We start from the raw sequence: 115343 nt of genomic DNA on the forward strand, positions 1-115343 counted from the left end.
AGGGACAGGGCGCTGGGGCAGGGGCGGCCTGCGGAGCGGCGGGAGCGGGAGCTTTCGGTGCCTGCGCAAAGGCCGCGGTCGTCCCGATAGACACCACACCTGCAACGATCAAAGCTGCTGCTGTCCGCATGCCGAAGTCCTTCTGCCGTTTGGCCGTCCGAGCGAGCGCGGCCCGAGTCGGGCCGGCACGCATCGCCACGCCAAGGTAGAGGCTCGCACCCAGCCGTGCCAACGGCTTTTTGCCACGGCCGCGGAGTTGCCCGCAGATTCGAAGGTGCGCAGCTCAGCGCAACCGGACGATGAAGTCGGTGCCCTTGCCGGTCTCGCCGGCGGCGATGCCCTGGTCGGATACGATCAGCGAGCCGCCATTGGTCAGCGCTTCGGCGATCCGCTTCATCGCTTCCGGCGGGATGGTTAGCCGATCGAGCGCTTCGGCGGGGCTATTGGTGTGAAGCGAAGCTTTCGACTCTTCCGTCAAGGCATTGCCGTGACGGCGAGATTTGCGCTGCACTTCAGGTTCCGCTTTAGACAGTGCGACCGGCAGCGATACGACGGACCAGCGCACGCTCTGATCCTTGTCGAGCTGAGCGGTGAAGATGTGAGTGCCCAGCGGACGGTCGCTGGCGGCAATCGTCACCGGCACGTCGAACAGCGGCGTCTGGTTCTGCCGGACATACAGCTTGCCATCCTTGCCGCTGACGAAGGCGGCAATCTGCTCCCTCGGATTCGGCGCAGGCAGCATCGGGGCGGCGGCGGTGTGCGCAGCATCGCTGGTCGGCGCGTGCGACTGGTCCTTGGCGCCCGACGAGGTCGCGGCTTTGTCGTCGCTCGTTGCAGCGGACGCCTTGGACTGCTCGGTAGCCGGTGCGGCCTCGGCGGCCGCAGGCGCCTTGGCATCAGCAGGGTTGGCGTCGGCAAGTTTGGTGTCGACTGACTTGTCCTGAGCCTTGGCAGCCTTGGCGGTATCGACGGTCCCGGTCGTCGCGGGAGCGGCGTCGGTGGTCTCAGGCGCTTTGCTCGACGAAGCATCGGTCAGCGTCACCGTGGCCGCCGCCGCATCCGCGGTCCGGACCGGCGAGGCCGATGGCTTGTCGCTGCCGAGCGCGAGGCCGCGCCGCAGCTCGTCGGCGGAAAGCGTGGGCTCCGCCGGTTGGTCATTGACGGCCGCCTTGTCGGATTTGGTCGTGGTCGCCGGCTTCGGCGAATCCGACATCATCGGTTCGGGATCCGGCGCGACCTTCTTGGTGGCGAGCAGCGGATGAGCAAAGCTCACCGGCGTCACGTCGCCGGGGGCGACGATCACGCGGGCACCCATCCGTGTCCAGCCCCACATCTTCACCGCGAACGTCATCGGCATCCGGATGCAGCCATGCGAAGCCGGGTAACCGGGGAGGGCGCCGGCATGCAGTGCGATCCCCGACCAAGTGATGCGCTGCATGTAGGGCATCGGGGCGCCGCTGTAGATATTCGAGCGGTGATATTTGCTCTTCTGGATGACGCTGAACACGCCCATCGGGGTCGAGTGCCCACGCATCCCGGTCGACACCGGCGTCTCGGCAAACAGGCCGTTGGCGTCGTACACCCGCAGCTTCTGCTGCTCGATCGAAACCGCGATCACCACCGGCCCTTGCGGCTTGGTCGCCTGCTTTTCGATCTGCTTTTCGGCCTTGTGGTCGAGCTGAAGCCGCTTGCGCGGATGCTGATAATGCCGCTTCGGCGTAGCCGGCGGCGGCTCGTCGTAAATCGGCACTTCGTCCGACCAGAACCAGGCGGGCGAGGCTTGCACGGGCGTGGCCGCCATCGCAGTGGCCATGATGCCTGCGGCGATCGTGGCCTGCGAAATGGTCAATCTCCCAGCACCGGTGCGCTTGCTGGTGCGGGAGTAACGCTCGTCGGTGAAATCGGCTTCGCATTGAAAGACGCGCACGCAGTTCTTCCCCGAATCTTGCCAGCAGGATTTTAGATTAGTGTCTCTGGCGCGAGACGCGTTCGCCTTCGTGGCGAACTGTCGCGCAATCTGTTCGACCGTAACAAAAAAGCTTCACCGGAGGTTAAACGCGGCGGCGGGCAGGAGTTGCACCTTTCAAACCGGCAACGTGCTCACCAAATGCACAGAACCGTTTCTATGGAGATTTCGATGAACCGGCGTGCCTCTCAGTTTCGCCTCTCCCGCTTCAAATCCGCGACCCTGGCGCTGCTCGCGCTGGCCGTGACGGGCGCCTCCACCGCTGCCGTGGCCGCCGACGATCCGGATCTGATCTTCCGACGCTCGACGGTGTTCAAGCTGCTGAGCCCCAACGACAAGCTCGCCGTGTACGGCATCGACGATCCGGAGATCAAAGGCGTCGCCTGCCACTTCACCGTGCCGGAGCGCGGTGGTTTCAAGGGCTGGCTCGGTTTGGCCGAGGAAGTCTCCGACATTTCGCTGGCATGCCGGCAGGTCGGACCGATCCACTTCACCAAGAAGCTCGATCAAGGCGACGACATGTTCAGCCAGCGCCGCTCGATGTTCTTCAAGCGGATGCAGATCGTCCGCGGCTGCGACGCCAAGCGGAACGTGCTGGTTTACATGGTGTACTCGGACAAGCTGATCGAGGGCTCGCCGAAGAACTCGACGTCGTCGGTGCCGGTGATGCCGTGGGGCGCGGACGCCACAATCGAGAAGTGCGGGGACTTCTTCAAGTAACGATCAAGGCGGCGGCGCTTCGGCTGCGGAGAGCAGCGAAGCGCCCACGTGTCATTTTGGCACGTCGAAATTCACGGCACTTGGAATTCAGGCTGACTCCCGCTCAGTCGAGAGCGGCTGCGCCGCGGCCGAACGGGCCGGTGCGCAGTAGCCAATGAGACGCACGAGGCGCTGCGGCATGCCTTGTGTAGCGGAATGGCCGAACGGTCCCTGCAGCGCCATCTCGCCCGATGTCGCGACGCCTCTGCGGCCGTTGCGGAGCAGCTCAGTGTGTAGAGCCTCCGGGCGGGTGGTATGGCGCCGTTCTGTGGGACGGTCGCTGCCAGTGCCGTCGCCGAGCGCATTACTGGCCATTTTTGTTTCCTCCATCATGTATGAACGCGGCCGATCCGGAATCGTTGCCGCACGTCGCCAAGCGACGCGTGGTCCGAACCGAAGCGGGCTTTCGTGACGCAAACCGGATCAGCCGGCGCGGCGAGGGGCGAGATCCGCTAATCTTTGGATCTCTAACGTCCAGGTCTCTGCCACGGCAGCGGTGTAATGCACCGCAATGATCTGCACCCGACGTCACAGCGCGGCTCAAAGCTGGATCACGCCAAGCTCCGCAACTAATCATTTGTAGAGCCGATCCAAAGAAATTACCAGCCTCAACTATCCAACGGCCAAAGTTGGTAACAGAGGGTGGGTGGCTCCCTCGTTCGGACCGCTGCGTGTAACGGGATGCACACCCTACTAAGCGTCGATTGATGACGTGGTGATGTCACCGCCGCCCACCGGATGGATCAGCGCCAGCAACTTTAGTCGTGCATGGCCGCGTCCTGGGCCAAACCAGAGCGCACTGAAATCCCGATGGTTTTTTCCGCATTGTTTCGTCGAGGACGGTCCGACGAAACATTTCGCGGGTGGGACGAAACCATTCGGCTGCGCGCTTGCAGCGGTCTGGAAACACAGCGTGGTTATCAACTGATCAACGGCAGCGGCGGCGGGCCGGCTGACGACCGGCAGGAGATCTCGGATGCGGACTTGGAGCCTGTTCCTTGCCCTCGCTTTGGTGGCCAGCGGTGCTTCATCCGCCGGCTCATCAGAAGGGCGGCTGCCGGGCCCCGGGACCTTCGCCTATATCGGCCCCCCTGTGGCGGAAGTTGCTGCGGTCCGGGATGGCGCAGTCTGGCGAGGCGGCGACCTCGCCGAATGGAGTCGGAATTGGTGACGATGTTTCGGATGGCTGCGCTGGCGGTCGGTTTCGGCCTGATGATCGGCCATGCGGCGCAGGCGCAGACCCATACACAGACCCGGTCCCTATTTGGCGCTCAGGATGCTCGGATGGAATTCATCCGCCAGTGTACCGCGCATATGACCGGTCGGTGGGCGCATCCCGACTCTGTTTGCGGCTGCCTGCACGATCATGCCGCGGCCAAAGTGTCCGATAGCGACCTGCGTCAGGCGCTGCTGCGCGGCATCCGCGAGAGTGGTGTGCCGACCATCGACAACGATTGGGTGCCGCAGACCAAGCAGTCGCAGATCAGCGCCACCTTCACGCTGATCGCCAAGCCGGCTCTGCAGTGCATGTTCGATCCGGCCGACTAACTCATCTGCCTTCCGGACGTGAGCCAGTCAGCGCCGCACGCGCGGGATGCACTTGACCGTCGCCACGACGCCCGAGGCCGACAGCGTCGATCCCGTGACTTCCTTGATCTGACCATTGGGGCAGGAGCCATCGTCGACCAGGATCTTCTGGCCGAGCCGCAGTTCGGTGATGTCCTGTTCGCGGAAGACCTGCAGTTGTTGTGCGGCGGCCGGCGTTGCAACGGCGAGAAGCGCGGCGGCTCCGAGCACGATCACGGTCAGAGGCGAACGCAAAGGTTGTGAACGGAACATCGGATCTCCTGAACGGTGGCGCGGCATGAGGGCATGATTCGATCGCAGGGCCAAACTGCATGGAAAATCGGGCGATCTGTGGTTTGATCCGCGCGCCGGTGTCAGACCAAACAAAAAAGGAGCGCCCACCCGCATGAGCGATAACGATCTCCAGCGCCGCATTCTCGATGCCGTCGATGCAGGTTTCGACGCCCAACTCGCCACCACGCGTGACTTCGTTGCGATCCCCAGCACCCGCGGGGCCGAGGGCCCGTGTCAGGACATGATCGGAGATCTGCTCCGGCAGCGCGGCTATGAAGTCGACGACTGGCATATCGACCTCGACGATCTCAAGGATCTCCGCGGCTATGGTCCGATCGAGCACGATTTTTCGAAAGCGCGGACCGTGGTCGGCACCTATCGGCCGTCGACCAATGCCGGCCGGTCGCTGATCCTGCAGGGGCATTGCGACGTGGTGCCGACCGGGCCGCTGGAGATGTGGGACTCTCCGCCGTTTTCGCCCGCGATCAAGGACGGCCGGATGTACGGCCGCGGCGCATGCGACATGAAGTCCGGCACCATCGGCGCGTTGTACGCATTAGATGCGATCAAGGCCGCCGGCCTGCGTCCGACGGGGCGGATTCACTTTCAATCGGTCATCGAGGAGGAGAGCACCGGCGTCGGCGCGCTCTCGACCCTGCAGCGCGGTTATCGCGCCGATGCCTGCTTCATTCCCGAGCCGACCGGCGGCAAGATGGTGCGTTCCCAGGTCGGGGTGATCTGGTTTCGGCTGAAGGTGCGCGGTTTTCCGGTCCATGTGTTCGAGGCCGGGTCGGGATCGAACGCCATCACCGCGGCGTATCACTTGATCCACGCGCTGGAGAAGCTCGAGGAGGAGTGGAACAAGCGCGCGGCGAGCGATCGCCACTTCAAGAGCGTGGCGCATCCGATCAATTTCAACCCTGGAATTATCAAGGGCGGAGACTGGGCATCCAGTGTGCCGGCGTGGTGCGACGTCGATTGCCGCATCGCCATCCTGCCGGGCTGGTCGGTCGCCGACCACCAGGCCGAGATCATGGCCTGCGTCACCGCGGCGGCGCGCAACCACCGCTTCCTGTCGAACAATCCGCCGCAGGTGGAGTGGTCGGGCTTCCTGTCGGAAGGCTATGAGCTGACCAACTCGGCCGAACCCGAGGCCGCCTTCGGCAAGGCGTTCTCCGCGGTGTATGGCGGTGCGCCCGAAGATTTGGTGTTCACCGCGTTGACCGACACTCGGTTCTATGGCCTCAACTACAACATCCCCAGTCTTTGCTTCGGCGCTTCCGGTGCGGCGATGCACGGCTTCAATGAGTACGTCGATCTCGACTCGCTGCGGCAATCGACCAAGGCGACCGCGCTGTTCATTGCCGAATGGTGTGGCGTCGAGCCGGTCTGAGGCACAGCTCGCGTGCTGCGTCGATGACCTGACAGGTCATTGCACCGAGGCGGACCGGTAGGCATCGGTCCGCCTGACAAATCCAAATGAGCGACGGTCGGCAGCCCGCGCCGCCGTCGCCACATCGGCGGGCAGGGGAGGCGCGACCATGACGCCGCTGGAGAAGATCAATTCATTTCCGCTGCCGTTCGCGGCGCTGATGGGGCTCCGCTTCACCGAAGCCGAACCCGACCGTGTCGTCGCCACGCTGCTGGTGCGTGACGATCTCTGCACCGTGGGTGCAAGCATTCATGGCGGTGCGGTGATGGCGCTGGCCGACAGCGTCGGCGCGGCCGCGACGGTGATCAACCTGCCGGCCGATGCCAAGGGCACCACGACGCTGGAGAGCAAGACCAACTTCATCGGCCCGGCGAGGGCCGGCTCAACCGTGGTGGCGACCGCCACGCCGGTGCATCGCGGACGGCGGACCCAGGTGTGGCAGACCCGAATCGAGACCGAGGACGGCAAATTGGTGGCCGTGGTCACGCAGACGCAGATGGTGCTATGATAAGGTCTTAGCCCTCCGTAAGATTACGAGGGTGCGACGCAAAACCGCTCCCCGAGCACCGTTTGCGCTGCCTCAAGCTTCCTTAACCGCCTTAGTTTAGATAGGTTTTGCGAAAGTTCGAGGGCTCTCCGCCGTTCTTTCCTAGGCGTCGCCTGCGAATGGGTCTTGAATATTATTGTGCAATGCACAATATGACTTCTGTCTAGGGAAGAGAACGCCTCCTTGAGGGTCATCCCGAGAGGAGAGAAGACTTATGCACGACGCTCTCATCGCCGATCTCACCGGCTCAAAAGGGACGATCCGATCCCTGATCAATCAAGAGCTGCCGCTGCTGCGGGATCACCTGTTGCGCCTCGACGCCGAAAGCCGGCGCGATCGCTTCAATGGCTTCGCCGACGAAGGCTTCATCGATCGCTACGCCATGAAGTGCGGCGGCGACGGCACCATCATCATCGCATTCTTTGCGGAAGACGGCTCTGTGCATGCGGCTGCTGAGCTGCATCAGCCCGATCTGCACATCGACTCGCTTCCCGAAATCGCCTTCAGCGTGGAAAGCCATCTGCGCCGCAAGGGCATCGGCAGCATTCTGTTCAAGCAGCTGATGGAGGTCGCACGCTCGCTCGGCTACGAGAAGCTGCGGATCACCACCGGCTCGCAGAACCAGGCGATGCGCGCGCTCGCTAACAAGTTCGGCGCACACCTGACCTTCCGCCAGGGTGAGTCGACCGGCACGATCGATCTCCAGCACGAGGCTGACACGGTCGCGCCCTCGCGCTCGATCGACATTCCGGGCGGCGCGGCCAATGCGCTGATCTCCTTCAATCAGGCTTGCTGGAACCTGTTTCTGAGAATGTCGGGCTTCAATCGCGCGGCCTGACGATCCGGCACCGCAAAACAACAACGCCGCGTGCTAACAGCCCGCGGCGTTCTTTTTTTGGTCAGAAGCTGGTGCGCTAGAACGGCCGAGCGCGCAGGTCGGTCAGATCCGCTTGTCGTTGCCGACGATCCGGCGCGACACCCGGCGCTCAACCACGACCGAGCGCTGGAAGCCTTGTTCGCCGGTGATCACCCGCGACGTCCGTGCCGAGGCACGGGCCGACTTCCGGACTTCCTTCAACACGGCTTCGATCGGCATCCCCATCAGGGACGCGGCAATCTCCGCCTGCGAGTCAACGTCGTCGGTGATGCCGGCCGCCGCAAAGATCGCTTCTTCAAGAGTCGGCGGGTCGCGTCGCACGCGCCGCACGCCATATTTGGTATTCCAGTCTTCGCTCATCGACGGCCCCGGGTTGAGTGCGTTTACCTAGTGGAGCCGATGTTGCATTGCAATATTGAATATCGGCGACGCGAACCGGACCTTGGTCGAAGGTGGCGGGCCACCGCTTGCGGCAGATCAAACAGGGAGCAGATCATGGCTGCCCTGCGCCGAAGCGCAGGGCGCTGCGTACTGATTAGGCTCTGAAGATCGTGAATCCGAGAATCAGCAGCACGACGAAAATCACCACGAAGATGTAGAACAGAATCCGCGCGATGTCGGCAGACGCGGCGGAAATTCCGGTGAATCCGAAGATGCCGGCGATGATCGAAACGACCAGAAAGATCAGCGCCCATTTCAAAATCGTCATTAGGTTCTTCCTTGGCTGAGACTGCCGGCTTGAACGACGCGCAAATGCAATAGTTCCGACACGGGTTTGGCCCGATCGAGCGGCTGACGCAGGGCAAGAGCCGGCGCCCGATGCCCATCCTGATGCTTGCGGCAAGTCGGTTTTCGATAGCCCGCGGGTCTCCTCCACAATCCTTTGTCGCGCCGGGTCAGTTTAAACCTGCGTGGGGATTGGCTAGATTGCGCCCGATCGAGGCTGCCCGTGGCGGCCGGAGGCTGCTTGCCGGGGGCCGGCGCGGCCCGCGTGTTTGGGGATGAATGATGATGACGAGATCGTGGGCCGCCGGCGGATCGGCTGTCCTGCTCGCGCTGTTACTTGGGGGCGCGATCACCTCCGCACACGCGCAGTCGGCCGATCTGGTGTTGTGCGATCGGATCGCCGCTGACCCGGCCGATCCCGACAAGCCTGCCGACGTGAAAGGCGTGACTGAGATCGCGCCCGGCGATGTCGCGACCGCCATCAAGTACTGCCGTGTTGCTTCCGCCGGATCGCGCCGGGCGATGTACGCGCTCGGTCGTGCCTATGCGGCCGGCGGGCAGACCGCCGAGGCGATGGCCGCTTACCGTAAGGCCGCGGATAAGGGCTCGAGCGCAGCCATGGTTGAACTCGGCGTGGCTTACGCGACCGGCGTCGGGCTGCCGAAGGACGATGCCAAGGCGCGGCAGCTCCTGGAGCGTGCTGCGGCCGCGGGCAACCCGCGCGGTATCAGCAATCTGGCGGCGCTCGGCGGTGGGGCGTCGTCCGACCCCGTGAAAACCCGAGCCTTGCTTGCCAAGGGCGCGGAGAGTAACGCCGAGGCGCAATATCAGCTCGGCATGATGATGGCCGACGGTATCGGCGGTCCGAAAGACGACGTCGGCGCGCGAGCTCTGTTCGAGAAGGCGGCGGGGCAGGGCCACCCCGGTGCTCTGCTGCAAATGGGCGCGTTCGCCCAGGCCGGCCGCGGCGGTCCGAAGGACAGTGACGCGGCCAAAGCGTACTACGAGAAGGCTGCCGCGCTCGGCAATGCCGACGCCAAGGCGGCGCTGAAGCGGAGCGATTGCCCCTATGTGCTTAAGGACAAGCGCGGAAACATGGTGACAAACCTATGCTTCTAGGCAATCGACGCAGCCGCGCCTGACTGGCTTCAACCGAATCAACACACACTCGACCACGTCCTGGAGCGTTGGCGCCGCGCGCCCCTGATCCAGGTCAATCAAGGGGCGTAGCCTTCATGCAACAGACGCGGGACCGATTTCGAGTGCTGCCCCGGGGACATCGGCGCAGCGCGCCGGCTCATGGTCCGGCTGCGGCGCCCGCGCGGCAGGTGCTGTGCCCCGCGTCTATTGCATCCGCCCAGGCGGCCCGAGGATAGGCAATGAGCCAGCAGAAGAAGGGCATCGGTCTCCTGGTCAGTGCCATCGGAGTCGTGTTCGGCGACATCGGCACCAGCCCGCTCTACGCCCTGAAGGAAACCTTCGCCGGCCACCACCCGATTCCGGTGACGCCGGACAACATCTTCGGCGTGCTGTCGCTGGTGTTCTGGACGGTGATGCTGCTGGTGACGGTGAAGTACGTCATCGTCATCATGCGCGCCGACAACCACGGCGAGGGCGGCAGCCTGGCGCTTTTGGCGCTGGTGACCGAACTGACGCGCGGACGCCGCGTGCACTATCCGCTGATGATGCTCGGGGTGATCGCCGCCGCGTTGTTCTACGGCGACAGCATGATCACGCCAGCGATCTCGGTGCTCAGCGCCGTGGAAGGCCTCGAAGTCGTCACGCCGGACCTGAAGGCCTATGTGGTGCCGATCACGGCCGTGGTGCTGACTCTGCTGTTTGCCATCCAGTCGCGCGGCACCGGATTGGTCGGGCGGCTGTTCGGCCCGGTCATGTGCCTGTGGTTCCTGACGCTGGCCTTGCTTGGTATCGCCAACATCGTGCATGCGCCCGAAGTGCTCGAAGCGATCAGCCCCACCTTCGCGATCGAATTCGTGTTCCGTCATCCGCTGATGAGCTTCTACGCGCTCGGCTCGGTGGTGTTGGCCGTCACCGGCGGTGAGGCGCTGTACACCGACATGGGGCACTTCGGCCGCTTTCCGATCCGTCTGGCTTGGTTCGGCCTGGTGCTGCCGGCGCTGCTGCTGAACTATTTCGGCCAGGGCGCGCTGCTGATCCACGATCCGTCGGCGATCCAGAACCCGTTTTTCCGGCTCGGGCCGGAATGGATGGTGGTGCCGATGGTCGGGCTGGCGACGCTGGCGACCGTGATCGCGTCGCAGGCGGTGATCTCCGGCGCCTACTCGGTGGCGCGGCAGGCGATCCAGCTCGGCCTGCTGCCGCGGATGACGATCGTTCACACCTCGGGCGAAGAGGCCGGCCAGATCTATGTGCCGTTCACCAATTGGACGCTCTATCTCGCGGTGATGGCGCTGGTGGTGGGCTTCCAGTCATCGAGCAATCTGGCGGCGGCCTACGGCATCGCCGTGACCGGCACGATGATGATAGACACCATCCTGGTGTCGTTCGTCGCCGCACTTCTCTGGCGATGGCACCCGGCCGTGGTCGCGGTGGTGATCGGCACGCTGCTGCTGCTCGACTTTGCGTTCTTCGCCGCCAACATCATCAAAGTCGCGCAGGGCGGCTGGTTCCCGCTGTTCATCGGCTTCATCTCGTTCACGGTTCTGACGACTTGGCGGCGTGGGCGAGCGCTGGTGCGCAAGCAGCTCAAGAAGCAGGCGGTGCCGTTGGACGTGGTACTGCGCGCGCTTGGGCCGAACGTGTCGCGCGCCCGGGGCACGGCGGTGTTTCTGACCGCCGCGACCGATGGCGTGCCGCCGGCGTTGCTGCATAATCTGAAGCACAATCAGACCGTCCATCAGCGCGTCATCCTGACGACGGTGAGTACGGCCGAAACGCCCTACGTGCCGGACAGCGAACGCGTGCATATGACTGATATCGGCGACGGCTTCCATCGCCTGATCATCCGCTACGGCTTCATGCAGACGCCGGACGTTCCGGCCGCGCTTTCGCTGTGCAAACAGTTCGGGCACGAGTTCAACATGATGTCGACCTCGTTCTTCCTCAGCCGGGAAACCTACGTGCCGAGTCTCAATCCCGGCATGGCGCTGTGGCGCGAGCGGCTGTTCACGTTCATGACGCTGAACGCGACGCGCGCGACGACCTTCTTCAAGATTCCGACCGACCGTGTGGTCGAGCTTGGGACGCAGCTCGAGATTTGAGGACGCCGATCAGGCAAGCCCGAGGGCAAAGGCGAGGGTGCCGACGGCGGCGTGCGAGGCGATCAGGGGCCAAATGTTGAGCGTGCGCCAGTACACGAATCCCCACACCACGCCGAGCAGGAAGGTGTTGAGTAGCAGGGCCGGATCGCCGTAGCAGAGGTGGATCAGTGAGAACAGCGCCGCCGAATACAGCACATAGGCCCAGCCGCCGTGCTCCATCCGGTCGGTGATCAGCTTCGGAATCGATCTGCACACCACCTCCTGGCACGGACTTGATACCAGCACGTAGAACGGTGCGAAGCTGAGCCAGGCCGGTGGCTGCGCGTCGAAACTGAACAGCCGGGTTTGGAGCAGCATCACCGCCGAGATCAGGCTGGTGACCGCAACAGCTCCAAGCCAATGCCGCCATTGGTGCGGACGGCCGAAGCCGAGTTCGGTGAAAGAGAAGCCCGCCCACAGGCACAGCCCAACGCACAGGGCCGACACCACGATCAGGGCGCCCATCCGGTACTCGAACGGCAGCAGCCCGAATTGGATAGCGAGGCCCGGTGCTGCCAGCAGCAGCGTCAACCCGGCGAGCGGAGCGAAGCGGACAGCCGGATGCGGGGCGGCTGCGGTTTGGGTGGGAACCTGTCGCAAAAACGTCATGAGACCCATAATCCGGTATTAGCCGGTGGGTTCCAGTACGGATGGCTCCGAGGTTAGCGGCGGACGCCGGCCCCGACGCTGATGCTGCCGCCGAGCTTGACGCACGTGGTTCCGCCTTCGACCTGGACGAAACCCGGGCCGAACGCCGAGCATGGATTTCGCCCGGACGCGACTGGGCGCGTCGGCGCGCTACTCGGTTCCGCGCGCGCCGCAGGCGCCGCCGATTTGTGCGGTTCCGCACCGGCTGAGGCCGGTATCAGGACGGCAAGGACCATCAGCATCCGTTTCATTGGTGCTGCTGTAGCGCCTCGGCGCTCATCTGGCCAGTCGCGGCAGATGTGGAGCCGAGTAGGCTTGCCCAAAACCTGCCGCAATCGCAACGCCGTGCTGAGTGGTGGAAGGACCAGGGCTGCGGTAGCCGGCGTGCTTGACGGCACCCGACGGCTCCGGTTTGAGGATCATCGCCGCGGGCGGCGGCCAGCCGCGTGTGGTACGGGGCAAGGGACGGGGATTTCGATGAGAACGATCATGGTACTTGCCGCGCTGCTCGTGTCGAGCGCGGCACTGGCGCAGAGCAATGCACCGGCTGCCGGCACAGCGCCGGCCGCTACCAATGGGACGCCGATGGTGGGCGATCAGCCGTTGGTGCAAATCAAGCCGAAGGGCCACAAGGCGGCCAAGCACACGGCGGCCGCCAAGCCGTCGATTGCTGATCAGGTGAAGGCCTGCGTCGAGATCGAGGACGCCACCAAGGAGCGGCTGGATTGCTTCGATGCGGTGTATCCGCCGAAGCCGAAGGCGACCAAGGCGGGTGCCAAGGCGAAGCCGGCCAAGACTGCGGCGGATTGTCGCCTGCTGAAGGAAGAGGATGAGCGGCTCGCCTGCTACAACGGCTTCTTCGACAAGGCGCCGGCCGCCGCTCCGAAGACCTAGTCTCAATTCCGCTGGTCGGCCTCAGCCGTTGAGGCCGGCCAGCGCACTGTCCGGGTAGCGCGCGCCGACGGCGGCGCCAGCCGGCAGCGCGTCGCGGATGGTCGCAAGATCATCCGCGCTCAGCGACACCTCGGACGCGCCGAGGTTTTCATCCAGCGTCGCGATCCGCCGCGTACCGGGGATCGGAATGATCCGATCGCTCTGGTGCAGCAGCCAGGCGATCGCAAGCTGCGCCGGCGTGCAGCGTTTAGCGGCCGCGAGCTGCCGGACCTTTTCCACGAGCTTCAGATTGGCATCGAGATTGTCGCCGACGAACCGCGGCGAACGGCGGCGGTAATCGTTCGCTTCGAAGCTGTTTGGGTCGTTGATCGTGCCAGTCAGCATGCCGCGGCCGAGCGGCGAGTAAGCGACGAAGGCAATACCGAGCTCGTTGCACGCCGGCAGCACTTCGGCTTCCGGATCGCGGGTCCACAGGCTGTACTCGCTCTGCACCGCGGCGATCGGATGCACCGCGTGCGCCCGGCGCAGCGTCGCCGCCGAACACTCCGAAATGCCGAGCGCGCGGACTTTGCCGGCCTCGACCAGCCGCGCCATCGTGCCGATGGTTTCCTCGATCGGCCGGTTGGTGTCGATGCGGTGCACGTAGTACAGATCGATGACCTCGACGCCGAGCCGCTTCAACGAAGCGTCGCAAGCCTGGACGATGTAGGCCGGCGAGTTATCGATCGTGCGCTCAAGTACGTTGTCATGGCGGACGATGCCGAATTTGCTGGCGATGCGCACGTCCGGGTGCATGCGCAGAAACGATGAGAGCAGTTGCTCATTGTGACCGCGGCCGTACATGTCGGCCGTGTCGTACAGCGTGACGCCGCGTTCGTAGGCATGCTCTAGCGTGCGCAGCGATGAGGCATCATCAGAGGAGCCGTAAAATTCCGGCGACATTCCCATGCAGCCGAGCCCGATCTCACCGACGCTGATCCCGCTGTTGCCGAGAATTCGCTGCCTCATCGCACTCACTCCGACCTCATTGCACGGCACGATCTGACGCCGGAGTTGTGTCACGGCGACGACAGGGCGCGCATTGAATTGGCGCAAATGAAGCTTCTCAGAGGGGGTGGTGAGTAGTTACCGTGAACGTCGACGCTCGGACTTATCGACGATCAGGCCGCCGCAGGGTCCATCGAAAACGGCGCGCTGCGCGGGCAGCAGGATTGCTCGACTTCACCATCCGCCCAGGCGCAACCGCCGCCGGCGCGCTTCGCCACATACAGCGCGCGGTCGACACGTTCGAGCAATTGCGCCGTGGTGATTCCAGCCAGCGTCGCATGACTGACGGCGATGCCGGCACTGGCACCGATGCACACCGGCAGCTCCCCCAGCAGATACGGCATCGACAGGTCGAACACCGCCTTGCGGGCCAAGGCCAGAGCTTCGTCGCGGCCCTGTTCGGCGCTCGCGACCGGCTTCAGCAGCATGAACTCGTCGCCGCCGAACCGTGCGGCGACGCCCTCGGCGCCGACGCAGGCGGTCAGCCGCTCGGCGACCTGGCGGAGGAGATCGTCACCGGTGTGATGACCATGGCGATCGTTGATCGGCTTGAAGCCGTCGAGATCAATCGCCACCACGGCGAAGTGTCCTGCCATCCCCGACAGCGCCTGCAGGAAGCCGGCGCGGTTCGGCAGGTCGGTGAGGAAATCGTGCGTGGCCTGGCGCGCCAGGCGGTGCTTGGCTTCGAGGCGCTCGGTGAATGCGGCGCTGAGATGCTTCGAGGCTTCGCGCAGGGTCAGCCAGAACAGCACCAGCATGCCGGCGCCGATCTTGTAGGCGAGCTCAGGCCGCATCATTCCGGCGATCATGATCGGCGTCAGCAGAGCGGCCGCGGCGGTGAGAATGATCCACGGCCGGATCGCGGCGCGCGACACCATGCCGACGCAGTACGACATCGCCAGTCCGAACGACACCCAGGCGCCCGGTCCGTCGCCGAGTTGCAGCGCACGGAACGACAGCGCGCCGAGCGCGAGGCTGAAGAGCGTGGCGCCCGCGCCGTACAGTCGCTCCCAGCGCACCACATCGGCATCGGTGAACTGCGCGGCGCGCGCCTTGTAGCGCAGGAGTGAAACCACGCGGGCGGTGGCCATGACGAAGATGCACAGCGTGATCACCGCGTAGCCGGGATCGCCGCTGATCACCGTCAGTGCCAAGGCTCCGGTGACGGAAGTGACGCCGATCGCGGCCACTTGTGGCAGCGAGGTGTAGAGCAATTCGACCAGCTCGCGGCGAATCCGCGGGTCGGGATGCAGGAAACGGGACAACACCGGAAAGCGCATAGTCGCAACATCGTAGACAGTTCCTAATAAGCGATAGCAACTGCGCCCAACGTTGGTAGCCGGGTGGGCGTATCCTTAATGAAATGTTTGCGGTGGAGCGGCCAGGGGTCTTCGCAACCGCTGCGCCGGCCTGGCGTTACACGGGCGGCCAGTTGCGGAGTGCCATGTCGGCGAGCTTGCGCAACTGATCGGAGGAGGCGCCGCTCGCCGCCTGCACCGCCATACCCTGCAGGATCGCCGCAACGTAGCGCGCCAAATCGCCGGCATCGGCGGTGGCTGGCAGATCGCCATCGGCGATCGCGCGGGCGAGGCGGTCCTGCAGGTCCTGCTCGCCCTTGGCGCGCCGGGCGGCCAGTTCCTGCTTGATCGTCTCCGCCGCTTCGCCGCAGCACAGCGCGCCTTGCACCGCCAGACAGCCGGGGTTGCTGGGATCGGTCATAGCGTCGACCGCGCCGTACAGAATGTGTTCGACCACTTCGCGCGCGGTCGGCTTCTGCAGGCCGGCCTGATAGTAGCCGCCAGGGCCGTCGACGTAGCGGTCGAGGGCCTTCCGGAACAGGTCTTCTTTGTTGCCGAAGGCCGCATACAGGCTCGGCTTGGTGATCCCCATCGCCTCGGTGAGGTCGGCCATCGAGGTGCCTTCGTACCCCTTGCGCCAGAACACATGCAAAGCGAGGTCGAGCGCCGCATCGACGTCGAATTCGCGGGGGCGTCCCAGGGCCATGGCTGGATCTCCAGAGATTTCTACCGACCGGTAGATAAGTCTCTTGACAGTGGATGTCGATAGTCCATCTATACCGGACGGTATGGATATGTGCGTCGCAACATGGCCCGAGAGGCGTCTCGGCAACTGCATCGCACCCACGAGTTACTGAAGTTGCTGGGCTTTTTGCAAGCCCGCTATGGTTGAACGGGAGTCATCATGGCGAATAAGATTGGTCGAAATGTCGCGCTGTGTGCCGGGATTGTGGCGGCTTCGGTAGCTCTCGCCGGCGGCGCGGTGCTGATGGAGCGCACCGGAGCCGCGCAGGCGGAAACGGCTGCGGCGGCGCCGGCCGCTGTGCCGGTATCGGTGGCGCTGGTCGAGGCCAAGGCCACGACCCCCTCGGAGGAGTTCTCCGGCCGGCTCGAGGCAATCGAGCGCGTGGAGATCCGCTCGCGGGTCGCCGGGGCCGTCCAGGAGATCCAGTTCCGCGAAGGCGCCCTGGTAAACAAGGGCGACTTGCTGGTCCGGATCGACCCGTCGCTGTACGCCGCCGAGGTCGATCGGGCCCAGGCGCAATTGTCGGCGGCCCGCGCGCGCGTCGTCTTCACCAAGGCCGATGTCGAGCGCAGCCAGCAGCTCTCCAGCTCCAGCATCACCCAGCGCGAGGTCGACAACCGCCTCAACGCCTATCGCGAGGCCGAGGCAAACCTCAAATCCGCCGAGGCGGCACTGAAGACCGCCGAGCTGAACCTCAGCTACACCGAAATCCGCGCCCCGGTCTCCGGCCGGGTCGGCAAGGTGGAGATCACCGTCGGCAATCTGATCGCCGCCGGTCCGAGCTCGCCGCTATTGACGACGCTGGTCTCGGTCAATCCGATCTATGCCAGCTTCAATGCCGATGAGCAGGTCGTGACCCGCGCATTGAAGACGCTCGCTGATGAGAGAACGCCGGGCGCCATCGAACGCATCCCGGTCGAGATGACGACGATCGCGGGCGGGGCACCGGTGAAAGGCAAGATGCAGTTCATCGACAATCAGGTCGATCCGCGCTCCGGTACGGTGCGGGTGCGCGCCATGTTCGACAATGCCGATGGCCGGCTGATGCCGGGCCAGTTCGCGCGACTGTCGATGGGGCAGCCGAAGCCCGAGCCAGCGCTGTTGGTCAGCGAGCGCGCAGTCGGCACTGACCAGAACAAGAAGTTCGTCATGGTGGTCGATGGCCAAAACCACGCCGAATATCGCGAAGTGACGCTTGGGGCGTCGGTCGATGGCCTGCGCGTGGTGGCGTCCGGGCTGAAGGCCGGCGAGCGCATCGTCGTCAACGGCCTGCAGCGGGTCCGTCCCGGCGTCACCATCAAGCCCGAGACGGTGGCGATGGATGCCGCCGCGAACAAGACGGTGGCTCAGAACTAACCGTTGCGGCTCCGCCGCCAAGGCGGAGCCGAACCTCCTTCTTCTCGTCAGACATCACGCGGCAGACGTCCCGTCCGTCGTGCAGGGATCATTGCGCTCGTGCGCGGGCGAACCGGCGGATCACAGTCATGAATTTCTCCAAGTTCTTCATCGATCGCCCGATCTTCGCCGGCGTGCTGTCGGCGGTGATCTTCCTCGCCGGCCTGTTGTCGATGCCGGTGCTGCCGATCTCCGAATATCCCGAAGTCGCGCCGCCGACGATCGTGGTGTCCGCCCAATATCCCGGTGCCAATCCGAAGGTGATCGCCGAGACCGTATCGACGCCGATCGAGGAGCAGATCAACGGCGTCGAGAACATGCTCTATATGAGCAGCCAGGCGACGACCGACGGCAAGATGACGCTCAACGTCACTTTTCGACTCGGCACCGATCCCGACAAGGCGCAACAGCTGGTGCAGAACCGCGTCTCGCAAGCCGAACCGCGGCTGCCGGCGGAAGTCCGTGCACTCGGCATCACCACCATCAAGAGCGCGCCCGACCTCACTATGGTCGTGCACCTGATGTCGCCGAACGACCGCTACGACATGACGTATTTGCGCAACTACGCGGTGCTCAACGTCAAGGATCGTCTGGCGCGGATTCCCGGCGTCGGCCAAGTGCAGTTGTTCGGCTCCGGCGACTATTCGATGCGGGTCTGGCTCGATCCGCAGAAGGTCGCCGAGCGCGGCCTGTCGCCGGCCGACGTGGTGCGCGAGATCCGCGCGCAGAACGTCCAGGCCGCGGCCGGGCAGGTGGGGAGCTCGCCGGGCGAGCCTGGGCTCGACCTGCAGCTCTCCGTCAATGCGCAGGGGCGGCTGCAGACCGAAGAGGAATTCGGCGAGATCATCGTCAAGAATGGCGACAACGGCGAGGTGGTGCGGCTGCGCGATGTCGCGCGGATCGAGCTTGGCGCCGCCGACTACGCGCTGCGTTCGCTGCTCAACAACAAGTCCGCGGTGGCGGTGCCGATCTTCCAGTCGCCGGGCTCGAACGCGATCCAGATCTCCGACAACGTCCGCGCGACGATGAAGGAGCTGAAGCAGAACATGCCGGACGGCGTCTCCTACGACATCGTCTATGACCCGACCCAGTTCGTCCGGGCCTCGATTGAAGCCGTGATCCACACGCTGCTCGAAGCGATCGCGCTGGTCGTGCTGGTGGTGATCCTGTTCCTGCAGACCTGGCGCGCGTCGATCATCCCGCTGATCGCGGTGCCGGTGTCCGTGGTCGGCACCTTCGCGGTGATGCACGTGTTCGGCTTCTCGATTAACGCGCTGACGCTGTTCGGCCTGGTGCTGGCAATCGGCATCGTGGTCGACGACGCCATCGTCGTGGTTGAGAACGTCGAGCGTAACATCGAACGCGGCCTGGGCCCGAAGGAGGCCGCCTACCAGGCGATGCGTGAGGTCACCGGGCCGATCATTGCGATCGCGCTGGTGCTGGTCGCGGTGTTCGTGCCGCTCGCCTTCATCACCGGCCTCACCGGGCAGTTTTACAAGCAGTTCGCCTTGACGGTGGCGATTTCGACGGTGATCTCCGCCTTCAATTCGCTGACGCTGTCGCCGGCGCTCGCCGCACTGCTGCTGAAGGGCCATGACGCACCGAAGGACGCGCTGACGAAGGCGATGGACAAGACCCTCGGCTGGTTCTTCGTTCGCTTCAATCGCTTCTTCACCCGCAGCTCGGAGGCTTATGGCGGCGGCGTTCGGCGCGTGGTGTCGCGCCGGGCAGCGGGCATGGGGCTGTATCTGCTGCTGGTCGGCGCGACGTTCTATCTGTTCCACGCGGTGCCGGGCGGGTTCGTGCCAGGGCAGGACAAGCAGTATCTGGTCGGCTTCGCGCAGCTTCCGGACGGGGCCACGCTGGACCGCACTGAGGAAGTGATCCGCCGGATGGGCGAGATCGCCCAGCAGGAGCCCGGGGTCGAGAACTCGATCCAATTTCCCGGCCTGTCGATCAACGGCTTCACCAACTCGTCGAACTCCGGCATCGTCTTCATCGGCCTTAAGGACTTCGCCGAGCGCAAGGACAAGTCGCTGAGCGGCAACGCGATCGCGCTATCGCTGAACAAGAAGTTCGCCGGTATCCAGGATGCGTTCATCGCCATGTTCCCGCCGCCACCGGTGGCGGGGCTCGGCACGATCGGCGGCTTCAAGCTGCAGATCGAGGATCGCGCGGGGCTCGGCTACGAGGCGCTCAACGAGGCGACCAAGGCGTTCGTCGCCAAGGCAAGCGCGCAGAAGGAGCTGGCGGGGCTGTTCACCAGCTATCAGATCAACGTGCCGCAACTGTACGCCGATGTCGATCGCACCAAGGCCCGGCAGCTCAACGTGCCGGTGACGTCGATCTTCGAGACCATGCAGATCTATCTCGGATCGCTCTACGTCAACGACTTCAACAAGTTTGGCCGCACGTATTCGGTGCGGGTGCAGGCCGACGCCAAGTTCAGAGCGCGGGCGGACGACATCGGCCAGCTCAAGGTGCGTTCGGAATCCGGCGAGATGATCCCGCTGTCGACGCTGTTGCGGGTCAAGGAAAGCGCCGGGCCGGAGCGGGCGATGCGCTACAACGGCTTTCTCACCGCCGACCTCAGCGGCGGTGCTGCGCCGGGTTTCTCGACCGGGCAGGCGCAGGCCGCGATCGAGCGGGTCGCCAAGGAGACGCTGCCGAAGGGTACCTCGTATGAATGGACCGAGCTGACCTACCAGGAGATCATCGCCGGCAATTCATCGCTGATCGTGTTCCCGGTGGCGCTGCTGCTGGTGTTCCTGGTGCTGGCCGCGCAATACGAAAGCCTGACGCTGCCGCTGTCGATCATCATGATCGTGCCGATGGGACTGCTCGCCGCGATGTTCGGCGTCTGGATCAGCAAGGGCGACAACAACGTCTTCACTCAGATCGGCCTCATCGTGCTGGTCGGGTTGTCGGCGAAGAACGCGATCCTGATCGTCGAGTTCGCGCGCGAGCTCGAATTCGCCGGGCGCAAGCCGATCCAGGCCGCGATCGAAGCCAGCCGCTTGCGGCTGCGGCCAATCCTGATGACCTCGATGGCGTTCATCATGGGTGTGGTGCCGCTGGTGACTTCGACCGGGGCTGGCTCTGAGATGCGCCACGCCATGGGTGTCGCGGTGTTCGCCGGCATGATCGGCGTCACGGCATTCGGCATCTTCTTCACGCCGATGTTCTACGTGCTGCTGCGCGCCCTGACCGGCAACCGGCCGCTGACGCAGCATGGCGAGGGGACGGTCGATCAAGCCGCGCCATTGTCGCCAGCCGCGCATGACGCCGAACCGCGTCGGCAAACGGCGATCGGGTCGCATCCCTGATGCGCACCGATCAGCGCAGACGGCGTGGCGGACTTACTGGACCTGTTCGGCCCGTCCGCGTGCGGACGGGGCGGCGTCCTCTCCGAGGGTCTGGCGCGCGATCCATCGCGTGACGGCGCGGAGATCGCCACCGCTGTCACGATAGGCCCGGAGCTGGGCATCGGCCGAGCTGCCGCGCTCCAGGATCTCGCGGCAGCCTTCGACCTCTTTGGCGCAGCCGAGGTCTTCGGCATGCGGCAGCACGCGAGCGATCACCTGGTCGAGAAACTCGCGGATCTCGATCGGACCATCCTTCGAGGCAAAGATGCAGTCGGTGCCGTAGCGCTGAGCACGCCACTTATTCTCCACCGCAATCGCGCGTTCGACGTTCCCGACCTTGTTGGCTGAGGCGGGATGTTCGCAGAGATACTTGATCAAAGCCCGGTACAGCGACGCGATCAGCACCGCGTCCTCAAGCCGGGTGCACACGTCGGGCGCGCGAAGCTCGAGGGTGGGGTGACGCAGCGACGGCCGCAGTGCCCACCAGACGTAGCTTTCGTCTGGCATCACGCCCGATCGCACCAACGCCTCGACATAGGCGTCGTACTCGGCCTGAGTGGTGAACAATTCCGGCAGGCCGGTGCGGGGCAATTCGTCGTAAGCGGCGAGGCGATAACCGCGCAGCCCGGTCTCCTTGGCGTTCCAGAACGGCGACGAGGTCGCCAGCGCGATGAACAGCGGCAGATAAGGGATCATTGCCCGCATCACCGCGACGCGCTCGACCGGCGGTGGGATCTGGACGTGAACATGCATGCCGCAGAGCATGTTGCGGTGACCGATGGTCCGCAGGTCCTCGATCATTTCCGCATAGCGCGGCTTCGGGCTCGGCTTGGAAAACCGCCACGACGCGGTCGGGTGGGTCGCGCTGGCCATGATCACCAATCCGTGCTGCGCCGCCGCTGCCGCCACTTCATTACGCAGGAAGCGCAGCTCCTCGCGGGCATCGCTCGGGTCGACATGGACGTTGGTGGCTACTTCGATCTGTGCCTGCAACATCTCCCGCATCGCCTGACCGCCGGTCGACCAGCTCGCGGCCTCGAACAGGATGTTCGGCGTCTGCATGGCGACTTCGAACGTCTTTGCGTCGGCGAGAAAATACTCTTCTTCGATGCCGAACGAATAGGCAGCATTGGCATCGATGCCGATCGCAGACCGGATCACCAAGTGCTGCTGATTGGCGCTCAGGTTGAGCCTGAGCTTGTCGAGGATCTTAGGATCAAACATGGGTCTGCAACCAAGCTTCGAGGAGGGCGGCCTGCCACAGCCGCGAATGACCTTTCGGACTCATTTCTGCTTCGGGATGATCGAGCATGTGATTGATGAACTCAGGACGATACAGGCCGCGGCTGCGCGCAGCGGACGAGGACAGGGTGTCGCGAACGTAGTCGAGGAATTCTCCCTGCAGATGCCGCAGGGCTGGCACCGGGAAATAGCCCTTCGGCCGGTCGATGACCTCCGCAGGAAGCAGCGCTCGGGCCGCCTTCTTGAGAATGTACTTGCCGCCGTCGCCGAGCTTGAGCGAGGTGGGCAGCCGGGCGGCGAGTTCGACCACCTCGTGGTCCAGAAATGGGACCCGCGCTTCGAGGCCATGGGCCATGGTCATGTTGTCGACCCGCTTGACCGGATCGTCGACCATCATGATTTCGGCGTCGATCTGCAGTGCCTTGTCGACCGGCGAACTCGCCGAGGTGCGGTCGAAGAAGTTCTCGACGAACTCCGAACTGTAGTCGTCCGCGACCAGATCCGGCGTCAGCAGTTTGGCGATGTCGGAGTGCTTCCAGTCGAAATACACTTCGCGATACTGGTCGGAGGCATTATTTGCGGTGAGCAGGGAAGGGTACCAGCTATAGCCGCCGAACACTTCGTCGGCGCCCTGACCGCTTTGCACCACGGTGACTCGCTTGGCGACCTCGCGGGACAATAGATAGAAGGCGACGGCGTCGTGGCTGACCATTGGCTCGGACATCGCCTGGATCGCGTCCGGCAGATGCTGCAGAGCCTCCCGGCCGTCGATCCTGATCTGCTCGTGGGCGGTGGCGAAGTGCTTCGCCACCAGATCGGAATAATAGAACTCGTCTCCGCGGTGCTCGCCGATACTGTCGAAGCCGATCGCGAAGGTTTTGACGTCGGCATGGCCGAGCCTAGCGAGCAGAGCCACGATCAGCGACGAATCGAGGCCGCCGGACAGCAAGACGCCGACCGGCACGTCAGCGACGCGGCGGCGATCGACGGCATTCAGCATCGCTTCGGTGACCGCGTCGGTCCACTCCTGCTCGGTCATCGCCCGATCGTCGCGCCGCGCGCCGACCGCAAAACTCCAATAGCGCCGCGTGGTCCTCGATCCATCGGGCTCCAAGGTGAGAATGGTGGCGGGTTCGAGCTTTCTGACACCACGCAGGATGGTGCGCGGAGGCGGCACGGCGGCGTGGAAGCTGAAGAAGTGATGCAGTCCGACTGGGTCGAGCGATGTATCCACGTCGCCGCCTGCGAGCAGCGCGGGCAGGTCGGACGCGAAGCGGAAATAGTCAGGGTGGTCGATGTAGTACAGCGGTTTGATGCCGAGGCGATCGCGCGCCAGCACGACGCGGCCGCTGTCGCGCTCCCACAGCGCAAAGGCGAACATGCCCTTGAACTTGGTGACGCAATCGGCCCCCCAGGCATGATAGCTCTTGAGGATGACTTCTGTGTCGCCTTGCGAGAAGAACCGGTAGCCGCGCTGCGACAGCTGTTCGCGTAGCTCGCGGAAATTGTAGATGCAGCCGTTGAAAACGATGCCGAGCCCGAGTTCGCTATCGATCATCGGCTGCTGCGAAGCGGCGGCCAGATCGAGAATGCTGAGGCGCCGATGGCCGAATGCCATACTGCCCTGTGCGAACAATCCTTCCGCATCAGGTCCGCGTCGATGCATCGCGCGGGTGACGGCCTTCGATGACGAAATCGAGGGCTCGCCACGCATGCGGATCTCTCCGCAGATTCCACACATCTTTCTCCGGGGCCTCCGTTGCCGATGTTTTAAGCTCGCTCGACAACATTCTGGGCAACCGTGGGTTCCTGCGGCAGATGCGTCGCCGTTGGCATGAAGGGACGAATTTCGACCGGCCGCGAGGGGCGCGAAATCAGCACGTGATTAGCAGGGACTTCGGACCAATGCTGTTCGGTGTCGAACGGCTCCGACGCAACGACCAGCGGGCCGTCATCTCGATAGTACAGGGTGTTGGCCGTGTCGTTATGCGCGAAGCGGAAGGCGTAGAGGTCGTGTCCGTTCGCCAGCGCCGACGTAAACCGCATCCGTTCGCGCAAGCCGTCTTCGTCGACCAATGCGCTCAGCGCGCGCATCACGCGCTGCGTCGCGCCGATCGGATCGTGCTCCAGGCCTTCGCCCATCATTGCCAGAAACACCGCTTCGGAATCGGTCGTGCCGAGCCGCGACGGATACAGATGATCCGGGATCATCGCCTCGACCTTGCGCCGCAGTCGGCTCCAGCTGCCGATGAAGCCGTTGTGCATGAACATCCACCGTCCGCACGCGAACGGGTGGCAGTTCTGCCGCGTCACCGCCGTTCCGGTTGCCGCACGGACGTGGGCGAAGAACATGTGCGACTGCAGGTGCCGGCAGAGATAACGCAGGTTCTCGTCCGACCACGCCGGCCGGGTCTCGCGATAGAGGCCCGGCTCGGGGTGAATGCCGTACCAGCCGAGCCCGAAGCCGTCTCCGTTGGTGCTGCCTGCGGACTCCCGGGCGCGGAGGCTCTGATTGATCAGGGAGTGGACCGGTTCGGTGACGTAGCTGTCGAATGACGTTTCTTCTCCGCGGTATGCCAGCCAGCGGCACATCGATTCACCTCGAATTTCATTTGGCGCAACGGCGCACATCCCGGGTCAACCCGAGCGCGGGAGACCAGTTCCGCAGGGGCGCTGCAAGGGGATAGGAACTGCTGTGACGGATCCGGGTTAGCGGGCACGATCCCGTCCATTGAAGCATCGCCGCGCGCATGAACATCCTCGACCCGCAAGGTCCGGTCGCGTACGGGAACTCGACCATCCTGATCGACTCGGTTGTGATCATGTTGGCGATCGTGGTGCCGACGATCGTTGCGATCCTGGCATTCGCCTTCTGGTTCCGCGCTTCCAATCCGCGCGCCAGACATCGGCCGGAGTTCACCTATTCGGGCCGGATCGAACTGGTGGTGTGGTCGATTCCGACGCTCACCATCATCCTGCTCGGCGGCGTCACCTGGATCGGATCGCATCAGCTGGATCCTGCCGCGCCGGTCGAAGGCACCGGCAGCCCGGTCCGCATCCAGGTGGTGTCGATGGACTGGAAGTGGCTGTTCATTTACCCGGATCAACGCATCGCGACGGTCAACACGCTGACCGTGCCGGTCGGCGTGTCGCTGCAGTTCGAGCTGACCTCCGCGAGCGTGATGAACGCGTTCTTCATCCCGCAGCTCGGCAGCATGATCTACACCATGAACGGCATGGTGACGCGGCTCAACCTGCGTGCTGATGCCGAGGGCGATCTGCGCGGATTGTCGTCGCATTTCAGCGGCGACGGCTTTCCCGACATGACATTTCCGGTGCACGTCGTCTCGACCATGGCGTTTCCCGACTGGGTTGCCGAGACCGCCAAAGGCGACCGCGAGCTCAACGCTGACAGCTATAAGGACCTGATGAAACAGGCACCGGAGAGCGGCACGCCGACCTATCGGCTGGCTGATCCGTTGCTGTTTCACGCGATCAGCACCCAGCAAATCCCGCCACAGCCGGGGCCGCGGCCGACCGAACAAGGCGCGCCGTCCCACATCGAAGCGAATTGGGGAGCCAACGCGATATGCTCGGCAAGCTCGACTGGTCGGCCATTCCGATTGATCAGCCAATCCCGCTGATTGCGGCGGCGATCGTGATGGCGGCGATCCTTGCCACGCTGCTGTGGGCGGGGATCAAGGGCCACTTTCCGTATCTTTGGCATGAATGGATCACCAGCGTCGATCACAAGCGGATCGGCGTGATGTACGTGCTGCTGGCGATGGTGATGCTGCTGCGCGGCGGCACCGATGCGATCATGATGCGGACCCAGCAGGCGGTCGCTTACCAGTCGCCGGGATATCTGCAACCCGAGCACTACAACCAGATCTTCTCGGCGCACGGCACGATCATGATCTTCTTCGTCGCCATGCCGTTCGTGATCGGGCTGATGAACCTGGTGGTGCCGTTGCAGCTCGGCGTCCGTGACGTGGCGTTTCCGACTTTGAACTCGGTCGGGTTCTGGTTGACCGCGAGCGGAGCGCTGCTGGTGAACCTGTCGCTGGTGATCGGCGAATTCGCCCGCACCGGCTGGCTGCCGTTTCCGCCGCTCTCCGAGCTGAGCTATTCGTTCGGCGTCGGCGTCGACTATTACGCCTGGGCGCTGCAGATCTCCGGCATCGGCACGCTGGTGGCCGGGATCAACCTCGTCACCACGGTGCTCAAGCTGCGGACTCGCGGCATGACCTACTTGCGGATGCCGATGTTCTGCTGGACGACACTGGCCTCGAATCTGCTTATCGTCGCGGCGTTCCCGATCCTGACCGCCACCTTGGCGATGCTGCTGCTCGATCGCTACCTCGGCTTCCACTTCTTCACCAACGAAGGCGGCGGCAACATGATGATGTTTATGAACCTGATCTGGGCCTGGGGGCACCCGGAGGTTTACATCCTGGTGCTGCCGGCGTTCGGCGTGTTCTCCGAAGTGGTGTCGACGTTCTCGGGCAAGCCGCTGTTCGGCTATCGCTCGATGGTGCTGGCGACGATGGCGATCTGCATCATCTCGTTCATGGTGTGGCTGCACCACTTCTTCACCATGGGGGCGGGGGCCACCGTCAACGCGGTGTTCGGCATCGCCAGCATGATCATCGCGGTGCCGACCGGCGTGAAGATCTACAACTGGCTGTTCACGATGTATGGCGGCCGGATCCGGTTCGAGACGCCGATGCTGTGGGCGGTCGGGTTCATGGTGACGTTCATCATCGGAGGCCTCACCGGCGTTCTGGTTGCGGTGCCGCCGGCCGACTTTCAGCTCCACAACAGCATGTTTCTGGTGGCGCATTTCCATAACGTCATCATCGGCGGCGTGCTGTTCGGTGCGTTCGCCGGCTACACCTACTGGTTTCCCAAGGCGTTCGGCTTCCGCCTGCACGAGGGGCTCGGCAAGGCCGCGTTCTGGTTCACGCTGATCGGCTTCTACGTCACCTTCATGCCGCTCTATGTCGCCGGCCTGCTCGGCATGACGCGCCGGTTGCAGCACTACGACGTCGCCGCGTGGCATCCTTGGATGATCGTGGCGGCGATCGGCACCGGGATCATCAGCATCGGCGTGATACTGCAGATCGTGCAGTTCGTCGTCAGTATCCGCCACCGCGACGAGTTGCGCGATCGCACCGGCGATCCGTGGGATGGCCGTTCGCTGGAATGGGCCACCGCGTCGCCGCCGCCGGTGTTCAATTTCGCGGTCACCCCTGATGTTACGGGTGAGGATGCGTATTGGGCCGCGAAGCAGAAGGCGCAGGAGCACGGTCTCGAAACCCGCAAGCAGGACTATCGGGACATCGAGATGCCGCGCAACTCGCCGACCGGCATCGTCTGCGCGTTCTTCGCCACGGTGATGGGCTTTGCGATGGTGTGGCACATCTGGTGGATGGTGGTGCTCGGGGGGATCGGCGCGTTTGCCACCTTCGTGGTGTTCGCCTGGCGCGACCACGACGAATACGTCATTCCCGCCGGCGAGGTGGAACGGATCGACCGCGCCAATATCGCCGAGCGCAAGGCTGCGCTGAGCGCCGTGGCCGCGTCATGACCGAGGTCGCGCTGTCCCACGGTCAGGCAGACCCGCACCATCTGGGCGGGCTGCAGTCGGTCGGCGCCAGCCACGCCGGGCCGGCCTCGAAACGGATCGTGGCCGGCTACGGCTTCTGGATCTTCCTATTGTCCGACATCGTGATGTTCTCGTGCTTCTTTGCGAGCTACGCGGTGCTGTCGGGCGCCACCGCCGGCGGGCCAGCCGGTGCGCAGCTGTTTGATCTCCGCAACGTCGCAATCGAGACGGCTTGCCTGCTGCTCTCGAGCTTCACCTGCGGCATGGCGAGCCTCGCCGCTGCGGTCGGCAGCCAGCGCTGGTTTCAGGTCGCGATGGCGGCGACCGGCATGCTCGGCGCGGCGTTTCTCGGACTGGAGCTGCGCGAGTTTGCCGACCTGGTGGAGCAGGGGGCCGGCCCGACCCGCAGTGCGTTTCTCTCGGCCTTCTTCACGCTGGTCGGCTGCCACGGCCTGCACGTTACCGCGGGTGTGCTGTGGCTGCTGACGATGATGGCTCAGGTGTTCGCCAAGGGCTTCCGGGCCGACATCTGCCGGCGCCTATTGTGTTTCGCGCTGTTCTGGCACGCGCTCGACATCATCTGGGTGGCGATCTTTTCGATGGTCTATCTGTTGGGGAGCGGCACATGAGCGAGCAGCGAAGCGGCCACGGCGGCGAGCTCTATGACGTCGCGCCCGGCGATGAAGAGGAAGTCCGCATCGGCCCGCGACTGCTCGGCTATGGCGTCGGGCTCGGCCTGTCGGTCCTGCTCACCGCGACGTCGTTCTTCATCGCCGGCACGGATCTGGTGTGGCAGCCGAGCATTCCGGTGGCGATCGCGGTGCTGGCGATCGCTCAGATGGGCGTGCAGCTCGTTTTCTTCCTGCACATCACCACCGGTCCCGATAACACCAATAACGTGCTGGCGCTCGCCTTCGGCAGCCTGATCGTGCTGCTGGTGGTCGGCGGCTCGATCTGGATCATGGGCCACCTCAATCACAACATGATGCCGATGGAGCAGATCATGCGGATGGGCGGCTGAGGCAACCCGATCAGCTCGGCGCGCCGAGAGGTACGCGAACAAACAGCGCGGTGCCGTGTCCGGTTTCGGTTTCCAGTTCGACGGTGCCGTCGACCAAGGCAAGTCGCTCCCGCATGCCGACAAGTCCGAGCCGGCGGGACGAATGCTCGTCGGCCTGTTCAGGAGGGATGCCGCAGCCGTCGTCCTCGATGATGCAGATCACGTCGCTGCCGCGGAATTCGAGGATCACGCCGACCCGGGTCGCATGGGCGTGGCGGACCACATTGGTGATGCCTTCCTGCACGATCCTGTACAGCGCGCTTTCGATATCGGCCGGTAGCCGTCGTTCGCCGAGACCGAGATGCAGATCGAACACCAGGCTGCAATGCGGCTCCCAGCTCGCGACCAGTTGAGACACGGCGTCTTCGAGCCCGAGCGTGTCGAGCGCGGTCGGCCGTACTTCCCATGCCACCCTGTGCAGGCTGGTGCTGAGATCGTTGACGATGTGCTTCAGCGACGCGACCTTTTCGGCGAGGCTGGCGGCCGTGGGCGTGCCGCGCGCGAGCGCATCCAGGCCGAATTGAACCAGGGTGACCATCTGACCGAGGTTGTCGTGCAACTCGCGTGCGATGCGTTTGCGCTCGGTTTCCTGGTCGATCATGGTCTGCCGCAGCACCTTGAGCACGTCGGCTTCGGCCGCGGCGCGGCGTTCGCTCTGCACGACCAGCTTCCGCGCCGTGGTGCGGCATTCCACCAGCCGGCGGTCGAGGGTCGCCAGTGTTCTTGCCTGACGGGTCGCGTAGCGCATGGCCCGTTCGAGCACGATGGCATCGAACTCACCCTTGACCAGATAGTCATTGGCGCCGACCTCGGTCGCCGCCTGATCGACCATCGGGTCGCCGTGGCCGGTCAGCACGATGATCGGCTTGATGTTGCCGCGATCGCGCGCGTCGCGGACCAGATCGAGCCCGCTGCGCGGACCGAGGCGAAAGTCGACGAGATAGAGGTCGTGCTCCTTGCGATCGATCGCGGCCGCCGCCTCGTCGAACCGCGATACCCAGTCGAGCGTTGCCCGAAACCCGGGGATCTTCTGCAGCATCCGCTGCATCGTCAGGTATTCGATCTCCGCATCGTCGACGAGCAGGATTCGGGACGCGATCGCGCTCACGGCCGATAAGCCTCAGTGGTCGGAAGAGAGGCCGTGTTCATCCAGAAGTGCCAGAGCGAGCGGATCGCCTCGACGTAGTCGGCGATATTGGCCGGCTTGACCAGATAGGCGTTGAAGCCGATCGAATAGGCTTCCGTGATGTGCTTGGCGCTTTCCGACGTCGACAGTGCAATCACCACCAGATGCCGCACCGTCTCGTCCTGCCGCAACAGCCGCACGACTTTCCGGCCGTCGAGCCGCGGCATGTTGAGGTCGAGCAGTACGAGTGCAGGGGTGGGGGCGTCCGCGCGGCCTGCGAACCGGTTGCGGCCATAGATGTAATCCAGCGTCTGCTCGCCATCGCTGACGAAGCGGAGATCGGCGGCAATCGAGGCCCGCGCGAAGACTTCGGTCAGGATCAGCTTGTCGTAGTCGTGGTCTTCCGCCACCAGCACCGTCGGAAGCGTGCGCTCGCGGGTCATTTCAGCTCTCCGTCGTGTCCTGCTCGCGCAACGGCAGCGTGAAGGTGAACACCGATCCCTGTCCGACGTGGCTCTTTGCCGAAATCGTGCCGCCGTGCCGATGGACGATCTTGCGGCAGATCGCCAGGCCAATTCCGGTGCCTTGATATTCGTCCGGACCGTGGAGGCGCTGAAAAGGCTCGAAGATCTGCTCGCGGTATTGCTCATCGAATCCAATGCCGTTGTCGGCGATCGTGATGCGCGCTCTCCGTATGTTCGCGCCAGCAGGCGCCGGCGGCAGCGGCGGGCTATCGATCGTCGCTGCGATGGTCACGCGAGGCAGCCGCTCGGCATCGCGATACTTCACCGCATTGCTGATCAGGTTCTGCATCAGTTGCCGGATCTGGCTGCCGTCGCATAGCACCGTGGGAAGCGGCTCCGAGACGACTTCGGCACGTGCATCCTGCAGCATCGGCTTCAGATCGGACAACACCTCGGCCAAAATCTGGTTGAGGTCGACCGGTTGCAGCGGCCGGGCCTGCCGGCCGATCCTGGAGTATTCGGCCAGATCGTTGATCAGCGCGCGCAACCGGCGCGACGACGCCTCGATCCCATTCACCATCACGCTGAGGCGGCTCCGCGCTTCAGGGAGCAATAGATCGCTCAACAAGCCGGCGAATGCTTCGATGTGGCGCAGCGGCTCCTTGAGGTCGTGGGCCGCGACATAGGCGAACGATTCCAGCTCGTCATTACTGCGGGATAGTTCGCGGTTGGCATTCTCCAGTTCTTCGGCGCGGCCGAGAATAACATCGACCACGAGGTCGCGGATCTCTTCCGCCGCGACGATCTCATGGCTACGCCAAGGGCGCGATCGGTCGCGGACTTCCTCGCGCCAAGCCTCGAACGACGCGCGGGTCTGTAGGCGCTTGCCCCGCGGGCCGATCTGGACCGGCTTGTGCGGATCGCCACCCCAGGTCACGGTCTGCGCCACTTCCGGCCGGAACCACAGCATCAGCGTCGTCGAGGCCCGCCCCAGGGGCACGGCGAGCAGGCCGCTGGCGATGTCGGAATACACCTCGGCCTCGGGAAAGCTCGCCGAGAGCTGTTGGGTCTGAAAGATGCCGCGCGACTCGCGGTGCGACAGCCATGACGCCAGAGCCTGGATCTCGTCGGCGGATGGGGTTCGTCCGAAGGCGGTGACACCGTCGAAGCTGCTCAGCGCAAATCCAGACGCGCCCATCAAGGTGAGCATTTCCTCGCTGACGCGGCTGAGGCCGGCGGTGAGGCCTTGCTCGTCGCCCAGCTCGTGCAGCAGCCTGTTCTGGATGGCGCGCATCCTGACGCTGTGGCGGACGATTTCGGCTTCCTCGAGCACGCCGATCTGCCAGGTCAGCACCTGGGCGATCAGTTCGCAGGCCTGCCGGACTTCGTAGGAGACGAAGCGCGGCGTCAGATTATGGCAGGAGATCATGCCCCAGAGTCGGCCGTCGCGCACGATCGAGATCGACATCGCGGCGTGCATCCCCATGTTGACCATGTACTCGAGATGCGTCGGGGATACGCTGCGCAGCACCGAGAAGCTGAGATCGATCGGGCCGCCCACCCGCGGGTTGACGTCAGGCACCAGCGGCGAGGGGCGATACGCGATGTTCGGAATGATGCGGACGGGATTGATCGTGTACAGCGCGCGCGATTGCGCGGGGATGTCGGACGACGGAAAGTGAAAGTCCATCAGCGACGGAATTCCGGTGTCACGGTCTTCGGCGATCACCTGACCGCTCCAGTCGGCCGCGAACCGGTACACCTTGATCCGGTCGAATCCGGTGATGCGGCGGACTTCGCTGGCTGCAATCCGGCAGGCGGCCGGCAAATCGGCGGCGGTCTGCAGACGACGGATCGCCACGCGCACGCTGCGGAAGAACTCGTTAGTGTAGCGCGACTCGTCGCGTGGCTCGAGTTCGAGAATGATCAGAGAGTCGTGCCGGTGCAGAATGCCGTTGAACGCGCGTTCTCCTTCGGACGTCGCGACGTCCACACGGATCGGGTTCATGGCCGCCGTATCGCCGCCGTAGAGAACGTGCGTCAGCCGCGCGAAGCTGGCAGCGGTGATGTGGTTGGCGATCGATGCGTCAAGCAGCGCAGCAGGCGGCTGCCCGAGCAGATCCCCCACGTTGGCGCTGACGGATACGATCCGCAGATCGGCATCGACCAACGCGAACAGGTAGCCGTGGGGTTGGATCGCGCCGGGAATGTGAATCGGCTCGCGGTCGCACTCGGTGAGATCAAGCGCGAGCCGGCCGCTCGGATCGGTCACGGCTGCGCCGGGCGGGCCCTGATTTGATGACGAGCTCATCGTTCGTCCTGCCCATGATCGCCCGCAACCGGCAGCGTGAACCAGAAGGTCGAACCTTTCCCTGCAATGGTGTCGACGCCGACACGTCCGCCGTGACGCTGAACGATCTTACGACAGATCGCGAGACCGATTCCGCTGCCCTCGTAGTCGTCTGGACCGTGCAGCCGCTGGAACGGTTCGAACACCTGATCGATATATTTCTTGTCGAAGCCGATGCCGTTGTCGGTGACGCAGATCCGGATGGCCGGCTCCACTCCGATCTCGGGGCGCCCGCCATTGTCGTCCGGTTCTGCATAGACGTGAATTCGGCAGGGCCGCGCCGGATCGCGATATTTGAGCGAGTTCGCGATCAGATTCTGCAACACCTGACGGATCTGGTTATGGTCGCAGCGCGCGAACGGCAGCCGGTCGGCCTGGATCTCGGCGCGTGCTTCCGCAATCCGCGGCTGCAGGTCGGCCAACACTTCGTTGAGGACCGTTTCGAGCGACACCCAGGACAGCGGCTTCGATCGGCGGCCGAGCTGCGAAAATTCGGCCAGATCGTTGATCAGGTTGCGCAGCCGCCGCGACGATTTCTCGATGCCGCTGACCATGACGCCGAGGCGCTCATCCCCCATTTCGTGGATGTTGTCGGCGAGCAGGCCGGCGAATGCCTCGATATGGCGAAGCGGCTCCTTGATGTCGTGCGAGGCCACGTGGGCGAACGATTCCAGCTCCTCGTTGCTGCGGGCGAGCTGGGTGTTGATGCGTTCCAGCTTTTCGGTGTTGCGCAGAATGACGTCGATGATCAGGTCGCGGATTTCAACCGCGGCAGCAACCTCGTGCGGCTGCCATGCGATTGCTCGGCCGTGGGTCTGCTCGGTCCAAGCTGCAAACGAGGTGCGCGGCCGCAGGCGCCCGGATTCAGCCGTCACCGACTTGTCGGGATTGCCCGCCCAATACACCGTCTGCGCCACTTCGGGCCTGAACCACAGCATCACCCGGCGGGGCGGTGTGCGCGACAGGGGTACGGCGAGAACGCCACTCGCGACTTCGGCGCAGGCGCTGGCTTCCGGAATGATGGTCGACAACCTGTCGGTCTGGAATAGTTCGCTGCCGCCGGAGCGGCCGGCCAGTTGCGCCAGTTGATCGATGATCGGCGAGGGTGGGGTCTGCCCGATCGTGATCACGCCTTCGCGGCTATGCAGGCAAAGGCCGGATGCTCCCATCAGCTCAAGCAGCGCTTCGCTGTTGCGCGCCAGTCCGGCTCGATGATCGTGCAGTTGTTCGATGTCGTTGATCAGGCTGCGCTGAATCGCCTGGCCCTTAAGCGTCTGCCGTGTGATCGCTTGCTCTTCCATCACCCCGATCTGCCAGGCCAGCACCTGGGCGACCAATTCGCAGGCCTGACGGCCGTCGAGATCGACGTAGTTCGGCTTGCGGTGATGGCAGGCGATCAGCCCCCACAGCCGCTCGCCTCGCAGAATCGAGATCGACATCGTGCCGTGCATCCCGATATTGCGCATGTATTCGAGATGCACGGGCGACACGCTGCGCAGGATGGCAAAGCTGAGATCGATCGACCGCCCGGTGATCGGATTGAGGCTTGGTGTGACCGGCACCGGCCGATAATTGATATCGGGAATGATCCGGACCGGGTTGATCGTGTAGAGCCGGCGCGCCTGCGCCGGGATGTCGGAGGCCGGAAAGTGCAGGCCGAGATACGACTCGACCTCGGCGCATCGATTCTCTGCGATCACTTCGCCGCTGAAGTCGGGAGCGAAGCGATAGATCATCACCCGATCGAATCCGGTGATCTCGCGCACCTCTTGCGCGGCGGCCGCGCAAGCGGTTTCCAGCGTCTCGGCGGCCTGCAGGCGGCGGATGGCGCTGTTGGTACGGCGAAAGAACGCCTGCGGCTCTGCGACGTCCAGCTGCGGAGGCTCGAGTTCAAGGAAGACGAGCTGATCGTGGCGGTGCCAGGAGCCGACGAAGTCACCGCCCTTTCGCACCGAGAATCCGACCGCGATTGGCGCTCCCACGGCTGCTCCCGGCTCGGCCAAGGCAATCGTCAACCGGTTGTGGGTTTCGGAATCGAAGATATCGGCCGCTGAACGGCCGATCAGGTCGCCGATTGCCAGTCCGGTGAGTTCGGGAAGGTTGTCGCTGGCGGCGACGACCGTCATGTCGGCGGCGAGGGCGAGCAGCAGTCCATGCGGCTGGATAGCACCCGGGATATGGATCGGCTCGTCGTCGCAGGTCGATAGGTCGGGCTGCCTGGCGACGGATCCTTCGGTCATTGCATTCCCGCCTGAGTGTCGATTGCTGGGCACGCAGCGTCTTGTGCCGCCCTTCAACGACCTATGCCGCCTGAATGCTGGCCCGCCATGGCGCGCACCGTTTTGCGCAAGATCAAGAGGATGAGGGAAGGTCTGCCGCTGCCGACCAAATTGGTAATAAAATGCCAATCTTCGGCGCTCCCTGTCGACCCGTCGGATTCTGCAGAACGGGAGACTGCGCTGTCTACAACCCGGAATTTTCCAGCCAGCCCATGTCCAGCGCGAAGCGGATCAGTTCGACGCGGTTGGTGAAGCCCAGCTTCTCCATCGCGCGCGCCTTATAGGTCTCGACGCTCTTCGGCCCAACCTGCAGCTTGGCGGAGATCACCTTGTTGCTGTGCCCGACCGACGCCAGCCGGAGCACATCCAACTCGCGGGAGCTGAGATGCGAGATCTGGCTGGTTTCGCCGAGATTTGTCGGCGCGGCATGGACGACTCTGCCCAGCGCCTGACCGGCGATCGCCGGATCGAGATACACGCCACCCTTGGCCACCGCGTGAATTCCACGGATCAGTTCATCGGTGGCCGATCGCTTGAGAATGTAGCCGGCGACGCCGAGCTTCAGCAGCCGGCGCAGATTGGCACCGTCTTCCTGCACCGAGACGACGACGACGCGGGCCTTCGGACGGGCTGCGAGGTACTTCTGGATAACCTCCATGCCATACATGCCCGGCATCGACAGATCGAACACGGCCACGTCCGGCTGCAGTTCGATCGCCCGACGGAGCGCTGTCGGACCATCCGCTGCTTCGCCAACGACTTCAAACTCGGGATCGGCTTGGAGCAGCATCTTCATCCCGCTCAAGACCACCGGATGATCGTCCGCGATGAAAATCCGGAGATGTCCCTGATGCACCCGTCGCGTGAGTTTCTGATCCATCGTCCGCACCATCCACCACACAAGATCGCGGTCCCGAAAGCGTTCTCGCTGCCCCTGATCTTCCTAGCGAAAACTACACCCGGCGGTGTCGTGGTCGGTTGGCGCAAATCAAATCGGAACGTCAGGAAATCCTGACGATGGAGTCCAACATCCAGCATCGTACGGACGGTCCGCTTCTGTCGGCCCAAATTGACGCTTCGAGACGTCGGCGTAAGTTCAGCCCGCGTCCTGATCACAGAATCTTGATGATTATCGGGGCGGGGCGCACGAGAGCCGAGCTGAGACGCTTCCGAGATTTCGGATGCAGACAGCGAAGCGATCATCAGATCCATTGCTGACACCGCGAGCACTCGTTCGGCGTAGCAGTGAACAACTACCTGCGTGCGGGTTCAGCACGAAACTGATCGTTAGTCTCTTAGGAGGTTATCCATGGTAGACGATCCGAACAAGGTCTGGCCGACTGGGCTGACCATCGCGGAATCGGAAGAGCTCCACAAGCACGTGATCGATGGTTCGCGCATTTTCGTGGCCATCGCGATCGTGGCGCATTTCCTGGCGTATGTTTACTCGCCCTGGCTGCACTAAGGAGTATCGAAGATGAATCAAGGTCGTATCTGGACTGTCGTGAAGCCGACCGTCGGTCTCCCGCTGCTGCTCGGCAGCGTCGCCGTCATGGCCTTCCTGGTCCACTTCGCTGTGCTGACGCACACCTCCTGGGTTGCGAAGTTCATGAACGGTAAGGCTGCCGCGATCGAGAGCTCGATCAAGGCCGTCTAAGACAGTCTCTGACTGTTGCTGCGGTGGCTGGGATCCGAGGATCCCCGCTACCGCGGTCAGCCAGGCTTCCTGGCTCTTCCCTGGTTCCTGCGCGCTTTCCGACCGCGCGCTGGTGTCGGTTGATCTGCCCGGGACGTGAAGGAGAGATGCCATGACGTTTCAAGTCATTCTCTGCTACGAGACCGTCCGCCAGGTTGCGGGTCTGGAATCTGAATTGAAGACGAACGGTTTCGACAAGGCTCAGGTTCTTCCGAACGGGACCGTGCCGAACCGCGGCAGCATTGCCGATCTCACCAATGCGATCAGCAAGCTCGGCGTCCTGCGCGCGACCGCTGCGGGCCTGGCCGAAACGATCAGCCGAGGCGGTGCTGTTGCGATCGTGCCTGCGCATTTCGGTGCGGGCGGCAAGGCCACCGAAATCATGAAGAAGTACAATCCGATCGTCAACAAACCGGCTGCCAAGCCGCGTGCATGGGACGATGCGGCTCCGTTCTCGTCGCTGCTGCGTCTGCCGGTGCTGAGTAAATCGCAGCCGTTCAAAGGACATTCCGGCACGCCGTTGATCATCGAGCAGCAGGGCGCTTACCGCTCGAATTCGGGCGAGCCTCTGGTGATCAAGCAGACCGGAGGCTACCGCTCGATGTCAGGGACGCCTCTGCTGCTCGACGGCGACACCTATAAGTCGTTCTCGGGAACACCTTTGTTGGTCGAACAGAAGGGCGCCTACAGTTCGTTCTCCGGCACGCCTCTTCTGGTGGACAGCAACACGCTGTTCCTGACCAGAGCCTGAGTGCGGAGCCGACCGTCCATTTTCCCTCTGCCGGCAGTGTTTTCAGCCATCACTGTCGACAGTCCGCGGTAACTCGAAGATTTAGCGAGCCTGCCATCTCGCCCACCTCCCGAGTTGCTTACGGCGCAGGCGGCACTCTTGAGGTGCCGCCTGCGGACTCGGACATCCTTCCTCCCAACCTGTTGCATTGCTGCCGCTTCGAGTCCTCTTGCGGGGCGTCCTTGCCCGCAGGGGCATGTGGCCGCCAGATGACGTCATCCGACATCGTCCCTGGCGCCTGTGTGCCGCATCGCGCGACCGCGTTGGCCGTCGGCAACGCCGCGTGAATGGGATATCGATGGAAGAGAGGATTTGTAGACGATCGGCGCCCGACCGCATTCGTCAGGTGCGAGGTCATGGCCTCGTCGATCGGCCGTCAACGCCGGCAAGGGCAACAAGGGAGATCGGGAGGGAGCTCCGAGGTCTCGGACTCTCCAGGAGGACAGAGCCGTCGCTGCGGGCTCCCTCCGTCACTCAGGAACGGGAAGTTACTTCTTAGCCGGCGCGGCCGGCGCCGCTGGTGCGGGCGCCGCAGCGACGGACTTACCGTTCATGAAAGCGGCTACCCAGGAGGTGTTTTCGAGTACCGCGAAATGCACGGCAAAAGCCATGACGGCCACGCTGCCGAGCAGCAACGGAAGACCGACTGTCGGACTGACAACGGTCCAGATACGACCTTGATTCATCTCAGTGGCTCCTTAGTGCAGCCAAGGCGAATACACATACGCGAGGAAGTGCGCCACGATCGCGATCGCCACGAAGATGCGCGCGCCATCGATCACGTGCTTGTGGATCTCCTCGGATTCCGCAATCGTCAGACCCGTGGGCCAGACCTTTTTCGAATCGTCGACCATTAGATGACCCTCTTGTTGCGTCGCGTAGTTCACGCGACCGCGCTGTGACACTAGGCCGGCGCGATGCGTAGTAAATCGGGGATGACATGAGGGGTGGTCCGTCTGAACACGGACTCGTGATCGTCACGTCAGGAAATCCCTCTAAGAGCCGAGGCTGGTCAGGAAACGAATGGTACGTATTACCGGCGGTGAGCACGGGCAGCCATCGCATCTGGCCATGCGGCGGGCGAGTCCTGGAGGTGACCGATGCCGGCGTTGGGGGCTGAGATTCGGGTCAAGCCGATCCCGGTGTTTTGCGCGGGTGAAGCTGTGCGAAAAGAAGCGGTCGGGCCGCCTGTTGGGCCTGGCAGAAGCCCGATATAAAGATCTCATAAAGAACCGTCGGGCCCGATATAGGAGCCGTATAGGCGTAGCTACGATTGCGTGCCGCGGTGTCTTGACGCCGTGTCCGCCGTAATTTCAGGGTGCCGGAAACTGCGGGCAGGTGGCCCGCTGAACGTCACAGGGCGCCATGACTGAAGCCGTTTCCGACGTCACCATCGCGAAGGACTCTCCCAAGCCGAACTCGTTCTGGACGCTCGCCTTGGGGTCGATCGGCGTCGTTTACGGCGATATCGGCACCAGCCCGCTCTATGCGTTGAAGGAGAGTCTCACCGCCGCGTCCGCGGGCGGCGCGCTGACGCAAGAGATGGTCTTCGGCGTGCTGTCGCTGATGCTGTGGACGCTGCTGATCATCGTCACCTTGAAATACGTGCTGCTGATCATGCGCGCCGACAACCACGGCGAGGGCGGCACACTGACCTTGATGGCGCTGCTGCAGAGCGTGATGCGGCGTCGGTTCGCGGCGATCTCGCTGCTCGGCATGGCCGGCGCCGCGTTGTTCTACGGCGACGCCATCATCACGCCGGCGATCTCGGTGCTGTCCGCCGTGGAAGGCCTGAAGCTGGTTGCGCCGGGCTTCGATCCGTACATCCTGCCCCTCAGCATGGCGATCCTGGTCGGGCTGTTTCTGGTGCAGAGCTGGGGCACTGCGGCCGTTGCGACGTGGTTCGGGCCGTTGATGCTGATCTGGTTCGGCCTGATGGCGGTTGCCGGCACCGCCAATCTGATCGGCAATCTCCATATCCTCGGTGCGGTCAATCCGATCTACGGTATCGAGTTTCTGCTGCATCACGGCCATGCCGGCCTGCTGGCGCTCGGTGCGGTGTTCCTGACAGTGACCGGCGCCGAGGCGCTATACGCCGACATGGGGCATTTCGGCCGGCGGCCGATCCAGGTGGCGTGGCTGGTGCTGGTGTTTCCGTCGCTCGCGCTATGCTACCTGGGGCAGGGCGCGATGTTGCTGTCGTATCCGGAGCGGCTGGAGAACCCGTTCTTCCTGCTGTTTCCGGATTGGGCGCTGCTGCCGATGGTCTGGATCGCGACGGGCGCCACGATCATCGCCAGCCAGGCGGTGATTTCTGGCGCCTATTCGCTGACCCAGCAGGCGATCCAGCTCGGGCTACTGCCGCGGATGGAGATCCGGCGCACGTCCGAGACCGAGAAGGGGCAGATCTACATTCCCCGCGCCAACTGGCTGCTCCTGATCGCGGTGCTGTATCTGGTATTCGCGTTCAAATCCTCGAGCGCGCTGGCGTCGGCCTACGGAATTGCCGTCACCGGCACGATGGTGCTGACCAGCATCATGGCGTTCTTCGTGATGCGGAAGTGTTGGCATTGGCCAGCGGCGGTCGCGACCGCGGTGATCGTGCCGTTCCTGATCATCGACCTGATCTTCCTGATGGCCAATCTGCTCAAGATCGTCGATGGCGGCTGGATCCCGTTGATGATCGGCGTCGGCCTGATGGGCGTAATGGTGACGTGGCGCCGTGGCTCCAAGATCGTGGCGCGGAAGACCGTTCGGGACGAAATCGATCTGAACGATTTCATCGCCTCGATCTCGGCCTCGTCGTCGATCAGCCGGGTTCGCGGCACCGCCGTGTTCCTGACCGGCAACCCGAACTCGACGCCGACTTCGCTGATGCACAACCTCAAGCACAACAAGGTGCTGCACGAGAAGAACGTGATCCTGCGGGTCGTGACCGAAGACGTCCCGCGCGTCAGCGAGGACGCACGGCTTAGCTATGAGCCGGTCAACGACAGCTTCGCCAAGATCACCATTCGGTTCGGCTATATGGAGACGCCGGACGTTCCTAAGGCGCTTGTGGCGTGCCGGCCGCTCGGCTTCGCCTTCGACATGATGAGCACGTCGTTCTTCCTGTCGCGGCGGGTGATCCGTCAGGCAACCCCGTCCGAGATGCCGCGGTGGCAAGGCCTGCTGTTCGTCAACATGGCGAAATGGTCCGACGACGCCAGCCTGTATTTCAAGATCCCGACCGGCCGCGCGGTCGAAGTCGGAATGCAGATCACGGTGTGACGGACCGCGACGCCTGAGAAGCTAAGCGCAGCACTCCACGAGCAGGCGGGTGGGCGGCTGAAGCCTGGATGAGCGCTCGCGCGCCGCCGCCGCGGCGTTCGCCTATATGGCTTTCCTATATCTTCGGCGCTGAAGCGATCTCGAAAACCTACGCCGCAAGTGGCACCTCGGCTGGGTACGAGTTGGGCGCGTCGACGACGTGGCCCGTCGCAGAAGAGGCCTTCAATGTCCGACATTCTGATGCTGGCGTTATGCGCCGGACTGTTCACGCTGGCGATCGGTTACGCCTATGCGTGCGAGCGTCTGTAGGAGAGCGGCGATGACGATCGATTACGCCCTGGCGGGCGCCGTGACCGCGGCACTGCTCGCCTATCTCACTTACGCGCTGCTGCGTCCCGAACGGTTCTGAGTTCGGCCCGGACGCACAACAAGGACGACTTTCATGACCTTCATTGGTTGGTGTCAAATCGCGCTGTTCGCGGCCATCGTGGTCGCGCTGGTCAAGCCGCTAGGCTGGTACATGACCCGTGTGTTCGCGGGCGAGTGGACGCCGTTGACGGCCGTGCTGCGCCCGGTCGAGACTGTGCTGTATCGCGCGGCTGGGGTCGATCCGAAGCAGGAACAGCATTGGCTGACGTTTACGCTCGCCATGCTGCTGTTCCACATCGGCGGCTTCGTCATCATCTACGCCGTGCTACGTTTGCAGGCGCTGCTTCCGTTCAATCCGGCGGAGCAGGGTGCGGTGGCGCCGGACCTGGCGTTCAACACCGCGATCAGCTTCCTGACCAACACCAACTGGCAGAATTACGGCGGCGAGAGCACGCTGTCCTATCTGTCACAGATGCTGGCGCTGACGCACCAGAACTTCTTGTCTGCCGCGACTGGCATCGTTTTGGCGATGGCGTTGATCCGCGGATTTTCGCGTGCATCGGTGCGGACCGTCGGCAATTTCTGGGTCGATATCACCCGCTGCACGCTGTACGTGCTGCTGCCGATCTGCATTCCCTATGCGCTGTTCCTGGTCTGGCAGGGCATGCCACAGACCTTGGGCAGTTACGTCGACGCGACCACGCTCGAAGGTGCCAAGCAGACGATTGCGGTGGGCCCGGTAGCTTCGCAGGTCGCGATCAAGATGCTCGGCACCAATGGTGGTGGCTTCTTCAATGCCAATGCCGCGCATCCGTTCGAGAACCCGACCGCGCTTTCTAACTTCGTCCAGATGTTGTCGATCTTCGTGCTCGGTGCCGCGCTGACCAACGTGTTCGGCCGGATGGTTGGCAATCAGCGGCAGGGCTGGGCCATTCTTGGCGTTATGGGCGTGTTGTTCGTGGTCGGCGTCGGGATCGCCTACTGGGCCGAGGCTTCCGGAACGGCGACGCTTGATGCGCTCGGGATCACCGGGGGCAACATGGAAGGCAAGGAAGTCCGGTTCGGCATCGTGGCGTCGGCGCTGTTCGCCGTGGTGACCACCGCCGCCTCCTGCGGCGCGGTGAACGCGATGCACGACTCCTTCACCGCGCTCGGCGGCATGATCCCGCTGATCAATATGCAGCTCGGCGAGATCATCGTCGGCGGTGTCGGCGCCGGCCTCTACGGCATGCTGCTGTTCGTGGTGCTGGCGATCTTCGTCGCTGGCCTGATGGTCGGCCGTACGCCGGAATACGTCGGCAAAAAGATCGAGGCCCGTGAAGTGAAGATGGCGATGCTGGCGATCCTGGTGCTGCCGCTGATGTATCTCGGCTGGACCGCGGTCGCCGTCGTGCTGCCGTCGGCGGTCGCCTCGATGGGCAATGCCGGGCCGCACGGCTTCAGTGAGGTGCTGTACGCCTTCACCTCGGCGACCGCGAACAACGGGTCGGCGTTCGGCGGGCTCACCGGCAACACCTTCTTCTACAACCTCACCTTGGCGACCGCGATGTTCGTCGGCCGCTTCATGCTGATCGTGCCGACGATGGCGATCGCCGGATCGCTTGCGGGCAAGAAGCTGGTGCCGCCATCGGCCGGCACGCTGCCGACCACCGGCGGGCTGTTCGTCGGCCTGGTGGTCGGCGTGATCCTGATCATCGGCGGCCTGACCTTCTTCCCGGCGCTCGCGCTCGGCCCGGTCGTCGAGCAGCTCTCGATGACCGCCAAGACCCTGTTCTGAGACATTCGGAGTGACTGCAATGGATGCGGTTCAAATCAAGACGCGCGGCAAGTCATCGACCTTGCTCGATCCGAAGATCGTGTTGCCGGCGATCGGCACATCGTTCGCGAAACTCGATCCTCGGGTGATGATCAAGAATCCGGTGATGTTCGTGGTGGAGGTGGTCGCGGCGCTGACCACGGTGCTGTTCGTGCGGGACCTGGTCATCGGCAGTGAGGAACTGTTGTTCACTGGCCAAATCATCCTGTGGCTGTGGTTCACAGTGCTGTTCGCCAACTTCGCCGAAGCGGTCGCCGAAGGGCGCGGCAAGGCGCAGGCCAATACGTTGCGCGAGACCCGCGTCGGCACCGTTGCGAAGCGGCTGCTGTTGCAGGGCAACACTGAGTTGTATGAAGGTGTCGCGGCCGAGCATCTCGCGGTCGGCGATCTGGTGCTGGTCGAAGCCGGAGACGTGATCCCCGGCGACGGCGAGGTGGTGGAAGGTGTGGCCTCGGTCAATGAGGCGGCGATCACCGGCGAGTCCGCGCCGGTGATCCGGGAATCCGGCGGCGACCGTTCGGCGGTGACGGGCGGCACCACGGTGATCTCCGATCGGATCGTGGTGCGGATCACAGCGGAAGTCGGCCATTCGTTCCTCGACCGGATGATCAAGCTGGTCGAAGGCGCGGAGCGGCAGAAGACCCCCAACGAGATCGCGCTGAACATTCTGCTTGCCGGGCTCACCATCATCTTCGTGTTCGCAACCGTGACGATCCCGAGCTTCGCGGCCTATGCGGGTGGGCAGATCTCCGTCGTGATCCTGGTGGCGCTGTTCGTCACGCTGATCCCGACTACGATCGGTGCGCTGCTGTCGGCGATCGGCATTGCCGGCATGGACCGGCTGGTGCGCTTCAACGTGCTGGCGATGTCGGGCCGTGCCGTCGAGGCCGCGGGTGACGTCGACACGCTGCTGCTCGACAAGACCGGCACCATCACGCTCGGCAATCGCCAGGCGACCGCGTTCCGTCCGGTGCGGGGCGTCAGCGAACGCGATCTTGCCGACGCTGCTCAGATGGCATCGCTTGCCGACGAAACGCCGGAAGGCCGCTCGATCGTGGTGCTGGCCAAGGAGAAGCACGGCATTCGCGGACGTGATCTGGCGGAGCTGGGGGCCCACTTCATTCCGTTCACCGCGCAGACCCGCATGAGCGGCGTCGACATCGGCGGATCGTCGATCCGCAAGGGGGCCGTCGACTCCATCCTGGTCTCCGTCGCGGCCGTCCCCGGCGTGGCGGCCACCCACGGAAATGCCGCGCGCGCGATCGAGACGGTATCCAACGTCGAGGGTGCCCAAGAGCTTGTCGCGATCGCCGACGAGATCGCCAAGGCGGGCGGCACACCGCTTGCGGTCGCGCGTGACGGCAAGCTGCTTGGCGTCATTCAGCTCAAGGACATCGTCAAGGGCGGCATCCGCGAACGCTTCGCCGAACTGCGGCGGATGGGCATCCGCACGGTGATGATCACCGGCGACAATCCGATGACGGCCGCGGCGATCGCCGCCGAAGCCGGTGTCGACGATTTCCTCGCTCAGGCGACGCCGGAGGACAAGCTCAGGCTGATCCGCGACGAGCAAGCCAAGGGCAAGCTGGTGGCGATGTGCGGCGACGGCACCAACGACGCGCCGGCGCTGGCGCAGGCCGATGTCGGTGTGGCGATGAATTCCGGTACCCAGGCGGCGCGCGAAGCCGGCAACATGGTCGATCTCGACTCCAACCCGACCAAGCTGATCGAAGTGGTCGAGATCGGCAAGCAACTGCTGATGACCCGCGGTGCGCTCACCACGTTCTCGATCGCCAACGACGTCGCCAAGTACTTTGCCATCATCCCGGCGATGTTCCTGGCGTTCTATCCGCAGCTCGGCGTGCTGAACGTCATGCACCTTGCCAGTCCGCAGAGCGCGATCCTGTCGGCGATCATCTTCAACGCGCTGATCATCATTGCGCTGATCCCGCTGGCGCTGAAGGGCGTCTCGTATCGCCCGGTCGGCGCAGCGGCGCTGCTGCGGCGCAATCTTCTGATCTATGGCCTCGGCGGAATCCTGGTGCCCTTCGTCGGCATCAAGGCAATCGATCTGGCCGTCTCGGCCCTGCATCTGGTGTGAGGAGGAGTCGTCATGTTGAAAGAAGTTCGCCCCGCTGTCGTGTCGCTGCTGGCGCTCACCATGATCACCGGCTTGGCCTATCCGCTCGCTGTCACCGGCATTGCCGCCGTGCTGTTTCCGTATCAGGCCCAGGGCAGTCTGGTTGAACGCGGCGGCCAGATCGTCGGCTCGGCGTTGATCGGGCAGGAGTTCAAGGAGGACCGCTATTTCCACGGCCGTCCTTCGGCCACCATGGCACCCGACCCGGCCGATGCCAGCAAGACGATCCCGGCGCCGTACAATGCCGCGAACTCTGGCGGCTCCAATCTCGGCCCGACCAGCAAGGCATTGGCGGATCGTTTGAGCGAAGACGTGGCCAAGCTGAAGGCTGAGAACCCAGCCGCCGCGATCCCGGTCGATCTCGTCACGACGAGCGGCAGCGGTCTCGATCCGGATGTCTCGCCGGAGGGCGCGCTGTTTCAGGTGACGCGTGTCGCCAAGGCGCGTGGCGTCCCTGAGGAGCAAATCCGCAAACTGGTCACAGCCTCTGTGCAGCCGCCGCTCGGCGGCGTGCTCGGCGAGCCGCGGGTCAACGTGTTGAAGCTCAATCTGGCGCTCGACGCGGCGGTGCCACGCTGACGCGCGCTGCTAGGCGAGTCCGCTGCGGTCGGATATATTTTGCCCATGCCTGATCCGCGCGCTGAGCCGCCTTCGCGACCATCTCCGGACGCCTTGCTTGAACAGGCAAGGCGGCAGGAACCGGGCACGGGCCGGCTGAAGGTCTTCCTCGGCGCAGCTCCGGGTGTCGGCAAGACCTTCGCGATGCTGCAGAGCGCACATGCCCGTGCCAAGGCCGGGGTGGACGTGGTGATCGGCTACGCGGAGACCCACGGCCGCACCGAGACCGAGGCCTTGCTCGCCGGCCTGGAGACTGTCCCGCGCCGGCGCATCGCCTATAAGGGCCAGACCCTCGAAGAGATGGACCTCGATGCGGTGCTGGCGCGCCGCCCGCAGCTCGCCATCGTCGACGAACTGGCGCACAGCAATGCGCCGGGCAGCCGCCATCCCAAGCGCTATCTGGACGTATTGGAGCTGCTGGCGAACGGCATCGACGTCTACACCGCCGTCAACATTCAGCACATCGAGAGCCTGAACGATGTGGTGGCGCAGATCACCACGGTCCGGGTGCGTGAGACCGTGCCGGACTCGGCGTTCGAGCGCGCCGATGCGATTGAACTGGTCGACCTGACGCCGGACGACCTGATCCAGCGCCTCAAAGAGGGCAAGGTCTATGTGCCCAAGCAGGCCGAGCGCGCGCTGGAGCATTATTTCTCGCCGGGCAACCTGACCGCGCTACGCGAACTGGCGCTGCGGCGTACCGCCGAGCGGGTCGACGAGCAGCTGCTGTCGCACATGCAGGCCAATGCGATCGCTGGCCCGTGGGCGGCCGGCGAACGCGTGCTGGTGTGCGTCAGCGACGATCAGCGCTCGCAAGGGTTGGTCCGCTATACCAAGCGGCTGGCCGACCGGCTGCGCGCGCCGTGGACGGCGATCAACATCGAAACGCGACGCAGTCTGTCGCTGACCGAGCAGCAGCGCGACCGACTGGCCGATACGCTGCGTCTGGCCGAGGCGCTCGGCGGTGAGGCGCTGGCGATCCCCGGCGGCGATCGCAGCCTGGCGCACGACATCCTGGCATTCGCGCGCGCCAACAACATCACCCAGATCGTCGTCGGCAAGGCACCGCGCTCGTTCTGGTACGAAGCTCTGCGCGGCTCCACCGTGCACGAGCTGGTGCGCGGCTCCGGCAACATATCGATTCACGTCATGACCGGGACGGCGGTCGCGGCCGAAGAAAACCGGAGTCGGTCGCTGCGGCCGGCGGAGGGCAGCGAGCCGTTCAACCCGTGGCCGTATCCGATGGCGCTCGGGATGGTCGGTATCGGCCTCGGCGTCGCTAAGCTGATCGAACCGTTCTTCAGCATCGAGAACGTCGACCTGGTGTTTCTCACCGCGGTCGTCGGAGTCTCGGTCCGCTACGGACTCGGGCCGTCACTGCTGGCGAGCCTCGCGGCATCGCTATGCTACAACTTCTTCTTCCTGCCGCCGGTCTACACCTTCACCATCACCGACCCGACCAATATCGTCGCGTTCTTCTTCTTCATGCTGATCGCGATTCTGGTGTCGAACCTCGCCGGCCGTGTCCGCGCTCAGGCGACCGCAGCCGCGCAGCGCGTGCGCACGACGGAATCGCTGTACGCCTTCAGCCGCAAGCTCGCCGGCACCGCTGCGCTCGACGACGTGCTGTGGGCGACCGCGTATCAGATCGCGCTGATGCTGAAGGTCCGTGTCGTTCTGTTGTTGCCCGAGCAGAGCCGCATCGCCGTCAAGGCCGGCTATCCGCCGGAGGATCAGCTCGATCCGGCCGATCTCGCAGCCGCGAATTGGACGTGGGAGAACGACCGGGTTGCGGGGCGCGGCTCCGACACCTTGCCCGGCGCCAAACGTTTGTTTCTGCCGATGCGGACAGGGCGAGGGCCGATCGGCGTGATCGGGATCGACGACGACCGCGCCGGGCCGTTGCTGACGCCGGACCAGCGGCGGCTGCTCGACGCGCTCACCGACCAGGGAGCGCTCGCAATCGAGCGTGTGCATCTGGTCGAGGATATGGACCGGGTCAAGCGCGACGCCGAATCCGACCGGTTGCGCCAGGCGCTGCTCACCTCGATTTCGCACGATCTGAAGACGCCGCTCGCCGCGGTGCTCGGCGCGGCGACCACGATGCGGGATCTGGCGCCGCATCTGAGCGATGCGCAGCGGACCGAACTGATCGGCACCATCGTCGAGGAGTCCGAACGTCTCAACCGCTTCATCGCCAATCTGCTCGACATGACCAAGCTCGAATCCGGTGCCGTGGTGCCGAACAGCGCGGCCCACGATCTCGGCGAACTGGTCGGCGCCACGCTGCGCCGCGCGACGTCGATCCTGGCTCAGCATACGGTGAAACTGGATCTCGGCCAGGATCTGCCGATGATCGAGGTCGATCCGGTGCTGTTCGAACAGGCGCTGTTCAATCTGCTCGACAACGCAGCGAAATACGCGCCGGCTGGCAGCGCGATCCAGCTTCGGGCTGTGCAGAGCGGCGGTCAGGTCGAGCTCCAGGTGCGCGATGAAGGTGAGGGGATTCCGCCTGCCGAGTTGGAAACCGTGTTCGATAAGTTTTATCGTGTGCGAAAGGGCGATCATATAAGGCCCGGCACCGGCCTCGGCCTGGCGATCGCACGAGGTTTTATCGAAGCGATGGGCGGGCGACTGTCGGCCGGCAATCGCTCCGATCGCAGTGGTGCCGCGATGACCATCCGTCTTCCCGTCGCATCGCGCCGCGATGCTCTGATCAGTGCAGCGTGAGTGCCATGGCGATTAAAGTTCTGGTCATCGACGACGAACCGCCAATTCGGAAGCTGCTGCGGATGGGCCTCGGAAGCCAGGGCTACGAGGTGATCGAAGCCAGCAACGGCAAGCTCGCGCTGCAGGCGATGGCGAACACGCCGCCCGATCTTGTCGTGCTCGATCTCGGGTTGCCGGATCTGCCCGGCCACGAGTTGCTTCGGCAGATCCGCGCCCAGAGCGAAGCGGTGCCCATTGTCGTGCTGTCGAGCCGTGGCGATGAAGCCGGCAAGGTCGAGGCGCTGGACCTCGGTGCGGACGACTACGTCACCAAGCCGTTTGGCATGGACGAACTGCTGGCGCGCCTACGTGCCGCGCTGCGGCATCAGCTTCAGGTGCAGGGCGAGCGTCCGCTGTTCCGCGTCGGCGATCTGTCGGTCGATCTGGTGCGGCGGATCGTCAAGCTCGGCGACAAGGAGGTCAAACTGTCGCCGAAGGAATACGACCTGTTGCGCGTTCTGGTGCAGCACGCCGGCAAGGTGCTGACGCACAAGTTTCTCCTACACGAATTGTGGGACGAACTCACGGATGCGCAGTATCTGCGGGTCTATGTTCGCCAGCTCCGGCAGAAGATCGAACCCGATCCCGAGCGTCCGCAGTATCTGCTGACGGAAACCGGGATCGGATATCGGCTGAAGGCGCCGAACTAAGCTTGCCGGTTCACGCGAGCTCTGCGACCGATTTTTCTTGTGCCGCAGGCGCCACGACGACGTCCCAGCGGCCATCACCGCCGTAGCGCCGGTCCATCGCGCCGTCATCGTCGAGCGCGAACAGATGCATCCAGCCGTTGTCGAACAGCGCGCGCACGTCCGGGTGGCGATCGAGGATGGTGGTAATCGCTTCGTGCGGAGCTTCGATCAGCACCGACAGTCGGAGCGGCTGGTGCACGAGGCGTTCGCCATCGTGCACCGATTGCCACGGCAAGCCGCCGCGCAGCAAGCCGCCATTGCCTTCGACGACGCCGATCCCACCGGTGACGTTGTGCAGCAGCTTGTTGCCGGCGCCGAACATTTCCGGCGCGACGGTCGAGCCGTAGTATTGCAGACTGATCCAGCTCGCGACCACCACTGGCGCGGTGAGGATCAGCTCGAGCACCGAGAAATCGGTGTCCTTGCGCCAGTCATAGTCGTGCAGGAACGCTTGCCCTTGAAGGTCACGACCGCTGGTGTGGGACCGCGGCGCAGCGATGAAGGCCCGGCAGCCGGCGAGCGCCCATTCGGGGCGGACCTCGGCCCAATCGCGCGCCCGCCGCGCAATCGCGCCGCCCGTTGCCGCCCGTGGCAGGCGCAACGCCCGCTCACTCCGCGTCAACGCGCCGGCAGTGGCAAGCCAGGCCCGCGTTTGCGCGAGGCTCGTAGCGTGCGCCGGCGAGGGATAATCAGCATCGTACAGCGTCACCGCGTCCGTGGTGGTGTCATGCAGCGCGCCGACGAACAGCGTATCGGCCGGGATCGCCATGCCGCGACCGGCAAGCGCTGCACGGACCTCCGGATCGTTGAGTAGGCCGGCGAGCAGCCGCGCATTGACGTCGCCGGGAAAGCCGCCGCAAGCGCCACAATGCAGCGCACTGGCGTGCGGATTGTTGACGACGCTGGCGCCATGCCCGGCGATCAGCACCAGCGGCGCGAATGGACCCGTAAGCGACATCGCCTTCAAAACCGCTTCGGCCGTGTCAATCCGAGCACCGAGAGCGAGCGGCGGATCGAACTGCGGTGCGGGATCGGTGTTGGTGTTGTGCGCAACGGCCCTCAGGCCATCGCTGAGCAGCTTGGCGACATAGACCGGCCCCATCGACTCGACGAAAGCGAAGGACGAGATCGCTGCCAGCTTGAAGCGGCCCCAGGCGCGCTTGGCGCGCGCGGCAACGCGTCTTGCACGGTCGCTCGCCTCGTGCGCGTGCGAATGTCCGCCGCAGCTAGTGGTGACGCGCGGCGGCAACAGCACCGGCAGGCGAGCTTCGACGACGTCGGACGCGAACCGCCGATGCGCAATTGGAAGGCCGAAGAAGCCGCCGAAGCCGAGCGTGCGGATCCGCGGATCGAGGCTTTCCAGTGCGCGCCGGAACGGCTCGGAGCGAACGTCGATGCAGAACGCCATCTGCAGCGTCGGACGATCATCCGGCCTCGGCTGTATTGAGGTCGACAAAATGGTCTGAAGCTTCCGCTGCGCGGCGCGTTCAACCGCGTCCTGCAGGATGGTGTTGATCTGATCGTCCCCGGTCGGCTGCAGCGGCTGCGCGTAGGCATCGATTGCCTCGGCCCAATTTGCTGCGATCTGTGGCTGATAGTTGCGCAGCAGGGCCGACTCCCACACTGCGCAGATAGCGATGAGATCGGTCACCGCGCTGTCGGTGCTGCCGGCAAGCTCTGCCTGCCAGAGCCGATAGCGCGCGAGCTGGGCCCAGCCGCCGAGACTGATCAGCAGGCGATGGAAGTAGCTCTCGGTTGCCGCCTCGCTCAAGCCGAGCTGCTCTACGGCGCGGATGAGGGCCGCTTCGGCAGTCTCCGGAGCGGCCGCGACGTCCGTCGCAAAGCCGGTGAGGCCGAAGATCTCAGGCGTCAGGTCGTGGGTCGCGGTCAGCCGCCAGGCCGCATATGCGTTCGGTCCCTTCGGTGCGGCCCAAAGCGCTTGGCCGCGATCGAAGTAACCGCTCGCCCAGGCGCTGATGCGCTCGGCGACGAAGCTGGCCCAGTCGAAGCCAGAGACAGCGCTCGCAAGCTCGGCGACAGTCGGCAGCGCCTGCGGCGGCGCGATGTCGATCTGCGCGGCCCGCTTCAGATCGGCGATCGTCGGCGGACGTGAGGTCGGCGGTGCGGCGTCAAGCGCAGCGGCAAGGTCGACGTCGCTGATCTCGCCGGAAGCGATCCGCTCGGCGTACCAAGCCCTTGGCATCGTCAAGGCCGCACCTGCGACGCGGCGGAGCCGGGCGGCCGCCATGGCCAGCGGTTCTCCGGTCTGGCCGAGGAACGGGTTGACTGCCACGCTCGACTCCAGCGGCCACAGCGGCGGGATGGCGCGGGCGGCGCGCCCGGCCGCCTCGTGCACGGCGGTGAGATTGAGCTGAGGGACGGGGGGCTTGGTCATCAGCATGGTGGGCTCCCTTGGCCGGATCACGAGGTGGTGCGGCCGGACCAGCCGCTCAGCAGGCGATCGAGGGCGGCGTTGACGTAGAGGCCGTTCGACAGATGGACGCGCAGGCCTGCGGTCGCCGGGTGTGAGGTCCACAGCGGAAACAGCGCCTGGGCGATAGCGATGCCGCCGAAGCTGAGCACCGCCAGCGATATCAGCGTCCATTCCAGCCGGGCGGGCGCGAGCGGCGGCGGCAGTGTGCCGGCGGTCAGCCATTCGGCGGCCGTCTGGAGCGCGAAGTAACCGGCGGCGGTTGCGGCGGAGTAGATCGCGGTGCGGCGGGTCAACAGCCGCGGCGCGGCGTCGGCCAAGCCTTGGGCGAGCAGATAGGCGACGCCGAACACCAGGATGGCGCCGAGCGCGAGCGACTGTGGTGGCTTGTGGTCGAACCCGAACACCGTGCCAAAGGCGGCGCCGATCGCCACGTAGATTGCCAATGCCGCCAGGAAGGCGCGCGTCACGGCCTGGCCGTTCGGCACCGCGATCGGACCTGGGCGCCGGATGGCGACGATCTGTTCGACCGCGCCGCCTGAGGCGAGGAAGGCGTGCGCCTTGTAAAGCGAGTGGGCGACGATGTGCAGCAGCGCCAGCGGAAACAGCGCCAGCCCGCATTCCAGCATCATGAAGCCCATCTGCGCCACGGTGGACCACGCCAGCGAGGTTTTCACCGCCGGCTGGGTCAGCATCACCAGTGCGCCGAAAAGTGCGGTGAAGCCGCCGACCATCGCCAGCACCGCAAGCACGCCGGGCACCGTCATCATCAGATCGGTGAAGCGGATCAGCAGGAAGCCGCCGGCATTGATCACGCCGGCATGCAGCAGTGCCGACACCGGCGTCGGCGCTTCCATCACTTCGGTGAGCCAGCCATGGGTGGGGAATTGCGCCGACTTCAGCAGCGCTGCGACAGCCAGTAAGCCGGCCGCGATCATCGCAGCGGCCGGCGCATCGCCGGCACGTGCGGCGGCGTTGATGGCGGCAATATCGGTGGTGTGATACGCAATCGTCAGCAGCGCCACGCCACCGAGCATCGCGGCCGCGCCGATGCTGGCGAACAGCCGCTTCTTGCGGGCGGCCCGCTGCGCCGTGGCGCGGTTCGGATAGAACAGCAGCAGTCGGTGCAGACACTCGCTGGTGGCGATCCAGCATGCAGCGAGCTGCACCAGATTGCCCGACTGCACCAGCAGCAGCACCGCGGCGATCGCCGTGCACAGCCAGCCGAGAAACGAGCCCTGACGCGCTTCGCCGTCGAGATAGGTCCGCGCGTAGCGCACTACGATCCAGCCGACGAAGCCGACCAGGAGCAGCATGGTGGCGCTGACGGCATCGAGCCGCGCCGACAGGCCGACGCCGGCGAAGCCTATCAGAGGGCTCGTCGCGGGGCCGACCATGATCAGTACCGCGAGCGCACCGGCGGTGATGACGAAAGCCAGCAGTGCGGCGGCCTCGGCCATCGCCGGCACCAGCGGCGGACGCCGCCCTGGACGCGCGAAGGCGAACGCGGCGGCGATCAGCAGGGGCAGTGGCGCGGCGAGCGGCAGCAGATCAAGGGGCACGAGGCTATTCTCCGGATGCGGGCGATGAAGGTTCGTCGCCGGGATAGACCCGCGGCCAGATCAAAGAAAATTCATTGTTTTCAGTATGACGTTCGCTAAAATCGAACGATGAACGCGCTCAACTACAACCATCTCCGCTATTTCTGGGCGGTCGCGCATGACGGCAATCTGACCCGCACCGCGCAGCGGCTGAACCTGACGCAGTCGGCGCTGTCGGTGCAGATCCGCAAGCTCGAGGAGCGGATCGGCCACGCGCTGTTCGAGCGCCGCGGTCGGCAATTGCATCTCACCGAAGCCGGCCGCATCACGCTCGATCATGCCGACGCGATCTTCGCGACCGGTGAGGAGCTGATCGATACGCTGCGCAACACCGGAGTAGCGCGTCAGGCGCTGCGGGTGGGCGCACTGGCGACGCTGTCGCGCAATTTCCAGATGGCGTTTCTGCGCCCGGTGCTCGGCCGGCCCGACGTCGAACTGATTTTGCGCTCGGGAAGTGCGGCGGAGCTGTTGCAGCTGCTCGGGGCGCTGAGCCTCGACGTGGTGCTGATCAACCACGCCCCGGCGCGGGACAGCGTCAACCGGCTGGTGGTGCACCGGCTCGCCGAGCGCTCGGTCAGCCTGATCGGCACCCGCGCCCGGCTGCGGCGGAAGGGTAGTCTCGAAGACCGGCTGCGCAGCCATCCGGTGATCGTGCCGACCGCGGGCAGCAGCATCCGGATGGGCTTCGACGCGCTGGTGGCGCGGCTCGGCATCCGGCCGCAGATCGCCGCCGAGGTCGAGGACATGGCGATGATGCGGCTGCTGGCGCGGGAGGATCTCGGCCTCGCGGTGCTGCCACCGATCGTGGTCAAGGACGAGCTCGACGACGGCCGGCTGATCGAAGCCGAGCAGCTGTCCGGCATCGTCGAGACCTTCTACGCGGTGACGATCGAGCGGCGCTTTCCCAATCCGGTACTGACCAAGCTGCTGCGGGCGAAGAAGATCTAGCGGTGGAAGCGGGGCGGACCCAATGCACTTCGCCCGCGAAGCGGTGTAGCTTCGGCGAAGTCGGCGCGGCGTAGCGCGCGCGGTCTATAGAAGGCGGCAGGTCTCAACATCATGGACAAGTTTCCGGTTCTGCTCGATCTGGCTGGAACCTTCGTGTTTGCACTCAGCGGCGCGGTGGCCGGGGCGCGGCGGCGGCTCGATCTGTTCGGCGTGCTGGTGCTGGCATTCGCGGCCGGCAATGCCGGCGGCATCACCCGCGACGTGCTGATCGGTGCGGTGCCGCCGGTCGCGGTCCAGGACTGGCGCTATCTCGGGGTGTCCCTGCTCGCCGGCCTCGTCACCTTCTATCTGGTGCCGGTGATCGTGCGGATCAGCAGCGCGATCCTGATGTTCGACGCCGCGGGGCTGGCGCTGTTCGCTGTCACCGGCGCCACCAAGGCGCTGGCGCACGGGCTCAGCCCGGTGACGGCGATCGCGCTCGGCGTGGTCACCGGGATCGGCGGCGGCATGGTGCGCGACATGCTGCTGGCCGAAATACCGACCGTGCTGCGCGCCGAGCTGTATGCGGTGGCGGCGGCGATCGCCGCGGCGATCATCGTGCTCGGCCAGATGCTGCACTGGCCCGACGGGCCGGTCACCACCGCGGCACTGCTGGCGTGCTTTGCGCTGCGCGTCGCCGCGATCCGCCGCGGCTGGCGGTTGCCGGTGGCGAAGATCGAGGAGCCGGCGCCGGGCGACAAGCCGGGCGAGGGTGATTAGCGGGCGGTGATCCCGCGTCGGTGTCGCAGCCAGGAACGGAGCGTTCGCGGTCGAGTTGCATCGATCAACAGACCCGCGCCGATGAGTTCCGGGCGCGGCTTCCTCGCCACGCGGACATCAGGAGACACCGATATGAAGGGCGCCATCATTTTGTTGAGCGGCATGCTGCTCGCCACTCCCGCGGCCGCGCAATCGGCTGCGCAGGCGCCCGGCGCGCCGCCAGTCGCGATCAGCTCGACCACGGCGGGCTTCATCCAGCAGGTCGCGATCTCGGATCTGTTCGAGACCGCCTCGGCGCGGCTTGCGCTCGCCCGCGGCACCGACGCGCAGAAGCAGTTCGCGAATCAGATGCTGCAGGACCATGGTAAGACTTCAGCCGACGTCCGCCGCCTGATCGCGCAACGCGGGCTGAAGGTCGACGTCCCGAGCCAGCTCGATCCGCCGCATCAGGCGCTGCTCGACAAGCTCAACGCCACCGAAGGCGACGCCTTCGCCGCGACCTATGCCGAGCAGCAGGTGCAGGCGCATCAGCAGGCGGTGACGCTGTTCCACGGTTATGCGGGCAATGGCGACTTCCCCGAGCTGAAGCAATGGGCCGCGCAGACGCTGCCGGTGCTCGAGCATCATCTGCAGATGGCGCAGCAGCTCGGCAGCGGCAACGCCGCGACGGTCGGGACCTCGCCGGCGAAGTAAGCGCTGCGACGTGCGATCATGAGTGTGGGTATCACGTCATTGCCAAGCTCGACCCGGCAATCCATCTCCTGCGGAAAGTTCGTGCTGACGCACGCGATGGATGCGCGGGTCAAGCCCGCGCATGACGTTGGTCCGCGTGGAGAGGCTTTACGACGGCGCACGCTCGAAAGTTCGTCATTGCGAGGAGCGCAGCGACGAAGCAATCCAGGCTTAGTGCACGGAGCTCTGGATTGCTTCCCTTCGCTCGCCATGACGGTGTGGCAATTCCCCTGCGCTACGGCGCGATCCGGATGACCACTTTGCCGAGCGCGTCGCGGCCGGCGAGGGTGGTGAAGGCGGCGCGGAAATCTTCGAGCGCGAAGGCCGAGACGATCGCCGGCTTCAGTGCGCCGCTGGCGAGCAGGCGCGACAGCTCGGCGGTGCAGCGCGCCAGCACCTCCGGCTCGCGCCGCGGCAGCTGGGCGAGGTCGACGCCGAGCAGGTTGCCGCCTTTCAGCAGCGGCAGGTTGAACGGCAGCGCCGGGATGCTGCCGGCCGCGAACCCGACGACGATGTGGCGGCCGTTCCAGGCGATCGAGCGAAACGCCTCGACCGCGACCGGCCCGCCGATCGGATCGAAGATCACGTCGGCGCCGTGCCCGCCGGTCAGCGTCTTGAAGGTGTCGCGCCAATCCGGCTGGGTGTAGTCGATCACGGCGTCGGCGCCGAGCCCCAGCGCGAAGTCGCGCTTCTGCGCGGTGGATGCTCCGGCGATGACACGGGCGCCGAGCAGCTTGCCGATCTGGATCGCCGCGGTGCCGACGCCGCCGGCGGCGCCGAGCACCAGCAGGATCTCGTCCCGCTGCAGCCGGGCGCGCTCGGCCAGGGCGTAATAGGCGGTGAGGTAGTTGGCGCGGAACGAGGCGCCTTCTTCCGCCGAGACGCCGTCCGGCAGCGGCGCGACCGCTTCGGCCGGCACCACGATGTATTCGGCGAGCGCGCCGGAGCGCGCCATTCCCATCACCATCTGGCCGGGCGCGAGGTTGGCGACGCCGTCGCCGGCCGCGTCGATCACGCCGGCGAATTCCGTGCCGGGAATGAACGGCAGCGGATCCTTGGTCTGATAGCGGCCCTGTACTTTGAGGCCGTCGACGAAGCCGATGCCGACCGCCTGCACCCGGACCCGCACCGATCCCGGTGTCACCGCCGGCCGCGCGATCTGTTTCAACGCGACCTGGTCGATCGCGGCATAGTCTTCGACGACGACGGCTTTCATCAGGGGCTCGGGCGCTGGCAAGGGCGATGGTCCTTTTTCGTGTGAGGAAAAATAGGCGGGCTTTCAGCAGATCTTTTCGAACCGGAAGAAGCCGCCGTCGGGCGGCAGGCCGTCCGGTTCGGCTTGCTGTTCGAGCTCGTGCTCGTGCGGATCGGGGTGACGGTCGTTGTAGTATTCGACGATCTTGAAGCCGCATTTGTTGACGTAGAAGTGGATATTGCGGCGTTCGAAATACGGCGTGTGGGTCTGCCACACCTTGGTCTGCGGATAGCGCTGTTCGATCGCCCGCCACGCGGCGGTGCCGAGGCCGCGGCCGTGCGCCGACGTGGCGATGAAGAACAGGTCGAGCGAATTGTGCTGGGTCGAAGCGTCGATCCGCACCACCACGCCGCCGACGCGCTCACCGTTCGCGATGATGTGCAACACCTCGGCGCCCGGCGCATCGAACGATCGCTGGATGTCGCTGTCGGCTGGAATGCGCTCGCCCGGAATCGAGCCGAACTCTTCGACCACGGCGACCGCGAACGCGTCCTGCAGCTCGCGCATGAAGACGGGGAGATCCTGTTTCGCCGCGGGGTGAAGCGTGACGTGCTGGTCGGGGCGGTTCAAGCTCGAGAGCTCCTGTTGGGCTCGGTCGGCAGAGAGGCCGAGCTGGCTGCGTTGAATCGCAGCCTTCGTCCGCGATGGTGGCGCCGAGATGGCGCGGGCTCGATCGCATTTGCGCATACAGCGATCGGCGGTGCGGCGCTTGCGTTGATCCGCCGCGGGCTTGACCGCGCCGGCGCCAGCGCCAATGAAGGCGCGGTGGTCACGGCGAACGAGGGACGGGCGATGCCGCATCTGGTGATGGACTATTCGGGCGACGATCTCGGCCGCGACCGGATCGCGCCGCTGCTGGCGCAGCTCGCTGACGCCGCGGCGGCGACCGGCGTGATGCAGGCGGCCGACATCAAGGTGCGGGCGCGCGGCTTCGACGACTATCTGGTGGCGGGCAAGCGCGACAGCTTCGTGCATCTTGCCGTGTTCATGCTGGCGGGCCGAACGCCGGAGCAGAAGGTCGCGCTCAGCGTTGCGCTGCGCCAGACCCTTGTGGAGCATTGCCCGGACATCACCAGCCTCAGCGTCGACATCCGCGACATGGACCCGGAGGCCTACAAGAAGCGGCTGAAGCAGGCGTAGGGCGTTGGGGCGCGGCCTTTAGCGGCGAAGCAGCGCCATCATCTCGCGCCAATGATAGATCTGCAGCTTCGGCGCAGCGGCCCGTGCCGCCGCGATCATCGCCAGCGCGACGTCGCCGGCGTCGATGCCGCGATAGCGATCGGCGGCGCCGCGCAGCAGCGGGTTGATGATGTGTGCGAGCGCGATGAACAGCCGCTCCACCGGGCGGTGCTCGGCGCGCTCGCCCATCAGCATCGACGGGCGGAAGATCGCGGTGCGCGGAAAGCCCAGCGCGATGATGTCGCGCTCGGCCTCGCCCTTGGTGCGGAGATAGAACGAGCGCGAGGCGGCGTCGGCGCCGACCGCGGTGACCAGAAACACCGCCTGCGCGCCGGCCTCCCGCGCGATCCGCGCGGCCGCGACCGGATAGTCATGGTCGATCTTGTAGTACGCAGCTTCGTCCGGCGTCTGCTTGCGCGTGGTGCCGAGCGCGATGAACACCTCGTCGGCTGTCAGCTGCGCGGCCAGCGCCGGCAGCCGGTCGAGGTCGCCAATCAGCACCGTCAGCTTCGGATCGCTGAAGGTCAGCGGCCGCCGCACCACCGCGATCACCCGCGCATAGTCGGCGGCGTCCAGCAGTCCGCGCAGCAGCTGCGAACCGATCAAGCCGGTCGCGCCGAACATCAGCGCGGTTTTCAGGGCGGAGCTATCGCCGGATGTGGTCATGTGCGACAGGATGGCACAGGCGCGTGGCGGACCGCAACGCCAAGCCGCACAGCATCGGCGGCGACGGTCAAAGCGAAGGTTTCTCAGAAACAGTTTCCAGCGCCATTCGGGACGCGCGGTGAAGGACGCTACGCCGATCGGCCGAAAGCGATGTCACTTGGCTAAAATTGTATCGAGTGCGTGGTGGATTTAGATAGCGGATAGAGGCACAACACGCGGACTTTAGTGTGCGAGGACGCGACGTTCGAGATGCAGGGTTCGGTTGTCAGAGTCACGTTGTCCCTGATCGGGCCGGGCATCATCAGCGTGTTCGGCATCGCGTTTCTTGCGGCCTGGAGCTACGACCGGCGGCGGCCGTATCTCGTCCTTCTGGCCGCTGCGTGTGCGCTGTTCGCGCTCGGTGCGTCGAGCCAGATTCTCTATTGGCCGCGCGACACTGGCCTCAACGCGATGGTGTCGGGCGCACTCTACACCTGCGCGGTCATCGCGGCCGTCGAAGGCGTGCTGAGCCGGTCGGGCAGGGCGTTCGGCTTGTGGATCGATATCGCGATCTTCGCCGCGTTTTCCCTGGCGCTCTGGTACTTCTTCTACGTCGATCGCAGTCTGCTGGCGCGGATCTACGTGCAGAATTTCGGCTACGGACTTCTGCTGTGCGTCGCCGCGCTGCGGCTTTCGCAGCTCAGACGCGGCCGCGTGGTCGACCGCATCCTGTTCTGGACGCTGTTTCTGTTCGGGCTCCACTTCTTTCCGCGCACCGTGTTCACGGTCGGCGTGTCGCCGCCGGCAGGTGAACCCGCTTTCGCCGACTCCGTGTTCTGGCAGACGCTGCAATTGTCGCTCGCCGTCCTCGGCGCAGCGTCGGCGATGGCCACCTTGGCCGCGGCGGTGTCCGACCTGATCGATGATCTGCGCCGCGAGCGCGATCTCGACCATCTGACCGGACTGCTCAACCGCCGTGGCTTCGAGACCGAGATCGCGGCTCCGATGCGCCGCGCGCCCGAAGGCGGGGCGCTGATCCTGTGCGACGTCGACCATTTCAAATCGATCAACGACACGTTCGGTCACGACGTCGGCGACGTGGTGCTGCAGGAGATTGGGACGATCCTGCGCAGAACCGCCCGCAAGGGCGATCTGGTCGGCCGCTGGGGCGGTGAGGAGTTCGCCGTGTTCCTGCCGGACGCTTCGCGCTCCGATGCCGCCGAATGCGCCGAGCGGCTTCGCCAGACCATCGCGAACAGCCGCATTCCCGGTCTGGACGATAGATCAGTGACCGCGAGCTTCGGGGTGGCGACGATCCACGAAGCCGGCGACTGGGCGGCGCTGTACAAGCTGGCGGACAGTCGGCTTTATGTGGCGAAGGCATCGGGCCGCGACCGCACCGTCGATCGCGGGATGTCGGCCGAAAGATCGCCGCGCGAACCAGTCGCGTAGCCCGGATCAGCGAAGCGATAGCCGGGAGCGGCATCTCGGCGGCCCGACCACTGCCGGCCGTCGCTGCGCATTCGGAACAGCGCTGCACGCACTAGGCGCGGCTCGCCGCGTAGGTCGGGATCACACTGTCACGGGATCACACTGTCAAACAGCCACGGCGTCGCGATCTCGCGGCTCTGCCGAGCCCGAGCTTTGCGCCCGTCGTCATCGCGACGAGGGGCGGGGGCGCGCCGCTTGGCGCAAAGTTGGTGGTTGGATCGCGATGGCTTGCGAACCATCGCGCGACGCCGTCACGGCGCGCCCACCAGCGGCGATCTTTTGGCATCGGGACCGTTCTTCCGGGCGCGGGGAGCACGGGGATTTCTCCCGCCTCGTTCCGTCCCGTCCAGCCACGCGAGGGGCAGCCGCTCATAGTAGCGGCGGACGGCGACCTTCTGCCTCCCGGACGATCGGCTTGCGAGGCCGCTCGCGCAGGACGCCGCGTCAGGCCCGGCGCCGCTGCACCATGCAGCCTCGCCAAACCCTCACCGGCCGGTCTCCCAGCCGGCGATCTGTCCCGCTCAACGACGCCTCGCGAAGCGCCCCTCACGGACAGGACGACGCGGACTATAATCCTTGTAGGAATATTGTCAAGCGGCATGGCCCGTAGCCCGGATGAGCGCAGCGATATCCGGGAGCAGCATGTCAGTGGTGCGAAGAGTCCCGGGTGTCGCTGCGCTCACCCGGGCTACGCTTTCTTTTCCAATCCACAGGACGCCGACGGGCAGGGAGCCGACCTTGGCATCGGCTGACGCATGCGTCATCATGCGAGAATGAAGGCTACACACAGTACCACCGGCATCGCGCTTCCGCGGATCTGACGCTGGAAGCTGCAGCAGGCGATCGCCCGGATCGCTCGCTGTCGGTCACCTGAGAAAGCTCGGGTGAGCCATCGCCGCATGCGCGGCTTGCGAACCATTGGTCCTCACGATGCATAACGTCTTCGAAAGCCCGTTCAAGGGCATCACGCTCGATCGCCTGGTCACCAACCCGAATATCCGGGTCGGCCGCTACAGCTACTATTCGGGCTATTATCACGGTCACGGCTTCGACGACTGCGCCCGCTTTCTTCTGCCGGACGACGGTGTCGACAAGCTCGTGATCGGTTCGTTCTGCTCGATCGGCTCGGGCGCGGCCTTCATCATGGCCGGAAACCAGGGGCATCGCAGCGACTGGATCAGCACCTTCCCGCTCTTCTGGATGCCCGAAATGCCAGCCTTCGCCGGCGCGGCGAACGGATTCCAACCCGCCGGCGACACGGTGATCGGCAACGATGTCTGGATCGGCACCGAAGCCATCGTCATGCCCGGCGTCAGAATTGGCGACGGCGCGGTGATCGGCGCGCGGGCTGTGGTGTCGGATGACGTCGAGCCGTACGCCATCGTCGGCGGCAACCCCGCGAAGGTGATCCGGAAGCGGTTTGGCGATCCCGACATCGCGCGGCTGCTCGAGCTTCGCTGGTGGGACTGGAGCGACGACGACCTGAGAGCTGCGATGCCGATCCTGACCAGCGGTGACGTTGCGGCCCTTCACCGGCACAGGCAGACGGCCGTCCAATCCGTCGCATAGCTAGTGCCGTAGCCCGGATGAGCGCAGCGACATCCGGGAGCAGCATTTCAGCGGCGCGAAGAGCCCCGGGTGTCGCTGCGCTCACCCGGGCTACGCTGATCCACTCTGCGGGCTTCGGGCTTTGCTTGCCCGTCCAACCTCACCGCCGTCATTCCGGGGCACGCCGCCTTGCGGCGTGAACCCGGAATCTCACGGCACCTTGGTGAGGGCCAAAGGTCACCGCATTGCCATCTCGCAAGCACAGGGAGTATGGAATTTCGGGCTCGCGCTCCGCGCGCCCCTGAATGACGAGCAAGGAGGTCCGATGAGTGCATCATCCGGCTATCTGGCGCTGGTCTACAAGGACAGCGACACCTCCTACGGCGTCGCCTTTCCCGACGTGCCCGGCTGCATCTCGGCCGGCGACACCTTCGAGCAGGCGATCGACAACGCTGCCGAAGCGCTAGGTGGTCATCTCGCATTGCTGCGTGCCGACGGCGATCCGATCCCGCAGCCACGCAGCATCGAGCAGTTGCGCGACGACCCGGAGTTCGTCGCGGACGCCGCCGATGCCGTGGTGGCGTTCGTTCGCCCGCAGGCGGAGCGAGCGGCGGCGGAGTGACGAGCGCGTAGGGCGCAATAGCGAAGCGTATTGCGCCGCCGAGGTGGATCGGCGGATTACGCAGCGCTAATCCGCCCTACGAGCTAAGCCGCAGTTTCCGATGTTTGCGTCACGTCGCCACGGCCTGCCAGGAGGCCGGCGATCGAGATATCCTCGTCGAGCGCGTCCCAATGCAGGCCGACGCGGCTCAATTCCACCTGTGCGCGCTCGGCCGGGGGCGCCCGCAACAGCCGCGGAAACCACGCCAGCGGCACGCCAAGGGTGCGACCGTCCGACAACTCGACCCACATCGTGTGATCGTCAAAACGGACGCTGGTGGCCGAAATGGTCATGCCATGCTCTCAGGATCAGGTAGCGGTTCTCCGCGATGGCGACCATCGTAATCCTGCAATTCGGAAATGCGAAGCGCCTTAAGGGGGGGCGGCGTATCAGCAGGCGACGAATCCCGGGTGTCGCTGCGCTCACCCGGGCTACGCTCGCTGAGCTAGTCCCGTAGCCCGGATGAGCGAAGCGACATCCGGGGGGCAGCATCTCGGCGGTGCAAAGAGTCCCGGGTATCGCTGCGCTCACCCTAGCGACGCTTGCTAAGAGGGTTTTCCTATTAGTAAGTCGTTCAAGATGCCGACCAAGGTGTTGTAAGAATCGGTCCCTCGAAGGCGCATTTCCGACGCGATCCGACGCTTTACACGCAGCAGGTCCCCCTTAATGTGCCCGGCCTTTCGTAGCTCTTCCAGCAACAGCTTTCCATTGCAGAGGTTTCGCCAGTCGTCGTCCCACAACGCTTTCAGTTCTTCGAATTTGCCGTCGTACATCTTTGCGTAGAGTTCAGCGAATCCTTTAGTTCGCAGGTCCCGGAAGCTGTTCTCGAAGATTTCGATACGAGACCAGATGGCGTCCGCCGCAGCTCTGGGAGCCTTGTCGATTGCCTTCATATCAAAGCAAATATTCTCAAGCCCAAGCTCTCTGAAAACACTGCGAGCTGCAACAACCTCAAGCTGAGATATGGCGTGTTTCTTCATTGTATTCGTTGTTTCAGTGAGATTGCTGAATGGGGAGTCCGAAAGCTCCTTATCCCTCGAGATGTCCGTCAATATCTCTGCATCGAGTAAGTAATTTTCAAGGCAATACCGTTGGAGTTGCCGCATCTTTACTAATAATGAATCGCGGAGGTTCGATGGCTTTCCATCGTGATCGAACAAAAAGTAGTGGAGGCCGATTTCGTCGCCCCTACATTCGGCAGCCTGGAGTTCTTTAATATCGCTCTCGATCTGGCTGCGTCCGCCAAGTTGTTTGACTTTGTATCTTCGTACTATGTCGTCAAATCCAGATCGTAATATCTCGGCATCGTGAATCCCCTCAACTGAAATCGTGCCTTTGTACAGGAGGGCTTCGCTTTCGGAACTGCCTAGCCGCCGGAGGGCGTCTCGGATTTCGCCCTGGTCTTGCTGTCTAACCCGAGCCAGAGTTCGTCCATTTCTGAGGTGATAGAGTGCGCAGTCATTCCGATCGAGTGCGCCAGCCAATATTTCTGCAGAGTGGGAGCAGATAATCGATTGCATATTCTTCTTGAGGGAAAATTCTTCAACAAGGAATTGTAGTAGGTCATGACAAACTGCGGGATTGAGATGTAGTTCGGGTTCGTCAAGCAGGATCATGCCGTTGTCGGCTATGCTTTGCGCGATTAACAGGGTGGTGAGAATTAGGCCTTTCTCGCCGCTGCTCAGTCCGTCGATATCGAATTGGCGCTGAGAATCGACGTCAATAATCGGTATTGACAGCATTCCGATGGAGTTGACGCCGATGTTGCCGAGAGCTCGTCCTTTCAGTACGCGATCAAATATAAGTCGGAACTGCTCGGAAAGCAGAATTCGTCCCTCGGGGTGTCCAATGATGGTGCTGAAGATCATGTTCTTCAGTCGATTATATTTAAGTTGAGGCTGTGAATTGTACGATTCAAGCTGCTGATTAGTATCGGCCATTCCTAGCTGAACTGGTTGCTCGCCAATCGGCATGGCTCTATCGGCCGGAAAGTATGAAAATATGGTCCGCGTAGGGTCAAGACTCTGCTCTAGAGTCGCGTAGAGTATTTGTTGGGTCGGGTTTTCTCCAGAAACCGTGCCTGATGCGTAATCGATATTTAGATTGAGGTGTATTTCCTTGGTTGCTGACAGCTTTGCAATTTCGGATGCTATTTGTTCGGAGGCGTGGCTGAGGGCTGCTCGTCCCTGGGGTGATTGCAGGTAAGGCATGGCCTGGGCAACGGTGGCCTGTGCGAGGCCGGCATTGTGTAGCGCGACGCGTGGAGGGATTGTGGGTTTAAGTGCCTCAATAGTGGAGATTTCCGAATCTTCAACGCGAAATGTACACCGCACGGAGGTGGATTTTGCCGTATCACTTGCCGCGGCCGATGCTTGAATGCTCTGCGGAATATGGGGGGAGGCAAGGCCTAGCGAAATGAGTGTCTGCACTGTTTCCGATGTGGTGCGTGGTGCTAGGACGCTTTTCGCAAGCCGAATTGCTTCTAGAATTGTGGTCTTTCCAACTGCGTTGGGGCCGATGATGACGTTTGTAAGCTTCTCAAATTCGACGTCGATCTCTTCGATTGCTCGAAAATTCGTGATACGTAGTTTGCGTAGATGCATAATATGGCTCGCTGTTAATGCGCGGAAGTATTCGCTAGTCTAGATATGCGCGGCAAGAGAGTATGTGTTAGTCGCTCTTTGGGGTTTATACAAAAGAAGCCGGGTTTTGGCCCGGCTGCTTCTGTTCTGTTAGAGATAATTTTGGTGGCGCGCCTATTTGCGCTTTGGGGCTAACTGCACCCCGTCGTCGACCCGCACGTATCACACTTCATACAAGTCCCGTTCCGCACCAGCGTGAAGTTGCCGCACTCCGAGCACATCTCGCCTTCGTAGCCCTTGGCTTTGGCTTCGGCGCGGCGTTCGGCTTTGGTCGGGGCGGCCTGGGTCGCGGCGGTGGTGGCTTTGCTCCACTGCAGCGCTTCCAGCTTTTCGGTCGGCGACAGATCCGTCTGCACTTCCTGCTTCAGCGCGGTGGCGCCTTCGAGGGCGTCGCCGACGCGGGAGGAGGCGAGTGCGGTGACGGTCGGCGCGGCGCCGGCCGGGGCGTTGCGCGGCGTCGTCTCCGCCGGGTGGGCGGGGGTGCTGCGCATCACCACCAGATTGTCGGTGCGCGACCGGGTCAGGCCCTTGGACAGATACTTGGTCGCCGCCGCGGGGCCGGCGATCACGCCGCCATCCGGCACCTTGCCTTCGTCGACGCCCTTGCCGATGGCATCGAAGCCGGTCTCGGTCGGATCGACATGGGCGAGGTCGAACCGGCCCATGTAGCTCACCGCCAGCTCGCGGAACACGTAGTCGAGGATCGAGGTGGCGTACTTGATCGAGTCGTTGCCCTGGACGGGGCCGGCCGGCTCGAACCGGGTGAAGGTGAAGGCGTCGACATATTCTTCGAGCGGCACGCCGTATTGCAGGCCGAGCGAGACCGCGATGGCGAAGTTGTTGATGAAGGACCGCAGCGCCGCGCCTTCCTTGTGCATGTCGATGAAGATCTCGCCGAGGCGGCCGTCATCATATTCGCCGGTGCGCAGGTAGACCTTGTGGCCGCCGACCACCGCCTTCTGGGTGTAGCCCTTGCGGCGATCCGGCATCTTCTCGCGCTCGCGCATCACCACGATGCGCTCGACCAGACGCTCGACCACCTTCTCGGAGACGTGCGCGGCGCGGGCGGCCATCGGCTTGTCGAGGAAGGTGTCGATGTCCTCGTCCTCGTCGTCGTCCGCGATCAGCTGCGCGTTCAGCGGCTGCGACAGCTTGGAGCCGTCGCGGTACAGCGCGTTGGCCTTGAGCGCGAGCTTCCACGACAGCATGTAGGCGGACTTGCAGTCCTCCACCGTGGCGTCGTTCGGCATGTTGATGGTCTTGGAGATTGCACCGGAGATGAACGGCTGCGCCGCGGCCATCATCCGGATGTGGCTCTCGACCGACAGATAACGCTTGCCGATCTTGCCGCACGGATTGGCGCAATCGAACACCGCGTAGTGCTCGGGCTTCAAATGCGGCGCACCTTCGACCGTCATCGCGCCGCAGATGTGGATGTTGGCGGCCTCGATCTCGCGCTTGGTGAAGCCGAGCGCAGTGAGGAGGTCGAAGTTCGGCTGCGCGATCTGCTCGGCTTCGATCTTGAGGACGTCCTTGAGGAAGTCCTCGCCGAAGGTCCACTTGTTGAAGGCGAACTTGATGTCGAACGCGGTCGGCAGCGCCTTCTCGACCTTGGCGAGCGCTTCATCGGTGAAGCCCTTGGCCTTCAGGGTCGAGGCGTTGATGGCCGGCGCATTCGACAGCGAGCCGTGGCCGACGGCGTAGGCCGAAATCTCTTCGATCTGGTGCTCCGGATAGCCGAGCACGCGCAAGGCGGCCGGCACGGCGCGGTTGATGATCTTGAAGTAGCCGCCGCCGGCCAGCTTCTTGAACTTCACCAGCGCGAAGTCGGGCTCGATGCCGGTGGTGTCGCAGTCCATCACCAGGCCGATGGTGCCGGTCGGCGCGATCACGGTGACCTGGGCGTTGCGGTAGCCGTGCTGCTCGCCGAGTTCGAGCGCCTTGTCCCAGGCCGCCTTGGCGTGGGCGACGGCGTCCGGGATCGGGCAGCCGGCATGGTCGAGCGGCACCGGGTTGACCGACAGCGCCTCATAGACCCGGGTCTCGCCATGCGCGGCGCGGCGGTGATTGCGGATCACGCGCAGCATATGGTCGGCGTTCTTCTTGTAGCCGGGGAAGGCGCCGAGCTTGGCGGCCATCTCGGCCGAGGTCGCATACGCGGTGCCGGTCATGATGGCGGAGAGGGCGCCGCACAGCGCGCGGCCTTCCTTGGAGTCGTACGACAGACCCATGGTCATCAGCAGGCCGCCGATATTGGCGAAGCCGAGGCCGAGGGTGCGGAATTCGTAAGACAGCTCGGCGATCTGCTTGGACGGGAACTGCGCCATCAGCACCGAGATTTCGAGCACCACGGTCCACAGCCGGCACAGATGCTCGTAGGCGTCGAGGTCGAAGCGGTTGGCGCCGACGTCGTAGAATGCCAAGAGGTTCGCCGAGGCGAGGTTGCAGGCGGTGTCGTCCAGGAACATGTATTCCGAGCACGGATTGGACGCGCGGATGTCGCCGGACGCCTTGCAGGTGTGCCAGTCGTTCATCGTGGTGTTGAAGTGCAGGCCGGGATCGGCGCTGGCCCAGGCCGCGGTGCCGATCTTCTCCCACAGGTCGCGGGCCTTCAGCGTCTTCACCACCTTCTTGTTGGTGCGGGCGGTGAGGTGCCAGTCGCCGTCGGTCTCGACCGCGCGCAGGAAGTCGTCCTTCAGCGACACCGAGTTGTTGGAGTTCTGGCCGGCGACGGTGAGGTAGGCCTCAGAGTCCCAGTCGGTGTCGTAGATCGGGAAGTCGATCTCCTTGTAGCCCTGCTTGGCGAACTGGATGACGCGCTTGATCATCGCGTCGGTCACCAGCGCGCGGCGCGCCAGCTTGACCTCGCGGCGCAGGGCCGGGTTCTTCTCCGGATCGAAGCAGTCGTCGCCCGAGCCCTGGCAGTTGACGCAGGCCTTCAGGATCGCCTTGAGGTGCTTCTGGTTGACCTTGGAGCCGGTGACGAGAGCGGCGACCTTCTGCTCCTCCTTCACCTTCCAGTCGATATAGGCCTCGATGTCCGGGTGATCGACGTCGACCACCACCATCTTGGCGGCGCGGCGGGTGGTGCCGCCGCTCTTGATGGCGCCGGCGGCGCGGTCGCCGATCTTCAAGAAGCTCATCAGGCCGGAGGACTTGCCGCCGCCCGACAGCCGTTCGCCTTCACCGCGCAGCCGCGAGAAGTTGGAGCCGGTGCCCGAGCCATACTTGAACAGCCGCGCCTCGCGGACCCACAGGTCCATGATGCCGCCGTCGTTGACGAGGTCGTCCTCGATGCCCTGGATGAAGCAGGCGTGCGGCTGCGGGTGCTCGTAGGCCGACTTCGACTTGGTCAGCTTGCCGGTCTTGTAGTCGACGTAGTAGTGGCCCTGGCCGGGACCGTCGACGCCATAGGCCCAATGCAGGCCGGTGTTGAACCACTGCGGCGAGTTCGGCGCCACCATCTGCATCGCCAGCATGTAGCGCAGCTCGTCGAAGAACGCGCGGGCATCGTCCTCGCTCGAGAAGTAGCTGCCCTTCCAGCCCCAATAGGTCCAGCAGCCGGCGAGGCGGTCGAACACCTGCTTGGCGGAATGCTCGGAGGTGTAGCGCTCGCTCTCGGGCAGGGCGGTGAGGGCGTCGGTGTCGGCGACCGAGCGCCACAGCCACGACGGCACGCTCTCTTCTTCGACCTTCTTCAAGCGCGCGGCGACGCCGGCTTTACGGAAATACTTCTGCGCCAGCACGTCGGAGGCGACCTGCGACCAGAATTCCGGCACCTCGACATTCTCGAGGCGGAACACCACCGATCCGTCCGGATTGCGAATCTCGCTGGTCGTCAGCCTGAACGCGATGTCCGCGTAAGGAGACTGGCCGTCCTTGGTGTAGCGCCGTTCGATCTTCATCTCGTGCCCCGTTCAAGTCGCCCGAACCCCCGCCTTGGGTGGCCCAGGAAGTTGCTAGATGGACGAACCTTGTTCGCCCGGCGAGCCGTGACCCGGCTCCATCTGTTTTCGCGGGCAGAGGCGACGGCCGCATTTTTTGCAGCCGGACACTCCACCCAACATAACGCCCCATGTCGCTTTGCGAGCCGTTTTGCCGGCCCGTCGGAATGCGCCCCAACGGTCGATTTAGGAGCAGACGACGCCTCGCCCCGCTGCCGCTGTGGCCGTCGGAGGTGGTCGGTCTGGACCCTTCTGGGAAACGTCCGGCGGGACAAAAACACTCCCTCGCTGGACGGCCCTGAAGCTAGGCCGACTCCGTCCGACCCGTCAAGCAATAGTGCGGGTTCCTGAATCAAATACTAAATGTGGTGGATTAGGGTGGAAAACAGGGGCCGCGGCTCGCCCTGACCCGGTCAAGTATCGGTGAGTCCTCAGAGATTCCAAAGATCAAAAACGCGGCGCGGCGCCGCCGATCGCGGCTGCACCCGCTGTTCACAGGACAGGTATTTTTTCGCTCCAGGGGCTTGCCAAACCCGACTCAGGAGAGACGGCCTAAAGGTGTCTGATTACGGGTGGCGCCGGCCACCCAACACCTGCATTCTGTGCGCTCCTCCTGCCGGGTTTTCCATGTCCGATCCTTCTCCGATTCCCGCGCGCGGCCGCATCGCGTCCGGCGGCCTGGTGTTCCTGACCGTGACCACGGTGGCTTGGGGCCTGAGCTGGCCGGTCACCAAATATCTGATCGCGCAGTGGCCGCCGCTGCCGCTGCGCGGCCTGACCGGGATTGCCGGCTCGCTGGCGCTGTTCGGCTATGCGGCGCTGCGCGGCGACAGCCTGGCGGTGCCGCGCGACCAGCGGCTGCGGCTGGTGGTGTCGGCGTTCTTCAACGTCACGCTATGGATGGCGGTAATGGGGCTGGCGCTGTTGTGGCTGCCAGCCGGCGAGACCGCGGTGATCGCCTACACCATGCCGGTGTGGACCGCGCTGCTCGCCTGGCCGCTGCTCGGCGAGCGGCTGACGCTGCGGCGCGTGGCGGCGCTGGCGCTGGCGTTCGGCGGCATCGCGGCGCTGATGGGCGCGGCGGGCTTCGCCGCCAGCATGACGAAGCTGCCCGGCATCTTGCTGGCGCTCACCGGCGCGCTCGGCTTCGCGCTCGGCACCATCTTCCTGAAGCGGTTTCCGATCGCGCTGCCCGGCGCCACGTCGGCGGCGTGGCAGATCGGGTTCGGCTGCATTCCGGTGGCGGTGATCGGGCTCGCGTTTGAGATCCCGCACGCTTCGGTGCTGACGCCGCTCGGCTGGGCCGGGCTGGTGTATCTCGTCGTGATCCAGTTCTGCGTCGCTTACGTCTGCTGGTTCGCCGCGTTGCAGCGGCTGCCTGCATCGGTCGCGGCGATCGGCACCATGGCAACGCCGGTGATCGGCGTGATCGCCTCGGCGGTCGCGCTGCACGAGCCGCTCGGCGTCGGCCAGATCGCCGCGCTGGTGATGACGCTGACCGGCGTGGCGCTGGCGACGCGGTCCTGATCCACGGCAATTGCCGGTGGACCGCGCCGCGCACGGCCTGATACAAAATGCCGTCGCCGCCATCTCACGAGCGGCGCGGACAACGAACAAGACCCCAGGGGCATGAAATGACGTCCAACACGAAGAAGCTGCTGGTGACGGAATCGTTGTCGCAGCGGGGCAGGGCGCTGATCGCCGCACGCGGCGATATCGAGATGATCGAATTTCCCAACATGATCTCGGCGGAGGATTTCGACGCGCTGCTGCGCGCCGAGGCGCCGGTGCACGGCGTCGCGCTCGGCGCCACAAGGTTCGGCGAGCGCGAACTCGATGCGGCGCAGGAGATGCGCGTGGTGGCACGGATCGGCGTCGGCTTTGACGCGATCGACGTGCCGGCGCTGAACAAGCGCAAGGTGCCGCTGATGACTGCGGGCACGGCGAATTCGCCGTCCGTCGCCGAGCAGGCGCTGTTCATGATGTTGACGCTGGCCAAGCGCGGCGCCGAGCTGCACGCGCTGGTGAAGACCGGCGCCTGGGCGACGCGGCTCGGGCTGCTGCCGTTCGATCTGTTCGGCAAGACGGTGCTGATCGTCGGCTTCGGCCGGATCGGCACCCGCACCGCCAAGCGCTGCCTGGCGATGGAAATGACCGTGCTGGTGTACGATCCTTACGTGCCCGCGGCAGCGATCGAAGCGGCCGGCTGCAAGGCAGTGGACGATCTCGCCGCGGCGCTCGCCGACGCCGATTTCGTCAGCCTGCACTGCCCGAAGACGGCGGAGACCACCGGGCTGTTCGACGCGGCGCTTCTGTCGAAGATGAAGCCGACCGCGTACCTGATCAACACCGCGCGCGGCGGCATCGTGGTCGAGCAGGCGTTGTACGAGGCGCTGCTCGCGGGCAAGCTCGCCGGCGCCGGGCTCGATGTGTTCGAGCAGGAGCCGCCGCCGCACGGCCACAAGCTGTTCGATCTGCCCAACGTGATCATCGCGCCGCACGTCGCCGGCGTCACCCGCGAAGCGCTCGACCGGATGGGCGAGCAGACCGCCCGCAACATGCTGAGCGTGCTCGACGGCGATCCGATCCGCGTCAACGTCGTCAATCAGGACGTGCTCGGTTAGTTGGACGCTCGGCGTTCATCACCTTAGCGCGCGTCGTTGCGAGCACCCGGATCGGCGCTCCGCGCCGTCCGAGCACAGGCTCCGCGAAGCAATCCAGGGCCGCAAGTCCGAGATTGGATTGCTTCGTCGCTTCGCTCGCAATGCCGCCTCAAAGATCATTGCATCATCACCAAAACAAGATTCGGGGAGAGGTCCATCATGGCGTTCAAGGAGTACGGCGATTACGACGGCGTCGGGCTCGCCGAACTGGTCCGCAGTAAGCAGGTCACCCCTGCCGAATTGCTCGACGAAGCGATCGCGCGGACCGATGCGCTCGATCCCGAGCTGAATGCGGTGGTGGTGCGGCACGACGACTACGCGCGCAAGCAGATCGAAGCCGGCCTGCCACAGGGGCCGTTCACCGGCGTGCCGTTTCTGTTGAAGGATCTCGATCTGCTCGCCGGCACGCGCACCACTTTCGGCGCCAGCCTCTACAAGGATTTCGTCGCGCCCCACACCGGCACGCTGGCGGGACGGTTTCTCGCTGCCGGCGTGACGATCTTCGGCAAGAGCGCCAGCCCGGAATTCGGCCTGATGCCGACCACGGAGTCGCGGCTGCATGGGCCGACCCGCAATCCGTGGAATATTGATCACTCCTCGGGCGGCTCGTCGGGCGGTGCTGCGGCGGCCGTCGCCGCGCGCATCCTGCCGGTGGCGCATGCCAGCGACGGCGGCGGCTCGATCCGGATTCCGGCCTCCGCCTGCGGCGTGTTCGGGCTGAAGCCGACGCGGGCACGCAATCCAATCGGGCCGGATCGCGGTGAGGGCTGGGGCGGCTTCGCCTGCGGTCACGTCGTAAGTATCAGTGTCCGTGATAGTGCGGCGATGCTCGATGCGCTGCACGGCCCGGAGCCATCGAGCCCTTACGTTGCGCCGCCGCCCGAGCGTCCGTTCGCTGAGGAAGTCGCGCGTGAACCGGGGCGGCTGCGGATCGCGTTCACCGACCGCTCGACCTATGGCGATGCGATCGATCCGGAAGTCGCGGCGGCGGTGCGTGATACCGCAAGGTTACTCGAAGGCCTCGGTCACCATGTCGAAGAACGCGCGCCGGTGCTACCTGCCGATCCGGCGCAAGTGATCGCCACCATCGTTGCCTGCAACACCGGCCTTGCGGTGCAGCTCGCCGAACAGACAGTCGGCCGCGCCATGACCGAGCGCGACTTCGAAGTGCTGACGCTGGCGTCGGCCGCCAATGCACGCAAAGCGAGCGGTGTCGATTATTGCGCGGCGCAGCTCGCCGCGTTCCAGATCTCACGCGCGATGGCTGATTTCTTCGCCAACGTCGATGTGTTTGTGTCGCCGACACTTTGCACACTGCCGCTGCGGATCGGCGAGATCGATACCATGGCGCATGACCTTTCCGGGATCAGCCCGACGCTGCGTCGGTATATTCCGGGCACGAGCCTGTCTAATATGTCCGGACAACCGTCGATGTCGGTGCCGCTGGCCTGGAGTGCGAGCGGCCTGCCGATCGGCCTGATGTTCGCAGGCCGGTTCGGTGACGAAGCCACGCTGTTGCGTCTTGCTGCGCAGCTGGAGCGTGAACGGCCGTGGAAAACTCGGCGTCCACCGGTCTGTGCCTCGACATAGCCACACAAAATAGAAACCAGCGACCATTGTCTGCGTTGACGTGTTCGGCCTTGGTGTTGTCTTCAGGCCGACTAGAGGAGCTTTGTATTGACTGCCAACGACCCGACCGATGAAGCGCTTGCGGCGATCGCGAGCATCTTCGAAAAGCCCGACGCCAAGGCGGAGGCGCGAGACGAAGTGGTGCCGGAGGAGGGCTCGCCCTCTGTCCCGCCGTCGTCCGATGCCGACGCGCAGGGCGACGAGCCTGTTGCGGCCGAGGCGATATCTGACAGCGATGCCTCCGACTCCGAGTCCGTCGCTGACCCGGTGAAGGCGACCGACGAGGCCGCCTCCGCAGCGGCGCCGGAGCCCGACGACGGCGACGACGATCTCGAACACTATACGCGCGAGGGCCCGGGGCCGCTGGATGCGCTCCGCTTCAAATGGCGCATGCGCCGCGACGATCGTGGTTATTTCGTCGACGAGACCATCGGCGCCAGCGTGCATCCGATTTCCAGCGGGCCGATGTCGCGTGCCGACGCCATCGCCTTCATCGAGGCCCGCGACCAGGAGACCCGGCGCCGGTTCGAGGCACTGCGCCACGAGATCGTGATGGGCCCGTCGGAGCGGGGCTATGACGAGGACAGTGACGAGCTCGACGACGCGCGCTAAGCAAGGGCCGCGCTGAGCCGGCCTGTGGTCCCACCGCCTGCGGCCGCCCGTGCGCCGCATAATCCACCACCTGCGGCGGTCAAACGACGGCAGCGCCCGCTCTGCGGCAAGCTGCCGCACCACCAGGACTAGATCAATGTACCAGAGCCTTGAAGCCGACCTGCGTTCACTTGCGGATGCGGGGCGGCGACGCAAGCTCCAGCCGCGCGCCGGCGTCGACTTCACGTCCAACGATTACCTCGGCCTCGCCGAGTCCGACGAACTCCGCCAAGCCGCCGCCGATGCGATCGCGCGCGGCGTGCCGGTCGGAGCCGGCGGTTCGCGCTTGCTGCGTGGTAATCACGAAGAGCACGAAGCGCTCGAAGCGGAAGCGGCCGATTACTTCGGTGCGGAGAGTGCGCTGTATCTCGGTGGCGGCTTCAGCGCCAACCATGCGATCTTCGCGACGCTGCCGCAGCGCGGCGACCTCGTGCTTTACGACGAACTGATCCACGCCAGCGTGCACGAAGGCATGCGGCGTGGCCGCGCGACCTGTGAAAGCGTGCCGCATAGCGACATCGACGCCTTCGATAAGCGGCTGCGGCAATGGCGAGCAGGCGGTGGTCGTGGCCGCGCCTTGATCGCGGTCGAAAGCGTATACAGCATGGATGGCGACAGCCCGCGGCTCGACGAGCTGGTCGCGGTGGCGGATCGGCACGACGCCATCCTGGTGATCGACGAGGCGCATGCTACCGGCGTCTGCGGACCGGAGGGGCGGGGGCTGGCTGCCTCATTCGAGGGCCGAACCAACGTGATCACGCTGCATACCTGCGGCAAGGCGCTCGGCACCATGGGCGGCTTCGTGCTCGGCCCGAAGATCGTGCGCGACTTCCTGGTCAACCGGGCGCGGCCGTTCATCTTTGCCACCGCGCCGTCGCCGCTGATCGCTGCGGTAACGCGGGCGGCGCTCGACATCAGCCGCAACCGGCCGGAGCGGCGGGAGCGGCTCGCGTCGCTGGTCGCGTTCGCGGATCGCGAGCTGAAGCAGCGCTGCGGCATCACCTCGTCCGGCTCGCACATCCTGCCGATCATCGTCGGCGCCAACGCCACCGCGGTGGCGCTGGCGGCATCGCTGCAGCGGCGCGGCTTCGATGTCCGCGCGATCCGGCCGCCGACGGTGCCCGAAGGCACTGCGCGGCTGCGCATCGCGCTCAGCGCCAATCTGTCGGAAGACGTGATCGCCTCGCTGTTCGCGGCGCTCGCCGAAGACATGAGGGCGGCGGCATGAGCGCGCGGATCATCGTCACCGGCACCGACACCGGGATCGGCAAGACCGTGTTTGCCGCCGCGCTCGCCGGCGCGCTGGATGCCAGCTATTGGAAGCCGGTGCAGTCCGGCCTCGAAGACGAGACCGACGCCTGCGCTGTGCAGCGGCTGTCGGGACTTGCCGCAGATCGCATCCTGCCGGAGCGCTACCGGCTGAAGACGCCGGCTTCGCCGCATCTCGCCGCGGCGATCGACGGCGTCAGCATCGATTACAATGCGCTAGAACTGCCTGCGGTGCCGCGTCCGCTGGTCGTGGAAGGCGCCGGCGGACTGATGGTGCCGCTGACGCGCGAGGTGACTTACATCGACGTGTTCGCCCGCTGGAAAGCGCCGTTGGTGCTGTGTGCCCGCACTTCGCTCGGCACGATCAACCACACGCTGCTGTCGATCGAAGCGATCCGGGCGCGCGACATTCCGCTGCTCGGCGTCGCCTTCCTCGGCGAGGAAAACGCCGACTCCGAGCAGATCATCACCGAGCTCGGCCGCACCCGCCGGCTCGGCCGCCTGCCGCGGCTGGCGTCGCTGGAGGCGGCCGCGCTGCGCGCTGCCTTCGCGGCGGCGTTCGATCCGCGGGACTTTGTTGGAGACGCGCCATGAGCCACACCTCGCCGGTCTGGCATCCGTTCACCCAGCATGCGGTGCAGGGTGAAACCCCGACGATCGTGCACAGCGAGGGCGCCTGGCTTCAAGCCGATGACGGACGGCGGATCTTCGATGCGATCAGTTCGTGGTGGGTGGTGACGCATGGCCATCGCCATCCGGCGATCATCTCGGCGATCAAGCAGCAGGCCGATCAGCTCGATCAGATCATCTTCGCCGGCTTCACCCATCCACCGGCCGAACAGCTTGCGCAGCGCCTGGTCGAGATCACGCCGCCCGAGCTGACGCACGTGTTCTACTCCGACAGCGGCTCGACCTCGGTCGAGGTCGGTTTGAAGATGGCGCTCGGCTATTGGCTGCATTCCGGTGAAAGCCGGCGGCGCATCCTGGCGCTGGAGGGCGCGTATCACGGCGACACGATCGGCGGCATGTCGGTCGGCGAACGAGGCGTGTTCAACGCGCCCTACGATCCGCTGCTGTTCGACGTCAGCCGGCTGCCGTTTCCGCGCGCGGGAGCCGAGCAGGCGACGCTCGACGCGCTCGAGCAGGCGTGCCGTGCCGAGGCGGTGGCGGCGCTGATCGTGGAGCCGCTGGTGCTCGGGGCCGGCGGGATGCTGATCTATCCGCCGTGGGTGCTGGCCGAGATGGCGCGGATCTGCAAGGCGCACGGCGTGCTGCTGATCGCCGACGAGGTCATGACCGGCTGGGGCCGCACCGGCACGCTGTTCGCGTGCGAACAGGCGAACGTCGTGCCCGACATCGCCTGCTACTCCAAGGGACTGACCGGCGGCTCGGTGCCGCTCGCAGTGACGATGTGCCGGCGCGAGATCTTCGACGCGCATTTTTCGACCGACCGGCGCAAGACGTTCTTTCACTCCAGCTCCTACACCGCCAATCCGATCGCCTGCGCCGCGGCGCTGGCTAATCTTCAGGTGTGGGGGAGCGAGCCGGTGCGGCAGCGGATCGACGATCTCGCCGCAGTTCACGCCGGTGCGCTCGATCGTTTTCGCGACGACACGCGCTTCGCCAACGTCCGGCAGATCGGCACCATCGCGGCGGTCGATCTTCAGGTCGGCGACGGCGGCTATCTCGCCGACGTCGGGCCGCGGCTGTACGCGTACTTCATCGCTCGCGGTCTGTTGGTCCGTCCGCTCGGCAACACCATTTATCTGATGCCGCCCTATTGCAGCACGGAGGCGGAGATCGAGGCGGTGTATGAGGCGATTGCTGCGGCGCCCGAGGTGCTGGCGCGTAGCTGCGACGTAAGCTCGCTCTAAGACCTCATGGTGAGGAGGCGCGAAGCGCCGTCTCGAACCATGTGCCGCGAGCCCGTGCGGTGCCTTCATCCTTCGAGACGCCCGGCTCCGCCGGGCTCCTCAGGATGAGGAGCCCGTGCGTCGTTGGCGCTATGCTTCAGCTGATCGATGAAGCACTCGAGGCGAGGGGGGAGAGCAGACTGTCTGCTGTTACTTCTTCGGGGTGAACGCCTGCGAGATCCGGGCCCAGGTCTTCTCGTACACCGCGGCGGTCTCATCGAGGCCGACCTTCAGCGCGTTCCAGGTCTCGTCGCCGGCCGCCGACAATTGAGTCAGCTTCGGGCCGAGCGTCTTTTCGGTTTCTTCGGTCCAGCGGCGGAGCTGGGATTCCATTTCCTTGCGGCCCTGTTCGAGCGCTGCGGCGGTGCCGGTCTGGATCGTCTCCAGCGACGACAGGAACGACTGCCGCTGTGCTTCGGCGCGGGCGGCGAGTGCATCCTTGACCAGTCCGGCCTGATCGCCGGCGGTGCCGAGGAATTTCTGGAACGCCAGTTCGACCTCGTTCCACTGTGCCGAGACCGCCGACAGCGCGGCGTCGGTCACCTGCTTGGAGGCGCCGAGATCGGCCTGCAGCGCGTTGACTTGCGTCTGGAAGGCGTCACGCGCGGTGCGGAGCTGGGCGAGCGCTTCCTGCGCCTTGGCGCTCGAAGCATCGCCGAGCTTGGCGGCCGCTTCCTCGATCTTGGCGATCGTCGCGGCGGACTCGTCGAGTTTCTGCTTGGTCCATTCCAGATAGGCTTGGGTGAGATCGGGCTTGGTCATGGCAGCCTCCTTTTGAAGTCAGGCCTGGGGGATGGTTGGGCTCCGAACGCGGAGCCGAGCGGGGGATGGACGACGGACGTGGCGCCTGCGCCGATGCCGAGCAGTTCGGCCAGCGCCAGCCGCCGGACGGCCGTCTCGACGGTCCGTTTTCGCTCGGCGTCGAATGTGTCCCAGCCGAGTGAACTCAGCATGACGTTGCGCATGGTGCGGAAGTTGGAGATCGCGCCGAGCACGATCGCGACCCGGACCTTCAGGTCCTCGTCGTCCGGCGAACGTCCGGTGGCGGCGGCCACTTCGGCGATCAACGCGGCCTGAAACCGCGCGACCGACTGGTAATAGATGATGCGGAAGGCATCGTCGGCGTCGCGCTCGCAGCGGACGAAGAACACCGTCCAGGCCTCAGGCTCCTCGTCGCCGGCGATGAACTGGAAGAAGCGCATCACCACCGCGTCGATGTGGCGGGCGGGATCGGCGCTGGCCGTGCGCAGCTGGTCGATCAGCGGCTCGATCCGTGATCGCATGTAGTCGGCGATCGCTTGCGCCGCGGCGAGATACAGCTCGCGCTTGCCGCCGAAATGATACGGGATCGCCGCCTGATTGACTTTCGCCCGCTCGGCGAGCTGGCGGGTGGTGGCGCCGTGGTAGCCGACCGAGCCGAACACCTCGATCGCCGCCTCGATCATCCGGGCCCGCGTATCGTGGCTTTGCGTGCCGAGCGCGGGCCGGAGCAGGGCGGTGTGGCCGTTGGACTTCATCGTCGACGCCTCATTGGCATCTGTTTAATTCATTCGAATGAATGAGACTTTGCGCTGGATCAATCGTGCGCGCCCGCGCGCGATGGCGCTGTCGCAGGCATAGGGGGCCTTCATGTTTTCACGCGGACGCACCACTTGTGCGCCTGGTTCGAGATGGTCGAGCCCGAGTCCCTACGACGAGGTCGTCCAGGGTTCCTGCCGCGGCACGGCGTTGTGAGAGCGGTTCTGTGTTTGATGAAGCGCCATCATCCAAAAGAAAAAGGCGCCCCGCGAGGAGCGCCTTTCCCTAACTGGTATCGCGGAAGCGATTAGTACGAGTAGTACATCTCGAACTCGACCGGGTGCGGGGTCATTTCGAACCGCGCAACTTCGGTCATCTTCAGCTCGATGAAGGCGTCGATGAAGTCGTCATCGAACACGCCGCCGGCCTTGAGGAAGGCGCGATCCTTGTCGAGGTTCTCGAGCGCTTCACGCAGGCTGCCGCAAACGGTCGGGATCTGCTTCAGCTCTTCCTTCGGCAGGTCGTACAGATCCTTGTCCATCGCCGGACCCGGATCGATCTTGTTCTTGATGCCGTCGAGGCCGGCCATCAGCATCGCCGCGAAGGCGAGATACGGGTTGGCCATCGGGTCCGGGAAGCGGACTTCGACGCGCTTGGCCTTCGGCGAGGTGGTGTAGGGGATGCGGCACGAGGCCGAGCGGTTGCGGGCCGAGTAGGCCAGCAGCACCGGCGCTTCATAGCCCGGGACCAGACGCTTGTAGGAGTTGGTCGACGGGTTGGTGAACGCGTTGATCGCCTTGGCGTGCTTGATGATGCCGCCGATGTAGTGGAGGCAGGTTTCCGACAGGTCGGCGTACTTGTTGCCGGCGAAGGTCGGCTTGCCGTCCTTCCAGATCGACTGGTGCACGTGCATGCCCGAGCCGTTGTCGCCGTACACCGGCTTCGGCATGAAGGTCGCGGTCTTGCCGTAGATGTGGGCGACCTGATGGATGCAGTACTTGTAGATCTGCATCTGGTCGGCCATGTGGGTCAGGGTGTCGAACTTCATGCCGAGCTCGTGCTGGGCCGAAGCGACTTCGTGGTGATGCTTCTCGACCTTGACGCCCATCTTGGCCATCGCGCCGAGCATTTCCGAGCGCATGTCCTGCACGGAATCCTGCGGCGGAACCGGGAAGTAACCGGCCTTGGTGCGGATGCGGTGGCCGAGGTTGCCGCCTTCGTACTCGGTGTCCGAATTGGTCGGCAGTTCCGACGAGTCGAGCTTGAAGCCGGTGTTGTACGGGGTCGCCGAATAGCGCACGTCGTCGAACACGAAGAACTCGGCTTCGGGGCCGACGAACACGGAGTCGCCGATGCCGAGCGCCTTGACCTGGGCTTCCGCCTTCTTGGCGATGCCGCGCGGATCGCGGTTGTAGGGCTCGCCGGTCGACGGCTCGAGAATGTCGCAGGTGATCACCATGGTGGTCTCTGCGAAGAACGGGTCGATCGTCGCGGTCGACGGATCCGGCATCAGGGTCATGTCGGACTCATTGATCGCCTTCCAACCTGCGATCGAAGAACCGTCGAACATGGTGCCTTCGGAGAAGATGTCCTCGTCGATCATCGACACGTCGAAAGTGACATGCTGCCACTTGCCGCGCGGATCGGTGAAACGCAGATCGACGTATTTCACGTCGTTGTCCTTGATGGATTTCAGGACTTCTTTAGCGGTCGTCATGAGTACCCCTTTGCTACGGGTCGTCGTGAAATGGCGGCCGGATCGGCCGCCAGGTGATGCGATCAGGCGAGGGTTGATAGGCCGGGTGCTTAGATGGCGTCCAGTCCGGATTCGCCCGTCCTGATGCGGATGGCTTCTTCAATGTTGGAAACGAAAATCTTGCCGTCGCCGATGCGGCCGGTCTGGGCGGCGCGCCGGATGGCGTCGATCGCTTTCTCGACCAGGTCGTCGGCGATCACGATCTCGATCTTCACCTTGGGCAGGAAGTCGACGATGTATTCCGCGCCGCGATACAATTCGGCGTGGCCCTTCTGCCGGCCGAAGCCCTTGGCTTCCGTGACCGTGATCCCCTGCAATCCGACTTCCTGCAGCGCTTCTTTGACCTCGTCGAGCTTGAACGGCTTGATGATGGCTTCGATCTTCTTCACTTACACTCTCCCCGGACTTCCCACGTCGTGAGTCGGCATGTGTATGCCAGATTGCGCGACGCTGCGCAGTTGATCGATAACACCGCGGCCGACTGGGTGAGCAACACCATTCCCAAATCCCGCCAGGCCGGAACTCGGAAAACGGTCGCGCAGACCCCGCCTCAAAGAGGCGAGCGCGAGGGATCGAAACTGGCTTCCGTAAAAGCAGGGTCCGTGCCAATTTGCGCACCGGCCGATTATGAAGCTTTATCAGGATATTAATCGCCCGCAGCGTTCACTGAGCGGATGCAAAATGGGCTTTGCCTGATCAATTGTTCAGCAATCAGCCTATCGATTGTGCATTTGAAGGTTTTGTCCGGTCTCGCACCGTTGATGCTGCCTTCGCTGCAGGCGACTGTACCGGGAATTGGGCATGGAACTGTTGACGCCCGCTGAAATGGACCGCGCCGACCTGTTGACGATCGCAGGCGGATCGTCGGGCTTCGCGCTGATGCTGCATGCCGGCCGCCACGTCGCCCAGGTCGCGATCGACTTGGCCGAGGAGGGACCGATCCTGGTGATCGCCGGTCCCGGCAACAACGGCGGCGATGGGCTGATTGCCGCGACCGAATTAGTTGCACTCGGCCGCACCGTGCACGTGATGCTGCTCGGCGAACGCGAAGCGCTAAAGGGCGATGCGGCGCTGGCGGCGCGGGAGTGGAAGGGGCCGCTGCTGCCGTTCCTCACCCAGTCGATCGGCTCGCCGGCGCTGATCATCGATGCGCTGTTCGGCTCCGGCCTCAATCGGCCGGTGAAGGATCAGGCGCTCGAGGTGATCGAGGCGGTGAACCATAGCGGCGTGCCGGTGCTGGCCGTCGACCTTCCGAGCGGCATCAACGGCGCCACCGGCGCGGTGATGGGCGTGGCGATCCGGGCGCGTGAGACCGTCACCTTCTTCCGCCGCAAGATCGGCCACTTGCTGCTGCCGGGCCGGCTGCACTGCGGTCAGGTCCGGCTGGTCGATATCGGCATCGAGCCCGGTGTGCTGGGCGAAATCCGCCCGCAGGCGTTCGAAAACGATCCCGATTTGTGGCTGCCGGACTTTCCGGTTCCGCGTGCCGACGGCCACAAATACGGCCGCGGCCACGCGGTGGTGGTGTCGGGTGAGCTGTCGCAGACCGGGGCGGCGCGGCTTGCTGCGCGGGGCGCGCTCCGCGCCGGGGCCGGTCTGGTGACCGTGGCATCGCCCCGCGACGCGCTGGCCGTGAATGCGGCGGCTCTGACTGCGGTGATGGTGCGGCCGGTGGATACGCCGGATGAGCTCGGCACGATGCTGGCCGACCGCCGCTTCAACGCCATCGGGATCGGGCCGGGCGCGGGGATTGGCGACGAGACCCGCGGCAAGGTGCTGGCGGCGCTGGCGGCCGGTGCCGCGGTGGTGCTCGACGCCGACGCGCTGACCAGCTTCGCCGGGCATCCGGAGGAATTGTTCGAGGCGATCAAATTGACCAGCAACCCGCAGGTGGTGCTGACGCCCCACGAAGGCGAATTTCCCCGTCTGTTCAGCGATATGAGCAACAAAAATCCACTTCGCTCGAAGCTTGAACGAGTCCGTGTAGCGGCGCAGCGCTCCGGTGCCGTGGTGCTGCTCAAGGGCGCCGATACGGTGGTGGCGTCGCCGGACGGCCGGGCGGCGATCGCTGCCAATGCGCCGCCGTGGCTGGCAACCGCCGGCTCCGGCGACGTGCTGACCGGGATCATCACCGGTCTGCTGGCGCAGCGCGTGCCGGCGTTCGAGGCCGCCTGTATCGGCGTGTGGATGCACGGCGAGGCGGCGTGCGAGGCCGGCCCGGGCCTGATCGCCGAGGATCTGACCGAAACCCTGCCGGCGGTGCACCGCCGGGTCTATGACACGCTCGGCATCGAGTACTGAGCGGTTCCGAAAAAGAGTCTCGATTCCGCCGTGGCTTGGAACCGGACTCTCAGGTGACGAGATAGCTCCGCACCAGCCGCGGCTCCGACCATTTCGCCGCGTAGGACTCGATCAGCCACAGCCCGGGATACTCCGCCGCAAAGGCGATGCGCTGGGTCTGGCCGGCGTCGATCGCCAGCGTATCGAGCCAGAACGGCTTCCAGCCGTCATCGAGCCGGTCGAGCAGCCGGAAGTGATGGCCGTGCAGGTGAAACACCATCGGCATGGTGGCGTGGTTGGTCAGCGCCAGCACCACGGTGCGGCCGCGCTTGACCTGAAATGCCGGGCCGGCCGCCGGGTTGAACTTGTCCGGCGCGAACCAATCGAGCTGCGCGTTGACCAGGGCGCCGAGCAGCAGCTCGGCTCGCAGCGCGCCGCCGAGCGGCAGTTGGCTGGGCAGGCCGTTGGCCGGCAGCGGCGCCGGCTGCGGCAGCGGCGCCGGGCGGAGCGGCGGATCGCCGGCATAGACCAGCTTGCCGAGCTCGGTCGGCTTGCCGCCATCGTGCAGGGTGATCGCCGCCCGCGATCCGGCGGCCTTTGGGGTGTCGATCAGCGCATCGACGCGGCCGCCCGGCGCGATCACCAGCGCGCCGCCGCGGGCCAGGAACGGCTCTGCCGGCTGGCTGTCGAGGGCCATCACCCAGACGTTGTGATCCTCGATTTTGAGCGCGATCACATTGCGTTGGCAGGCGTTGATGAAGCGGAATCTAAATCGGCCATTGGTCCGGACGGTAAACTCCGCCGATGGCTTGCCGTTGACCGTGTACAGCCACGGCGTCGCGCCGGCATCGACGCCTGCGGGGCGCGGCTTGCCGTCGTCGCCGAGGCGATAGTCCTCGATCAGCACCACCTGATCGCCGTCGGCCTGCGGCGGCTCGGGCTCGGTGACGATCAGCGGCAGCGCCGGCATCGGCGCCGGTCCGGCGTCGGCGGCAAGCCGCAAATCGGCGAGCAGGGTGCCGGCCGACCGTAACGCGAGCAGGAAGCTGTCGCTGCCGCCGGGCGGGACCGGCTGCATCTTCACCAGTGGCTCCGCCGCACCGGCGCCGCCGAGGCCGCGCAGCGTCAGCAGCGCCGGCTCGGCGAGCTTGTTGTCGAATTGCACCGCGACCTCGTCGCCGCGCAGCAGCGGCGGGCCCTCGAGGCTCAAGACCGGCCGCGCCACCGCAGCCGCGCCCGGCTTCAGCACGGCCGAGCCCATCGCGGCGCGGAGCATCAGTGTCTTGCGTGCCGGTGCAGCCGCGGCCTGGATCGGCAGCGCTGGCGCGGCCGCTACGGCGCCAAGGCCGGCGAGCACGGTGCGGCGGGACAGGGCAGGCGGCTGTTCGGTCATGCGTGATGCGGACCACGTTCGCCGCGCGCTGTCCAGCGGTCTGCGACAACGTGAGGCTTGAGGCGTCCGAGATTCGGCCCCTAAGACTGAGTTCCCATTAGCTGCATGACGAGGCTGCCTTCTCCATCATGACGACGACCGAAGATGCCGGTTGGCTCGAACGACTCTCTCTTATTCTCGACGCGTTTCGGGAGATTCACCCCGAAATCACCGCCAACCAGATCCTTGTGTTGCTGCAGATTGGGGGTAAGCCCGGCATCACCCAGCGCGAGCTCTCCGATCGCACAGGCCTCAAGGACGGCACGATTTCGCGAATCTGCGCGCTAATGTCCGAACGCGGCCACCAGGATCGCGCCGGGCTGTCGATCGTCGATATCCGAGGCGTACCGGGCGATTACCGCCTGAAAGGTCAGTATCTGGTCGGTCGCGGCAACGATCTCTATGCCCGCGTACAGTCATTGATGACCCCCGGCGGCTGAGCGGAGAGGCGGTTTGGGCGCGTAACCCGCGCCGGCTCACAGCAAGCGTCGCCGATCTGCGACGGCCCGCCGCGGTTGGTAAAAGCTGCGGGTTTCTCTTGATGCGGGCCCTATATGTCATGCTATAAGCCGCCGCCCGCGGCATCGCGGCCGGACATGATGCTCTTCGCGGGCGTGGCGGAATTGGTAGACGCGCTGGATTTAGGTTCCAGTGACGAAAGTTGTGGGGGTTCGAGTCCCTCCGCCCGCACCACGCAAGTGCTTTTGCTCATGACGATTTTCGGAGGGCCGTCCGCCAGGACGGATGTCCGCCAACCCGATGGTGCAGGCCGCGAGGCCGCATCGTACAGTTCGACCATTTCCGGTCCTTCGGCCGGAGCCAAGAGAAGAAGATTGACGCCATGCAGGTCAAGGAAACCGTTGCCGACGGATTGAAGCGCGAATTCCAGGTCAATGTCCCGGCTGCGGACATCGACGCCAAGATCGACGAGAAGCTCGCCGATCTGAAGGACAAGGTGCGCCTCAACGGCTTTCGTCCGGGCAAGGTGCCGACCGCTCACCTGAAGCGCGTCTACGGCCGTTCGGTCGCCGCCGAGACCATCGACAAGCTGGTCCGCGACACCAATGACGGCATCTTCTCCGAGCGTGGTTTCCGGCTCGCCACCGAGCCGAAGATCACCATGCCGCAGGACCAGAAGGAGATCGAGGACATCCTCGAGGGCAAGTCCGATCTCAACTACACCGTGGCGATTGAAGTCGTTCCGGCGATCGAACTGGCCGACTTCAAGAGCTTCTCGGTCGAGAAGCCGGTGGTCGAGGTTGCCGATTCCGACGTCGATGAAGCGATCAAGCGCATCGCCGACGCCAACCGCGCTTACGCCGACAAGGCCGAAGGCGCCAAGGCCGAGACCGGCGACCGCGTCACCGTCTCGTTCAAGGGCACGATCGACGGCGTCGCGTTCGACGGCGGCACCGGCGAGGACATCCCGGTGGTGATCGGCTCGGCGTCCTTCATTCCGGGCTTCGAGGATCAGCTCGTCGGCATCGCGGTCGGCGAGACCCGCACCATCAAGGTGACGTTCCCGACCAACTACGCCAGCGAGACGCTGGCCGGTAAGCCGGCTGAGTTCGAGACCACGGCGACCAAGCTCGAGGCTCCGCAGGAGACCACGATCGACGACGAATTCGCCAAGACCCTCGGCCTGGAGTCGCTCGACAAGCTGAAGGAAGCCGCCAAGGCCCGTCTCGCCGCCGAATACGCCGGCGCTTCGCGGCTCAAGGTCAAGCGTCAGCTGCTCGACCGCCTCGACGAAGCCCACAAGTTCGATGCTCCGCCGTCGCTGATCGAGCAGGAGTTCGAGGTGATGTGGCGTTCGATCAACGCCGAGATGCAGTCGACCGGCAAGACCTTCGCCGACGAGAACACCACTGAAGACGCCGCGAAGGAAGAGTATCGCAAGATCGCCGACCGCCGCGTCCGCCTGGGCTTGGTGCTGTCGGAGATCGGCGAGAAGAACAAGATCCAGGTCACCGACGACGAAGTCAGCCGCGCGGTGATCGAGCGTGCCCGTCAGATGCCGGGCCGCGAGAAGGAAGTCTGGGACTTCTACCGGTCCAATCCGGAAGCGCTGGCCCAGCTCCGCGCCCCGATTTACGAAGACAAGGTGGTCGACTTCATCCTGGAGCTCGCCAACGTGACCGAGAAGCCGGTCACCCGTGAGGAGCTCTACAAGGACGAAGACGACAAGACCGCGGCCTGATCCGCATCGTCTCAAGAATCATCGCTGCGGCCGCCGTGACACCGTCACGGCGGCCGTTTTGCGTCGTCAGGCACCGTTAACGATGCGGCGTGAAAGCCGGCTTGGTGGCGGCGAAAAGCCGTTCGTCGGTTTTGCCGGGATTGGCCGAATCGGTATCAACTCACGGGTGGAAACGGGGCCCACCCTTGTCGCCGCGCAATCGGCTCATATCTGTGACCTCGCTTCACGTCCTGCATCACGGGGCGAACGCCTGCGGCGGAGCCGTTTTTTTGTCGCTCCCGCGAGCTGTCGCCTACGACAACCCTCAGGTGATTTATGCGCGATCCGGTGGAAACCTACATGAACCTCGTGCCGATGGTGGTCGAGCAGACCAACCGCGGCGAACGAGCCTACGACATCTTCTCGCGCCTCCTGAAAGAGCGGATCATCTTCGTCACCGGCCCGGTCGAAGACGGCATGTCGACGCTGATCGTCGCGCAGCTTCTTTTCCTCGAAGCGGAAAATCCGAAGAAGGAAATTTCGATGTACATCAACTCGCCGGGCGGGGTGGTGACATCGGGCCTGGCGATCTACGACACCATGCAGTTCATCCGCCCGCCGGTCTCGACGCTGTGCACCGGTCAGGCCGCGTCGATGGGTTCGCTGCTGCTCGCCGCCGGCCACAAGGACATGCGGTTCTCGCTGCCGAACGCGCGCATCATGGTGCATCAGCCGTCCGGCGGCTTCCAGGGCCAGGCGACCGACATCATGCTGCACGCCCAGGAGATTCTGAACCTGAAGAAGCGGCTCAACGAGATCTACGTGCATCACACCGGTCAGACCTACAAGGCGATCGAGGATGCGCTGGAGCGCGACAAGTTCCTGACCGCCGAGATGGCCCGGGAATTCGGTATCGTCGACAAGGTGATCGACAAGCGCCCCGAGGATCCCGCGCCGGCCCCGAAGGCTGGCTGAGCCGCGAGCGTCCCGAGGTCGGGCATTCCGCCCTCGGGATTCTCACAGGAAAGCCCCAATGTTCCGCTTTCGTGCCGAGCTCCCGCGTGACAATGGCGCAACGCTGCGTTGATTTCAGCGACCAAGGGTCGCGCAGACGCAACAAATCACGCTATTGTCACGTCGGCCGGCGTCCGGCCGATTAGCGAATTCTTGATAGACGGGTGACAGTCTGATTGGCTGAACCTGATCGACGAAAGTGCTTGGGGGATTCGAACTCGGTCGCGGTTCGCGGCCAGACTGATGCGGGGGTCTTTTCTGGTACGGAAATTGCTAACTTTAAACTCGACTGCCGGGCATCGGCTCGGATCAGGCGATGACCGGAAAAGACCGAACGGCGGACGGAGATAGAAATGAGTAAGGTCGGTACGAGCGACTCCAAGAACACCCTGTACTGCTCGTTCTGCGGAAAGAGCCAGCACGAGGTCCGCAAGCTGATCGCCGGCCCCACGGTATTCATCTGCGATGAATGTGTGGAACTGTGCATGGACATCATTCGCGAGGAGAACAAATCCTCGCTGGTGAAGTCGCGTGACGGAATCCCGACGCCGAAGGAGATCTGCAAGGTCCTCGATGACTACGTCATCGGTCAGAACCATGCGAAGAAGGTTCTCTCGGTCGCGGTCCACAATCACTACAAGCGGCTGAACCACCAGACCAAGCACAACGACGTCGAACTGGCGAAGTCGAACATCCTGCTGATCGGTCCGACCGGCTCGGGCAAGACGCTGCTAGCGCAGACGCTGGCGCGGATCCTCGACGTGCCGTTCACGATGGCGGATGCGACGACGCTGACCGAAGCCGGCTACGTCGGCGAGGACGTCGAGAACATCATCCTGAAGCTGCTGCAGGCGGCCGACTACAATGTCGAGCGGGCGCAGCGCGGCATCGTGTACATCGACGAAATCGACAAGATCAGCCGCAAGTCGGACAATCCCTCGATCACCCGCGATGTCTCGGGCGAGGGCGTCCAGCAGGCGCTGCTGAAGATCATGGAAGGTACGGTGGCTTCGGTCCCGCCGCAGGGCGGCCGCAAGCATCCGCAGCAGGAATTCCTGCAGGTGGACACCACCAACATCCTGTTCATCTGCGGCGGCGCGTTCGCCGGCCTCGAGAAGATCATCTCGTCGCGCGGTCGGACCACCTCGATCGGCTTCGCGGCGCAAGTGCTCGCGCCGGAAGATCGCCGGACCGGTGAGATCTTCCGCCACGTCGAGCCCGAGGATCTGCTCAAGTACGGCCTGATCCCGGAATTCGTCGGCCGTCTGCCGGTGGTTGCCACCCTGGAAGACCTCGACGAGAACTCGCTGAAGAAGATCCTGACCGATCCGAAGAACGCGCTGGTCAAGCAGTACCAGCGGCTGTTCGAAATGGAGAACGTCGAGCTCACCTTCGCCGACGAAGCGCTCGGTGCGGTCGCCCGCAAGGCGATCGAGCGCAAGACCGGCGCCCGCGGCCTGCGGTCGATCCTGGAGAGCATCCTGCTCGAGACCATGTTCGACCTCCCGGGCCTGGAAGGCGTCGAGGAAGTGGTGATCTCGCGCGAAGTGGTCGATGGCACCGCTCGGCCGCTGTACATCTATGCCGACCGCACCGATCGTGCGGCCGAGACCAGCGCCAGCGCCTGACGCGCAGCGCCGACGCGGCGGCCCTTCGGGCCGCTGCCGCAACGATCAGAACGGGCTGCCGCCGCGCGTGGCGGCTCGTTTCTGTGCATCAGCATTCCGCGCCAAAGCCGGACAAAACGTTGCGTTTTCCACGACTTGACACCCCACCGCCGGATAGCCACCTAATTGGTCGGCGATGACAAGCGTTTTCAGGATTCGCCTCAATCATTCCGGAGACCGAGGCCCTGACCGGCCGGAGAAGACCGGACACCTCCGCACCTCGTGACGGCAGCGCCGATGGCGGGCCGAGGGCGAGGGGGCAAAACGAAAGGAACGGGGCCATGACCGCCACCAAACCCAGGCCATCGATCACCTACGGCGAAAGCCACTCCTATCCGGTTCTCCCGCTGCGCGACATCGTCGTGTTTCCGCACATGATCGTGCCGCTGTTCGTCGGCCGCGAGAAGTCGATCCGCGCCCTCGAAGAGGTGATGAAGAACGACGCGCTGATCATGCTGGCGACGCAGAAGAACGCGTCCGATGACGATCCGGCTCCCGATGCGATCTATGAGATCGGCACGCTGGCCAGTGTTCTGCAGCTGCTGAAATTGCCCGACGGCACCGTCAAGGTGCTGGTCGAAGGCCTCGCGCGCGCCAAGGTCGACAAGTACACCGATCGCGCCGATTACTACGAGGCCGACGCCGTCGCGCTCGAAGACAGCGATGCCAGCTCGGTGGAAGCCGAAGCGCTGGGCCGCTCGGTCGTGTCCGACTTCGAGAGCTACGTGAAGCTCAACAAGAAGATCTCGGCCGAAGTCGTCGGCGTGGTGCAGTCGATCACCGACTTCGCCAAGCTCGCCGACACCGTCGCCTCGCATCTCGCCGTCAAGATCGCCGATCGCCAGGGCATCCTGGAGACGCTGTCGGTGACGCAGCGGCTCGAGAAGGTGCTCGGCCTGATGGAGAGCGAAATCTCGGTCTTGCAGGTCGAGAAGCGCATCCGCTCGCGCGTCAAGCGCCAGATGGAGAAGACCCAGCGCGAGTACTATCTCAACGAGCAGATGAAGGCGATCCAGAAGGAGCTCGGCGACGAAGACGGCCGGGACGAACTCGCCGAACTCGAAGAGAAGATCGCCAAGACCAAGCTCTCCAAGGAAGCGCGGGAGAAGGCGCAGCACGAGCTGAAGAAGCTGCGCCAGATGTCGCCGATGTCCGCGGAAGCGACCGTCGTGCGCAACTATCTCGACTGGCTGCTGTCGATCCCGTGGAACAAGAAGTCCAAGGTGAAGAAGGATCTGGAAGCGGCGCAGGCCGTGCTGGATTCCGATCACTACGGGCTCGAGAAGGTCAAGGAGCGGATCGTCGAGTATCTCGCGGTGCAGTCGCGCGCCAACAAGCTGTCGGGCCCGATCCTGTGCCTCGTCGGCCCGCCCGGCGTCGGCAAGACCTCGCTCGGCAAGTCGATCGCCAAGGCCACCGGACGCGAGTTCGTCCGCGTGTCGCTCGGCGGCGTGCGTGACGAAGCCGAGATCCGCGGTCACCGCCGCACCTACATCGGCTCGATGCCCGGCAAGATCATCCAGTCGATGCGGAAGGCGAAGACGTCGAACCCGCTGTTCCTGCTCGATGAGATCGACAAGATGGGCGCCGATTTCCGCGGCGATCCGTCCTCGGCTCTGCTCGAGGTGCTCGACCCCGAGCAGAACGGCACCTTCAACGACCACTATCTCGAGGTGGACTACGATCTGTCCAACGTGATGTTCATCACCACGGCGAACACCCTGAACATTCCGGGGCCGCTGATGGATCGTATGGAGATCATCCGGATCGCCGGCTACACCGAGACCGAGAAGGTCGAGATCGCACGCAAGCATCTGATCCCGCTGGCGCTGACCAAGCACGGCCTGGAGCCGAAGGAGTGGTCGATCGACGACGACGCGTTGTTGCTCGTCATCCGCCGCTACACCCGCGAGGCCGGCGTCCGCAACCTCGAGCGCGAAATCTCTACGCTCGCGCGAAAGGTGGTGAAGGACCTGATGCTGTCGAAGAAGAAGTCGGTCCACATCGACGAGAAGCAGATCGAGGAATATCTCGGCGTGCCGAAGTTCCGCTTCGGCGAGATCGAGAAGGACGATCAGGTCGGCGTGGTCACGGGTCTGGCGTGGACGGATGTCGGCGGAGAGCTGCTGACGATCGAAAGCGTGATGATGCCGGGCAAGGGCCGGATGACGGTCACCGGCAACCTGCGCGACGTCATGAAGGAATCGATCCAGGCGGCGGCGTCCTATGTCCGCAGCCGCGCGATCACCTTCGGGATCGAGCCGCCGTTCTTCGAGAAGCGCGACATCCACGTCCACGTGCCGGAGGGGGCGACCCCTAAGGACGGCCCGTCGGCCGGCGTGGCGATGGCGACCACCATCGTGTCGGTGCTGACCGGCATTCCGATCCGCCGCGATATCGCCATGACCGGCGAGATCACGCTGCGTGGCCGGGTGCTGCCGATCGGCGGCCTCAAGGAGAAGCTGCTCGCCGCGGCCCGCGGCGGCATCAAGACGGTGCTGATCCCGGAAGACAACGCCAAGGATCTCACCGAGATTCCGGACGCCATCAAGGGTGGTCTCAACATCATCCCGGTGGCCCGGATGGACGAGGTGATCGCCAACGCGCTGACCCGCGCGCCGGTGCCGATCGTCTGGGAAGAGGAAACCAAGCTGCCCGGCACTCCGGACAGCGCGGAAGCCTCCGACGAAGCCGGCGGCGGCCTGACCGCCCACTAAGGCGGCAAGCGACACACAACGAACTCAGCGGCGCCCGAAAGGGCGCCGCTTGCGTTTGGGGAGTGCCTCGGCGGGCAAGAGAGGCACGGAGCAACGAGGAGGTGTTTGGGCGGCCATCAGCGGGCCGGTTGCAACTCGATCGCGTCGGCAGGGGCGGCGAGGCGCTTCAGGTGTCAAGGAATCCTTGACACCTGGCGGCCATTGCCGGATTTCGTGCTTGATCGTGGCTCGGATTAAGGGACTTTCGCGCGGAAATCCGCCAACTTGTAAGGATTACTTACAGGTTCGCTTCTCGGCGGGGTGAGATCGCCCGCCGTGGGCGTTACCGGGGTGTTTAGCGATGGACCCGCGCGTCACCGAGTTGCATTGCATCATGCCGATAGTGAATGTCGGCTCGGTGATGTCCCACGGCATCCTATCTTACGACGATGCCGCACAGCTCCCGCACCGGTCCGTGGCACTTCAGCCGGTGCAGGACAAGCGCGATCGCAAGCAGGTCCCCGGTGGGCTGAGGTTGCACCAGTATGCGAATCTGTATTTTCATGCCCGGAATCCGATGCTGTATAAGCGGCAAGGCGAAGTGGGCAGTCTTTGCGTGATACGGGTGTCAACGGACGTCCTGCGGCTCGAAGGCACCGTTATCTCGGATCAGAACGCAGCCAGCGACTACGTCCGCTTCCTGCATCCGCGGCAGTGGCGGACGCTAGATTTCGATGCCATCTATGCGATGGATTGGCGCCATCCGGGCGATCAGATCGCCTATTGGCAGCATCGTGCCAAAAAGTGCGCCGAGATTCTGGTGCCGCACCGCGTGCATCCGGGCTTTCTGACCGGCGCCCATGTGGTGGACGAGGCCGCAAAGGCGGCGCTGGCCAATTGCGGATTTGGCCTGCCGATCTGCGTCTCTCCTGTGTTATTCTTCCGATGAGGGAAGTGATCCTGCCATGTTCAGTGCGCTAATCGGAGATCTGTTTGAAAGTCGGGCCCAGACCCTGGTCAACACCGTAAATTGCGTCGGTGTGATGGGTAAAGGCGTGGCCGAGCAGTTCAAACGGCGCTTTCCGGCGATGTTCGACGACTACAAGGCGCGCTGCGCACGAGGTGAGGTTCGGCTCGGCGAGCCGTACCTGTTCTGCGATCTCTCAGGTGCACGGATCATCAATTTCCCGACCAAGGATCATTGGCGATCGCCGTCGCGGCTGGTCGATGTCGAGCGCGGGCTTGACCATCTCGCGGTTCATGCTGCCGAGTGGGGCATTACCAGCCTCGCGATGCCGCCGCTCGGCTGTGGGAATGGTGGGTTGGAGTGGGCGGACGTAGCGCCGCTGATCTTCAGCAAACTCGGCGATCTATCGATCGAGATTGAACTCTATGCGCCCTACGGCACGCCTTGTCAGCAATTGACCCCCGACTTCCTCGCCGCGCCGCCGCAATCGGGACTCTACAGCAGGGGACGCAAGCCTGACCCGCTGAAGCACGAATGGGTCGTGCTGATGGAGGTGCTGCGCGAATTGGAGGCCCAGCCCTATGCGACGCCCGTGGGCCGCACAATCTTCCAGAAGATCTGCTATGTGGTAACAGAAATGGGTGTGCCGACCGGCTTCAGGTTCGGCAAAGGCAGCTACGGTCCGTTCTCCGATGACGTGAAGCCTGCGCTGCGCGATTTCGCTAACCGCAACTGGCTGAACGAGCAGCAACTCGGCCGGATGATCGCTCTTCGAGTCGCCCCGGAATACAACAGCGATCGTGGCCGGTTTCAGGAGCTGATCGCGCGCTACAAGGGTAAGATCGACAAGGCGGTTGACCTGTTTAGCCGGATCAAGAGCACCGAACAGGCTGAGGAGGTTCTGACAGTGTTCTTCGCGGCACGTGAGTTGAAGCAATCCAAAGGCGAAGTCGCCGAGCAGGAACTGTACGACTATATCCTTGGGTGGAAGAAGTCCTGGCATACCGACGACAAGAGGCAGGCAGTCGCCAGCGCGATCCGTAACTTGGTCCTTCTCGGTTGGTTACGCCTGACGATCAGCGACTCGCTGCCTGAGGCGGCGTAGCCGGGAGCTCGTTCACCGATCCGTCGTCGCGAGGATCATCGCGGCAACGCAAACGGATCAGAGGATCGCAAAGAGGCTGGTCGCTCTCCATTGTCATAACATCAACGGCGCCCTGCGGGGCGCCGTTTGCGTTTCGGCGCTGGGGAGGCCGATCAGGCGGGCCAGGGCGTCTTCCGGCAGCGCGGGGCTGAACAGATAGCCTTGCATCTGATGGCAGCCGAGGCGGCGCAGCAGGTCGCGCTGGGCGGCGGTCTCGACGCCTTCGGCGAGCGTGATCTTATTGCCGGTGGCGGCGATCTGCACGATCGCGCGGACGATGGTGGCCGATCCGGCTTCCTCGGTGAGGGTGTCGACGAAGCTTTTGTCGATCTTGATCTTGTCGATCGGGAAGCGGTGTAGATAGCTGAGCGACGAATAGCCGGTGCCGAAATCGTCGAGTGCGATTTTGACGCCGAGGTCGCGGAGCTGATTGAGGATCGCCAGCGTCGACTCGTTGTCCTGCAGCAGCAGCGCCTCGGTGATCTCGAGCTCGAGCCGGTGCGCGGCCAGCCCGGTGCGGGCGAGCGCCGCGGCGACCTTGAGCGGGAAGGTGGCACGCCGGAACTGGATCGGCGAGACGTTGACCGCAACTGTCATCGACGCCGGCCAGCCGACCGCGACACGGCAGGCCTGATCCAGCACCCATTCGCCGAGATCTTCGATCAGCCCGATGTCTTCCGCCAGCGGAATGAACTCGGCCGGCGACACGAAGCCGCGCAGCGGATGCTGCCAGCGCAGCAGCGCTTCGCAGCCGGCGATCGCGCCGGAATTCAGATCGACCAGCGGCTGGAAGTGGAGCTGGAAATCGTGCTCGGCCACCGCGCGCTTCAGCTCGGTCGCAAGCTCGTGCCGGGCTTTGGCCTTGGTATCCATCTCGGGCATGAAGAACCGATAGGTGCGTCGGCCTTCGGCCTTGGCCGCGTACAGCGCGAGGTCTGCCTTGGCGATCAGATCGTCGACCTCGCAGCCGTGCTCCGGTGCCAGCGCGATGCCGATGCTGGCATCCGGCGAGATCACCTGGCCGGCGCAGTCGATGCCATCGCGCAGCGTGGACTGCAGCTTCGCCACCAGCTCCCGGACGTCGGTGGCGTCGGCCATCACCACGGCGAATTCGTCACCGCCGAGCCGCGCGACGTAGTCGGCCGGCGTCAGGCAGCGCTGCAGTCGCTCGGCGATGACCTGCAACAGCTGATCGCCAACCGGATGACCGAGGGTGTCGTTGACGATCTTGAACTCGTCGATGTCGATGTAGAGCAGGGCGATCTGATCGCCGGGCTCGATCGCGCCGAGCGCGTCGCCGAGATGCTTGCGGAACGAGGAGCGGTTCGGCAGGCCGGTGAGGTCGTCGTAGTGCGCGAGATGGTGGATGCGGGAGTCCGCGCGCTTGCGCTCGGTGATCTCCTCGTGGGTCATCACCCAGCCGCCGCCCTGGATCGGCTCGCGGGTGATCAGGATGGTTCGCCCGTCGGGAAGTTCGACCTCGAACGCACTGTGAGTGCCGGCGTTCTTGAGGGCGAACGCTTGATAAGATTCGAGCAGATGCGGATCGTGGCCGGCCTGCTGCAACTGGCGCACGATTTCGAAGGTGCGCATGCCGAGCTTCAGTGCGTCGGCGGGCAGGCCATACAGATCGAGGTAGCGCTGGTTGAACAGCAATAGCCGTCCTGCGGAGTCGAACAGCGACAGGCCCTGCGCCATATTGTCGACCGCGATGCTGTAGCGCTTCCGCAAATCGGTTTCCTGCCGGATGATCTGGCGACCGAGCTGAAACAACACCACGGCAACCGCGAGCGCAGAGGCGCATGCGACCGCCACCATCACCCACAGCTCATGCCACCAGCTCGACAGCACGCCGGTGACCGAGCGCGACACCACCACAAACACCGGCTGCTTGGTCAGCATCCGCGACGCGGCGAGTCGCTCGGCGCCGTCGAACGGGCTGTTCACCCGCTGGGTGACGCTCGGATGCAGGAACAGCGGTTTGAGATCGGAATCGAGGAAGTTCTGGCCGTTCGCCTGAGTGAACCGCGGCCAGCGCGTGATCAGCGTGCCGCCGCTGGTGAACACCGCAATCGAAGCGTCTTCGCCGAGCGCGATCGAGGAGGCGAGATTCTCGTACCAGGTGCTGGGAATCGTCCGGGTCAGGATGCCCGTGGTCGCGAGGGTCGGGCCGCGCAGCCGCTTGACCAGGGTCAGCGCCAGGCTGCCGCGCACCGGATCGCGGATGAATTCGGCTTCGCCTTCGTCACGCTCGTAATCGGCGGTCCAGCGCTTGAAGCTCGGATGCTGGCCGATCGCGACGTTCGGCAGCGGCCAGCCGCGCGATGAGTTGATCAGGACGCCGCTGGCGTCGAACAGGTCGAAGTCACCGAGCTCGCCGGCCTTCAGCGACAGCAGCGTGTGGGTCGACAACGCCTTGGCGAGTGGGAAGGCCTGTTCGAGCGAGGAGGCGGTGTCGCTCTGATCGGCGTTGAGGGTCTCGAAGGTGCGGTCGAATTGGCGGGCAAGCAGCAGGGCGGTGTTGCCGAGTTCGCGCTCGGCGTTGCGAAGGACACGTTCACGGCCGTCGGCGATCATCCAGGCGGTGACCATCGAGATCGCGGCGATCAGCAGCACGCCGATCCCCACGATCCATCGCACGGACACGTTCCCCGGTCCTCGCAACAGGCTGCGCGCCCGTGCGTTCCACCCAACCCTTGCCATTGACCACCCCAGCCGGCGTCTTGATGTCCTCCTCACTACCGGGGGTAGATGGATATCTCGTTAGTACATTTACCGGCACTTTCTCCGCTCAAAAGCACGCGGCGCAGTCGGTGAGACCGCAATCGGTACTATGTTGGGTAGCAAATAGTGCGATGCGGTACCGAAGTCCGCGTCGGCTCTTGGCCGCTCCCTAACGGCGTCTCTGGACGTTCGGAGATCGTTCACCAGTGGAGAACAATTTTATCTGGGGTGGCGCGCACCGGGCGTCTGCTGGCGTCACCGCGTCGAGCGCTGGAGGTGGGCGGCAGACGCCGGGAGCCTCGGGCTGCGGCGCAAGAACCATGGTGGGCGGCGAGAGATTCGAACTCCCGACCCTCTCGGTGTAAACGAGATGCTCTAACCAGCTGAGCTAGCCGCCCGCCGCGCCTATCTACCGCGTGGGCCATGGTCTGTGCAAGGCAGGCTGGACCGGCGTAGGGCCGATCGAGCTTTGCGGCAGTCTTGGCGGCCCTTAGCCCTCGGCTGGAGAGGCCGCAGGCTCGCGCCGTGTCCCCATCCGCTGCAGCACCGCGAAGAACGCCGGGACGAACAGCACGGCGAGGCCGGTCGAGGCCAGCATGCCGGCCACCACCGCGACGCCGAGCGAGACGCGGGCGCCGGCGCCGGCACCGGTTGCGAGCGCCAGCGGCAGCATGCCGAAGATGAAGGCGAACGAGGTCATCAGGATCGGGCGGAACCGCAGCCGCGCCGCTTCCACCGCAGCCTCGGCGACCGGCATGCCCTCCATACATTTCTCGCGCGCGTATTCGACGATCAGAATCGCGTTCTTTGCCGCCAGCGCGATCAGCAGCACGATGCCGATCTGGGTGTAGAGATCGTTCGGCAGGCCCGACCATTCCAGTGCCGCGACGGTGCCGAGCAGGGTCAGCGGCACGGCGAGGATCACCGCCAGCGGCTGCAGCCAGCTTTCATATTGTCCGGCGAGCACGAAATACACCAGCAGCAGCGCGACCGCGAACACGTAGTAGATCTGATTGCCGACCACCTGCTCCTGATACGACATCCCGGTCCACGCCGTGCCCATCGACGAGGGCAGCGACTTGGCGGCGACTTCGCTCATCAGCGACATCGCTTCGCCGGAGCTGAAGCCGGCCGCCGGGCTGCCGACCAGCGTTGCGGCGGGGTACAGGTTGTACAGCGTGATCAGCGGCGGGCCGACTTCGTCGGTCAGGTACGCGACCGCGCCGACCGGCACCATCTGTCCGTTGCTGCCCTTCACCTTCAGCTTCAACACGTCGTCGGGCCGCAGCCGGAACGGCGCGTCGGCCTGGACGTAGACCTGGAACACGTTGTTGAACTTGGTAAACTGGTTGACGTAGGTCGAGCCGAGATAGCTTTCGACGGCGGAGAACACCTGGCCGACGGTGACGCCGAGCGTCTCCGCCTTCATCCGGTCCACCACCAGGCGAAGCTGCTTGACGTTGCCTTTGAAGGTCGAGGCGGCGTGGGTGATGCCGCTCTGGGTCGAGGCGTTGGCGGCGAGCTGTTCGGTGGCGTTCTGCAGCGCCAGGAAGTCCGAACTGCCGTTCTTCATTTCCACCATCATGGTGAAGCCGCCGGTATTGCCGATGCCCTGGATCGGCGGCGGCAACAGCACCAGCGCAGTTGCGGTGTCGAGCTGGCCGAGCGCGGCGCGTACCTTGGCGGCGATCGCATCGATGCTGAGATCCTTGGTCTTGCGCTGATCCCAGTCGTGCAGCACCACGTACAGCATGCCGGCGTTGTACATCGTGGCGTTATTGTCGAGTGGCGAGACGCCGGAGACGCCGATCACGCTTTCCACGCCCGGAGTCTTGCGCACCAGCTCGACCGCCTTGGCGACCGCGGCGTCGCTGCGCCCGGCGGAGGCCGCATCCGGCAGCTTCAGGCTGATGATGAAATAGCCTTGGTCTTCCGAGGGCAGAAAGGCCGGCGGTACCCGCGATACGCCATAGAACGCGACCCCGACCAGCACCAGGCCGACGATCGTGGTGAGGATGCTGAACGCGACCAGGCGGCGGATCAACGCCGCATACACAGCCTCGCAGCGCGCATAAACCGCATTGAAGATGCGATAAACTATGCCGCGCTGCTCCGGCGGCACCGGCGCGCGAAGCCAAAGCGCGCATTGCGTCGGCTTCAGCGTCACCGCATTCACCGCCGAGATCAGCGCGGTGGCGGCGATCACCAGCGCGAACTGCTGATACATCTTGCCGGTAAGGCCGGGCAGGGCGGCGGCGGGCAGGAACACCGCCATCAGCACCAGCGTGATGCCGATGATCGGGCCGAACAGCTCCGACATCGCCTTCACCGCGGCTTCGCGGCTCGACATGCCGCCGGCGATGTGCCGGGACACGCCTTCGACGATGACGATGGCGTCGTCGACCACGATGCCGATCGCCAGCACCAGCGCGAACAGGCTGGTGGTGTTGACGGTGAAGCCCATCGCCGACATCGCCGCAAACGCACCGATGATCGTCACCGGAACGGTGGTGGCGGGGACCAGCATCGCCCGCCAGTCCTGCAAGAACATCAGGATCACCACCAGCACCAGCACCGCGGCGATGAGGAGCGTTTCGTAGACCTCGTTGACCGAAGCGGTGATGAACTTGGTGCTGTCGAACGACACTTTGTAGTCGAGACCGGCCGGGAACGAGCCCGCCATCTCCTTCATCTTGGCGTTGACCGCCTGCGCCACCGACAGTGCATTGGCGCCCGAGAGCAGCGAGATCGCGATCGCAGCCGAGGGCTTGCCGTCGAGCGTGGCATTCTGGCCGTAAGAGGAGGCGCCGAGCTCGACGCGGCCGATGTCGCCGATCCGCACCAGCTGGCCGCCGCCCTGGTCGACCGCTTTGACCACGATCTTCTCGAAATCGGTCGCCTCGTTGAAGCGGCCGACGACGTCGAGCGCGTATTGGAAATTGACGATCGACGGCGCCGGCGGGCCGCCGACCAGGCCGGCGGTGACCTGGTTGCTCTGCTGCTTCACGGCGCTGATCACATCGCTCGGCGTCAGGCCGTAGCTTTGCAGCTTGTCCGGATCAAGCCAGATCCGCATTGCGTAGGATCCGGAGCCGAGCACCGAGACGTCACCTACGCCGGGCAGCCGCGCCAGTTCGTTCTGGATGTTGATCTTGGCGTAGTTGGCGAGAAACAGATTGTCGTAGCGGCCGTCCGACGAATACAGGCTGACGAACTGCAGAATCGCCGTCGACTTCTTCTTGATGTTGAGGCCTTGGGTCGAGACCGAGGTCGGCAATTGCGCGCTGGCGAGCGACACCCGGTTCTGCACCAGCACCTGCGCCATGTTCGGGTCGGTGCCGATGTCGAAGGTGACGATCAGGCTGTAGCTGCCGTCGCTGGCGCTGGTCGATTGCATGTAGATCATGCCCTCGACGCCGTTGACCTGCTGTTCTATCGGCAGTGCCACCGAATCCATCACGGTGCGCGCGCTGGCGCCCGGATAGGTCGCGGTGACCGACACCGTCGGCGGCACCACGTCGGGATATTGCGACACCGGCAGCCGCATCAGCGCCAGGACGCCGAGCAGGACGATTAGGAAGGCGAGGGTGTTTGACAACACCGGCCGTTCGATGAAGAAGCGCGAGAACATGGGCAACGCCTCGTGAGGGCCGGTGGACTCAGGGTTTCGCGGTGCCGGATTCGGCTCCAGGGTTCAGCGCAGCGGGGGCCGGTGTCGGCGCCGTCGGGGCGGCCGCCATCGCTCCGGCGACCGGCGCGACGGTGTTGCCGGCGATCGCGCGCTGGATCGCGCCGATCACGACCCGGTCGTCGGCCTTCAGGCCCTTGGTGATGACCCGAAGCTGCCCTTCCTGCGGGCCGAGCGTGACTTGGCGCTGCTCGACCACGTCGCCGGCGCCGACCACCATCACGTAGCTGCCGGTCTGGTTGGACATCACCGCGGTGTCGTTGATCAACAGCGCGTCGTCGAGCTTGCCGACCGCGACCCGGACCCGCACGAACAGGCCGGGCACCAGCGCTACGTCCTTGTTTGGCAGCGTGCCGCGGAGCTGCAGCGTCCCGGTCGACGGATCGACCTGCGGCGCGATGTAGTCGACCTTGCCGGCATATTGGAACGAGGTGTCAGACGACAGCGCGACTTGGATCGGCATTTCCAGCCGTTCTTCGCGCATGTCCTTCAGCGTCTTGCCGCGCTTGGCGAGCGCGTCGCGCAGATTGATCTGCTGCTGTTCGGTGATGTTGAAATAAACGTACAGCGGATCGACCTGGAGGATGGTGGCGAGTTTGGTCGGGCCCGCCGATCCGACCAGGGTGCCGACGTTGACCAGGCGCCGGGTCACCACACCGTCGAACGGCGCCGTCACGGTGGTATAGCCGAGCGAGGTCTTGGCCAGCGCCAGCGACGCCTGGGCGGCTGCGACCTGGGCGTTGGCCGCCGCCAGATTGGTCTGGGCGTCGTCGACGTTGCGCTGCGAGGCGACGTCTTTCTGGCCGAGGATCGACTGCCGGTCGGCTTCGCGCTGGGCGTTGGCCTGCTTGGCTTTGGCGCCGTCGAGTTGGGCTTGCTGCAGGTCGACCTGGGCCTGGTATTGGGCCTTCTCGATCTTGAACAGCTCGCGATCCTTCTTGACCGCTTCACCGTCGAGATAATCGATGCTCTCGATAAAGCCCTGCACCCGCGCTTCGAGATCGACCGAGGCGACCGGCGAGGTGTTTCCGGTGAATTCCGCATAGAGCGTCACGGGCGCCTGTGTCGGCTTGGCGACGGTGACCTTGGCCGGCGGCGGCGCGGCGTATTTGTTCTCTTCCTTGCAGCCGGCGAGGAGGAGGGGCGCGCCTGCGATCAGCGCAGCGATCCCGACCCGTCGAGCAGACGCCAAAGATGCGAAGCGGGCGCAAATCATCCGAATGTCTCCGTGTCGCGCGCAGGCAGATCGTTGCGGCACGGGAACTCAGAACTGATTCCTCGGTGGTGGTCCAACGATTGGGACAAAATGGTGGCTGCTCTGCGCGTCACCGAATGCGCAGCGGAGCTCCGACGGACACTTGCTCGCTCGTGCTAGGCCTGCTCTTCGAAAATCGTCGCCAGATGCACGATGGTCTCGACCGCCTTCTCCATGTCCTGACGGCTGACCCATTCCAGACGGGAGTGGAAGGCGTGCTCGCCGGCGAACACGTTGGGGCAAGGCAAGCCCATGAACGACAGCCGCGCGCCATCGGTGCCGCCGCGGATCGCGGCGGTGACCGGCGCAAGGCCGGCACGGCGGATCGCTTCGCGGGCGTTCTCGACCAGCTCCGGATGGCGGTCGAGCACCTGCTTCATGTTGCGATATTGCGGCTGGATCTCGATCCTGGCGCGCGAGCGTGGATAATCCAGCATCACCTCTTCGACGATGCTCTGCAGCAGCGTCTCCTTGTCCTTCAGCCCGGCCTCGGTGAAATCGCGGACGATGAAGCTGACGCTGGCTTTCTCCAGCGTGCCGGTGATTCCGATCGGATGCAGGAAGCCTTCGCGTCCTTCGGTCGTTTCCGGCGAGCAGCCGGTCTTGGGCAGCCGCTCGATGATCGCGGCGGCGATCTTGATGGCGTGCTCGATCTTGCCCTTGGCGAATCCCGGATGGGCGCTGACGCCTTCGATGGTGATCAGCGCGCTATCGGCCGAAAACGTCTCGTCCTCGATGTGACCGGCGCTTTCGCCGTCCATGGTGTAGGCGAAATCGGCGCCGAGCTTGGCGAGATCGACCTTGTCGACGCCGCGGCCGATTTCTTCGTCCGGGGTGAACAGGATCTTGAGCGTGCCGTGCTTGATCTCCGGGTGCGCCAGCAGAAACCGCGCCGCATCCATGATCTCGGCGACGCCGGCCTTGTTGTCGGCGCCGAGCAGGGTGGTGCCGTCGCTGGTGACGATGTCGTGGCCGATCTGAGTCGACAGCGCCGGATGCTCCGCGCGTCGAATCACCTGCGAGGAATCACCCGGCAGAACGATGTCGCCGCCCTGATAGTCCTTCCACACCTGCGGTTTGACACCGGCGCCTGAACAATCGGGTGAGGTGTCCATGTGGGCGCAGAAGCAGATCACCGGGACGTTCTGCTTCGCGGTGGTCGAAGGAATCGTCGCGTAGACGTAGCCGTGCTGGTCGAGATGCGCGTCGGCGAGGCCGAGTTCGCGCAGCTCCTGCGCCAGCAGCGCGCCGAGGTCTTTTTGCTTTTCTGTGGACGGGCAGGATTCGGAATGCGGGTCCGACTGGGTGTCGATGGTGACGTAGCGGAGAAAACGCTCCAACACGGTGAAGTCGAAGTTAATCGCGGTCACGTCCGAACTCCCTTGCAGGCTCGCAGCACCCGAACGCGGGATCATGCGCTTCGGACACGCGGCATTCCTGTTGATATCCGGTCCTGACTTGCGGCGCGACCCTGTGAGCGGCGTGCTGCGCCGCCAAAAAGAAACGGCAGGCGGGGCGGATGCCCGAGCCTGCCGTTCTTCAATCTGAACTGGAGTTCCGATCCCGATCCAGTCAGGACCCGCACTTCAGCGTATTGCTGCGACGAGCGTTTTTCACGCGACCCGGGACAACCGAGTCGCCCGCTGAAAAACGCTCTGGAAGCAGAATCAGATCGCTTCCTTGAGTTCCTTGGCGGCGCGGAACGCCACCTTCTTGGAGGCCTTGATCTGGATCTGCTCGCCGGTGGCCGGGTTGCGGCCCATGCGGGCGGCGCGCTTGCGAACCTGGAGGATGCCGAGGCCGACGATCCGGATGCGCTCACCCTTCTTCAGGTGCTTGGTGATGCGGGTCACCATGTCGCCCAGAATGGCTTCGGTCTGCTTCTTCGACAGCTCGTGCTCTTCCGCGAGCGCCGCTGCGAGATGCTTCAAGGTCACCGTCGCCGGCGTCGCGGATTTGGCAACTGCTTTCTTCGCCATATAGCCCTCCTGCTGTGTGTGGCGGCTTAGAAACTAAGACGTAGCAGGGCTTAGACGATTCGGGTGGGCGCTGCCTACGTCGTTTGCCCCGTAAACAGCGCATTATTTGCATTCGTGTGTCGAAAAATGCCGACATTAAAGGCGAAATGCAAAGGCTGTGCACGAGAATGGGAATCTCTGCCTCAAGCCGCTTGACTTGGGGGAGCGAGCCCTTTAATTCGACCGCCACTGCGGCGGTTGACGCAAACCACGCGGGAGTAGCTCAGTTGGTTAGAGCGCCGGCCTGTCACGCCGGAGGTCGCGGGTTCGAGCCCCGTCTCTCGCGCCACTTCGCCACGATGGCGATTGGCGCACTGCAATCCCCCTCTGAAACCTCCTGAACTTCACAGCGATCGCATCGCGGTCCGATGCTGTCTGCCGTCTGGGCCTCAGAGCCCGACCGGAAATGCGGGCAACACATTCAAAGGCTTTCACAAGCCGTCCCATTGACGATTAGTTTCGTCATGGCCGGGCTTGTCCCAACCATCCGCGCCTTTCCCGCTGTTTCGCTGCAAGACGTGGATGCCCGGCACAAGGCCGGGCATGACGAGAATCCTCGATTTCATTTCCCGCATGTCCAGTCGGGCTTTCAGGCTGAGTCTGCGCGGGTCTCTGGCTCGATCCGCGGGATAGCAGGCGAGGGCACTGATGCGCGCTGGCGCGGATGCGCGAGAATGCTTGCTGTTTGCATCTGGCTGCTATGCAAAAGGCCGCCGAGGTGGCGGCCTTCTCAACCCTCTGTTACCGCTGATGCGCGGTCGGGGATGTGTGGCTATCTCACTGTCGAGCGGCCAGAGTCCGTGACGGTCATCTGCTTGGTGGCCTTGATGACCTGGGCCGTCTGGCTGTCGGCTGCGGTGGTGCGGGCTGTAATTCCCAGCGCTGCTACGCTGATACCTGCGATGAGAGCCACCACCACGATCTTCAGGTGGGTCGCACGATCCGCTGAATGCAAAGAGTGGTTCATCGCTGCCTCCCCGCGGCGCTTGTTGTTGCCGCGTCGACAAACGGACGATAGCCTTGCGTGTGTTTCAGGAAAGTTTCGCCGGTTCCGAAAATGGTTTCGTCCGCGCTGCGTATGGTTTCTAACGCGTTGACGAGTTCGGTTGTGAATGATGAGTCACGAATTCGTGCAGGTGAGGATCGGATTCACGCCGAGGACCTCGGTCTTGCCACAGCTTGGCTTGCGCCCCCTGTTGCACTGCGCTAAGCGGTAGAACAATTCAAATGCGAACGAGTCTGCGGCAGCGCAACAGCCGCGGGGTTAGGGAACGGGTGATGAGTGGCATTCTGTCTAACTACCTGCCAATCGTCGTTTTTATCATCGTTGCGGCTGGTTTGAGCTTCGTTTTGCTGGTGGCGCCGTTCGCGGTGGCGTATCAGCAACCGGACCCCGAGAAGCTCTCCGCCTATGAATGCGGATTCAATGCTTTCAGCGATGCCCGCATGAAATTCGACGTCAGATTCTACCTCGTCGCCATTCTGTTCATCATCTTCGACCTCGAAGTCGCATTTCTGTTTCCGTGGGCGGTCGCCTTCGGCAAGCTGGGCGCGACCGGCTTCTGGTCGATGATGGTATTCCTTGGCGTCCTGACCGTCGGCTTTGCCTACGAATGGAAGAAGGGCGCGTTGGAATGGGATTGAGGCCTGAAACGATGCAGCCGACGCCGTCGCAATATCCGACCGGCGCGCAGCCGCTGATCGCGCGGCCCGCCACCGGCATCATCGACCCCAACACCGGCAAGCCGGTCGGGGCGGACGATCCGTTCTTCCTCAACGTCAACCGCGAGCTGTCCGACAAGGGCTTCTTCGTCGCCGCGACCGATGACCTGATCACCTGGGCGCGCACCGGCTCGCTGATGTGGATGACGTTCGGTCTCGCCTGCTGCGCGGTCGAGATGATGCAGCTGTCGATGCCGCGTTACGACGCCGAGCGGTTCGGCTTCGCGCCGCGTGCGTCGCCGCGTCAGTCCGACGTGATGATCGTCGCCGGCACGCTGACCAACAAGATGGCCCCGGCGCTGCGCAAGGTTTACGACCAGATGCCGGAGCCGCGCTACGTGATCTCGATGGGATCGTGCGCCAACGGCGGTGGCTACTATCACTATTCGTATTCCGTGGTGCGCGGCTGCGACCGCATCGTCCCGATCGACATCTATGTGCCCGGCTGTCCGCCCACCGCCGAAGCGCTGCTGTACGGCGTGATGCTGCTGCAGAAGAAAATCCGGCGGACCGGCACTATCGAACGCTGAAGAAGGCTGTTTCATGGACGACAACGGGCTCGACACCCTGGGTCAGACGATCGTCGGCGCCTTGCCGGGAATCGCGACCGGTCACTCCGTCGCGTTCGGTCAGCTCACGCTGACCGTCGATGCCGGCAAAATCGTGGAGGTGATGCGGCTGCTGCGCGACGATCCGCGTTTCCGCTTCATCAGCTTCATCGACATGACCGCGGTCGATTATCCGGGTCGCGCGGAGCGGTTCGAGATCGTCTACCACCTGCTGTCGCCGAAGCTGAACGAGCGGGTGCGGGTGAAGGCCGAAGTCGGCGAGACCACGCTGGTGCCGTCGATCATCGACGTCTTCCCCGGCGCCGACTGGTTCGAGCGCGAAGCCTACGACCTCTACGGCATCATCATCACCGGTCATCCCGATATGCGCCGGCTGCTGACTGATTATGGTTTCGAAGGTCATCCGCTGCGCAAGGATTTTCCGCTGACCGGTTTCGTCGAGGTTCGCTACGACGACGACCAGAAGCGGGTGATCTACGAGCCGGTTCGGCTCAATCAGGAGTTCCGTAAGTTCGACTTCCTATCGCCCTGGGAAGGGGCTGACTATCCGGTCCTTCCCGGAGACGAGAAGGCGGGAGTGAAGTCGTGACCTCGTTCGCTGTTCGTAATTCGCTATTCGCTTTGACGCGGAGCCCGCTCCATGGCTGACGCTGCTGCTCCCGACGCTGCCAGCGTCCGCAACTTCACCATCAATTTCGGCCCGCAGCATCCGGCGGCGCACGGCGTGCTGCGTCTGGTGCTGGAGCTCGACGGCGAGGTGGTCGAACGGGTCGATCCGCATATCGGCCTTCTGCATCGCGGCACCGAGAAGCTGATCGAGCAGAAGACCTACCTGCAGGCCATTCCGTATTTCGATCGGCTCGATTACGTCGCGCCGATGAACCAGGAGCACGCGTTCTGCCTCGCGGTGGAAAAGCTGCTGGGGATCGCGGTGCCGCGCCGCGCGCAACTGATCCGCGTGCTGTACGCCGAGATCGGCCGCATCCTGTCGCATCTGCTCAACGTCACCACGCAGGCGATGGACGTCGGCGCGCTGACCCCGCCGCTGTGGGGCTTCGAAGAGCGCGAAAAGCTGATGATGTTTTACGAGCGCGCATCCGGCAGCCGGATGCACGCGGCGTATTTCCGCGTCGGCGGCGTGCATCAGGATCTGCCGCCGAAGCTGGTCGACGATATCGACGCCTGGTGCGACGCATTCCCGGCGGTGGTCGACGATCTCGACCGGCTGCTCAGCGACAACCGCATCTTCAAGCAGCGCAACGTCGATATCGGCGTGGTGACGCTGGATCAGGCCTGGGCCTGGGGCTTCTCCGGCGTGATGGTGCGCGGCTCGGGCGCAGCCTGGGACCTGCGCAAGGCGCAGCCATACGAGTGCTACGCCGAACTCGATTTCGAAGTGCCGATCGGCAAGAACGGCGACTGCTACGACCGCTACCACATCCGCATGGAAGAGATGCGGCAGGCGGTGCGGATCATGAAGCAGTGCATCGCCAAGCTGCGCGACCCGGCCGGGCAGGGGCCCGTCGTGGTCGACGACCACAAGATCTTCCCGCCGCGCCGCGGTGAGATGAAGCGGTCGATGGAAGCGCTGATCCATCACTTCAAGCTGTACACCGAGGGCTTCCACGTCCCGGCCGGCGAAGTCTATGCCGCGGTCGAAGCGCCGAAGGGCGAGTTCGGCGTGTATCTGGTCTCGGACGGCACCAACAAGCCGTACAAGTGCAAGATCCGCGCGCCGGGCTTTGCGCACTTGCAGGCGATGGACTTCCTCAGCCGCGGCCATCTGCTCGCCGACGTCTCGGCGATCCTCGGCTCGCTCGACATCGTGTTCGGAGAGGTCGATCGGTGAACGCACCCGGGCCCATCCAGTTTGATCGCGCCACCGGCGCTCTCGAGGGCGCCGGCGCCCTCGAGCGCATGGCGGCGTGTGCGCTGGTGATGGGCGCGCGGGTGTCGTCGACCTTCTCGTATCGCGGCTACAACGCCGCGGCGAATTTGATGCGCAAGGCGCTGCCGGAGCGCGATATCGCGATCAAGCTCAATCCCGACGCCACCTTCGTGTTTCCCTACGGCGACGGCTATTGGAGCAAGCTGCTGCAGCGCGATTACTCTTACGAGATCGAGCTGGACCTGTTGTTCCGCGACGCCGCCGACGTCGACTACACGCTGGTCGATTGCGGTGCGAATTACGGCTACTGGTCGGTGCTGGTGTCGAGCGCGCCATTTGGGGCGCATCGCACCCTGGCGATCGAACCGTCGAGCCAGAACTTCGCGCGGTTGACGCACAATGCGCAGGTCAACGGCAACCGGTTCTCGGTGATGAAGTGCGCAGTCGGTGCCGCGCGCGGCACTGCGAAACTGTCGGGCACCAAGCACGAGGCGTTCAGCATCGCCGGCAAGCCCGACGCCGACGGCGAGACTGTGCCGGTGATCCGGCTCGATGATCTGATCGACGACGGCCATCTGCCGCTTGGCGGCAAGTACATCGTCAAGCTCGACGTCGAGGGTGTCGAGATCGACGCGATCCGCGGCGGCGAGCGGCTGCTCGCCGAAGACACCGCGATCCTGTGCGAAGAGCACGGCAGCGACCGCGATCACAAGGTGTCGCGCTTCATCCTCGAACACACCCCGCTGAAGCTGGTCGTGTACGACCCGCAAAGCAATCGCTACGAGGCCGTAGTCGACCTCGGCATTCTCGACCGGATCAAGGTCGCGTCGAATGTCGGCTACAACGTCGTCGGAACCGCAAGCGCGTTCTGGCAGGCCCGGATCCAACACCTGAATGCGAGCGTGGCGCAGCGCTCGGCGAGAAACTGAGCATGTCCGTTCGTCGTCTGGCACCGAAAGAGCTGCAACCCGAGAGCTTCGCGTTCACCGCGGAAAATCTCGCCTGGGCGCAGAAGGAAATCACCAAGTATCCGCCGGGCCGGCAGTTCTCGGCAGTGATCGCGATCATGTGGCGGGCGCAGGAACAGTGCGGCGGCTGGCTGCCGGAAGCGGCGATCCGCACCGTCGCCGACATGCTGCAGATGCCGCATATCCGCGCGCTGGAAGTGGCGACCTTCTACACGATGTTCCAGCTCAACCCGGTCGGCAAGAAGGCTCATGTGCAGGTCTGCGGCACGACGCCGTGCAGGCTGCGCGGTGCCGGCGAGCTGATCGAGGTCTGCAAGAACCGGATCCATCACGACCCGTTCCATCTGTCGGCCGACGGCGACTTCTCCTGGGAGGAGGTCGAGTGCGCCGGCGCCTGCGTAAACGCGCCGATGGTGCAGATCTGGAAGGACACCTACGAAGACCTGACGCCCGAGACGCTGAACAAGGTGCTGGACGGCTTCGCGAGCGGCAATCCGCCGACGCCGGGCCCGCAGAATGGCCGGCAGCACGCGGCACCGATTACCGGCCCGACCACGCTGAAGACGGGTGGTATCAACGTATCGCCGGTCGACGCCAACGGGCCGTCCTTGACCGATGACGAGGCGAAGCGGGCGGGGGCGGCTGCCAACGTCCAGGATCGCCCCGCGCCCAAGCCGCCCGCAGCAGACGCCACCGAGAAGAACCCGCCATGACGACGCCCGCCCCGGTGGGGCGCGCCGTCGCGGAAAGCGCGAGAGCCATGCCGATCCCCGTTTACATGCTGCTGCACGGTGTCGCCGCCGCAGCGTTCATATTTCTGCTGCAGCGCTACGCGCTCGGTGCAACACTCCAATCGAGCGTGATCTGGGCGCTGACCTTCGGGGGCTGCGCTACCGGGCTCGCTTACATGCAATCCAAACGCTGACAGGGAACGCCGCAAGCCATGCTGGACGACAAGGACCGCATCTTCCGGAACCTGTACGGTCTCGACGACTGGACGCTGAAGGGCGCGCGCCGTCGCGGCGCGTGGGAAGGTACCAAGGCGATCATCGACAAGGGCCGCGACTGGATCATCAACGAGATGAAGGCTTCGGGCCTGCGCGGCCGCGGCGGCGCAGGCTTCCCGACCGGCCTGAAGTGGTCCTTCATGCCGAAGGACAATGCCGACGGCCGGCCGAGCTATCTGGTCGTCAACGCCGACGAGTCCGAACCCGGCACCTGCAAAGACCGCGAGATCATGCGCCACGACCCGCACACGCTGGTCGAGGGCTGTCTGGTCGCGGGCTGCGCGATGGGCGCCCACACCGGCTACATCTACGTGCGCGGCGAGTTCATCCGCGAGCGCGAGCGGCTGCAGGCGGCGATCGACCAGGCCTACGAGGCCAAGCTGATCGGCAAGGACAACGTCCACGGCTATCCGTTTGACCTCTACGTCGCCCACGGCGCCGGCGCTTACATCTGCGGTGAAGAAACCGCGCTGCTCGAGAGCCTCGAGGGCAAGAAGGGCCAACCGCGACTGAAGCCGCCGTTCCCGGCGAATGTCGGTCTGTTCGGCTGTCCGACCACGGTGAACAACGTCGAGTCGATCGCGGTTGCGCCGGACATCCTGCGCCGCGGTGCGGCGTGGTTCTCGTCGATCGGCCGTGCCAACAACGTTGGGACCAAGCTTTACGGCATCTCCGGCCACGTCAACACGCCCTGCGTCGTCGAAGAGGCGATGGGCATTCCGTTCCGCGAGCTGATCGAAAAGCACGGCGGCGGCATTCGTGGCGGCTGGGACAATCTGCTGGCGATCATTCCCGGCGGCGCGTCGTGCCCGCTGATCCCTGCGGCGGATTGCCAGGACCTGATCATGGACTTCGACGGCACCCGCGCGGTGAAGTCGAGCTTCGGCACCGCCGGCGTGATCGTGATGGACAAGTCGACCGATGTCGTCGCGGCGATCGCGCGCATCAGTTACTTCTTCAAGCACGAAAGCTGCGGCCAGTGCACGCCGTGCCGCGAAGGCACCGGCTGGATGTGGCGCGTGCTTGACCGCATGGTCGAAGGCCGCGCCCACAAGCGTGAAATCGACATGTTGCTGGAAGTGACCAAGCAGGTCGAAGGCCACACCATCTGCGCGCTCGGCGATGCCGCGGCCTGGCCGATCCAGGGCCTGATCCGCGCCTTCCGCCCCGAGATCGAGCGCCGCATCGACGACTTCTCGCGCAAGGCCACGCTCGACGATCAGGGCGTGCTCGATCCGGCGCACATGCAAGCGGCGGAGTGACTGCCATGATCAAGATCATCGTCGACGGCAAGGAAGTCGAAGTTCCGCCGGAGTACACGCTGCTGCAGGCCTGTGAGTCCGCCGGCGCCGAAATTCCGCGGTTCTGTTACCACGAGCGTCTGTCGATCGCCGGCAATTGCCGGATGTGCCTGGTCGAGCTGAAGGGCACGCCGAAGCCGGTGGCGAGCTGCGCCTGGGGCGTGCGCGACTGCCGCCCGGGTCCGAACGGCGAGCCGCCGGAGATCTCGACCAAATCGCCGATGGTCAAGAAGGCACGCGAAGGCGTGATGGAGTTCCTGCTGATCAACCATCCGCTCGACTGCCCGATCTGCGATCAGGGCGGCGAGTGCGACCTGCAGGACCAGGCGATGGGCTACGGCGTCGACCAGAGCCGGTTCGCCGAGAACAAGCGCGCGGTCGAGGACAAGTATCTCGGGGTGCTGGTCAAGACCTCGATGACCCGCTGCATCCAGTGCACCCGCTGCGTGCGCTTTGCGGCGGAGATCTGCGGCGTGCCGGAAATGGGCGCGATCGGTCGCGGCGAGGATATGGAGATCACCACTTATCTCGAGCGGGCGCTGACCTCGGAGCTGCAGGGCAACTTGGTCGACATCTGCCCGGTCGGTGCCCTGACGTCCAAGCCGTACGCCTTTGCGGCGCGGCCCTGGGAGCTCGGCAAGACCCAGTCGGTCGACGTGATGGACGGCGTCGGTTCGGCGATCCGCGTCGATACTCGCGGCCGCGAAGTGATGCGCATCCTGCCGCGCGTCAACGAGGCGATCAACGAGGAGTGGATCTCCGACAAGACCCGCCACGTCGTCGACGGCCTGCGCACGCAGCGGCTCGACCGGCCTTACGTTCGTGAGGGCGGCAAGCTGAAGCCGGCAAGCTGGCAGCAGGCGTTCGCCGCGATCAAGGCCAAGCTCGACGGCACCTCGGCCAAGAAGATCGGCGCGATCGCCGGCGATCTCGCCGCGGTCGAAGAGATGTTCGCGCTGAAGCAGCTGCTCGCCAAGCTCGGCTCGACCAACGTTGCGGCACAGAACGTCGCGGCGTTCGATCCGAAGGCCGGCCGCGCCAGCTACATCTTCAATCCGGGCATCGTCGGCATCGAGCAGGCCGATGCGGTGCTGATCATCGGCTCCGATCCGCGCAAGGAAGCGGCAATCCTCAATGCCCGCATCCGTAAGCGCTGGCGGGCCAGCGGCATGCCGATCGGCGTGATCGGCGATCAGGCCGAGCTGACCTATCACTACGATTATCTCGGCGCCGGCACCGACACGCTGAACGATCTGATCGCCGGCAAGCTCGGCTTCGCCGAGACGCTGAAGAACGCCAAGCGCCCGATCATCCTGGTCGGCGCGGCGGCGACCGCGCGTCGCGACGGCGCGGCGATCCTGTCGCTGGCGGCCAAGCTTGCCGCCGACGTCGGCGCGCTCGACGATGGCTGGAACGGCTTTGCGGTGCTGCATCCGGCGGCCTCCAGCGTCGGCGCGCTCGACATCGGCTTCGTGCCGGGAGCGGGCGGGCTGGGCGCGGCGGAGATGGCGACGGCCGGCGGCGTCGACGTGCTGTTTTCGCTGGGCGCCGACGAGGTCAAGGTGCCGGACGGCGCGTTCGTGGTTTACATCGGCACCCATGGCGATCGCGGCGCGCACCGTGCCGACGTGATCCTGCCGGGCGCCGCTTACACCGAGAAGTCCGGCATCTACGTCAACACCGAAGGCCGCGTGCAGATCGCCAATCGGGCGTCGTTCCCGCCGGGCGATGCGCGCGAAGACTGGGCGATCCTGCGGGCGCTGTCCGAAGCGGTCGGCGCCAAGCTGCCCTATGACTCGCTGGCGGCGCTGCGCAAGGCGCTGTTCGCCGAGGTGCCGCATCTGATGCGGGTCGATCAAATCGAGGCCGGCGATCCGGCCGATCTGCGCAAGCTGGCGAGCGCCGGCGGCAGCGTCGAAAAGACGCCGTTCAAGCCGGTGATCGCCGATTTCTACATGACCAACCCGATCGCGCGGGCGTCCGCGGTGATGGCGGAATGTTCCCGCCTTGCGTCGGGGCAATTGCTGACGGCGGCGGAGTAGGCGGGACCCATGGCTGAATTCTTCGCGACCAACCTGTGGCCGCTGCTCGTGGTGATCGGGCAGAGCGTGCTGCTGTTGGTCATCCTCCTGATCGCGATCGCCTACATCCTGCTCGCCGACCGTAAGATCTGGGCGGCGGTGCAGATCCGTCGCGGCCCGAACGTGGTCGGACCGTGGGGTCTGCTGCAGTCGTTCGCCGACTTGCTGAAGTTCGTTCTCAAGGAGCCGACCATTCCGGACGGCGCCAACAAGGGCCTGTTCCTGCTGGCGCCGCTGGTGACCTGCGTGCTGGCGCTCGCGGCCTGGGCGGTGATCCCGGTGAATGCCGGCTGGGTGATCGCCGACATCAACGTCGGCGTGCTCTACATCCTCGCAGTGTCGTCACTGTCGGTGTACGGCATCATCATGGCGGGCTGGTCGTCGAACTCGAAGTACCCGTTCCTCGCCGCGCTGCGCTCGGCGGCGCAGATGGTGTCCTACGAAGTCTCGATCGGCTTCGTGGTGATCTGCGTGCTGCTGTGCGTCGGGTCGCTGAACCTGACCGCGATCGTCGAGGCGCAGGACGGCAAGTGGGGCATGCTCGGCTGGTACTGGCTGCCGCTGTTCCCGATGTTCGTGGTGTTCTACGTCTCGGCGCTGGCCGAAACCAACCGCCCGCCGTTCGACCTCGTCGAAGCGGAGTCGGAACTGGTCGCCGGCTTCATGGTCGAATACTCGTCGACCCCGTATCTGCTGTTCATGCTCGGCGAGTACGTGGCGATCGTCACGATGTGCGCGATGGGCACGATCCTGTTCCTCGGCGGATGGTTGCCGCCGGTGCCTTACGCGCCCTTCACCTGGGTGCCGGGCATCGTCTGGTTCTCGCTGAAGCTGCTGTTCATGTTCTTCCTGTTCGCGATGGCGAAGGCGATCGTGCCGCGCTACCGCTACGACCAGTTGATGCGGCTGGGCTGGAAGGTGTTCCTGCCGCTGTCGCTGGCGATGGTGGTGATCGTGGCGTCGGTCCTGCAGTTCGCCGGCCTGGCACCGAAATGAGGCTTCGATGAACGTCACCGCTACCGCCCGTTCGCTGCTTCTGACCGAGTTCGTATCGGCGTTTTTCCTCGCCATGCGCTACTTCTTCAAACCGAAGCCGACGATCAATTATCCTTTCGAGAAGAACCCGATCTCTCCGCGGTTCCGCGGCGAGCACGCGCTGCGCCGTTATCCCAACGGCGAGGAGCGCTGCATCGCCTGCAAGCTGTGCGAGGCGGTGTGCCCCGCGCAGGCGATCACCATCGAGGCCGGCCCGCGCCGCAACGACGGCACCCGCCGCACGGTGCGCTACGACATCGACATGGTGAAGTGCATCTATTGCGGGTTCTGCCAGGAGGCGTGCCCGGTCGACGCGATCGTCGAGGGACCGAACTTCGAGTTCGCCACCGAGACCCGCGAAGAATTGTACTACGACAAGGCCCGCCTGCTGGCCAACGGCGACCGCTGGGAACGCGAAATCGCCAAGGCCATCTCCCTCGACGCGCCGTACCGGTGAGCTGACGCCATGTCGATGCCCGTCCTGTTCTTCTATCTCTACGCCGGGGTGGCGATCGCTGCCGCGGTGATGGTCGTGGTCGCCCGCAACCCGGTGCACTCCGCGCTGTTCCTGATCCTGGTGTTCGTCAACGCCGCCGGCATGTTCGTGCTGATGGGGGCCGAATTCCTGGCGATGATCCTGATCGTGGTCTATGTCGGCGCCGTCGCGGTGCTGTTCCTGTTCGTGATCATGATGCTGGATGTCGATTACAGCCAGCTTCGCGAAGGTTTCCTCGAATATCTGCCGTTCGGCCTGTTGATCGGCTTCATCTTCCTGGCCGAGCTATTGCTGCTGGCCGGCGGCTGGGTGATCAGCCCGACCGTGACCAAGGCGGTGACGTCGCCGATCCCGACCGGCGTGTCCAACACCGAGGCGCTCGGCCTCGTGCTCTATACCCGCTACATCCACTACTTCCAGGTGTCGGGCATGGTGCTGCTGGTGGCGATGGTCGGCGCAATCGTGCTGACGCTGCGTCACAAGAAGAAGGTCAAGCGGCAGGATATCGCCGCGCAGAACGCCCGCTCCAAGGAGACGGCGATGGCGATCCGCCACGTCAAGCCGGGGCAGGGCCTGTCCGACAACGATGCTGCGGAGTGGGTGCGATGAACGAGATCGGTCTCGGCCATTTCCTGTCGGTCGCCGCGGTGCTGTTCACGCTCGGCACGCTCGGCATCTTCCTGAACCGCAAGAACGTCATCATCATCCTGATGTCGATCGAGCTGATGCTGCTCGCCGTCAACATCAACCTGGTGGCGTTCTCGATCTACCTGAACGACATCGTCGGCCAGGTTTACGCGCTGCTGGTGCTCACCGTCGCCGCCGCGGAGGCCGCGATCGGCCTCGCGGTG

96 protein-coding genes and 3 tRNA genes (1 of these 99 running past the window's edge) are annotated in these 115343 nt (G+C 64.7%); 61 read left to right on the forward strand and 38 right to left on the reverse strand.

Annotated features, from left to right (window positions below; genetic code table 11):
- Window positions 1-283 precede the first annotated feature (283 nt).
- The gene (locus DY467_RS06625) at window positions 284-1927 is read right to left on the reverse strand and encodes a L,D-transpeptidase family protein (RefSeq protein WP_164634754.1); all 1644 of its coding nucleotides are present in this window, start codon (window positions 1925-1927) and stop codon (window positions 284-286) included.
- Between the two features lie 210 nt (window positions 1928-2137).
- On the opposite strand from DY467_RS06625, the gene DY467_RS06630 reads away from it, so the two are divergent.
- A complete protein-coding gene (locus DY467_RS06630) occupies window positions 2138-2686 on the forward strand; it encodes a CreA family protein (protein ID WP_107346629.1) in 549 nt (182 codons plus the stop codon).
- Between the two features lie 1212 nt (window positions 2687-3898).
- A complete protein-coding gene (locus DY467_RS06635; RefSeq protein WP_234820241.1) occupies window positions 3899-4273 on the forward strand; it encodes a hypothetical protein in 375 nt (124 codons plus the stop codon).
- Window positions 4274-4300: 27 nt separating this feature from the next.
- Here DY467_RS06635 and DY467_RS06640 read toward each other — a convergent pair whose 3' ends face one another.
- A complete protein-coding gene (locus DY467_RS06640; protein WP_107344914.1) occupies window positions 4301-4564 on the reverse strand; it encodes a DUF6719 family protein in 264 nt (87 codons plus the stop codon).
- A 133-nt stretch (window positions 4565-4697) separates the two neighbouring features.
- On the opposite strand from DY467_RS06640, the gene DY467_RS06645 reads away from it, so the two are divergent.
- The 3 genes from DY467_RS06645 (at window position 4698) to DY467_RS06655 (ending at window position 7402) form a co-directional block, all read left to right on the forward strand.
- On the forward strand, window positions 4698-5978 hold the full coding sequence (locus DY467_RS06645) for an ArgE/DapE family deacylase (protein WP_164634756.1): 1281 nt from the start codon (window positions 4698-4700) through the stop codon (window positions 5976-5978).
- A 148-nt stretch (window positions 5979-6126) separates the two neighbouring features.
- Window positions 6127-6525: a PaaI family thioesterase gene (locus DY467_RS06650; RefSeq protein WP_164634758.1), complete on the forward strand. Its 399-nt coding sequence runs from the start codon at window positions 6127-6129 to the stop codon at window positions 6523-6525.
- A 253-nt stretch (window positions 6526-6778) separates the two neighbouring features.
- Window positions 6779-7402, forward strand: coding sequence for a GNAT family N-acetyltransferase (locus DY467_RS06655; protein ID WP_104511635.1), 624 nt, complete (start codon window positions 6779-6781; stop codon window positions 7400-7402).
- A 102-nt stretch (window positions 7403-7504) separates the two neighbouring features.
- Here DY467_RS06655 and DY467_RS06660 read toward each other — a convergent pair whose 3' ends face one another.
- Together DY467_RS06660 and DY467_RS06665 are read right to left on the reverse strand one after the other, a co-directional pair.
- On the reverse strand, window positions 7505-7801 hold the full coding sequence (locus DY467_RS06660; protein ID WP_011158576.1) for a hypothetical protein: 297 nt from the start codon (window positions 7799-7801) through the stop codon (window positions 7505-7507).
- A gap of 175 nt (window positions 7802-7976) precedes the next feature.
- Entirely contained in the window at window positions 7977-8150 is a 174-nt protein-coding gene (locus DY467_RS06665) for a DUF1328 domain-containing protein (protein ID WP_107344910.1), read from the reverse strand.
- Between the two features lie 299 nt (window positions 8151-8449).
- On the opposite strand from DY467_RS06665, the gene DY467_RS06670 reads away from it, so the two are divergent.
- Both DY467_RS06670 and DY467_RS06675 read left to right on the forward strand, forming a co-directional pair.
- Window positions 8450-9286, forward strand: a complete 837-nt coding sequence (locus DY467_RS06670; RefSeq protein ID WP_164634759.1) for a tetratricopeptide repeat protein — start codon at window positions 8450-8452, stop codon at window positions 9284-9286.
- A 260-nt stretch (window positions 9287-9546) separates the two neighbouring features.
- Window positions 9547-11409, forward strand: a complete 1863-nt coding sequence (locus tag DY467_RS06675; protein WP_107344909.1) for a potassium transporter Kup — start codon at window positions 9547-9549, stop codon at window positions 11407-11409.
- Window positions 11410-11418: 9 nt separating this feature from the next.
- Here the strand turns inward: DY467_RS06675 and DY467_RS06680 are convergent, their stop codons facing one another.
- Window positions 11419-12066, reverse strand: coding sequence for a CPBP family intramembrane glutamic endopeptidase (locus tag DY467_RS06680; RefSeq protein WP_164572781.1), 648 nt, complete (start codon window positions 12064-12066; stop codon window positions 11419-11421).
- A 507-nt stretch (window positions 12067-12573) separates the two neighbouring features.
- On the opposite strand from DY467_RS06680, the gene DY467_RS06685 reads away from it, so the two are divergent.
- On the forward strand, window positions 12574-12990 hold the full coding sequence (locus DY467_RS06685; protein WP_164634761.1) for a hypothetical protein: 417 nt from the start codon (window positions 12574-12576) through the stop codon (window positions 12988-12990).
- 21 nt (window positions 12991-13011) lie between these two features.
- Here the strand turns inward: DY467_RS06685 and DY467_RS06690 are convergent, their stop codons facing one another.
- The 3 genes from DY467_RS06690 to DY467_RS06700 form a co-directional block, all read right to left on the reverse strand.
- Window positions 13012-13998 carry an aldo/keto reductase gene (locus tag DY467_RS06690; RefSeq protein ID WP_164634763.1) on the reverse strand — a complete coding sequence of 329 codons (987 nt, stop codon included), beginning with the start codon at window positions 13996-13998 and terminating at the stop codon, window positions 13012-13014.
- A gap of 152 nt (window positions 13999-14150) precedes the next feature.
- Complete coding sequence (locus tag DY467_RS06695) at window positions 14151-15317, reverse strand: GGDEF domain-containing protein (RefSeq protein WP_164634765.1); 1167 nt, start codon at window positions 15315-15317, stop codon at window positions 14151-14153.
- A 136-nt stretch (window positions 15318-15453) separates the two neighbouring features.
- Window positions 15454-16041, reverse strand: coding sequence for a TetR/AcrR family transcriptional regulator (locus tag DY467_RS06700; RefSeq protein WP_164634767.1), 588 nt, complete (start codon window positions 16039-16041; stop codon window positions 15454-15456).
- A 198-nt stretch (window positions 16042-16239) separates the two neighbouring features.
- On the opposite strand from DY467_RS06700, the gene DY467_RS06705 reads away from it, so the two are divergent.
- Together DY467_RS06705 and DY467_RS06710 are read left to right on the forward strand one after the other, a co-directional pair.
- The gene (locus DY467_RS06705) at window positions 16240-17436 is read left to right on the forward strand and encodes an efflux RND transporter periplasmic adaptor subunit (RefSeq protein WP_164634769.1); all 1197 of its coding nucleotides are present in this window, start codon (window positions 16240-16242) and stop codon (window positions 17434-17436) included.
- Between the two features lie 128 nt (window positions 17437-17564).
- On the forward strand, window positions 17565-20801 hold the full coding sequence (locus DY467_RS06710; protein ID WP_164634771.1) for an efflux RND transporter permease subunit: 3237 nt from the start codon (window positions 17565-17567) through the stop codon (window positions 20799-20801).
- Window positions 20802-20834: 33 nt separating this feature from the next.
- On the opposite strand, the gene DY467_RS06715 is transcribed toward DY467_RS06710, so the two are convergent.
- The 3 genes from DY467_RS06715 to DY467_RS06725 are packed head-to-tail and all read right to left on the reverse strand — an operon-like array spanning window position 20835 to window position 24674.
- Window positions 20835-22064 carry a carboxylate-amine ligase gene (locus tag DY467_RS06715; RefSeq protein ID WP_164634773.1) on the reverse strand — a complete coding sequence of 410 codons (1230 nt, stop codon included), beginning with the start codon at window positions 22062-22064 and terminating at the stop codon, window positions 20835-20837.
- Complete coding sequence (locus DY467_RS06720) at window positions 22057-23823, reverse strand: N-acetylglutaminylglutamine amidotransferase (protein ID WP_164634775.1); 1767 nt, start codon at window positions 23821-23823, stop codon at window positions 22057-22059. Before DY467_RS06720 ends, DY467_RS06715 begins: the two co-directional genes overlap by 8 nt.
- Before the next feature lie 29 nt (window positions 23824-23852).
- The gene (locus DY467_RS06725) at window positions 23853-24674 is read right to left on the reverse strand and encodes a class II glutamine amidotransferase (RefSeq protein WP_164634777.1); all 822 of its coding nucleotides are present in this window, start codon (window positions 24672-24674) and stop codon (window positions 23853-23855) included.
- A gap of 158 nt (window positions 24675-24832) precedes the next feature.
- On the opposite strand from DY467_RS06725, the gene DY467_RS06730 reads away from it, so the two are divergent.
- The 4 genes from DY467_RS06730 to cyoD are packed head-to-tail and all read left to right on the forward strand — an operon-like array spanning window position 24833 to window position 28711.
- Window positions 24833-25726 carry a cytochrome ubiquinol oxidase subunit II family protein gene (locus DY467_RS06730; protein ID WP_246701476.1) on the forward strand — a complete coding sequence of 298 codons (894 nt, stop codon included), beginning with the start codon at window positions 24833-24835 and terminating at the stop codon, window positions 25724-25726.
- A complete protein-coding gene (gene cyoB / locus DY467_RS06735) occupies window positions 25672-27672 on the forward strand; it encodes a cytochrome o ubiquinol oxidase subunit I (RefSeq protein ID WP_164634779.1) in 2001 nt (666 codons plus the stop codon). Before DY467_RS06730 ends, cyoB begins: the two co-directional genes overlap by 55 nt.
- Window positions 27669-28319 carry a cytochrome (ubi)quinol oxidase subunit III gene (locus DY467_RS06740; protein WP_107344896.1) on the forward strand — a complete coding sequence of 217 codons (651 nt, stop codon included), beginning with the start codon at window positions 27669-27671 and terminating at the stop codon, window positions 28317-28319. The genes cyoB and DY467_RS06740 overlap by 4 nt, the downstream gene beginning before the upstream one ends.
- Window positions 28316-28711 carry a cytochrome o ubiquinol oxidase subunit IV gene (cyoD, locus tag DY467_RS06745; RefSeq protein ID WP_164634781.1) on the forward strand — a complete coding sequence of 132 codons (396 nt, stop codon included), beginning with the start codon at window positions 28316-28318 and terminating at the stop codon, window positions 28709-28711. The genes DY467_RS06740 and cyoD overlap by 4 nt, the downstream gene beginning before the upstream one ends.
- Window positions 28712-28721: 10 nt before the next feature.
- Here the strand turns inward: cyoD and DY467_RS06750 are convergent, their stop codons facing one another.
- From DY467_RS06750 to DY467_RS06770, 5 genes are all read right to left on the reverse strand, one after another.
- The gene (locus DY467_RS06750) at window positions 28722-29858 is read right to left on the reverse strand and encodes an ATP-binding response regulator (protein WP_164634783.1); all 1137 of its coding nucleotides are present in this window, start codon (window positions 29856-29858) and stop codon (window positions 28722-28724) included.
- Window positions 29855-30319, reverse strand: a complete 465-nt coding sequence (locus DY467_RS06755) for a response regulator (protein WP_107344893.1) — start codon at window positions 30317-30319, stop codon at window positions 29855-29857. Before DY467_RS06755 ends, DY467_RS06750 begins: the two co-directional genes overlap by 4 nt.
- Before the next feature lies 1 nt (window position 30320).
- Window positions 30321-32651 (reverse strand): ATP-binding protein, encoded by a 2331-nt coding sequence (locus tag DY467_RS06760; protein WP_164634785.1) that lies wholly within the window; start codon window positions 32649-32651, stop codon window positions 30321-30323.
- Complete coding sequence (locus DY467_RS06765; RefSeq protein ID WP_164634787.1) at window positions 32648-34930, reverse strand: ATP-binding protein; 2283 nt, start codon at window positions 34928-34930, stop codon at window positions 32648-32650. Before DY467_RS06765 ends, DY467_RS06760 begins: the two co-directional genes overlap by 4 nt.
- 223 nt (window positions 34931-35153) lie before the next feature.
- Window positions 35154-35849, reverse strand: a complete 696-nt coding sequence (locus DY467_RS06770) for a response regulator (RefSeq protein ID WP_502706441.1) — start codon at window positions 35847-35849, stop codon at window positions 35154-35156.
- 429 nt (window positions 35850-36278) lie between these two features.
- On the opposite strand from DY467_RS06770, the gene pufB (DY467_RS06775) reads away from it, so the two are divergent.
- From pufB (DY467_RS06775) to DY467_RS06785, 3 genes are all read left to right on the forward strand, one after another.
- Window positions 36279-36434 carry a light-harvesting antenna LH1, beta subunit gene (gene pufB / locus DY467_RS06775; RefSeq protein WP_011158560.1) on the forward strand — a complete coding sequence of 52 codons (156 nt, stop codon included), beginning with the start codon at window positions 36279-36281 and terminating at the stop codon, window positions 36432-36434.
- A 12-nt stretch (window positions 36435-36446) separates the two neighbouring features.
- The gene (locus tag DY467_RS06780) at window positions 36447-36626 is read left to right on the forward strand and encodes a light-harvesting protein (protein WP_164634789.1); all 180 of its coding nucleotides are present in this window, start codon (window positions 36447-36449) and stop codon (window positions 36624-36626) included.
- Window positions 36627-36777: 151 nt separating this feature from the next.
- Window positions 36778-37416 (forward strand): hypothetical protein, encoded by a 639-nt coding sequence (locus DY467_RS06785; RefSeq protein WP_164634791.1) that lies wholly within the window; start codon window positions 36778-36780, stop codon window positions 37414-37416.
- A gap of 527 nt (window positions 37417-37943) precedes the next feature.
- On the opposite strand, the gene DY467_RS06790 is transcribed toward DY467_RS06785, so the two are convergent.
- Window positions 37944-38141 (reverse strand): light-harvesting protein, encoded by a 198-nt coding sequence (locus DY467_RS06790; RefSeq protein ID WP_107344888.1) that lies wholly within the window; start codon window positions 38139-38141, stop codon window positions 37944-37946.
- Window positions 38142-38153: 12 nt separating this feature from the next.
- Window positions 38154-38309 (reverse strand): light-harvesting antenna LH1, beta subunit, encoded by a 156-nt coding sequence (gene pufB, locus DY467_RS06795; RefSeq protein WP_011158557.1) that lies wholly within the window; start codon window positions 38307-38309, stop codon window positions 38154-38156.
- Window positions 38310-38820: 511 nt separating this feature from the next.
- Between pufB (DY467_RS06795) and DY467_RS06800 the strand changes: the two genes are divergently transcribed.
- From DY467_RS06800 to DY467_RS06830, 7 genes are all read left to right on the forward strand, one after another.
- Window positions 38821-40725, forward strand: a complete 1905-nt coding sequence (locus DY467_RS06800) for a potassium transporter Kup (RefSeq protein ID WP_164634793.1) — start codon at window positions 38821-38823, stop codon at window positions 40723-40725.
- 319 nt (window positions 40726-41044) lie between these two features.
- Window positions 41045-41134: a K(+)-transporting ATPase subunit F gene (locus DY467_RS06805; RefSeq protein WP_107344886.1), complete on the forward strand. Its 90-nt coding sequence runs from the start codon at window positions 41045-41047 to the stop codon at window positions 41132-41134.
- Window positions 41135-41167: 33 nt separating this feature from the next.
- Window positions 41168-42871 carry a potassium-transporting ATPase subunit KdpA gene (kdpA, locus tag DY467_RS06810; RefSeq protein ID WP_164634795.1) on the forward strand — a complete coding sequence of 568 codons (1704 nt, stop codon included), beginning with the start codon at window positions 41168-41170 and terminating at the stop codon, window positions 42869-42871.
- Window positions 42872-42890: 19 nt separating this feature from the next.
- On the forward strand, window positions 42891-45011 hold the full coding sequence (gene kdpB, locus DY467_RS06815; RefSeq protein WP_164634797.1) for a potassium-transporting ATPase subunit KdpB: 2121 nt from the start codon (window positions 42891-42893) through the stop codon (window positions 45009-45011).
- A 12-nt stretch (window positions 45012-45023) separates the two neighbouring features.
- Window positions 45024-45629: a K(+)-transporting ATPase subunit C gene (locus DY467_RS06820; protein ID WP_164634799.1), complete on the forward strand. Its 606-nt coding sequence runs from the start codon at window positions 45024-45026 to the stop codon at window positions 45627-45629.
- A gap of 45 nt (window positions 45630-45674) precedes the next feature.
- On the forward strand, window positions 45675-48398 hold the full coding sequence (locus DY467_RS06825) for a DUF4118 domain-containing protein (protein ID WP_164634801.1): 2724 nt from the start codon (window positions 45675-45677) through the stop codon (window positions 48396-48398).
- Entirely contained in the window at window positions 48395-49087 is a 693-nt protein-coding gene (locus DY467_RS06830) for a response regulator (RefSeq protein ID WP_164634803.1), read from the forward strand. Before DY467_RS06825 ends, DY467_RS06830 begins: the two co-directional genes overlap by 4 nt.
- 10 nt (window positions 49088-49097) lie before the next feature.
- Here the strand turns inward: DY467_RS06830 and DY467_RS06835 are convergent, their stop codons facing one another.
- Together DY467_RS06835 and DY467_RS06840 are read right to left on the reverse strand one after the other, a co-directional pair.
- Complete coding sequence (locus DY467_RS06835) at window positions 49098-51527, reverse strand: YbcC family protein (protein WP_164634805.1); 2430 nt, start codon at window positions 51525-51527, stop codon at window positions 49098-49100.
- A gap of 20 nt (window positions 51528-51547) precedes the next feature.
- Window positions 51548-53119: a proton-conducting transporter transmembrane domain-containing protein gene (locus DY467_RS06840; RefSeq protein WP_164634807.1), complete on the reverse strand. Its 1572-nt coding sequence runs from the start codon at window positions 53117-53119 to the stop codon at window positions 51548-51550.
- Window positions 53120-53227: 108 nt separating this feature from the next.
- Between DY467_RS06840 and DY467_RS06845 the strand changes: the two genes are divergently transcribed.
- The 3 genes from DY467_RS06845 to DY467_RS06855 all read left to right on the forward strand — a co-directional run bounded on the left by DY467_RS06845 (window position 53228) and on the right by DY467_RS06855 (window position 55558).
- Entirely contained in the window at window positions 53228-54106 is an 879-nt protein-coding gene (locus tag DY467_RS06845) for a LysR family transcriptional regulator (RefSeq protein WP_107344879.1), read from the forward strand.
- A 111-nt stretch (window positions 54107-54217) separates the two neighbouring features.
- The gene (locus DY467_RS06850; protein WP_164634809.1) at window positions 54218-54865 is read left to right on the forward strand and encodes a trimeric intracellular cation channel family protein; all 648 of its coding nucleotides are present in this window, start codon (window positions 54218-54220) and stop codon (window positions 54863-54865) included.
- A gap of 132 nt (window positions 54866-54997) precedes the next feature.
- Window positions 54998-55558, forward strand: coding sequence for a DUF4142 domain-containing protein (locus DY467_RS06855; protein ID WP_164634811.1), 561 nt, complete (start codon window positions 54998-55000; stop codon window positions 55556-55558).
- A 274-nt stretch (window positions 55559-55832) separates the two neighbouring features.
- Here DY467_RS06855 and DY467_RS06860 read toward each other — a convergent pair whose 3' ends face one another.
- Both DY467_RS06860 and DY467_RS06865 read right to left on the reverse strand, forming a co-directional pair.
- Window positions 55833-56813 (reverse strand): NADPH:quinone oxidoreductase family protein, encoded by a 981-nt coding sequence (locus DY467_RS06860; protein WP_164634812.1) that lies wholly within the window; start codon window positions 56811-56813, stop codon window positions 55833-55835.
- A 63-nt stretch (window positions 56814-56876) separates the two neighbouring features.
- Window positions 56877-57422, reverse strand: coding sequence for a GNAT family N-acetyltransferase (locus DY467_RS06865; protein WP_164634814.1), 546 nt, complete (start codon window positions 57420-57422; stop codon window positions 56877-56879).
- A 222-nt stretch (window positions 57423-57644) separates the two neighbouring features.
- Here DY467_RS06865 and DY467_RS06870 point away from each other — a divergent pair, with 222 nt between their 5' ends.
- Entirely contained in the window at window positions 57645-57992 is a 348-nt protein-coding gene (locus DY467_RS06870) for a 5-carboxymethyl-2-hydroxymuconate Delta-isomerase (RefSeq protein WP_164634946.1), read from the forward strand.
- 18 nt (window positions 57993-58010) lie between these two features.
- On the opposite strand, the gene DY467_RS06875 is transcribed toward DY467_RS06870, so the two are convergent.
- A complete protein-coding gene (locus tag DY467_RS06875) occupies window positions 58011-58697 on the reverse strand; it encodes an oxidoreductase (protein ID WP_164634816.1) in 687 nt (228 codons plus the stop codon).
- Between the two features lie 276 nt (window positions 58698-58973).
- Here DY467_RS06875 and DY467_RS06880 point away from each other — a divergent pair, with 276 nt between their 5' ends.
- From DY467_RS06880 to DY467_RS06890, 3 genes are all read left to right on the forward strand, one after another.
- Window positions 58974-60128: a GGDEF domain-containing protein gene (locus tag DY467_RS06880; RefSeq protein WP_246701477.1), complete on the forward strand. Its 1155-nt coding sequence runs from the start codon at window positions 58974-58976 to the stop codon at window positions 60126-60128.
- Window positions 60129-61097: 969 nt separating this feature from the next.
- The gene (catB, locus tag DY467_RS06885; protein WP_164634819.1) at window positions 61098-61736 is read left to right on the forward strand and encodes a type B chloramphenicol O-acetyltransferase; all 639 of its coding nucleotides are present in this window, start codon (window positions 61098-61100) and stop codon (window positions 61734-61736) included.
- A 304-nt stretch (window positions 61737-62040) separates the two neighbouring features.
- The gene (locus DY467_RS06890) at window positions 62041-62337 is read left to right on the forward strand and encodes a type II toxin-antitoxin system HicB family antitoxin (RefSeq protein WP_164634821.1); all 297 of its coding nucleotides are present in this window, start codon (window positions 62041-62043) and stop codon (window positions 62335-62337) included.
- A gap of 83 nt (window positions 62338-62420) precedes the next feature.
- Here DY467_RS06890 and DY467_RS06895 read toward each other — a convergent pair whose 3' ends face one another.
- The 3 genes from DY467_RS06895 to DY467_RS06905 form a co-directional block, all read right to left on the reverse strand.
- Window positions 62421-62669, reverse strand: a complete 249-nt coding sequence (locus DY467_RS06895; protein WP_164634823.1) for a DUF2442 domain-containing protein — start codon at window positions 62667-62669, stop codon at window positions 62421-62423.
- Between the two features lie 252 nt (window positions 62670-62921).
- Window positions 62922-64979: an ATP-dependent nuclease gene (locus DY467_RS06900; protein WP_164634825.1), complete on the reverse strand. Its 2058-nt coding sequence runs from the start codon at window positions 64977-64979 to the stop codon at window positions 62922-62924.
- Between the two features lie 170 nt (window positions 64980-65149).
- On the reverse strand, window positions 65150-68923 hold the full coding sequence (locus DY467_RS06905) for a vitamin B12-dependent ribonucleotide reductase (protein ID WP_164634827.1): 3774 nt from the start codon (window positions 68921-68923) through the stop codon (window positions 65150-65152).
- Window positions 68924-69589: 666 nt separating this feature from the next.
- On the opposite strand from DY467_RS06905, the gene DY467_RS06910 reads away from it, so the two are divergent.
- The 7 genes from DY467_RS06910 (at window position 69590) to DY467_RS06940 (ending at window position 77048) form a co-directional block, all read left to right on the forward strand.
- Window positions 69590-70489 carry a DMT family transporter gene (locus DY467_RS06910; protein ID WP_164634829.1) on the forward strand — a complete coding sequence of 300 codons (900 nt, stop codon included), beginning with the start codon at window positions 69590-69592 and terminating at the stop codon, window positions 70487-70489.
- A 107-nt stretch (window positions 70490-70596) separates the two neighbouring features.
- The gene (locus tag DY467_RS06915) at window positions 70597-71586 is read left to right on the forward strand and encodes a hydroxyacid dehydrogenase (protein ID WP_164634831.1); all 990 of its coding nucleotides are present in this window, start codon (window positions 70597-70599) and stop codon (window positions 71584-71586) included.
- Window positions 71587-71784: 198 nt separating this feature from the next.
- A complete protein-coding gene (locus tag DY467_RS06920; RefSeq protein WP_164634833.1) occupies window positions 71785-73215 on the forward strand; it encodes an amidase in 1431 nt (476 codons plus the stop codon).
- Window positions 73216-73302: 87 nt separating this feature from the next.
- A complete protein-coding gene (locus tag DY467_RS06925) occupies window positions 73303-73866 on the forward strand; it encodes a hypothetical protein (protein ID WP_164634835.1) in 564 nt (187 codons plus the stop codon).
- Window positions 73867-74002: 136 nt separating this feature from the next.
- Entirely contained in the window at window positions 74003-75133 is a 1131-nt protein-coding gene (locus tag DY467_RS06930) for an 8-amino-7-oxononanoate synthase (protein ID WP_164634837.1), read from the forward strand.
- Complete coding sequence (gene bioD / locus DY467_RS06935; protein WP_164634839.1) at window positions 75130-75768, forward strand: dethiobiotin synthase; 639 nt, start codon at window positions 75130-75132, stop codon at window positions 75766-75768. Before DY467_RS06930 ends, bioD begins: the two co-directional genes overlap by 4 nt.
- The gene (locus DY467_RS06940; protein ID WP_164634840.1) at window positions 75765-77048 is read left to right on the forward strand and encodes an adenosylmethionine--8-amino-7-oxononanoate transaminase; all 1284 of its coding nucleotides are present in this window, start codon (window positions 75765-75767) and stop codon (window positions 77046-77048) included. Before bioD ends, DY467_RS06940 begins: the two co-directional genes overlap by 4 nt.
- Before the next feature lie 189 nt (window positions 77049-77237).
- Here DY467_RS06940 and DY467_RS06945 read toward each other — a convergent pair whose 3' ends face one another.
- The 4 genes from DY467_RS06945 to DY467_RS06960 all read right to left on the reverse strand — a co-directional run bounded on the left by DY467_RS06945 (window position 77238) and on the right by DY467_RS06960 (window position 80750).
- The gene (locus tag DY467_RS06945; RefSeq protein WP_164634842.1) at window positions 77238-77849 is read right to left on the reverse strand and encodes a hypothetical protein; all 612 of its coding nucleotides are present in this window, start codon (window positions 77847-77849) and stop codon (window positions 77238-77240) included.
- Entirely contained in the window at window positions 77846-78604 is a 759-nt protein-coding gene (locus tag DY467_RS06950; RefSeq protein ID WP_164634844.1) for a CerR family C-terminal domain-containing protein, read from the reverse strand. The genes DY467_RS06945 and DY467_RS06950 overlap by 4 nt, the downstream gene beginning before the upstream one ends.
- A 308-nt stretch (window positions 78605-78912) precedes the next feature.
- Entirely contained in the window at window positions 78913-80322 is a 1410-nt protein-coding gene (gene glnA / locus DY467_RS06955; protein WP_107344859.1) for a type I glutamate--ammonia ligase, read from the reverse strand.
- 89 nt (window positions 80323-80411) lie between these two features.
- The gene (locus DY467_RS06960) at window positions 80412-80750 is read right to left on the reverse strand and encodes a P-II family nitrogen regulator (protein ID WP_011158515.1); all 339 of its coding nucleotides are present in this window, start codon (window positions 80748-80750) and stop codon (window positions 80412-80414) included.
- A gap of 412 nt (window positions 80751-81162) precedes the next feature.
- Between DY467_RS06960 and DY467_RS06965 the strand changes: the two genes are divergently transcribed.
- Window positions 81163-82662 (forward strand): NAD(P)H-hydrate dehydratase, encoded by a 1500-nt coding sequence (locus DY467_RS06965; protein WP_164634846.1) that lies wholly within the window; start codon window positions 81163-81165, stop codon window positions 82660-82662.
- A gap of 49 nt (window positions 82663-82711) precedes the next feature.
- Here DY467_RS06965 and DY467_RS06970 read toward each other — a convergent pair whose 3' ends face one another.
- The gene (locus DY467_RS06970; protein WP_164634847.1) at window positions 82712-84034 is read right to left on the reverse strand and encodes a multicopper oxidase family protein; all 1323 of its coding nucleotides are present in this window, start codon (window positions 84032-84034) and stop codon (window positions 82712-82714) included.
- Window positions 84035-84162: 128 nt separating this feature from the next.
- On the opposite strand from DY467_RS06970, the gene DY467_RS06975 reads away from it, so the two are divergent.
- The 8 genes from DY467_RS06975 (at window position 84163) to darG (ending at window position 93701) form a co-directional block, all read left to right on the forward strand.
- Window positions 84163-84513 (forward strand): MarR family transcriptional regulator, encoded by a 351-nt coding sequence (locus DY467_RS06975; protein ID WP_246701478.1) that lies wholly within the window; start codon window positions 84163-84165, stop codon window positions 84511-84513.
- Between the two features lie 168 nt (window positions 84514-84681).
- Window positions 84682-84766, forward strand: a tRNA-Leu gene (locus DY467_RS06980).
- Between the two features lie 148 nt (window positions 84767-84914).
- Entirely contained in the window at window positions 84915-86273 is a 1359-nt protein-coding gene (tig, locus tag DY467_RS06985) for a trigger factor (RefSeq protein WP_107344855.1), read from the forward strand.
- Window positions 86274-86588: 315 nt separating this feature from the next.
- Complete coding sequence (locus DY467_RS06990; protein ID WP_107344854.1) at window positions 86589-87227, forward strand: ATP-dependent Clp protease proteolytic subunit; 639 nt, start codon at window positions 86589-86591, stop codon at window positions 87225-87227.
- A 392-nt stretch (window positions 87228-87619) separates the two neighbouring features.
- Window positions 87620-88894, forward strand: a complete 1275-nt coding sequence (gene clpX / locus DY467_RS06995) for an ATP-dependent Clp protease ATP-binding subunit ClpX (RefSeq protein ID WP_011158509.1) — start codon at window positions 87620-87622, stop codon at window positions 88892-88894.
- 320 nt (window positions 88895-89214) lie between these two features.
- Window positions 89215-91650 carry an endopeptidase La gene (gene lon / locus DY467_RS07000; RefSeq protein ID WP_107344853.1) on the forward strand — a complete coding sequence of 812 codons (2436 nt, stop codon included), beginning with the start codon at window positions 89215-89217 and terminating at the stop codon, window positions 91648-91650.
- A 340-nt stretch (window positions 91651-91990) separates the two neighbouring features.
- Entirely contained in the window at window positions 91991-92578 is a 588-nt protein-coding gene (locus tag DY467_RS07005) for a DUF4433 domain-containing protein (protein WP_164634849.1), read from the forward strand.
- A gap of 16 nt (window positions 92579-92594) precedes the next feature.
- Entirely contained in the window at window positions 92595-93701 is a 1107-nt protein-coding gene (gene darG / locus DY467_RS07010; protein WP_164634851.1) for a type II toxin-antitoxin system antitoxin DNA ADP-ribosyl glycohydrolase DarG, read from the forward strand.
- Between the two features lie 93 nt (window positions 93702-93794).
- Here the strand turns inward: darG and DY467_RS07015 are convergent, their stop codons facing one another.
- The 6 genes from DY467_RS07015 to DY467_RS07040 all read right to left on the reverse strand — a co-directional run bounded on the left by DY467_RS07015 (window position 93795) and on the right by DY467_RS07040 (window position 103386).
- Window positions 93795-96386, reverse strand: a complete 2592-nt coding sequence (locus DY467_RS07015; RefSeq protein WP_349627616.1) for a bifunctional diguanylate cyclase/phosphodiesterase — start codon at window positions 96384-96386, stop codon at window positions 93795-93797.
- A 399-nt stretch (window positions 96387-96785) separates the two neighbouring features.
- Window positions 96786-96862 (reverse strand) — tRNA-Val (locus DY467_RS07020).
- A 92-nt stretch (window positions 96863-96954) separates the two neighbouring features.
- Window positions 96955-100095 (reverse strand): efflux RND transporter permease subunit, encoded by a 3141-nt coding sequence (locus tag DY467_RS07025; RefSeq protein ID WP_164634855.1) that lies wholly within the window; start codon window positions 100093-100095, stop codon window positions 96955-96957.
- A gap of 28 nt (window positions 100096-100123) precedes the next feature.
- The gene (locus tag DY467_RS07030) at window positions 100124-101368 is read right to left on the reverse strand and encodes an efflux RND transporter periplasmic adaptor subunit (RefSeq protein ID WP_164634857.1); all 1245 of its coding nucleotides are present in this window, start codon (window positions 101366-101368) and stop codon (window positions 100124-100126) included.
- 155 nt (window positions 101369-101523) lie between these two features.
- Entirely contained in the window at window positions 101524-102822 is a 1299-nt protein-coding gene (gene pepT / locus DY467_RS07035; RefSeq protein WP_205502129.1) for a peptidase T, read from the reverse strand.
- Window positions 102823-103074: 252 nt separating this feature from the next.
- Complete coding sequence (locus DY467_RS07040; protein WP_011158502.1) at window positions 103075-103386, reverse strand: HU family DNA-binding protein; 312 nt, start codon at window positions 103384-103386, stop codon at window positions 103075-103077.
- Between the two features lie 251 nt (window positions 103387-103637).
- Here DY467_RS07040 and DY467_RS07045 point away from each other — a divergent pair.
- Window positions 103638-103714: transfer RNA gene (locus DY467_RS07045), tRNA-Asp, on the forward strand.
- A 483-nt stretch (window positions 103715-104197) separates the two neighbouring features.
- On the opposite strand, the gene DY467_RS07050 is transcribed toward DY467_RS07045, so the two are convergent.
- Complete coding sequence (locus DY467_RS07050; protein ID WP_107355922.1) at window positions 104198-104392, reverse strand: hypothetical protein; 195 nt, start codon at window positions 104390-104392, stop codon at window positions 104198-104200.
- A 311-nt stretch (window positions 104393-104703) separates the two neighbouring features.
- On the opposite strand from DY467_RS07050, the gene DY467_RS07055 reads away from it, so the two are divergent.
- The 13 genes in view from DY467_RS07055 to nuoK are tightly spaced (at most 51 nt apart) and all read left to right on the forward strand, a layout consistent with a single transcriptional unit that may run on beyond the window.
- Window positions 104704-105069 (forward strand): NADH-quinone oxidoreductase subunit A, encoded by a 366-nt coding sequence (locus tag DY467_RS07055; protein ID WP_011158501.1) that lies wholly within the window; start codon window positions 104704-104706, stop codon window positions 105067-105069.
- Window positions 105060-105677: a NuoB/complex I 20 kDa subunit family protein gene (locus DY467_RS07060; protein ID WP_408018706.1), complete on the forward strand. Its 618-nt coding sequence runs from the start codon at window positions 105060-105062 to the stop codon at window positions 105675-105677. Before DY467_RS07055 ends, DY467_RS07060 begins: the two co-directional genes overlap by 10 nt.
- 13 nt (window positions 105678-105690) lie before the next feature.
- Window positions 105691-106305, forward strand: a complete 615-nt coding sequence (locus DY467_RS07065) for an NADH-quinone oxidoreductase subunit C (RefSeq protein WP_107344846.1) — start codon at window positions 105691-105693, stop codon at window positions 106303-106305.
- Window positions 106306-106356: 51 nt separating this feature from the next.
- Window positions 106357-107565: an NADH-quinone oxidoreductase subunit D gene (locus DY467_RS07070; protein WP_164634861.1), complete on the forward strand. Its 1209-nt coding sequence runs from the start codon at window positions 106357-106359 to the stop codon at window positions 107563-107565.
- On the forward strand, window positions 107562-108533 hold the full coding sequence (locus DY467_RS07075) for an FkbM family methyltransferase (protein ID WP_107344844.1): 972 nt from the start codon (window positions 107562-107564) through the stop codon (window positions 108531-108533). Before DY467_RS07070 ends, DY467_RS07075 begins: the two co-directional genes overlap by 4 nt.
- 2 nt (window positions 108534-108535) lie before the next feature.
- The gene (gene nuoE, locus DY467_RS07080) at window positions 108536-109285 is read left to right on the forward strand and encodes an NADH-quinone oxidoreductase subunit NuoE (protein ID WP_164634863.1); all 750 of its coding nucleotides are present in this window, start codon (window positions 108536-108538) and stop codon (window positions 109283-109285) included.
- A complete protein-coding gene (locus DY467_RS07085; RefSeq protein ID WP_107344842.1) occupies window positions 109282-109497 on the forward strand; it encodes a hypothetical protein in 216 nt (71 codons plus the stop codon). The genes nuoE and DY467_RS07085 overlap by 4 nt, the downstream gene beginning before the upstream one ends.
- An 18-nt stretch (window positions 109498-109515) precedes the next feature.
- Entirely contained in the window at window positions 109516-110841 is a 1326-nt protein-coding gene (gene nuoF / locus DY467_RS07090) for an NADH-quinone oxidoreductase subunit NuoF (protein ID WP_107344841.1), read from the forward strand.
- A 5-nt stretch (window positions 110842-110846) separates the two neighbouring features.
- Window positions 110847-112922, forward strand: coding sequence for an NADH-quinone oxidoreductase subunit NuoG (gene nuoG / locus DY467_RS07095; RefSeq protein WP_164634865.1), 2076 nt, complete (start codon window positions 110847-110849; stop codon window positions 112920-112922).
- A 9-nt stretch (window positions 112923-112931) separates the two neighbouring features.
- Window positions 112932-113957 carry an NADH-quinone oxidoreductase subunit NuoH gene (gene nuoH / locus DY467_RS07100; RefSeq protein WP_012496375.1) on the forward strand — a complete coding sequence of 342 codons (1026 nt, stop codon included), beginning with the start codon at window positions 112932-112934 and terminating at the stop codon, window positions 113955-113957.
- A gap of 7 nt (window positions 113958-113964) precedes the next feature.
- A complete protein-coding gene (gene nuoI, locus DY467_RS07105) occupies window positions 113965-114453 on the forward strand; it encodes an NADH-quinone oxidoreductase subunit NuoI (RefSeq protein WP_011158491.1) in 489 nt (162 codons plus the stop codon).
- Between the two features lie 9 nt (window positions 114454-114462).
- Window positions 114463-115101, forward strand: a complete 639-nt coding sequence (locus DY467_RS07110; RefSeq protein WP_107344839.1) for an NADH-quinone oxidoreductase subunit J — start codon at window positions 114463-114465, stop codon at window positions 115099-115101.
- Window positions 115098-115343, forward strand: the 5' portion of a protein-coding gene (gene nuoK / locus DY467_RS07115; RefSeq protein ID WP_107344838.1) for an NADH-quinone oxidoreductase subunit NuoK. 66 nt of this gene lie beyond the right edge of the window; 246 of the gene's 312 nt are visible here — the first part of the coding sequence; it begins with the start codon at window positions 115098-115100; its stop codon lies beyond the right edge, outside the window. Before DY467_RS07110 ends, nuoK begins: the two co-directional genes overlap by 4 nt.

This window comes from Rhodopseudomonas sp. BR0G17, assembly GCF_010907025.1.
Classification (GTDB): Bacteria; Pseudomonadota; Alphaproteobacteria; order Rhizobiales; family Xanthobacteraceae; genus Rhodopseudomonas; species Rhodopseudomonas palustris_H.

Excerpts from the sequence above, each read along its gene's own strand:
- tig (WP_107344855.1), top strand. The coding sequence starts at position 84,915 with ATGCAGGTCAAGGAAACCGTTGCCGACGGATTGAAGCGCGAATTCCAG.
- pufB (WP_011158560.1), top strand. The coding sequence starts at position 36,279 with ATGGTAGACGATCCGAACAAGGTCTGGCCGACTGGGCTGACCATCGCG.
- DY467_RS06890 (WP_164634821.1), top strand. The coding sequence starts at position 62,041 with ATGAGTGCATCATCCGGCTATCTGGCGCTGGTCTACAAGGACAGCGAC.
- DY467_RS06790 (WP_107344888.1), bottom strand. The coding sequence starts at position 38,141 with ATGAATCAAGGTCGTATCTGGACCGTTGTCAGTCCGACAGTCGGTCTT.
- DY467_RS06725 (WP_164634777.1), bottom strand. The coding sequence starts at position 24,674 with ATGTGCCGCTGGCTGGCATACCGCGGAGAAGAAACGTCATTCGACAGC.
- DY467_RS06845 (WP_107344879.1), top strand. The coding sequence starts at position 53,228 with ATGAACGCGCTCAACTACAACCATCTCCGCTATTTCTGGGCGGTCGCG.
- DY467_RS07055 (WP_011158501.1), top strand. The coding sequence starts at position 104,704 with ATGAGTGGCATTCTGTCTAACTACCTGCCAATCGTCGTTTTTATCATC.
- DY467_RS06805 (WP_107344886.1), top strand. The coding sequence starts at position 41,045 with ATGACGATCGATTACGCCCTGGCGGGCGCCGTGACCGCGGCACTGCTC.
- DY467_RS06760 (WP_164634785.1), bottom strand. The coding sequence starts at position 32,651 with ATGAGCTCGTCATCAAATCAGGGCCCGCCCGGCGCAGCCGTGACCGAT.
- nuoH (WP_012496375.1), top strand. The coding sequence starts at position 112,932 with ATGGCTGAATTCTTCGCGACCAACCTGTGGCCGCTGCTCGTGGTGATC.
- kdpA (WP_164634795.1), top strand. The coding sequence starts at position 41,168 with ATGACCTTCATTGGTTGGTGTCAAATCGCGCTGTTCGCGGCCATCGTG.
- DY467_RS06685 (WP_164634761.1), top strand. The coding sequence starts at position 12,574 with ATGAGAACGATCATGGTACTTGCCGCGCTGCTCGTGTCGAGCGCGGCA.
- catB (WP_164634819.1), top strand. The coding sequence starts at position 61,098 with ATGCATAACGTCTTCGAAAGCCCGTTCAAGGGCATCACGCTCGATCGC.
- cyoD (WP_164634781.1), top strand. The coding sequence starts at position 28,316 with ATGAGCGAGCAGCGAAGCGGCCACGGCGGCGAGCTCTATGACGTCGCG.
- DY467_RS06710 (WP_164634771.1), top strand. The coding sequence starts at position 17,565 with ATGAATTTCTCCAAGTTCTTCATCGATCGCCCGATCTTCGCCGGCGTG.
- DY467_RS06630 (WP_107346629.1), top strand. The coding sequence starts at position 2,138 with ATGAACCGGCGTGCCTCTCAGTTTCGCCTCTCCCGCTTCAAATCCGCG.
- DY467_RS06670 (WP_164634759.1), top strand. The coding sequence starts at position 8,450 with ATGATGACGAGATCGTGGGCCGCCGGCGGATCGGCTGTCCTGCTCGCG.
- DY467_RS06720 (WP_164634775.1), bottom strand. The coding sequence starts at position 23,823 with ATGTGTGGAATCTGCGGAGAGATCCGCATGCGTGGCGAGCCCTCGATT.
- DY467_RS06870 (WP_164634946.1), top strand. The coding sequence starts at position 57,645 with ATGCCGCATCTGGTGATGGACTATTCGGGCGACGATCTCGGCCGCGAC.
- DY467_RS06965 (WP_164634846.1), top strand. The coding sequence starts at position 81,163 with ATGGAACTGTTGACGCCCGCTGAAATGGACCGCGCCGACCTGTTGACG.
- DY467_RS07005 (WP_164634849.1), top strand. The coding sequence starts at position 91,991 with ATGGACCCGCGCGTCACCGAGTTGCATTGCATCATGCCGATAGTGAAT.
- DY467_RS07060 (WP_408018706.1), top strand. The coding sequence starts at position 105,060 with ATGGGATTGAGGCCTGAAACGATGCAGCCGACGCCGTCGCAATATCCG.
- nuoE (WP_164634863.1), top strand. The coding sequence starts at position 108,536 with ATGTCCGTTCGTCGTCTGGCACCGAAAGAGCTGCAACCCGAGAGCTTC.
- DY467_RS06855 (WP_164634811.1), top strand. The coding sequence starts at position 54,998 with ATGAAGGGCGCCATCATTTTGTTGAGCGGCATGCTGCTCGCCACTCCC.
- DY467_RS06945 (WP_164634842.1), bottom strand. The coding sequence starts at position 77,849 with ATGACCAAGCCCGATCTCACCCAAGCCTATCTGGAATGGACCAAGCAG.
- DY467_RS06640 (WP_107344914.1), bottom strand. The coding sequence starts at position 4,564 with ATGTTCCGTTCACAACCTTTGCGTTCGCCTCTGACCGTGATCGTGCTC.
- DY467_RS06915 (WP_164634831.1), top strand. The coding sequence starts at position 70,597 with ATGACGTCCAACACGAAGAAGCTGCTGGTGACGGAATCGTTGTCGCAG.
- pepT (WP_205502129.1), bottom strand. The coding sequence starts at position 102,822 with ATGATCCCGCGTTCGGGTGCTGCGAGCCTGCAAGGGAGTTCGGACGTG.
- DY467_RS07030 (WP_164634857.1), bottom strand. The coding sequence starts at position 101,368 with ATGATTTGCGCCCGCTTCGCATCTTTGGCGTCTGCTCGACGGGTCGGG.
- kdpB (WP_164634797.1), top strand. The coding sequence starts at position 42,891 with ATGGATGCGGTTCAAATCAAGACGCGCGGCAAGTCATCGACCTTGCTC.
- DY467_RS06835 (WP_164634805.1), bottom strand. The coding sequence starts at position 51,527 with ATGCTGATGACCAAGCCCCCCGTCCCTCAGCTCAATCTCACCGCCGTG.
- nuoG (WP_164634865.1), top strand. The coding sequence starts at position 110,847 with ATGATCAAGATCATCGTCGACGGCAAGGAAGTCGAAGTTCCGCCGGAG.
- DY467_RS06635 (WP_234820241.1), top strand. The coding sequence starts at position 3,899 with ATGTTTCGGATGGCTGCGCTGGCGGTCGGTTTCGGCCTGATGATCGGC.
- nuoI (WP_011158491.1), top strand. The coding sequence starts at position 113,965 with ATGAACGTCACCGCTACCGCCCGTTCGCTGCTTCTGACCGAGTTCGTA.
- DY467_RS06730 (WP_246701476.1), top strand. The coding sequence starts at position 24,833 with ATGAACATCCTCGACCCGCAAGGTCCGGTCGCGTACGGGAACTCGACC.
- cyoB (WP_164634779.1), top strand. The coding sequence starts at position 25,672 with ATGCTCGGCAAGCTCGACTGGTCGGCCATTCCGATTGATCAGCCAATC.
- DY467_RS06765 (WP_164634787.1), bottom strand. The coding sequence starts at position 34,930 with ATGACCGAAGGATCCGTCGCCAGGCAGCCCGACCTATCGACCTGCGAC.
- DY467_RS06755 (WP_107344893.1), bottom strand. The coding sequence starts at position 30,319 with ATGACCCGCGAGCGCACGCTTCCGACGGTGCTGGTGGCGGAAGACCAC.
- DY467_RS06875 (WP_164634816.1), bottom strand. The coding sequence starts at position 58,697 with ATGACCACATCCGGCGATAGCTCCGCCCTGAAAACCGCGCTGATGTTC.
- DY467_RS06705 (WP_164634769.1), top strand. The coding sequence starts at position 16,240 with ATGGCGAATAAGATTGGTCGAAATGTCGCGCTGTGTGCCGGGATTGTG.
- DY467_RS06695 (WP_164634765.1), bottom strand. The coding sequence starts at position 15,317 with ATGCGCTTTCCGGTGTTGTCCCGTTTCCTGCATCCCGACCCGCGGATT.
- DY467_RS06900 (WP_164634825.1), bottom strand. The coding sequence starts at position 64,979 with ATGCATCTACGCAAACTACGTATCACGAATTTTCGAGCAATCGAAGAG.
- DY467_RS07065 (WP_107344846.1), top strand. The coding sequence starts at position 105,691 with ATGGACGACAACGGGCTCGACACCCTGGGTCAGACGATCGTCGGCGCC.
- lon (WP_107344853.1), top strand. The coding sequence starts at position 89,215 with ATGACCGCCACCAAACCCAGGCCATCGATCACCTACGGCGAAAGCCAC.
- DY467_RS06825 (WP_164634801.1), top strand. The coding sequence starts at position 45,675 with ATGCCTGATCCGCGCGCTGAGCCGCCTTCGCGACCATCTCCGGACGCC.
- DY467_RS07050 (WP_107355922.1), bottom strand. The coding sequence starts at position 104,392 with ATGAACCACTCTTTGCATTCAGCGGATCGTGCGACCCACCTGAAGATC.
- DY467_RS06770 (WP_502706441.1), bottom strand. The coding sequence starts at position 35,849 with ATGGATCAGAAACTCACGCGACGGGTGCATCAGGGACATCTCCGGATT.
- DY467_RS06785 (WP_164634791.1), top strand. The coding sequence starts at position 36,778 with ATGACGTTTCAAGTCATTCTCTGCTACGAGACCGTCCGCCAGGTTGCG.
- DY467_RS06660 (WP_011158576.1), bottom strand. The coding sequence starts at position 7,801 with ATGAGCGAAGACTGGAATACCAAATATGGCGTGCGGCGCGTGCGACGC.
- DY467_RS06680 (WP_164572781.1), bottom strand. The coding sequence starts at position 12,066 with ATGGGTCTCATGACGTTTTTGCGACAGGTTCCCACCCAAACCGCAGCC.
- DY467_RS06930 (WP_164634837.1), top strand. The coding sequence starts at position 74,003 with ATGTACCAGAGCCTTGAAGCCGACCTGCGTTCACTTGCGGATGCGGGG.
- DY467_RS06665 (WP_107344910.1), bottom strand. The coding sequence starts at position 8,150 with ATGACGATTTTGAAATGGGCGCTGATCTTTCTGGTCGTTTCGATCATC.
- DY467_RS06910 (WP_164634829.1), top strand. The coding sequence starts at position 69,590 with ATGTCCGATCCTTCTCCGATTCCCGCGCGCGGCCGCATCGCGTCCGGC.
- DY467_RS06860 (WP_164634812.1), bottom strand. The coding sequence starts at position 56,813 with ATGAAAGCCGTCGTCGTCGAAGACTATGCCGCGATCGACCAGGTCGCG.
- DY467_RS06655 (WP_104511635.1), top strand. The coding sequence starts at position 6,779 with ATGCACGACGCTCTCATCGCCGATCTCACCGGCTCAAAAGGGACGATC.
- DY467_RS06700 (WP_164634767.1), bottom strand. The coding sequence starts at position 16,041 with ATGGCCCTGGGACGCCCCCGCGAATTCGACGTCGATGCGGCGCTCGAC.
- DY467_RS07110 (WP_107344839.1), top strand. The coding sequence starts at position 114,463 with ATGTCGATGCCCGTCCTGTTCTTCTATCTCTACGCCGGGGTGGCGATC.
- DY467_RS06780 (WP_164634789.1), top strand. The coding sequence starts at position 36,447 with ATGAATCAAGGTCGTATCTGGACTGTCGTGAAGCCGACCGTCGGTCTC.
- DY467_RS06715 (WP_164634773.1), bottom strand. The coding sequence starts at position 22,064 with ATGTTTGATCCTAAGATCCTCGACAAGCTCAGGCTCAACCTGAGCGCC.
- DY467_RS06850 (WP_164634809.1), top strand. The coding sequence starts at position 54,218 with ATGGACAAGTTTCCGGTTCTGCTCGATCTGGCTGGAACCTTCGTGTTT.
- DY467_RS06740 (WP_107344896.1), top strand. The coding sequence starts at position 27,669 with ATGACCGAGGTCGCGCTGTCCCACGGTCAGGCAGACCCGCACCATCTG.
- DY467_RS06920 (WP_164634833.1), top strand. The coding sequence starts at position 71,785 with ATGGCGTTCAAGGAGTACGGCGATTACGACGGCGTCGGGCTCGCCGAA.
- DY467_RS06645 (WP_164634756.1), top strand. The coding sequence starts at position 4,698 with ATGAGCGATAACGATCTCCAGCGCCGCATTCTCGATGCCGTCGATGCA.
- DY467_RS06950 (WP_164634844.1), bottom strand. The coding sequence starts at position 78,604 with ATGAAGTCCAACGGCCACACCGCCCTGCTCCGGCCCGCGCTCGGCACG.
- DY467_RS06895 (WP_164634823.1), bottom strand. The coding sequence starts at position 62,669 with ATGACCATTTCGGCCACCAGCGTCCGTTTTGACGATCACACGATGTGG.
- DY467_RS06905 (WP_164634827.1), bottom strand. The coding sequence starts at position 68,923 with ATGAAGATCGAACGGCGCTACACCAAGGACGGCCAGTCTCCTTACGCG.
- darG (WP_164634851.1), top strand. The coding sequence starts at position 92,595 with ATGTTCAGTGCGCTAATCGGAGATCTGTTTGAAAGTCGGGCCCAGACC.
- DY467_RS06990 (WP_107344854.1), top strand. The coding sequence starts at position 86,589 with ATGCGCGATCCGGTGGAAACCTACATGAACCTCGTGCCGATGGTGGTC.
- DY467_RS06975 (WP_246701478.1), top strand. The coding sequence starts at position 84,163 with ATGACGACGACCGAAGATGCCGGTTGGCTCGAACGACTCTCTCTTATT.
- DY467_RS06820 (WP_164634799.1), top strand. The coding sequence starts at position 45,024 with ATGTTGAAAGAAGTTCGCCCCGCTGTCGTGTCGCTGCTGGCGCTCACC.
- DY467_RS06690 (WP_164634763.1), bottom strand. The coding sequence starts at position 13,998 with ATGAGGCAGCGAATTCTCGGCAACAGCGGGATCAGCGTCGGTGAGATC.
- DY467_RS07085 (WP_107344842.1), top strand. The coding sequence starts at position 109,282 with ATGACGACGCCCGCCCCGGTGGGGCGCGCCGTCGCGGAAAGCGCGAGA.
- DY467_RS06800 (WP_164634793.1), top strand. The coding sequence starts at position 38,821 with ATGACTGAAGCCGTTTCCGACGTCACCATCGCGAAGGACTCTCCCAAG.
- clpX (WP_011158509.1), top strand. The coding sequence starts at position 87,620 with ATGAGTAAGGTCGGTACGAGCGACTCCAAGAACACCCTGTACTGCTCG.
- glnA (WP_107344859.1), bottom strand. The coding sequence starts at position 80,322 with ATGACGACCGCTAAAGAAGTCCTGAAATCCATCAAGGACAACGACGTG.
- bioD (WP_164634839.1), top strand. The coding sequence starts at position 75,130 with ATGAGCGCGCGGATCATCGTCACCGGCACCGACACCGGGATCGGCAAG.
- DY467_RS07040 (WP_011158502.1), bottom strand. The coding sequence starts at position 103,386 with ATGGCGAAGAAAGCAGTTGCCAAATCCGCGACGCCGGCGACGGTGACC.
- DY467_RS06650 (WP_164634758.1), top strand. The coding sequence starts at position 6,127 with ATGACGCCGCTGGAGAAGATCAATTCATTTCCGCTGCCGTTCGCGGCG.
- pufB (WP_011158557.1), bottom strand. The coding sequence starts at position 38,309 with ATGGTCGACGATTCGAAAAAGGTCTGGCCCACGGGTCTGACGATTGCG.
- DY467_RS07025 (WP_164634855.1), bottom strand. The coding sequence starts at position 100,095 with ATGTTCTCGCGCTTCTTCATCGAACGGCCGGTGTTGTCAAACACCCTC.
- DY467_RS06675 (WP_107344909.1), top strand. The coding sequence starts at position 9,547 with ATGAGCCAGCAGAAGAAGGGCATCGGTCTCCTGGTCAGTGCCATCGGA.
- nuoF (WP_107344841.1), top strand. The coding sequence starts at position 109,516 with ATGCTGGACGACAAGGACCGCATCTTCCGGAACCTGTACGGTCTCGAC.
- DY467_RS06940 (WP_164634840.1), top strand. The coding sequence starts at position 75,765 with ATGAGCCACACCTCGCCGGTCTGGCATCCGTTCACCCAGCATGCGGTG.
- DY467_RS06970 (WP_164634847.1), bottom strand. The coding sequence starts at position 84,034 with ATGACCGAACAGCCGCCTGCCCTGTCCCGCCGCACCGTGCTCGCCGGC.
- DY467_RS07070 (WP_164634861.1), top strand. The coding sequence starts at position 106,357 with ATGGCTGACGCTGCTGCTCCCGACGCTGCCAGCGTCCGCAACTTCACC.